Genomic DNA, 115,343 nt, shown 5'->3' with positions numbered 1-115,343 from the left:
AAAAGCAAGATCAAAAAGACAATAAGGGAGATAATCAGGATAAAAAAGACAAACAAGATAACGGTCAAGACAAAGACAAAAAAGACTCTGATAAAGGCGATCCAGAAGATAAGAAGAAAGACGGTGATGATAAAAAGGACAATCAAAATGGAGACAAAAAAGAAGATGAGAAAGGAAATCCAAAACCTTCTGGTGTAAACAAACAACAAATCGAAAATTTATTGGACGCAGTTAACAATGCAGAAAAGAAAATTCAAGATAAATTAAATGCAAAAAAAGTAAAAGCCGTTCCAGCAACAAATGAAAAAGATTGGTAAAATGAAAAGAGTTTTTATTATACTATTACTTTTTATACAAACTGCTCTTTTAGCTCAAGAAATTAAATTTGAAGCTAAAGTGAGCAAATCTACCATTGGTTTGAATGAAAGACTGCAAGTAACTTTTGCAATAAATGAAGATGGGGATAATTTTCAAGCTCCTAATTTTGAAGGATTTAGAGTAGTAGGCGGCCCTTTTCAGTCTACCAATTTTTCTTGGGTAAATGGCGTGAAATCATTTAGTAGAAGTTATGCTTATGTCTTACAGCCTACTCAAAAAGGGACCTTAACCATTAAACAAGGTATTATTGAGTTTGAAGGTCAAACCTACAAAACGTTACCTGTAAAAGTTACAGTAACAGATGCGGTGGAATTACCTAAAGATCCAAACGACCCCGATTATAAAGTTGGCGAAGGCGTTCATTTAGTAGCTGAGGTTTCAAATGGAAATCCGTATTTAAACGAACCTGTTACTGTTATCTATAAACTGTACTTTAATCCTCGATTCCAAGTTCGAAATGTGCAAGAAGTAGATAACCCTAAATACAATGGGTTTTGGAGTCAACAAATTAATATTGATAAATTAGAAGCCGTTCAAGGAAAATATGACGGTCAAGATTATGCTTTGGTAGTCTGGAGAAAAGTAATTCTTTATCCTCAAGAATCGGGAGCGAAACCACTTGAACCCTTGACCATTAATTTAGATATTGATGTGCCGACTGGTAGAAGAAATTTCTTTATGGAACCCGAATACCAATCCGTAACCAAAACGATTTCTGCAGGAGCCAAAACCATAAATGTGAAACCGCTACCGGAAGCTGGAAAACCACTTAGTTTTAGTGGAGCAGTTGGGAAATTCAGTTTTGAAGTGCAACCTTCTAAAACAGAACTTAGAGCAGGTGAATCTTTAGATTTAGAAATTAAGGTATCGGGTACGGGTAATTTAAAATTATTTACCTTGCCTAAAACAGAGTTTCCAAGTGCTTTTGAAGTTTTCGACCCAGAACATAAAGAAGAAGTAAACACGCCTTTATCTGGAATGAATGGTACTATTTCCGATACGTATACTATTATTCCACAATTTAAAGGGAAATACACCTTAAAACCGATCGAATTTTCGTATTTTGATTTGGGTTCGAAATCCTACAAAACCATTTCTTCTGAAGCAATTACTATTAATGTTTTAGATAACCCAAACTTTACCTCTTCGAAACAAGATGTAACATCGAATGATGCAAATAAGCAAAAAGTAGTTAAAAATAATACCTTTCAGTTTATTAAATTGAAATCTGACTTTGTAGTGAGAAATCAAAACACCTTTTTTGGAACACAGTTATTCTATGGTTTAGTCGTAGCACCTTTTTTATTCATTCCTTTAATTGTCTTGGGAAGAAAGAAAAAAGAAGCGATAGATGCGGATGAATTTGGGAATAAAATTAGAAGAAATAATAAACTAGCTAAAAAATACCTTTCAGAAGCTAAAAAACAATTGGGGAATAAAATTCCATTCTATATGGCAATGGAGAAAGCACTGCATAATTTCTTGAAAGCGAAATTGCATATTGAAACTTCTGAAATGAGTAAAGAAAACATTCAAGAGATATTAGAAAATAAACAAGCACAAAATGAAACGATTACGCAATTTATTCAATTAATGAATGATTGTGAATTCGCTCGCTATGCACCTTCTACCAATGTAGCAATGCAACAAGACTTTGAAAAAGCGGTAACTTTAATTTCTGAACTTGAAAAACAATTGTAATGAAAATGAAGAAAATAGTGTATTTGTTTTTATTTATAAGCCCATTCTTTTTTGGACAGAACAATGCAACGGCTCTTTTTGATGCAGCAAATGATTTATACCGAAAAGAAAAATATACAGAAGCGATTGAAAAATATGAAACCATTCTCAATCAAAATCAATTGGAATCTTCTGAATTGTATTTTAATTTAGGGAATTGTTATTATAAACTAGGTAAAGTAGCCCCTTCGATTTATAATTTTGAAAAAGCATTGCTTTTAAATCCTTCAGACGAAGCGATAAAAACGAATCTTTCCTTTGCACAAAATAGAGCCATAGATGATATTAAGGTATCGCCTAAAGTGGGTTTTTCTAACTTTTTCCTAAAAACAATAAGTGTTTTTAATGTAACCGTTTGGGCTTGGTTAGCGGTTGGTTTTTCCGTCTTTTTTTTATTGTTTTTTATTGGTTACTATTTTTCTACAAGTGCTTTAAGCAAAAGAATATTTTTTGTAGGTATGTTTTTCATTTTAGCATTTCTATTTTGCAGTGTGTTGTTTGCCTATGTATTGCAAAGGCAAGATAAAGTTATTCGACCCGCTATTGTTTTTGAGGAATTAGTTAATGTAAAAACAGAACCCAAAACCAGTTCGGAAAATGCTTTTATGTTGCATGAAGGTACCAAAGTTTTTGTTAAAGAAACTTTAGAAAACTGGAAACGTATTGAGCTTACTGACAAATCGGAAGGTTGGATTAAAAAAGAGGCCATTAGAGAATTGAAAGATTAGTTTTTTTTCTATTTTTGAGTAAATAGAAATTTATTTTTCATGAATAAAGAACTTTGGGAAACCATCGAAAAATTTGATTTTGATTTTCCTGTTTCCGAATATGGGTTTTCTACTCGTTTGGCTTATGAAAACGAATGGACCGAATATTTTACTAAAAAAGCCATTGAAGAATACAAGAAGTTTATGTATTTAGCGGCAACTTCTAATCAAATGGTTTCCCCTTCTGAAATTGTAGACATAGTTTGGCACCAACACTTAATTTTTACACAATCGTATACTGATTTTTGTGCACTTTTAGGAAAGAAAATTCAGCATATTCCTTCCACACATAACAAAGAAGAACAAGATAAATTTCTAACCGCAAAAAAACACACGACTGCGATTTATGAAAGTAATTTTGGTAAACAGCCTAAATTATTTTGGGAATACAATTCCTTTGCAGCAGCATTAGAAATTGAAAAATCAAAAATACATTTTAGATCTATTATAGCTATTGGTTTGCTAACATTGCTCATTTTAGTTGTATTGTTTCGAGTTGTTCTTTACGATGTATTTGTAACTATTGACAATCCCATATTTTTAATAATGTATGTTTCTTTAGGAATAATATTTTATCTCTTTTTGAACATTTATAATGAAATTACAATTAGAAAAAATCGAAAGCAAATTGTAAGTAATGAAATTATTAAAAACCTAACGGCAAGTGAATTAATTTATTTGAAAACGAATCAATTGAAAGTTGTTATTCACGGTTATGTGAATTACCTTTTAGTAGAAAAAAAATTAAAAATTACAGATTCTAAAGAAATAATAAAGTCAAATAGAGGTAAAAAATTAGATGGTATTTTAGAAAACTGTATTTTAGATTCTTTTGATTCAAAAAGTAGTGTAAAATATAGTCACTTATTGATGGTATTATTGAGTAAACCTATTTTTTCAAAAATTCCCAAAGCAGCAAATACAATTAAAGAAGCTGTTAATTTCTCAAAAGAAAATATAAAGTTATTCCTTTTTAACTACATGTTTATAGTGTTGTTTCTAGCAATTGGATTGACAAGATTGATAATTGGATTGGGTAGAAATAAACCCGTGATGTATTTAGTGCTCCTATTAGTGTTGGCTTTATATTTGTCCTTTCTTTTCTTAAAAAAAACATGGAATATAATGATATACAAAGGAATTCCAGATTATTTTAAAAATGAAATTATTCCAAAATCAAAGGCTGAATTTTCCGATTGGGAATGGAATTATTTTTTAAATGGAATAGCCTTACTTTCAGCCGCATTCATTCCAATAGCAAATACATATACGAGTTCCAATTATTTTTCAGGATGTGGTACAAGTTGTGGTTCAAGTTGTGGAAGTTCTTGTGGCTCTAGTTGTGGAAGTTCTTGTGGAGGCGGTTGTGGTGGATGTGGAAGTTAAAAATTATAATTATTCCTGCACTGTATCAGTTGGTTGATTATTGGCTTCTTTTTCTTCATTTTCAGTCTTTTCACTTTTCACTTTTTCCTTTTCCCTAAAATCAGTGTACCACTCTTCAATTTTAGGATATATAAAAGCAGCAATCTCTTTGGTAGGAGAATAAAATATAGATTCATCTAAAGTTTCTTGTTTAACCAATATATTGTTGCTGTTTACTTTTTCAAATAATAAAATCACAATACTTAACAATAAAATGGTTTTTAACGTACTAAAAACGGCTCCAGCTAACTTATTCATCCAGCCTAAATAAGCAAAATCAGCAATTTTAGTCAATAATTTAGCGGAAAGATGAATAACTATCACAACAAGTAAAAAAGTTAAAGCAAAAGCCGTTATTTCGATATATTTGGGTTCCCAACTCACCTTGGTTTCTAAAATGTTTTTTAAAACATAGGAAAATTTGATAGCGATAAAAATTCCAGCTACTAAAGCAATCAAGGAGGCCAATTCCACAAAAAGTCCGTTCTTAATTCCTTTATACAAAGCATAACACAACAAAACAGCAAATACAATATCGATAAAATTCATGTTAGAATAAAATAGTTCAAAGAATAAAGATACTAGAAATTATTTAAAACCAAATTTCAGCTATATCTTTGTAAAAAATTATATTAGCAGTACAGATTACTTACAATTTATAACTTGGAATCATGTCAAGAGACGAACAATTAAAAGCACGTTGGGAAAACGTGGTTAAAATAATATCAGATAAATTTGCCGATGGAGATGAACTCGATTTAGAATCTATCATCTATTTAATTGGAATTCAAGAATTAGGAAAATTCAAACAAGAATTTAAAAAAGACGAGAAGGTTAATTTGATGCATATAGCCATTTGTCGTCTCTTAGAACCTTATGGATATTACGAATTTGAATATTTTGATAATGAAGGTTGGCCACATTACAAAGTAAAAGAAGAGTTACCTTCTTTAAAAGCTGGAGAACAAACGGTGTTAATGAAAGATGCGATTGTCAATTACTTTTTAGAAAAAGAACTTATCGATTAGTCGGTTAGATTATGAAAGTAGATAAGTTTCTTTTGGCTATTTTAGGAACGGTCCTATTGGCTTATTTTTTTCCACAATTTGGATCCAAAAATAGTCCGATTCCTTTATCTTTAATAGGAAGTATTGGAGTAGCCTTGATATTCTTTTTTTACGGATTAAAATTACATCCCGATAAAATTAAAAGGGGACTTAAAAATTGGAAATTGCATCTTTTAGTGCAACTATCCACTTTTTTACTTTTCCCAATAATAGTCTTGGTCGTCAAACCTTTTTTAGTTACTGAAGAACAAGAAACACTATGGCTTGCTTTTCTTTTTTTAGCGGCCTTACCTTCAACTGTTTCTTCTTCTGTCGTAATGGTTTCTATTGCTAATGGAAATATTCCAGCAGCCATTTTTAATGCCAGTATTTCAGGTTTAATTGGTATTTTGATTACACCGCTTTGGATGGGTCTTTTTTTACAACATAATGAGGTTGCTTTCGATTTGGGAAGTATTTATATAAAATTAGGCACTGAAATCTTATTACCTGTATTCCTTGGAATCTTATTGCAACGTTTTTTAGGAAAATATGCAGCACAATACAACAAGCAATTGACCTTGTTTGATAAATCGATTATTTTACTCATCATTTATAAAAGTTTTTCAGAATCTTTTGAAGAAAAAGTTTTTACTACAGTAAGCATAATCGATTTACTATACCTCTTTATTTTAGACTTGTTGTTTTTTATTCTTATTTTTGGATGCATAGGTTTTGTTTCTAAAAAACTCCAATTTAGCAAAGAAGATCAAATTACCGCACAATTTTGTGGTACCAAAAAATCATTGGTACACGGAACTGTCTTTTCTAAAATTCTTTTTCCTTCTAATGTAGCAACGGGTATTATTTTATTACCACTCATGGTATTCCATGCGATGCAAATTTTTATAATTAGCTTTATCGCTTCTACATTAGGTAACCAAAAAGAGTCTCGTTAAAAGAGATTTTTTCCTTTCACCGATAAACTTTGGAATTACACTCGAACAAAAAAATATAATTTGTAAATTTGCGAACCATTTTAAGTTTGCAATGATAGACAAGATTAAAGGTCATATTGAAGAAGCAAAAGCTTTTCATGCTGACAACAAAGAGAAATTAGAAGAATTCCGTATTAAATACTTAGGAAATAAAGGTATATTAAAAGATTTATTTGCTGATTTTAAGAACGTTCCGAATGAAATGAAAAAAGAATTTGGACAGGTAATTAATCAGTTGAAAACTACTGCCGAAGAAAAAGTAGCGAGTATTCAAGACCTTTTAGAAAGCAAAGAAGAGATAAAAGGGATTTATGGAGATGTTACGCGTCCTGGTGAAGCAATTAACATTGGTTCTCGTCATCCCATTTCAATTGTAAAAAATCAAATTATTGATATCTTTTCTAATGTGGGTTTTAATGTTTCTGAGGGTCCAGAAATAGAAGACGATTGGCACAACTTTACCGCTTTAAACTTGCCAGAATATCATCCAGCAAGAGACATGCAGGATACCTTTTTCATTCAAACGAATCCTGATATTTTATTGCGTACACACACGTCTTCTGTGCAAGTACGTTATATGGAAAACAATCAACCGCCTATCAGAACGATTTCTCCTGGTCGCGTTTTCCGTAACGAAGATATTTCTTCTCGTTCGCACTGTATTTTCCATCAAGTAGAAGGTTTATATATCGACAAGGATGTTTCTTTTGCCGATTTAAAACAAACGTTGTTGTATTTCACTAAAGAAATGTTTGGGAAATCTAAAATTCGTTTACGTCCTTCTTATTTTCCATTTACCGAGCCAAGTGCTGAGGTAGATATTTATTGGGGATTGAATAATGAAATTGACTACCGCATCACAAAAGGTACTGGATGGTTAGAAATTATGGGTTGTGGAATGGTAGACCCAAATGTGTTGAAAAACTGTAATATCAATCCAGATGAATATACCGGTTTCGCATTCGGTATGGGAATCGAACGTATTGCCATGTTGTTGTATCAAATTGGCGATATTCGTATGTTTTATGAAAATGACGTACGTTTCTTAGAGCAATTTAAATCATCAATTTAAAATAAATAAAAAAATCGGAAAGTCTTAAAGTTGAGAGGTTTAAAACCTTTTTCTTTAAGACTTTTGACTTTCAAACTTTAAGACTTAGTAATGAAAAAAGATATAGTAATTCCAAAAGTAGAAAATGTACACATTGTTGCTATTCAAGAATGGAGCGATGATTTTCAAGAAAATTGTTGGTATGCCTATTTATTAAATGCTACTAATGAAACACTAGAAATGGCCATGATTGTTTCTCGTGCTTACGGACTTATTAATGGAGAAAACAGAAACACCATGCAATTGCGTCATGCATTTGCTAAAGTAGAGCCAAAATCGGCTGTAAAAATCGAATTTTTAGAAAACAATGTGTTGCAATTGAACAACGAATTCATGTTGTCGTATTTTATTGGCAACCAAATGTTTGATAAAAAATTCATGTTTAAAGTAAACAGTATTAATGAAAGAGCTCAAACCGATTTACCAGTAATAGGGAAACGCGGTGTAATGGGTGTTTAGATTTTATATCGGTTCCAGCGAAGTCGTGAACATAAAAAAAAGCTATTTGTATTAAGTTGTTACTAGGTTTCCTTACTTCTCAAAAAGATGAAGATTTTGAGGTTAAAGAATCCAGTTGCTTTTAAATGATTACTGTCAGTTCGAGCGGAGTTGAGAACCATTATTTAATATTCTCTTTTTATTATATTTTGCTTTGAACAGAAAGTAGATGGTGATTTCAAAATTAATCGACTTTGTCAGTTCGAGCGGAGTCGAGAACCTTATGAAAAGGAATTTGTTTATTTATAATTGACCTTAAAAATAGAGCCTAAAAACATGAAATTTTATTATGTTTATATTCTAAAATGTTCAGATGACTCTTACTATGTAGGTTTTACATCAGATCTGAATAAAAGACTTTTGGAACATAATGGAGGCTTTCATAGAGATTCATATACATTTAAGAGAAAGCCAGTTGTATTAACTTGGTATCAAGAATTTTCAGAACCTAATCAGGCAATATATTTTGAAAAGAAAATCAAAAAATGGAGTAGAGCTAAGAAAGAAGCTTTAATTAATGATAATTTTGATTTATTACCTTTATTAGCAACATGTAAAAACGAAACTCATTTCAGAAATAAGGGTCTCGACTCCGCTCGACCTGACAAAGATGTTGAGTAATTATACGTATAGAATAGAAGTTATTTTTACAAAAGACTAAATTATAAATTTAGAATTTACATATAATTATCTATTCTATAGCTTAATAGATTATCGGTTCCAGCGAAGTTGAGAACCTAAAACAAATGAATTACTCTTTTTAAAGTATTGCAATCCTCATAAAAATTCCTCAATTTTATAGTCTAATTTTAGCTTTAAAATGAGGAATTTTCTTTTATCAGTGTTTTTCTTTGTCAATCTTGTATGGTCACAAGATTATGCCAAACATGTCAATCCATTTATTGGAACGGGAGGTCACGGACATACTTTTCCCGGAGCCACAACACCTTATGGAATGGTGCAATTGTCTCCAGATACTCGAATTGATGGTAGTTGGGATGGTTGTTCAGGATATCATTATTCGGATAGTATCATTTACGGATTTTCACACACGCATTTGAACGGAACGGGTGTTTCCGATTATGGAGATATCATGCTAATGCCAACCATGGGCGAACCTTCTTTTGATAATAAGATTTATTCTTCAACTTTTTCGCATGCCAATGAAAAAGCTTCCGCAGGTTTTTACAGCGTAACATTGGACAAACACAACATTGATGTTCGATTAACCGCTTCAACACGCGTAGGTTTTCATGAATATACCTTTAATCAAGACGGTCAAGCCAATATTATTCTGGATTTGAATCATAGGGATAAGTTAATTAATGGGATAGTTAAAGTAATTGATGACAAAACCATTGAAGTTTTAAGAAGAAGTGAAGCTTGGGCAACCAATCAATATGTATATGCACGTATAGAATTTAATACACCTTTGAAAATTAATTTGCAAAAATTTAAATTCAAAGGGGTAGACGATATTACTTATAGTGGTGACGAACTCGCGTTAAGTTTCTCAAAAACAGTAAAGAAAGGAGAAAAAATATTGGTAAAAGTAGCCCTTTCAACCACGAGTTTTGATGGAGCGAAATTAAACAGTACGGAAATCAAACATTGGGATTTCGAAAAAGTGCATCAAGACGCTGTACAACTTTGGAACAAAGAATTGTCTAAAATTGAAGTCACTTCTGACGATAAAGACAAACTAGCTATTTTCTACACAGCTTTGTACCACACCATGATGCAACCGAATATTGCTCAAGATATGGATGGGAAATATCACGGGCGTGATAACCAAATCCATCAAGCGGAAGGATTTGATTATTACACGGTTTTCTCTCTTTGGGATACCTTTAGAGGCGCACATCCATTGTACACCTTAATTGATAAAAAACGTACTGCGGATTACATTAATACGTTCATCAAGCAGTATGAACAAGGTGGTAGATTACCGGTTTGGGAATTGGCGTCAAATGAAACCGATTGTATGATTGGTTATCATTCGGTTTCGGTGATTGCGGATGCTATGGTAAAAGGCATCGAAGGTTTTGATTACCAAAAAGCTTTTGAAGCAAGTAAAGCTTCTGCGATGCGTGATGTGTTAGGTTTAGAAGCCTATAAGAAAAATGGATTTATTTCGATAGATGATGATCATGAAAGTGTTTCTAAAACCGTAGAATATGCCTATGACGATTGGTGTATTGCACAAATGGCTATGCTTTTAGATAAAAAAGAAGAGTATCAGTATTTCATGAAACGCTCACAAAATTGGAAAAACTTGTTCGATTGGGAAACGGGCTTTATTAGACCGAAGAAAAATGGCGGTTGGGACAAACCTTTCGATCCGCGTGAAGTAAACAATAATTTTACCGAAGGCAATGCATGGCAATATACTTTTTTTGTGCCACAAGACATCGAAGGAATGATTCATGCCTATGGCGGACCTGAAAAATTTGAAGCCAAATTAGACAAAATGTTCAACAGCGAAAGCAAAACCACGGGTCGTGAACAAGTGGATGTTACGGGTTTAATAGGGCAATATGCGCATGGAAACGAGCCGAGTCATCATATGGCGTATTTATACAATTACATTGGAAAATCCGAAAAAACAAATGAAAAAGTAAAATACATTTTAGACAATTTTTACAAAAATGCTCCCGATGGTTTAATTGGAAATGAAGATTGTGGTCAAATGAGTGCTTGGTATGTGTTGAGTTCGATGGGTATTTATGCAGTTACTCCAGGAATTCCAAAATGGCAAACAGTAATGCCAAATTTTGATAAGATTAAAATTCATTTTGAAAACGATAAAACAATAGACATCATAAATAAGGATAATTCAAAACTAGGATTCTTTATTGAGAGACCAATTGATACATCGGATTATTATTATTCTAGAATACTATTACCAGTTCCAGTAATTCAAGCAGAAAGTAAATCTTTTAAAGACAAATTATTGATTTCAATGGATAGTAACAATTTGGATAATGGAAAATATAGAGAGTATATGATTTTCTATAAAATAGATGGGCAAAATGAGTTTTCTCTTTATAAAAAACCTTTTGAAATATCAAATTCTACTAAAATCTATGCTTTTACTAAGCAAGATTTAGAAGGAAGAAATGAAAGCGATACTATTTCAGCTCAATTTTTCAAAAAACCAAATAATTATACTATCAATATACAATCAAGATACAATCCGCAGTATCATGCAGGTGGACCAGAAGGGTTGTTAGATGGTATTTTCGGTTCCGAAAATTGGAGAAAAGGAGATTGGCAAGGGTATCAATCTCAGGATTTTGAAGCAGTTATTGATTTACAAAAGCAAACGAAAATCAAAAAAATAAGTGCCCATTTTCTACAAGACACTCGAGCATGGATTTTGATGCCAACCGAAGTGGAATTTTACACTTCAAATGATGGTAAAAATTTCACAAAAATGGCTACAATACAAAATAGTGTAGATCCAAAAGAATATGAAGTGGTTTTGAAAGAATTTACGGCTTCGGTCCAAACCAAAGCTAAGTATTTGAAAGTAGTTGCTAAAAACTTTGGAAAACTACCCGAATGGCATCAAGGACATCCTTATGATGGTGATGCTTTTATTTTTATTGATGAAATAACCGTCAATTAATTGCGTTTCAATAGTAGCAAGTAAATCCAACATTTTTTGGCACAAGAATCAAAATATACTTCTTTCAAGCTCTTGCTCAGCTATTTTTTATTGCTGGGCTTAATGGCTTTTGCCGTTTGGTATTTGTTGCATCAGCAATCACAATTAAATCAATTGTTTAAATCGGATACCAATGATGAAAGTCAATTGGTGTACACCGAATTAATTCGAGATTTATATGAAACCGACAATCGTTCCAGAATTGCGCTTCAAACCAAAAGCAAAAAGAATGTAAATGCCTTTTTAGTAAAGAACGATAAAATTATCTTGAAATTGGATAGTTTAAAAACTAAAGTCTTGACTTTGGATACCCAAACTATTGATAGTTTAAAACAGTTTTTGGTCTATAAAAGGGAAAATGTTTTAGGACTTTTAAAACTCCAAAACAAAACCAATACCGACTTACCCATTGAACAAATCGTTTCTAAAATTGAAAATATTGAAAAAATAAAAGGGAAATTAAAAATCGAACATTTATTTAAAAATGCTAAAGATTTAAGTCCGTATGAAAAAAGAGTGGCCCAAGATTACGTCGATTATTTGAATGAAAATGTTCCAAAAGACAGAAGCAATACGATTTCTATTCAAGAAGCCGATTCTATCCTTACCGCTTCCAAAATTATTTTAATTGAATCACAAAAGAAAAGCAACGCGCAAACCATGGCCATTAAGAATAAGGAGGTAGAGTTGCTTAAAAACGAATTGTTTATCGCTCAAAAATTATCGGATATTATTCTAAAATTAAGAGAAAAAATAACAGCCGAACAAGAAAAAATTAGAAAGACTAAGGTCGAAAACCAGCAAAAATCAGTACAATTATTAAGTATAGCAGCAATTGTTTGTTTGTTATTAGTAGTATTCTTTTTTGTTTTATTATCAACCGATTTTCTTAAAAATAAGAATTATAGAGAAGAATTAGAACTGCAAAAGCAAAAAACAGAAGTATTATTAGAATCGAGAGAGCAATTAATGGCTGCTGTAAGTCACGATATTAGAACGCCTTTGCAATCGGTTATTGGCTATAGTGCACAATTGTTAGAAAGAGAAAATACGATACAAAATAGAGAGAAGCTTATCAAAATTAAATCAGCCACCCATTACATCGAGCAGTTGGTTTTGGATTTATTAGATTATGTACGAATGGAAAAAGGAAAGATTAAAGTCTTTTCGCAAGAATTTGAATTGAATGAATTATTAGAAGAAACCGCTCAAAGCATTGCCGATTTACATCAAGATAAAAGAGTGGTATTGCATTATGATATTCAAGAAACCGAAGGTCTTTTGTATTATAGTGACTACAACAAAATTAGACAAATTCTATACAATTTAATTGGAAACGCTTTCAAATTTACTTCGGAAGGAAGCGTAACGATTCAAACCCAACTTCAAAATGAAATACTAACAATCGCTATAAAAGATACGGGAGCTGGCATTGCTTCGGATGCTTTTGAAAAAATATTTGAATCTTTTACCCAAGAAAATGATGCCATTGAACTCTTATATGGAGGAACGGGTTTAGGCTTGTCTATTTGCAAGCGTTTGGTACAATTATTAGACGGGAAAATCCATGTCGAAAGTCAGTTAGGTGAAGGTGCAATTTTTACAGTTACCTTACCATTTCAATCAGAGCCTCAAAAAGAACAACAAGATGGCATTGAATTAAAAAGCATTTTATTGCTAGATGATGATGCGTCTCAAATTGATTTAACTAAATCCTTATTAGAACCTTATTTTGAAGATATATATACTTTTTCTTCAGGGAAAAAAGCAATAGATTTTTGTAAAAAGCAATTACCTTCTATTGTTTTAACCGATATTCAAATGCCCGAAATGGATGGGTATACTTTTGTGTCCCAATTGAAAGAATTACCAAATACAGAAAAGCTTCCAGTCGTTTTTATTAGCGGACAAGTGCCAGATGAAAAGGAGTTTACTACAAAACTCTATCACGATTTTTTATTAAAACCCTATACTCCGAACCAACTTTTAGCCCTTCTATCTAAAATAAGTGGTAAGAAAATGAATCCAATCACCGAAGAAGAAGGATCCTATGTAAAAATTTTAGAGCGATACATTGGGAACAACCCAAAAGAAATTCAAAAATTTATAGATAAATATACAAAAGATCTCCATTTAGATATTGCTAGTTTAGAAGAGGCTTTTATCCACAAAAATTGGAATCAAGTAGCCGTTTTAAGCCATAAAATGCAAACCATGATTGGACAATTAGAAGAAAAAGAATTGTTTGCGAGCCTACAAACATTAGAAATGCAAGCGAAAGAGAATACCGTTACTCTTCCATTTGAAAAGCTACTCCAAAAACTAAATCAGTTTAAGGGGAAACTGGTTACAAGTCATATTGCGTAATCTTGTTATACATCGTTTTTCTAGAAATTCCTAAAATTTCTGCAGCCCTACTTTTATTACCATTGGTCATGGCTAACGCATCTAGAATGGCTTTTTTTTCCGCTTCATCTCGTAAGCCTAAATCAATGGAATGAGTTGTTGCACTAGTTATTTCTTCAGGTAAATCGACTATTGTTATAGTTTCGTCAATAGCTAATAAAGTAGCTCTTTTAATGTAATTTTGTAATTCTCTCAAATTACCTGGCCAACTATATTGTTGTAATGCTTGTAATGCCTCTTTTGAAATAGTAGTAACAGATTTATTCAATTGATTACTGGCTTTTTCTAAAAATAAAGTAGCAAAAGCTTCAATATCCTCTTTTCGATCCCGTAATGATGGAATCCCAATTGAAAATTCGTTGATTCTATGGTATAAATCTTCTCTAAAACTACCATTACTTACTGCTGTTTTTAAATCTTCATTAGTAGCGCATATCAATCGAATGTCTATTTCAATTTCTTTATTAGAGCCAATGGGTTTAATTTTGCGTTCTTGAATAGCGCGAAGTAATAATACCTGATTTTCATAAGTTAAATTTCCAATCTCATCCAAAAATAAGGTACCACCTGAAGCCGCTTCAAAACAGCCTATTTTATCATTTATCGCTCCAGTAAATGAACCTTTAAGGTGTCCGAAAAATTCACTACCTGCAATATCTTTAGGAATAGCACCGCAATCTACTGCTACAAATGGAGCTTTGCTTCGATTACTTCTTTCATGTATGGTTTTTGCAGCTACTTCTTTACCCGTTCCGTTTTCTCCTGTAATTAAAACAGATAGTGGAGTGGGTGCCACTAAATCAATATGTTTTTTCAATTTTATGGAAGCAATTCCTTTTCCCCAATAAAACTCGGATGGGATTGTAGTTTCCAATTCTTTTTTTTGAATTACTGGTTGCTTTTTATCAGTAGATATAATTTTCTGTAAGACCAATAATGCTTCTTCTGGAACAAAAGGTTTAGAAATATAATCTGCCGCACCTGTTTTCATTGCTTTAACTGCAGTTTTCACATCTGCATAAGCAGTCATTAATACAAAAGGAATATTTTTATTTTGTGTATTTAGAATAGAAAGCAATGCCAACCCATCTTGATCAGGTAAACGTAAATCGGAGAGGATAAGATCGAATGATTGATTTTCTAATTGTGTAAGTGCTTCTTTTACAGAAAAAGTAGGCGTTGCTTCATAATTATTTCGCTTTAAAAACTGTAAAAGCATTTGGTTAAATGTAGTGTCGTCTTCAACAATTAATATCTTTGGCATTCTTTTTTTAAATAAAAATAGCGTTTTCTAGGTACATTGTTCTTAAAAATAATATAAAAAATGCTACCTCAAAAAGAGATAGCATTTTTGTAAAAGGAAAGTGAAATTATATTACTCCTTTTTCAACCAATTTCCGTTAGCATCAGCATAAACAGTTTGTGTAGCTTGACCAACTAGTAACTCTAACTTAAATTCTTTGCTTTCATTTACAAATGCTTTTTGAATTTTAGCATCTTTAAAATCTCTTTTTACAGCTTCTTGTACTGCACTTGGTAATTCTTCAGCAGGTAATTCTTTATACTCTTCTTGAAGAATCACTTTTTGTACGGGAATAACATTTGTGTTAGTGGTTGCAAATGTTGTTAATGTTGCGAATGCGAATACGGCTGTTAAAACTACTTTTTTCATAACTTACTTTTTTAAAATTTAATTATTTATTAGTTGCTTAACTAATTGAAAAAAGTGTGCCAATGCAAAAAAGAGTTGCGATAAAAGCTTTAAGTTATTGTTTATTAGATATTTATGATTTTTACCTTTAAGGAAAAGTTGTGTAAAACCAATAAAATGTATCCGTTATCTGTGTAAAAAAGTGACGTTATCAACTAATCTTTACTAGGAAATAATAGGGACCAAAGCACTGAAATTAATAAAATACCACCTACTACACTTAAAGAAGCTAATGATGAGATGTGATAAAAGGGCGCAATAATCATTTTAACTCCAATAAAAGCTAGTATAATGGCTAATCCATAATGCAAACGACTAAACATATACATAAAATTAGCGAGTAGGAAGTACAAAGAACGCAATCCTAAAATGGCAAATATATTGGAAGTATATAATATAAAAGGATCATCTGGTGCAATGGCAAATATAGCAGGAATGCTATCTACAGCAAACAATAAATCGGTAAACTCTATGATAACAAGAACAACTAATAATGGTGTTGCCATTTTTACACCATTTTGAATCGTAAAAAATTTGTCACCATCAAAATTTGGGCTCACTTTAAAGAAACGATGTACTAATCTTGCTCCTGGGCTTTTTGAAAAATCTTGGTCACCATCATCAGAATTAGTACTAAACCAAGATTTTATTCCAGCAACTATAAGAATAATTCCAAAAAGAGTAAGTAAATAATTTATAGTAACGGTTTGACCAAATAATTCCATTTCTGGTAAATTGGTATAGTGTAAAAGCCAAACTCCTGTAAAAATAAAAATAGCTCTAAATACTAAAGCTCCAATTACACCCCAAAACAAAACCTTATGTTGTAGCTCTTTACCTACATTGAAATAGCCAAACACTAAAATGAAAACAAATAAATTATCAACTGATAAAGCCTTTTCAATCCAATAGGCTCCTTGAAACTGCGAAAATTTTTCAAAACCTAAATAATAATAAATGATTGCGCTGAAACCCATGGATAATGAAATCCATAAAATGGACCAATACGCAGCTTCTCTACTCGTTACAGCATGACTTTTTTTGTTCAACACACCTAAATCTAAAACTAACATAGCTAGAATGACTATGGTAAAAACAGCTATTATAACGGGATGTTGAATTAATGAGTCCATGTTTTTTATGTTTAGGTTTGCGAATGTAACTTCGATTTTTTACTCCAAGGCAAATTGGGGTAACTATTTGATAATCAAATTGTTGTTTGTTGAATTTTTTATAATAAAAAAACCTATATTACTGTAAATCAATTATATAGGCTTGTTTTTCTAATAATCTAATGAAAAGTTAAAATTTAATTTAATTTTTCAGTTAATTTTCTAAACTCAGATTTTGCTTCTTTTCCTTCATAAAGAACGCGATAAACAGCATCAATAATAGGAGTATCTGCTTTGTATTCTTTATTTAATAAATAGGCGCTTTTTGCTGCATAATATCCTTCTGCTACCATACTCATTTCCATTTGTGCCGATTTCACCGTGTATCCTTTGCCAATCATGTTTCCAAACATTCTATTTCTAGAGAAAACAGAATAACCAGTTACCAATAAATCTCCTAAATAAGCTGAATTATTAATGTTGCGTTTCATTCGATGTACTTTACGAATAAACTTTTTCATTTCACGAATGGCATTACTCATTAAAACGGCTTGAAAATTATCTCCATATCCTAATCCATGCGCAATTCCAGCGGCAATAGAATAAATATTTTTCAAAACAGCAGCATATTCAGTACCAATGATATCGTCTGTAGTTTTGGCTTTGATGTAATACGAACTTAAATTTTTAGCGACATATTTGGCTTTGGTACGATCATTACAAGCAATTGTTAAATAAGACAAACGCTCCATAGCAACCTCCTCCGCATGACAAGGACCTGTAATTACACCAATATTATCAAAAGGAATATCGTATTTGGTATTAAAATGTTCTCCAACAATTAAACTCGATTCAGGAACAATACCTTTAATAGCTGAAAAAATTATTTTGTCAGAAAGGGAAACGGTCAATTTTTCTAACTCAGCACTCAAAAATGCAGATGGGATGGCAAATATGATATAATCTGCAAATGCTACGGCTTCATTAATATCGTTTGTTAGAAATAATTTATTGTTGTCAAACTCTACCGAACTTAAATAGTTTGGATTGTGTTTTTGATGTTTAATACACTCTAATGCATAAGTACTTCTCATATACCATGCAATTTTTTCCTGATTTGCACATAACATCTTTGCAATAGCTGTTGCCCAACTTCCTCCTCCAATGACAGCAAATTTTGGTTTTTCCATTGATTTTTATTTTAGGAAACCCAAAGGTAAAGAATTCCTTTTAATATATAAAATCCTTACAAACTAAGAATACATAAGGGCTTTATAACTTTAACATTTTTTTAATTTTTTCCATGCAATTTAATCTCGAGTGACTACGTTTTATAGATATATTTTTAAATAATTTGGGTTAAATTATTTAGTTTTTGGTTGGTTAGTTAAAAGCGTTCAAAATACAATTTTGAACGCTTTTTTGTTTTATTTTTGTTTCATTACAAGTGTGTTATGAAAAAAAATTACATTTTATCCTTTATTTTTTTTAAAAGTGTACTTGCAATTGCTCAAGCACCCAATATTAGTTATCCTACACCCAATACTTTTTCTGTAAACGAAACAATCATACCAATTGTGCCTATTAACACGGGTGGGTCAATTCCTAATGGAAATGGAATTATAACCTACGCAGGAACTGGTTTTCAAGGAGACACTGTTGGAGATATAAGTACGGCTCAATTTAACTTTCCTACAACCGCAATTTTAGATCACAACAATGCTGTTTTAGTTGTAGATAGAGGCAATCATAAAATAAAAAAAATAGATTCCAATGGTTTGGTTTCTAATTTAGTTGGGAGTGGAGCAATAGGGGCTTTAGATGGCGCATCTGAAACAGCCACTTTTAATTTCCCCTCAAGTATAGTAGAAGATTCAAATGGGAATTTATTTATATGTGATCAAAGTAATCATAAAATTAGAAAGGTAGACACTAATGGTATAGTTTCTACCTTTGCAGGAAGTGGTGTAGGTGGTTTTCAAGATGGAGTAGGTATTGCGGCAAGATTTTATTATCCAGATGAAATTACTATTGATAATGACGATACTATTTATGTCGCAGACTATTATAATCACAAAATACGAAAAATTACTCCTACTGGAGTAGTTTCAACCTTAGCAGGAAGTGTAATTGGAGACGCAGATGGAATAGGTAACCTCGCTAAATTTAATAGTCCAACTGGAGTTTGTATAGATGCTTTGGGAAATATTATTGTAACTGATTATGGAAATCATAAGATTAAAAAAATCCTTCCTTCTGGTCAAGTCGTCACAATTGCGGGTAATGGTTCAGGTGATATAAATGGAGAGGTATCAATTGCTAAATTCAAAAACCCAACAATTTCTACGGTAGATCCATCAGGTGCCATTTTTGTTACAGATTATGGCAACAATAAAATCAAAATAATTGATACAACAGGAACTGTAAGTACTTTTTGCGGTTCGGGTGCATTAGGTGACCATGATGATGAGTTGCTTTTAGCCAAATTAAAAAACCCTTCTTGCATTTCAATTGATCAAAATGGAACGCTATATATTACTGACTATGGAAATCATAAAATAAAAAAAACCACATATTATGATTTTAATTATACCATTTCTCCCAGTTTGCCAACAGGTTTAATTTTTAATACCGAAACAGGAGCCATTTCAGGTACACCTACTACAATAAGTCCGCCCACTGATTATACTGTTACAATTTCGAATACAGAAGGCACCAATAGTTTTGTACTCAATATTGAAGTTGGAACTTTAAGTGTTGCTGAATTTCAAAAAGATGCTATTGAAGTTTATCCAAATCCAATACAAAATTTTGTGAATATTGAAGCAAAAAGTACCATAACAAAAGTTGAAATTTACACACTCTTGGGTCAACTAATCCAAAAAATGATTCCAAATCAAGAAGTATTTCAAATTAATTTCTCTGGAATAGAGAAAGGCATTTACGTTCTTAAATTGGAATCAAATTTTACAAATAGTACCTTTCGTGTAGTAAAACAAGAATGATATAATTGTTATCTTCTTAAATCTTTTTTAGCATAGGTAGACATTGGACAATTAAATTCATCTACTAAATAATCATCCATTTCATCTGCTTTTAAAGCTAATTCTTTAATCTTATCTTTTACATTATTTTGACTGGCTTCGTCTTTAAAAATATCAGAAATATGCACTCGATAAGAAATGAAAATGTTATTTTGATAAATTCCTAACTTAAAAGGACTATGATTACTTGAAATCAAATAGGTATATAAATCCAATAAGTTTTCTTTTGGTATACTATTAATAGGCGAAGTCACATACAGATAATCTCTTTTGTAAATAAAAATACGAATTTCTGAACTTCCTTGATGGTAATTCCAATATTCGTAACCGGCTCTTGTTAATATAGGATTGATACCTAATTCTGAAATAGCACGCTCAATAAAATTGCTTAATTCCCCTAATTCTTCTTCAATAAACTCGTCTTTTAGTAATTGCGAACCACAATTATTACAATAGTCTACTGGTTCATATGTTAAGGCATGACAAGAAGGACATTGCAACGAAAACTGATGGTTGGTATTCGAACTTACACTCTCAATTGCGGCAATAATTTCTTTTACCGGAATGGCAAAACCCATATTGTCTGCATTGTTGAACTTGGAAGAATTAATCCCAACTAAAAAGCCTTCTTCTGTAACCAATGGACCACCACTATTACCAGGATTAATAGCGGCATCCGTTTGTACAAAATGCTTCCCGTTCATATGCTGTTCCGGATTGGAAATAATTCCTTCAGTAATCGTAAATGGCATTCCAAATGGATATCCCAAAGCATATACTTTTTGACGTGTTGCTAAAGTTAAGGAACTGTTGATTGAAAACGAATCTTCAATAGTTAGAGGCGCTTCTGTTTTAAGAACGGCAATGTCAATGTCTGGATTTATAAGAATTACTTTTGCCAAAGTTCTATTTTGATTGGCATCTTCAATAGCTACTTTTTTATAGCCTTGTACCACATGATGATTGGTAATAATAATATCTTCGTTTTTAAAATAAAAACCACTCCCTGTTGAAGATGAAGTAAGGATTTTAAAAGTAGCGTTTTTAAGATTATCTAATGTTTGCATGATTTCTTAGTTAAATAAGTTGGAAAAAAAGCCTTTTTTCTTAGGTTGTTCCGCTTGAAAAGGCAACTCTTGTTCGTTCATAATGGCAGTCATCCCTTTAAATAAGAGGCTTGCTGCTTCTTTCCAAGGTTGATTCGCTGCTTGTTCCAAAGTAGTTTGTGTTTTTGCATATACTTCTTTAGGAACCATATTGTAATACAACATGTCGTAAAAACTTAGAAGTAAGGTAAAGGTCGCACCAATTTGATCTCCTTTATGAATTTCTTCGCTAGCTACTTTTAAAGTATGTTCTAAATTCTTCTTTAAATGCTCAATTTCACTTCTCGATTTGATAGGGATAAAAGTTTCTGCAATATAAAAATCTTCTAATAATGCTTCTTTTGAAAGGGCTTTTAAACTTTGTAAAAACTGCTTTCCTTTTTGAATTTTAATGGTAATACTGTCTTGCGAACTCAAATTAACAATTTCTCGCTCTACATCTGTTCGTAATTTGCCTTGAGGAGACATACAATAGTCTATTTTTTTTAGTGTAATATTAATTACATCCCAATTAAAATAACTCATTCGCTCTCTATCAAAATATTCAAAATACTGCTCCGCTTCTGCAATTAATCGGTTAAATGTACTCCAAATGGTTTCTAAAACTTCTGAGCTGTAAGGAGTTATTTTAGGTTCGTGTAATGAGTCTACATCAAAAGCAGCTTTAAATTCGTCATCATAATTATCTGCTTTATGACAAATCTCTTCTAAAACATAATAAATTTTGTACGGTTCACACAAATGCAAAGGCGCTTCGTAATAAAAGTCTAATTCGTCATTATGATAACGAATTTGAGCTAAATTTAAGGGGGAAAAATTGATCTCTGCAATTCTTCTAAAAACAGGTATTTTATGTGTATTCCCTACTTTTAAAAAAGGAGCTTTAATTTGTAATAGGGTGTCGGTTATTTCGATTTCAACGACAATCGATCCATGTGGAATTTTAAAAGAAGTTTCAGTGGCATTCCCATACTGCTTTCTTATATCGGTGTCGATATAATCTAAAAGTGTTAAAAATGACGCTTTGTACTGATCGGCTTTGTAAGCATCTAATGATTCTTTCCATTTTTCGACTTTTATCTTTGTCTCCAAGGAAGTCATCAAGGTTTTGTCAAAACTTAATGAATTTGTCATAATTATTTATTTGTTTGTTGTTTTTTTAAAATAACTCGCATTCAAGAGCTTAAAACAAATATAAAAAATGACAATCATTTAAAAATACTTAGAAATAAGTATTTTTATTTTTTCAGTTGATAAGATAAAAAAGCCAGATGAACGGTTTACATCTGGCTTTTTTTGTAAAGAAATGAAATTGTTTAGTAACTCATTTCTACTATTTCTCTTACTTTTTCTGGAGTAATATTCTGTTTTTCACCCATAGCTTTCCAACCTCTCTCTTCAAATCGATTCACGATAAAGTCGGCTGTGTTTTCATAATTATCGGTGTTTTCTGAAATCTTAGTTTTCATTCCCATAGTATGGAAAAAAGCTACCGTTTTTTCAATCGCTTCTTCTGCAATCGCTTCAGTAGAATCTCCTGTAAGATTCCATACACGTTTACCATATTGTGCTAATTTTTCTTTTTTGGTGTCAAACATCACACGGTATAAATTGGGACCAATAATCGCCAAAGTACGAGCATGATCAATTTCATATAACGCAGTCAATTCATGTCCAATCATGTGAGTTGCCCAGTCGGATGGCACTCCTTTTTGAATCAATCCATTCAATGCCATAGTGGCACTCCAAACAAAATTGGAGGCTAATTTATAATCGGATGGATTTTCTACTACATCTGGACCAATTTCTATTAAGGTTTGTAAAATACCTTCTGCAATTCGATCTTGAAGCATCGCATCATGAGGATAGGTTAAGTATTGTTCCATTACATGTGTAAAAGCATCAATGACTCCGTTTTGTAATTGTCTTTTTGGTAAAGAAGTAATAACGGTTGGGTCAACAATGGAAAAGATCGGGAATAAAGCACTTCCCCCCAATGTCAATTTCTCTTGTGTGGCTTCAATCGTAACCACGGCTCCTGAATTCATTTCGGAACCAGTAGCTGGTAATGTTAATACAGTTCCAAAAGGGATTACTTGTGAAACGTCTTTAAATAAAATGCGTTTTCTTAAGATATCTGCTGCATCACCTTCATAATGTACAGCTGCTGAAATAAACTTCACACCATCAATAACACTTCCACCTCCTACAGCAAGGATAAAACCAATTTCTTCTTTACGAATAAGAGCAACGGCTTTCATTAAGGTTTCGTATCTTGGATTGGGTTCAATACCTCCAAATTCTACTATATGGTTAGCTTCAAATGATTTGGATAAAGCGGCTTTTACCTGATCATAAACACCGTTTTTAAAAATACTTCCCCCTCCATAGGCGATTAATATTTTGGTGTTCTCTGGAACTAAATTTTTTAATTTTTCTATTTGGCCTTTACCAAATACATAATTTACAGGGTTATATAATTCAAAATTTTGCATTTGTAACTTAATTTAATTGATGTAATAATTTTTGAGCGACTAATTTTGATGAAGCCGGATTTTGTCCAGTAATCAATAAACCGTCTTCTACTGCATAAGGTGCCCAATTATCTCCTTTGCTATAAAGTGCGCCATCTTCTTGTAAAGCATCTTCTAAAAGGAAAGGAACTACATCGGTTAAGCCTACAGCTTCTTCTTCCGAATTGGTAAATCCAGTTACTTTTTTGCCTTTTACTAAATAATCACCATTTACTTTCACGTCTTTTAAAACGCCTGGTGCATGACAAACAAATGCAATAGGTTTGTTATTGGTATAAAATGAAGTAATCAGTTTTTGAGAAATTTCACTTGAAGCTAAGTCCCAAAGAGGACCATGTCCACCTGGATAAAAAACAGCATCATAATCAGCCTGGTTCACCTCTGTTAAGGGAAGTGTATGCGCTAATTTTTTTTGTAACGCTTCGTCTTTATCAAAACGTTTGGTGTCTTCGGTAGCATTTGAAGGATCTGAACTTCTTGGGTCAATTGGAGGTTGTCCTCCTTTTGGCGAAGCTAAAGTAATTTCCACTCCTTGATCGGCTAATTCATAATATGGTGCTACAAATTCTTCAATCCAAAATCCTGTTTTTTCTCCTGTATTACCCAAATCTTCATGACTGGTTAATACAAATAATACTTTTTTCATGGTTTCTTTTTTTGTTGTTTGTACTGTTGTTTCTTCTTGAGGTGTTGTTTCTTTTTCTTTACAACCCAAGCTTAAAATTACCAATATGGTAGCAAGTATATGTTTCATATTTTTTAAATTTTTTATCAAAATTACAACTAAAATGGTATTAGTAAAAATAATTTAAATTATTTTTGTGATAAATAATTTTATATCATGGTTAACTTAGAATGGTATCGGACTTTTAAATCGGTATATAAAAATGGTAATTTTTCGAACGCTGCCAAAGAATTGTTTATTAGTCAACCCGCAGTAAGTCAGCAAATCGCCATGTTAGAAGCACATGTTGGGTATAAACTATTCAACAGAAAATCGAAAGGAGTGGAGCCTACAGAGTATGCCAAACTACTCAATAATCTCATTATTGAAGCTTTGGATCGATTAGAAAATGTAGAAAACGGATTTCGAGAAAAAGCTTTCAACTCCAATCAATTGGTTTCTGTTGGCATCTCGAAGCATTTGTTTTTAAGCATTGGGAACCAATTATTGTCTCATTTTGAATTTATCGATTTCACATTTGCAGAAAATGACGAATTATTTCAATTAGTAGATGCAAAAAAGGTAGATTTTGCAATAGTAACCAAGAAATTTGACACCTTCGATACCATTCAAAAAGAATTGGGTACCATGAAACAAATTATTGTTGCAAGCCTTGATTTAGATATAACTCTTTGTAAAAAGGAAATAGAAGAGGAAAACTTTAGTACTGTAGAGCAATGGTTGAACCAACAAAAATGGTACAACTATGATGCACGTATTCCGCATGTGAAATTATTTTGGTTACATGTCTTTGATAAAAAACGACCCACATTAATTTCAAATTATATCATTCCTTCTGAAAATGAATTGCTTACAGCATTGTCTAGGAATACGGGTTTAGCAATCGTTTGGAATATCAATGCCAAAGCTTTTATAAACGAAGGTAATATTCAAATGCTTTGGGATAGTTCTAAAATGCCAAGTACTTCGGTATATATGCTCTCAAGAAAAAATGATGCGCTCAATTCGGTTTTGGATGAGGTCTTGAACAAGATGAAAGGATTTTTTTAGTTTTGGGATTAACCTACATTTAACAATCATAACCATTTTCTAATCTAAGTTTTATTATTAGATAACTTTTAGAAAACAAACAAAAAGAAGGATGGATTTAGTTTTGCTAGAGCTAAAAAAGCAAACTATTATGAAAAAAACTACTTTCTTATTTTTCTTCTTATTCACTTTTTCAGGATTCTCTCAAATAGTGTATCCGTATCTGCAAAATGTAACTCCAAATTCAATTTATGTGAGTTGGAAAACCAATGCCAATTCTGAAACTATTGTTGAATATGGTTTAGATACCACAAACTTAAATGTAACGTTAACGGGTAACACCAATATTTTTACCGATTCTGGTTATCCTGGAAATTACTACTATCATTCTGCTAAATTGACTAATTTAACACCTAATACAAAATATTACTATAAAATTAGAACGGGTTCTAGCGAATCGGCAGTGTATTCTTTTAAAACATTGCCAAATCCTGGTGAAGCTGCTACCGCTGATGGTCATATTCGTTTCTTAATTATGGGGGATAATCAATTAAAAAATGAACCACGTTATGATTCGTTAGTGTCAGCTGCAAAGCGAAAGATTAAAGAAAAATGGGGAGATGCACTATCTCCTGATGATAATATCGCCATGACTTTTATGGTGGGTGACCAAGTAGATGTTGGTACTTTGGATCACTACGAAAATGTACATTTTAAAAAGAATAGGGGTTTATCAGGTAATATTCCAATTCAAACTACAGTTGGTAATCACGAAACCTATGGTACTCTTGGAATGAATTCGTATTACAGTCATTTTTTTATGAGTGAACTGTCTTACCAAGGCATTTCTTCTAATACCGAAAATTATTATGCCCAACAAGCTGGGAATGTGTTGTTTATTAGTATGAGTTCAGAACATACAGGAGCCACTCAATATGCTTGGTTGCAACAAGTGCTTGCTGCAGCTGAAAATGACACAACTGTTGATTGGATTTTTTCTTTAAGCCATCGTCCCTATCAAGCAGAACAATATGTAGGAGATATATCTAATTGGGTAAGACAAACTGCTGTTCCTCTTTTAACTACTTCAGATAAATACATTATGCACATTGGAGCACACCATCATTTGTATCATAGAGGACAATTAAAAAATGCTCAAGCCTATCAAATTATCTCTGGTGGAACAGCTTGGGATCAATATTGGTCAATGTCTACGGAACAAGATTTTGAAGATGTACAAAAAACAATCAGTAATTGGATGTATCAAATTGTTGATATCGATGTAATCAATGGGAAAATGGATGTGGAAAGCTATTCCATTGGAAGTATCTTTAGATGGAAAAACAACCAGTTGATGGATACTTTTCATCGCTACAAAAATAAAAATGCTCCTGAAAAACCAAGTATAACCAATGTTTTTTCACAACCTATAGAATTGCCAATCGTACTAGACGGTAGCGACTTTGCAACTTCTGAAAACGAACTCTTAAATACATCTCAATTTCAAATTTCTAAGTTTAATGATTTCAATACGTTAGAGAAAGAATATTATCGCGATTATGAAAATCTATTCGGTAAATATGCTACACAAACCGATTCTACTGTAAATATTAATTTAGGAGTGGATATAACCAAAATTAATATTCTGTCTAATTCGTTAGATAATGGTACTCATTATGCCAGACTTCGTTATCGTGATCGAAATTTAGAATGGTCTGATTGGAGCGATGTTGTTACTTTTGAAATTATTAACAGTAATGTTGCTAACCCTGAAATTACAATCGACAGCCCAACATTCACCTATGCAAATAACCAAGCCATCGCAGTGAATTATGTAAATGTACCAGCAGCGAATGATACTTGGATTGGCATTTATAAAGACGGCCAAACACCTGGTGGACCAGCTTCTCAAATGTGGCAATATACAAATGGTACTTCAACAGGTACAGTCAACTTTACTTCTGGATTAACTCAAAGTGGTCGTTATTTTGCAGCAGTATTTGAAAATGATGGGTATACAGAAGTTGCTGATAGAGTCTATTTTTATGTCGGTGCTATTCCTGTTTTAACTTCTAATCTAGAAGAATATGCTGTAGGAGAAGAGGTTGTTATTTCGTTTATCAATGGGCCAAACCTTGCAAATGACTGGATGGGTATTTATAAAATGGGAATCGATGCAGGAGATGCACCTGCTGCTGCTTGGCAATATGTAACAACAACAAATGGTACTAAAACGTTTAGTAATTTGCCAAAGGGCTATTATTACGCCCAGTATTATATTCAAGATAGTTATAATGCTATTGGTGAAAAGGTCTTTTTTAAAGTTGGTGATTTGGTAACAGAACTATGGATTGATAGCCCTGTCTATGATTTAGGAGAACAAATAAACGCTTCTTGGACAGATGCACCAGGAATTGTAAAAGATTGGTTGGGTATTTATAACGAAGGAGATAATCCCAATAGTGATCCTTTAATAAGCTATCAGTATTTTAATGGTGTCGCTGAAGGTAGCGCAACCATAACTCCAGAAAATATGCCTTCTACAGCAGGTAATTATTATATAGTAATGTTTACTAATGATTCTTACAACGAAGTCTCTAATCGTGTTTCTTTTCAAATGATGGGGACTTTGGATAAAGAGGCCTTTGCTATCGATAAAGGTATTAGTATGTTTCCTAATCCAGCAAATAACCAAAAGAAAACTATCTTACAATGTGATTATCCAATAGATGCTATCGAATTATTTGATTTACAAGGTAAATTATTATACAAAACCCATAATATTAACAACAATAAATATTCTTTAATCACTCAAGATTTGGCTAAAGGGGTGTATATCATAAAAATCCATTCAAGAAAACTTTATACAGCTAAATTAGTTGTAGAATAATGGATTAGAATTAATTTTTAGTAAAAAAAAAGAGCCTATAATTAGGCTCTTTTTTTATGTAAAACATGTGTTTTTATAACATCATTCCACCAGAAATCTCAATGCGTTGCCCGTTAATCCAATTTGAGTCTTCCGTACACAAAAAAGCAACTACCCCTCCAATATCATCGGGTAAACCCACTCTTCCTAATGCAGTCATCGAAGATATAAACTGATTTAAATCTTTATTGTCTCTTACAACACCTCCACCAAAATCAGTCTCAATTGCCCCTGGTGCAACGGTGTTAACCCTTATTTTTCTAACTCCTAATTCTTTTGCTTGATAACGGGTTAAAACTTCAATACCGCCTTTCATTGTCGCATATGCTGCATATCCTGGTGTCGTAAATCGGGCCAATCCAGTTGATATATTTACAATACCACCACCATCTTGTAACATAGGTACTAATTTTTGGGATAGAAAATACACGCCTTTTAAATGAATATTGAAAAGTAAATCAAACTGTTCTTCTGTGGTTTCTTCAAATGACGCATGAATGCCAATTCCTGCATTATTGATTAAAAAATCAATTTTTTCAGCTTGAAAGTTTTCTTTTAAAAGTTTTTCTAAATTATCTTTAAAAGCATCTAAACTGTTTGTTTTGGAGGTGTCCAATGAAATACTGGCTGCTTTTTGACCCAATTGTTGCACTTCACTCACTACTTTTGCTGCTTCTACGGCATTGCTATGATAAGTAAATACAACATCAAATCCTTTTTTTGCTAAACTGACAACCATGTTTTTTCCTAAACCACGGCTACCACCTGTTACTAATGCAATTTTGTTTTTATTCATGATTATTTCGTATTATGATTATAAGAACAAAGGTAGGTGTTGCAAACTCCGAGAAGTTACAACGAACAAGCAATAAATTGTAAATTTCAATCAATTTGAAGCAGATCGATATTTTAAAGGGGTAAGAGCAGTTTGTTTCTTAAAAAAATTGGAAAAATGGGACAGTTCTTCAAAACCCAACCCAAAGGCTATATCTGAAATATTCCAATCTGTTTGGTGCAAAAGTATTTTAGCTTCTTTAAGAATGCGATTGTTAATAATACTAGTCGTAGTCTTACCAGTGCTTTCTTTTAATACTTTATTTAAATGATTCACATGAATAGACAATCGATCGGCATATTCTTTGGCAGTTTTTAATTCTAACCGTTGTTGTGGAGCTTCAATTGGAAATTGTCGTTCTAATAATTCAATAAATAAGGACGTAATTCTACTGGTAGCATTCACTTCGGAATACGTGGCATTCACGGGTTGTAATTTCTGACCTTGATGAATTAATTCTAACACATACATGCGCAACAAGTCGTATTTATAAGCATAATCAGAATTGATTTCCTTTTGCATTTTTTCAAAAATGTAGGAGAACTCTTTAACTTGTGCATCCGTAAGTTCAAAAATGGGATACCCATTGGGTTGAAAAATAGGTAAGGTGTTCAAAGCAAGCTGACTTTGGTTTTTCACCAAAAAATCTTCCGTAAAAACACAAAAATAGCCTTCTTGATTTTCATCTAATGGATAATAATGATACGGAATTTTAGGTGTTGCAAACAATAAAGCATTGTTTTCTATGTTAAAGGTTCTATCTGCATATTCGGCCTTGTTTTTGCCACAAATCAAACTTATCTTATAATATGACCTTCTATTGTATGGCATAACAGCCTGTTCTTTGTATTTGGTCATCACTTTGGGAATCTCAAAAACATTAAAATGACCAATGTCTTCCTTAACATCATGGGGTAAGGCAACATTAATGTCGTTATAAAATGTTTCTATCGATAGGGGTTGTTCCATGGTTTTTTTGCAAAAATCAAATATAGTGATTATATTAATTAAATTAGTTTTTTTAAGCAGTTGTAAAAAAAGGATTCCTGTTTTAAAACATAAATTCTTATATTTGATACTATAAGACCTATTGCTATGCACCAAAAAACAACTCTTTCCATAAAAACGCCTTGTAGTGAAAAGTTCGATAGCTTTTTACAAACAGAAAAAGGAGGCTTTTGTACTACTTGTCAGAAAGAAGTCATCGATTTTAGAGACTGGACTGACGAAGCCCTCGCAAACTATTTTAAAAATACGGCGCAAAAGACTTGCGGTTTGTTTGTGGAAGATCAGCTGAAAACCTATTCACACACTAATAGGCAAGAAATACAGCATAAAAAAAGTGCTTTCAAAGTGGGAATAGCTAGTTTTTCGTTATTGTCTTTATTAGCTGTAGGTACTGCAACTGCTCAAACCACAGAAAAACCAGAAATCGTACTAACACCTAACCAGCAAAAAGAAAACCCACAAACGGAAGGAATACTAGTTAAAGGAGTGGTGTCTGATGATGTTGCACCTTTGCCTGGAATAAATGTTGTTGTAAAAGGAACTAATATTGGTACAGAAACAAACTTTGATGGTGAATTTGCTTTTACAATGCCACTTAAAAAAGGAGATGTATTAATAGTTAGTTTTATTGGATATAAAACCAAAGAAGTAATAGTTTCGGGAGCTATTATTTCTGTGAAATTAAGTCCAGACGAAACGTTGTTATTGGGTGAAGTTGCTGTTGCCAAAGAATTCCATTCTAAACCATCTTTTTTTCAAAGAATGCGAAACTGGTTTAGAAATGAGTAAAAAAGGACTATTTTATATTCTTTTTTATTTACCCTGCATCTTGGTTGCGCAGTTGTCTGATTTTAAAACTATCGATTTTACAAAAGCAGATGAGATAGCAGCTCAGTATCAAGGGGCAAGTCTGGACAACTTACCGGTTTTATCTTATAATTTAACAAATAGTTTAACGACAGAAGTTGAAAAATTTAGAGCGCTGTATACTTGGGTGTGCAATAATATCGAAAACGACTATTATGCGTCAGAAAAAAATAGTAGTAAACGAAAGAAATGGTATAAAGACAGTCTACAATTAGCAAAATGGGATACATTCTTCACTATGGAAAGCTTTGAAAAATTAAAAAATGAAAAGAAAACCGTGTGTACTGGTTATGCCTATCTTATTCAAGAAATGTCCCAATTTGCAGGTTTAAAATGTGAAATTATAAACGGTTACGGAAGAACCACTACCAAAAATATTCAAAAGTTAAGTATTCCAAATCATTCTTGGAATGCAGTCTATTTAAATAATAAATGGTATTTGTGTGATGCTACATGGTCTTCAGGTTTTTTTGATTGGGAAGCCAGTCATTTTTTGGACAACTTTAATGGTACTTATTTTTTAGCAGATCCTATTCTATTTGCTAAAGATCATTACCCATTAGATACGAAATGGCTATTAACCCCTATTCCCATTACAATTGACGATTTTTTAAATGGACCAATCGTCTACAATAGTACGCATACTTATGGCGTAATTGCTATACAACCTAAAATCTTAGAAATTGAGTGTAAAAGAGGCGAAATGATGACTTTTTATTTGAAAGAGAGTAAACCCATAGAAATAAGTAATCTTTACGTTGAATTGGTCTCAGGTTCCTATAGAAAATCTAATGAAATTAAGGTAACTCGTTTAGAAAACCAACTCATAGAAATTAAAACTACATTTCAAATAAAAGGAACCTACGACCTACATTTTAAATTAAATGAAACCTATTTAATTACTTATAAGATTACCATTAAAAAAGAATAAGTGTTTTGAAATTCCCTTGATAGTAAAATGTATTAAAGTTTTATAAATACTATGAATTAAATTTTATCTATAGAAATTTAAGGCAAGGTTATAGTAACTTTATAGTAATCTTATAGCTATTTAAACTTATTCATAAATGCAATAATAGGCTTGGTAATTCAAATAGCATAGCGAAAGAGTACTATTACAATTAAAATAAGTTATATTTGCGTTGTATATACACACTTTTATGTCTGCACATCATCAAAATATTAGAATAGCGGTAGATGCTGTTGTTTTTGGTTATCAAAAATCCAAATTATATGTCTTGTTAATCCAACAAAAATTTGGTAGCCAAAATACCTATTGGGCTTTACCTGGCGGTTTGGTTCAGGAAGATGAAACGCTTATTGAAGCCGTTAAAAGAGAACTGAAGGAAGAAACAAATGTAGCGGTTAACTATTTGGAGCAATTGTACACCTTTGGAGACGATATCACTAGAGATCCAAGAAACAGGGTCGTTTCAGTAGCCTATTTTGCCTTAGTTGACTCTTCTAAACTTACCTTAATTGCAAATACAGATGCTGATCATGTGTCTTGGGTGGAAATTGATAAAATTCCCAATTTAGCATTTGATCACAATGAAATTGTTCAAATGGGACTGCAACGCTTGAAGAATAAGTTAACCTACCAACCTATAGGGTTTGACTTATTACCTCAAAAATTCCTTTTTTCACAACTGGAAAACCTTTACACTACCATCATTGGGAAACCAATAGACCGTCGCAATTTTAGAAAAAAAATGTTAAGCTTTGGTTTTATTATAGAAACCGAAGAATTTGCGAATAAAAAAACAGGACGTCCTGCTAAACTTTATACCTTCAATATAAGTGAATACAAACGTCTTGAAAAAGAAGGGATTCATTTTGAAATTAAATTAGCGTAAAAAAAACACAAAATAAAATTTTGTCAGAAAAAAATTAAACCATACATTTGTGTAAAATAAACACAAATATTATGATTCTTAATTTAGACCCTCATTTTGCACCACTTGGAATACAAAATACGATAGCTTTTCAAAGCTTTGTCTTTTCTGGGGGTGAACCACATATAAAAATTGTAGCAGATTTCGATACCACGCAGGCCGTTTTTGTGACACATAGATTGAATTCTTTTAATGACCTAGGCCTATTTTGCTTGGCAGTAGACGCTCTTCGAAGAATGGGTGTAAAAACTACGAAAGCAATAATTCCTTATTTTCCTGCGGCAAGACAAGATCGCGTCATGATACCTGGTGAACCTTTGTCTGTTAAAGTTTATGCAGATATTATCAATGCGTTACAGTTAGAGGGAATTCAAGTTTTCGATCCGCATTCAGAAGTTACTCCAGCACTTTTAAACAATTGTACAGTCATTCCAAATTATCAATTTGTTCAAGAAGTTATTCAGAAAATTGGAAACGAAGTCTTGTTGATTTCTCCTGATGGTGGCGCTTTAAAGAAAATCTATAAGGTGTCAGAATATTTAGGAGGTGTTGAGGTCGTAGAATGTAGTAAAAGCAGAGATGTAAAAACGGGGAAACTATCTGGTTTTAAAGTATATTCAGAAGACTTAGAAGGTAAAGATTGTTTAATTGTAGACGACATCTGCGATGGAGGAGGCACGTTTATTGGCCTAGCCGAAGAATTGAAAAGCAAAAATGCGGGTAACTTATACTTAGCAGTAAGTCACGGAATATTTAATAAAGGATTTGATAGTCTTCATGTTTTTGAGAAAATCTTTACAACTAATTCTTTCAAAGATATTGTAAACGATAAAGTAGAAGTGTTACCATTAGTTATAAAATGAAAACAACAAAAATACATAGTGCTTTATTTGGAGTTGCGGTAGGTGATGCTTTAGGTGTTCCAGTAGAGTTTATGTCTAGGGATTATCTCAAAAACAACCCTGTTGTTAACATGCAAGAATTTGGTACACATCATCAACTTAAAGGAACTTGGAGTGATGATAGTTCCTTAACGTTTTGTTTGGCTGAAAGTTTAAGTAATACTTATGATTTGGAAGATATAGCTTCAAAATTTGTACATTGGTATAATGCTGAAATATGGACGCCTCATGGACGTGTTTTCGATATTGGAATAGCGACTAGAGAGTCAATTTACAGAATTGCTAAAGGTCACAAACCTGAATTATGTGGAGGTTTTGATGAAGAAGACAATGGAAATGGTTCTTTAATGCGTATTTTACCTTTAGCCTTTTATCTTCAAGAGGGAAAGGATATTACGGTGATTTATCAAAAAGTAAAAGAGGTTTCTTCTATCACACATGCTCATTTTCGTTCGGTTTTTGCTTGTTTTATTTATATTGTTTACGCATTAGAAATAATAAAAGGACAGCAAAAATTTGAAGCCTACATACAAACTAAAGCAATTGTTAATGATTTTATTTCAAATAAAGATTTTAATGAAAAAGAGATTCAATTATTTGATAGGGTTTTAAAAGGGAGTATTAATGAGGTAGAAGAAAATAAAATTCATTCAAGCGGTTATGTTCTACACAGCCTCGAAGCCAGTTTATGGTGTTTGTTAAATTCCAACACCTATGAAGAAACGGTTTTAAAAGCCGTTAATCTGGGAGGTGATACCGATACTACAGCTGCTATTGTAGGTGGTTTAGCTGGACTGTTATATGGTTACGAAAGTATTCCACAAGAATGGATTAATGTATTAGCTAGAAAAGACAACATCACATCATTATGTGATAAATTAAGTAAGAAATATGAAATACACAATTGAAAATATAAATATTGAAAATAAGTTTTTATTCTTTTGGGGACATCAACCTTCAAAAGATGGAACAATTACAAAAACATGTTTCAGTCAATGGTGGAAAAGTAGTTTCATCGTGAACGAAATAGAATACAAAACTGCCGAACATTGGATGATGGTAAAGAAAGCAGAACTGTTTGGAGACAAAGAAATGGCTCAAAAGATTTTAGATAGTAAATCACCAGCAGAAGCTAAAAAGTGGGGAAGAGAAGTTCGTAACTATGATGATGTTCTTTGGTTGGCAAATAGATATCAAATTGTAAAAGAAGGAAATTTACACAAGTTCAATCAAAATAAGGAGCTAAAAGAGTTTCTATTACTAACGAAAAATAGAATATTAGTAGAAGCCAGTCCTGTCGATGCTGTTTGGGGAATTGGCTTAGCTTCAGATCATGAAAAAGCAAATCAACCTAAACTATGGAAAGGATTAAACTTATTAGGGTTTGCTTTAATGGAAGTAAGAGATGAATTAAGAATGATGCAAAATACTAATGAAAACAATCTATAAATCTCCAGAAAATATTGACAATAGAGATATGACTAAAAAATCCATTTTTCTAGCAGGTTCTATTGAAATGGATAAAGCGATACATTGGCAACATAAATGTGAACAAGTTTTGTCAGAGAAATATATTATTTTCAACCCGAGAAGAGACTCTTGGAATAGTAGTTGGGAACAATCGATAGACAATCCTCAATTTAAAGAACAAGTTGTTTGGGAATTAAATGCACTTGAGCAAGCCGATAGTATCATTATGTTTTTTGCAAAGAATACCCAATCACCCATTTCATTATTAGAATTAGGATTGTTTGCACATTCTAATAAAATGAAAGTTGTAGTAGAAGATGGTTTTTGGAGAAAAGGAAATATAGATATTGTCTGTGAAAGATATCATATGCAACAATATGATTCCCTAGACATTTTGTTAGATGAATTAATTAAAGCGTAAAATGAAAAAAATAGCCATTTTAACAGGAGCAGGAATTAGTGCGGAAAGCGGAATTCAAACCTTTAGAGATGCTAACGGGTTATGGCACAACCATAAAGTCGAAGATGTAGCTTCACCAGAAGGTTGGAGAAAAAATCGCGAATTAGTATTGGATTTTTACAATCAAAGAAGACAACAATTAAAGCAAGTAGTACCCAATCAAGCACACCATTTAGTAAAACAATTAGAAGACCACTTCGATGTGCAAATCATCACACAAAACATAGACGATTTACACGAAAGAGCAGGTTCAACCCATATTTTACATCTTCATGGAGAATTAAATAAAATGTGTTCTTCTCTCAATAGAAAAATAACCTATGATTGCTTTGAGGATATCAAAATAGGAGACAAAGCAGAAGATGGTTCCCAATTACGACCTGATATTATTTGGTTTGGTGAAGAAGTGCCTTTGTATCCTGTTGCTGTCGAATTAGTAGCACAAGCGGATATTTTTATGGTCATAGGTACCTCTTTACAAGTCTACCCTGCAGCTAATCTTTTAAACTTTATAAAAGACGATGCGCAACTAATCATTATCAACCCAGACCATGATGGAGGCAATTATGGAGGAAGAGCCATTTATATTAAAGAAAAAGCAACCACTGGAATGCAAAAAGTATTTGATGTATTAATAAAGGGAGGCGATTAAAAAAATAAACATATGAAATTTCTTGTAAGCAAAGCAGATATCACAAAAATGGAAGTTGACGTTATCGTCAATGCCGCTAATACTTCTTTATTAGGTGGTGGTGGCGTAGATGGCGCCATTCATAAAGCAGGAGGAAAAGCTATTTTAGAGGCATGTGTAGCTATAAGAAATAAACAAGGCGGTTGTAAAGTAGGAGAAGCGGTTATTACTACTGCTGGAAATTTGCCTTCAAAATATGTCATCCATACGGTTGGACCAGTTTGGAATGGCGATAAAGAGGAGAAAAGAAAACTGTTAGCCAATTGTTATGTAAACGCATTGCAGATAGCAGAAAAAAAAGGATTAAAAACAATTGCTTTTCCTAATATAAGTACGGGAATTTACCGTTTTCCAAAAGCAGAAGCGGCACAAATAGCCATAAATGCTGTTCAAAAATTTTCTGCAAATAACTTAGAAGAAATAACCTTTGTCTGTTTTGATGAAGAAAATTACCAGTGGTACAAAAAACTTTTAAAATGAAAATAAAATTAAAAAAATATACAGAACAAATTTTAAAATGGCCCAAAGACGGCCATCATATCATGGCGCAATATGACCATGAAAAAATAATCGTTTACCAATCCTATCGAAATGAAATAGGACATTTTGCAGCTGAAAATCAATTTTTTGGAGGTGCTTTTAGTTTGGATCGAATGACTTGGATTAAACCTAATTTCCTTTGGATGATGTATCGCAATGGTTGGGGAACCAAAGAAGGACAAGAAGTCGTTTTGGCTATACATTTAAAACTGGAAGCGTTTGAAAGGTATTTGAAAAACGCCGTTTATTCTTCTTTTAATCAAGTGGAAGGAATAACACAGGAAGCATGGAAAGATGCGGTTAAAAGTTCAAATGTACGCTTACAATGGGATCCCGATCATGATCCTTATGGGGATAAATTAGACAGAAGAGCCATTCAAATTGGATTGCGAAACGAATACATTCGTACTTTTTCAAAAGAAGATGTGCTTTTAATAGAAGATATATCTCAATTTGTTGCAGAACAATATGAGTTCGTAAAAAGTAAAGATTTAGATAAATTGTTAATTCCTGAAGAAAAACCATTTTATTTCTCAGATGAAGAATTGAATAGAAAATTAAAGATTTCTAAATGAAATGACTAAACATGAAGTAAAAATGAATGAAAAAGAAACTAAAAATATAAGTAAATTTCTTAGTTTAATATTAAGACATGCTCCTGAAACCATCAACTTAAAATTAGATGAGAACGGCTGGGCTTCAGTTAATGAATTGATTGAAAAATGCAACCAACATCATAAAAAATTAAACACTGAATTACTAGAATATGTAGTAATCAATAATGATAAAAAACGATTCGCTTTTAATAAAGACAAAACTAAAATAAGAGCGAGTCAAGGACATTCCATTTCAGTCGAATTAGAATTGAAAGAAATCGAACCTATTCATTTTTTATACCACGGAACAGTAGATAAATTCATGCAAGCCATTCGAAAAGAAGGCTTGCAAAAAATGAGTCGACAACATGTGCATTTGAGTCAAGATAAGGAAACAGCTATCAAAGTAGGAAGTAGAAGAGGAAAACCTGTTATTTTAAGTATCAATGCACCTAAAATGCATGCAGATGGCTATTCTTTTTATGTGTCAGAAAACGGAGTTTGGTTAACAGACCAAGTACCTGTAGAATATATAGAATTTTAGATATGGTGCAAGTTAAGTTAGTTTACAGAGAAGAAGCATTAGGCAACGCTTGGAAAGAAGATTTTAAAGATTGTCCAAATGTAGAAATCATAGGACAAGATATTTTAGAAGTTCCTTGCGATGCTATTGTTAGTCCGGCCAATTCTTTTGGTTTTATGGATGGAGGATTGGATTTACATATTTCTGAGAAATTAGGTTGGCATTTACAAGAAAATTTACAAGCTCAAATTGCCCAATTAGATGAAAAAGAATTACTAATTGGAAAATCCATTACACTTGCTACAGGAAATGATACCATTCCATATTTAATTTCTGCACCTACAATGAGAGTACCTATGAGTTTTAATATTGCAACTTCTGTAAATGCTTATTTAGCCATGAAAGCGATTCTAATAGCGTGTAAAAACAATGAAGCTATTAAGACGGTAGCTATTCCTGGTTTGTGTACAGGATGCGGAAGAATGCCATTTCACATAGCATCCAACCAAATGTTTTTAGCTTATGACGAAATCATGAATAAAAATTACAAAGACTATCAAACATTCGGAGACACGCAAAAGTTTCAATATAGATTAAATGAAAAGGGATTAATTTGGGACTATTAAAATGCAAAAAAGAACTTTAGTTTTTGGAGACATTCATGGTGGTTTAAGAGCTTTGCAACAACTATTTGAAAGAGCAGAAATTACTACATCGGATACTTTAATTTTCTTAGGAGATTATGTAGATGGTTGGAGTGAATCTGCTGCGGTAATTCAATTTTTAATTGAAACGGCTGAAAAACAAGATTGTATTTTTATCAGAGGCAATCACGACACTTGGTGTATGGATTATTTAGCAACTGATATTGCCGAAAGAAAATGGCTGTTTCATGGTGGGATTTTAACATTTGAAGCTTATCATGCTTTGGAAAAAAACAAAAAAAGCGAGCATTTGATTTTTTTTAAAAAAATGAAAGATTATCATGTTGATGCGCAAAATAGATTGTTTATTCATGCTGGTTTTTCTTCCATGCATGGACCAAGTCATGAAACCTATTCCTCTAATTATTCTTGGGATAGAACTTTGTGGGAAACAGCTGTATCAATGGATAAAAACCTTAAAAAAAATAGTGAATTATTTCCTAAAAGATTACTATTGTTTGATGAGATTTACATTGGTCATACACCTACCATAAATTACGGAATTACAATACCTATGCAAAAAGCAAATGTTTGGAACATAGATACAGGAGCAGCATTTACAGGTAAAATTTCATGCCTCGACATAGACACGAAAAGGTTTTGGCAAAGTGATGCTGTACAAACCTTATATCCCAATGAAAAAGGGAGAAATTAAAAAGGAAAATCATTATTTATAATGAAATAGTAAGACCATTATAGTTTTACTTTTGAAGTCCGAATAAGAATGAATTACAAATAAAAAAATAATAGATATGAACCCATTACTGTTAACCGACGGTTATAAAGTAGATCACCGAAGACAATATCCAAACGGAACAAGTTTAGTGTATTCTAATTGGACTCCTAGAAAATCAAGAATTGAAGGCGTAAATGAAGTCGTATTCTTTGGCTTACAATATTTTATCAAAAAATACATTTTAGAAGATTTTCAAAATCATTTTTTTGCAAAACCTAAAGAAGAAGTCGTTCAAAAATATGCACGTCGTATCAATAACTATTTGGGCGAAAATCAAGTAGGTACACAACATATCGCTGCTTTACATGATTTAGGATACATTCCAATGGTATTCAAAGCCTTACCCGAAGGTGTTAGTGTACCCATTCGTACACCCATGTTTACCATGTATAATACCCAATCGGAATTCTTTTGGTTGACCAATTATTTCGAGACCTTACTTTCAGCCGTGGTGTGGTTACCCTGTAATTCGGCTACTATTGCAAAACAATATCGTAAAATTTTAGACAAATATGCACAAGATACAGCTTCCATTGCAGAGTTTGTAGATTGGCAAGCACACGATTTCTCTATGCGTGGTATGGCTGGTATTGAAGCAGCGGTTCTTTCTGCAGCCGGACATTTATTGAGTTTTACAGGAACCGATACCATTCCAGCCATTGATTTTCTGGAAACCTATTACAATGCCAATTCCGACGCCATGTTAATTGGTGGTTCGGTTGCAGCTACAGAGCATTCAGTCATGTGTATGGGAACAACTGAAGGAGAATATGATACCTTCAAACGATTAATTTGTGAGGTGTATCCAAAAGGTATTGTGTCTATTGTTTCTGATACTTGGGATTTATGGAAAGTACTAACCGATTATTTACCACGATTGAAAGAAGAAATTATAGCGAGAGAAGGTAAAGTGGTAATTCGACCAGATAGTGGTGATCCCATTCATATTTTATGCGGAAATCCGAATGGAAAAACTGAACAAGAGAGAAAAGGGGTTGTAGAGCTACTTTGGGATACTTTTGGAGGAACCATTAATGCGAAAGGATATAAAGAATTGGTTCCTCAAATTGGAGCGATTTATGGCGATAGCATTACGATGGAAAGAGCTACAAAAATTTGTGAAGAGCTAAAGAAAAAAGGATTTGCATCTACCAATGTGGTCTTGGGAATTGGTTCGTTTACTTATCAATACAATACTAGAGATACATTTGGTTTTGCGATGAAAGCTACTTATGGTGAAGTAAACGGAGAAGGAAGAGCCATTTTTAAAGATCCTATTACAGATGATGGTACCAAAAAATCGGCTAAAGGATTAATGAAAATTGAACTTTTAAATGGAAAATATAACTTAAAAGATGAAGTTTCTTGGGAAGAAGAACAACAAGGAGAAATGCAAGAGGTATTCCGAGATGGAAAATTATTGGTGGATCATGCTTTGGAAGACATTCGTAAGCGAGTGAAAGTATAAACTATTAAACTATAAAAAAGCCTTGATTCATTAAAAACAAGGCTTTTTTATTACTTCTTATAAAACAAATTATGCTCCACATATTCCCAAACTTTACTAGGTAACATCGGGACTACATTCTTGTTGTTTTTAATGCTATTTCGAATAAAAGTCGAAGACAATTCAATAACGGGTGCACCAATTCTATGAATCTTAGAATGATTGGCAAACTGTTCGTCCATTTCACCCGCGTTTAATCTAGGATACACATAAATGTCGTGATTTTGTAGAATTACCTCATAGTTTTTCCACTTGTGTAACGAGTTTAAGTTGTCTTCACCCATGATTAAAGAAAATTCATATTTTGGATATTTTTCTAGTAAATGTGCCAAAGTATGAACTGTATAGTTAGGTTGAGGTAGTTTAAACTCAATATCGGAAGGTTGAATATTGGCATAGTCTTCTGTAGCTAAATGTACCATGTGCAAACGATGATAATCATCTAACAATGTACTTTTCTTTTTAAGAGGATTATGAGGGGTAACCACCATCCAAACTTGATCCAAATCAGAATGTTCCGCCATATGATTGGCAATGATTAAATGACCAATATGAATAGGATTAAATGTTCCAAAATACAAACCGATTTTCATGATTTTAGTGCTCAGTGGTTAGTTGTTAGTCCTTAGTTTTTAATGTTTTGTGCTAAATTACTTTTTTTAATTTTTTAGCTTTTTTGAAAAAGAATGTATCATTTTACTTTCTTCTTCAATCAAAAGCATAATTTCATTAAAAATTTTTTCATCTAAATTGAATTCTAATTCTTTTGCAAGAATAAGTTGTGTTTCTAATTCGTTTAAGGAACCTCTAGAAATATTCAAAAAATGATGGAATGATTTGTCTGTTTGACGTCCAAAACCTTCAGCAATATTAGAAGGAATAGATACACTAGCCTTTTTAATCTGACTGGTCAGAGCATAAATCTCTTCTTTAGGGAAATTCTGAGTTAGTTTATATACTAGAACAACAATTCTAATACCTTTTTGCCAAATAAGTAATTCTCTATAAGACTTAATCCCACTCATAAAATAGTTTATCTAAATACTAACTACTAGAAATTCACTTTTTACTAAGTACTGAGGACTAATCACTAAGTACTATTTTCCAATAAATTCCTTCACCAACTGATACGCCTCTTCTTTTGCAGTATCTAAATCGTAATTTTTAATAATTTTATCAAATTGTGGAGCCGTAGCTAATTCGACAGAAGCTTTGGCAACTCGCATATTAATCTTATCTTCACTTTCAGTAGAACGTAATTTTAATCTGCGTTTCAGTTCGTCTACACTTGGAGGTTTTACAAAAACGGCTAAGGTTTCTTCTGGGAATTTGTGTTTAATACGCAAACCGCCCACCACATCAATATCAAAAATAACATGTTTCCCTAAAGCCCAAATGCGTTCCACTTCTTTTTTTAATGTACCGTAAAAATTATTGGTATAGACTTCTTCCCATTCAATAAAATCTTCGTTTTTAATGTGTTGTTTGAATTCTTCCCATGAGATAAAGTAGTAATCTTTTCCATTTACTTCTTCTCCTCTAGGATCTCTCGTAGCACAAGAGATAGAAAATTCTAAATTCAAATCGGGTTGTTCTAATAAGTGTCTTACAATGGTCGTTTTTCCTGATCCAGATGGTGCTGAAAACACAAATAATTTTCCTTTTGTCATTCTTTTAAGCTTTAAGCTTTAAGCCAAAGGCACTAAGCTTGTCGTTGTGTTGTAGTTTATTTTTTTATGTTTTTTATAAAACATTCAATACTTGTTCTTTAATTTTCTCCAATTCGTCTTTCATCATTACGACTAATTTCTGCATTTCTGCATGATTTGACTTGGAACCCATTGTATTAATTTCTCTTCCCATTTCTTGAGTAATAAAACCTAATTTTCTACCATTGGCTTCTTTTCCATTCAAGGTTTGTAAGAAATAATCCAGATGATTTGTCAAACGCACTTTTTCTTCCGTAATATCTAATTTTTCAAGATAATAAATTAATTCTTGCTCAAAACGATTTTCGTCAACTGTAACTTTTAATTCTTCAATTGCGGTTTGTAAGCGTTCTTTAATATTTTTAACACGTTCTGGATCTAGCAACAAGGCTTGTTCCATATACAAACGAATATTGGCAATACGCAATTGAAATTCTTTTTCCAACGACCTCCCTTCGTCTTTTCTGAAGGTTTGAATGTTTTCTAAAGCTTCGTTTACAACCAACACAATTTCTGCCCATTCATTTTCATCAATTTCATCACGTTCTGTTTTAAGAGCATCAGGCATTCTAACGGCCATTTTCATTAACTCAGTTGCATCGGCTTCTGGTAAAATAGCTTTCATTTGATTGATGTAGGACTTTATTACAGGAGCATTCACTTTTGCAGTAGTCTCTTCTCCAGTAACTTCAATATACAACGAAAAGTCAACTTTACCACGCTCTAATTTTTGTGAAATATCATTGCGTAAACCCAACTCCATTTCTCTGTAAACAGAAGGCATACGCATATTTAAATCCAATCCTTTACTATTTAGAGATTTAATTTCAACATTAATTTTTTTATTTGGCAATTGCTTAGTGGCCTTACCAAAACCAGTCATGGATAGTATCATATCATATTTTAAAAAGAAGTCAAAGATAAGAAATAGTGAGAAGTGATACGTAAAAACTAACTAGATATTTCGAAATAAGACTATTTGGAAACTATTTTTTAGGGATTGCTTTTTTTTGGGTAACCAAATAAACACCAATAAAAATAAGCAACGCAGAAATTAATTTTACATTATTTAATTCGTCTTTTTGTAAACTTATAGCAATTATGGTGGCAAATAAAGGTTGTAAATAAATAAAAACGGAAAGGGTAGTAGGTTTCAATTCTTTCATAGCCATTAAATTGATTAAATAGGCAAAAAAAGTGGTAAATAAAACGACAAAACCTATGTTGTAATAAATGTTAATAGGAATGCTTTCCCATTGAATGGCTTTAAATTCTTCAAAAGCAAAAGGCAATGTGAATAACAAACCAAATGTATAAATCCATTTTATAAAGGTAAAAGCATGGTACTTTGAAATTAATTTTTTAACAATAATCAGATATACGGCATAAGACGAAGCATTTACAAAAACTAAAAAATTACCTAAACCTGCATTCGTACTATCACCAATGTCTTTTCCATATAAAATTAAAATGGAGGTTCCAGTTAAACCAATTAAAATGCCAAGGACTTTTTTAAGTTCTATTTTTTCGCGAAGCAAAATAGCCGATAATATTAAAACAACTATAGGTGCAGTTACCATTATAACTGAAGCACTAATGGGTGAAGTGTAACTCAGTCCTTTAAAAAATGACAATTGGTTGATGACAACACCAAATAAAGATGCAGCAATAATTCGAGGAAAGTCTTGAAGCGCAATTTTTTCCTTAGGACCAAAAAAAGTAAGCGACCAAAATAAAATAGACGCGCCGATAACCCGAATCAAAATAAAGGCATACGGTTGTACATAAGTAGGCATCACATCTTTTGCAATAGTAAAATTAGCTCCATAAATCAAAGCTACAAAAGTGGCACCTAAAAGCGCTAAAGATCGCTTACTCATTAGCTTAAAGTGTCTATGGCAGCTTGTACCGATTTGGGACTATTACCCACAAATATTTTATCCTCTACTATAATTACAGGGCGATTTAAAAAGGTATAATGCTCTAAGATGTAGCGTTTGAAATCATTTTCTTGTAAAACTTCATTTTTTAATCCCATTTCTTTATAGAGTTTTGCTCTTTTGCTGAACAAAACTTCATAGTTATTAGTCAAAGCATACATCTCTTCTAATTGTTTAGCACTAATAGGTTCTTCTTTTATATCTTGAAAAATAAAATCGTCTGTATTAGGCAATGATTTAATAATGCGTTTACAAGTATCACAAGTTTTTAGAAAGTATATTTTTCGCATAATTTTTTTTACAAAAGTACAGATTAAAGGGATATAATTAAAGTGCTATTTCTAGTTCGCCTTTTTCAATAGCTTTTTCTAAATGAGCTTCAATAGTTGGATAAACTCCAAAAAATTTACCACCATCTTCTAATTTTAGAAGCACAATCCATCCCTCTTTTTTTTCTTTTATTTTATTTACAACCACTACTTTTTTCCCCACTAATGCTTCATAATTTTCAAAACCACCTCTTTTTTTAATAAAATTTGTTTTAGGAAAATAAACATGTTGATACGCATGATTTGGAACTGGTTTGAGTACATAGACTTTTTGAGTTTCTTCCTGATGGTTTGTTTCTTGACTATAAGTATTTGCAGAGAAAAGAGCAAAAACGAGTACGATAAAATGATATAAAGCTTTCATATGTTGAATTTTTTAGGTGAATCAAATACGTTACTAAATTAGTTTGGAAAATGGCTTCATAAAAGAGGTATTCGTTAAAATATAGTTAAATTAATAAATTTCGCTTTTAATGAGGTCTATTTGTTATCGAATTCGTTTTTTGACCTTGATAAATTAAGTATATTCGTAAGAAATTTACCGATATGGATACACTTTTTCGAATAACTAAGAATATAAGAAAACAGTTTTTATACTTTATAGAGCATTATACTTTAGAGCAATTAAATACCATTCCACATGGATTTAGCAATAATATGATTTGGAACATTGGGCATTGTATTGCTACCCAACAATCTTTAATCTATAAATTGTCTGGTTTGCCTATGCATGTTTCAGATGCTTTTATTGATACCTATCGTAATGGAACTGTACCAACGGGTAAAACTACCCAAGAAGAAGTAGATTATATTAAGAGTATTTTATTTTGTACTATAGTGCAAACACAAGAAGATTTTTCAAAAAATAGTTTTGTTACTTTTCATGAGTATACAACAAAAAGCACAGGTTTTACTATGGAAAATGCGACTCAAGCGGCTGAATTTAATAATTTTCATGAAGGTATCCATTTAGGTATTATACTTCAAATTAGAAAATTCCTATAAACGTAATACCTTTGTAAAAAGAGAAGCAATGAAATTCAATACAAAAACAATACATGGCGGACAACATCATGAAAAAGTTACAGGTTCTGTCATGCCACCTGTATTTCAAACTTCTACTTATGCGCAAACGTCTCCTGGAAAACCGGTTGGTGAATATGAATATAGTAGAGCTGCAAATCCAACGAGAACAGCTCTTGAAGAAGCACTTGCTAGTATAGAAAATGGAACTAGAGGTTTGGCATTTGCTTCAGGATTAGCGGCTACAGATTCAGTAATGAAATTATTAAAGCCTAACGACGAAGTTATTGCAATGGATGATTTGTACGGAGGAACCTATAGAATGTTTGCACGTATTTATCAAGATTTTGGAATCAAATTTCATTTTGTAGACATGACAGATTTGCAAAAATTGGAAAGTTTAATGAATGAAAACACGAAGTTAGTTTGGGTAGAAACACCTACGAATCCGTTGATGAAATTAGCCGATATTGAAGCTATTGCAAAGCTTACAAAAAAGAAGAACTTGTTATTTGCAGTAGATAATACATTTGCGACTCCTTATTTACAAAAGCCTTTAGATTTAGGAGCTGATATTGTCATGCATTCTGCTACAAAATACTTAGGTGGTCATTCGGATGTTATCGCAGGGGCTTTAGTTGTAAAAGATGCCGCATTAGGAGAAAAATTACATTTTGCACAGTTTGCAACAGGAGGAACATTAGGACCTATGGATAGTTATTTAGTTCTTAGGGGAATTAAGACCTTGCACTTAAGAGTACAGAGACATTGCGAAAACGGGGCAAAAGTTGCGGATTTTTTAAGCAAACATCCAGCAATTAAAAGAGTCTATTATCCAGGTTTAGAAACTCACCAGCATCATGATATTGCAAAGAAGCAAATGATAGGAGGTTTTGGAGGAATGGTAACCTTTACTTTTAATTCTGGAAAACAGGAAGATGCTGTTCGGTTTTTAGAGAGAGTTAAAGTATTTACTTTGGCAGAGTCTTTAGGAGGAGTAGAATCTCTAGCAAATCACCCAACATCTATGACACATGCCTCTGTTCCAGCTGAGAAAAGAGCAGAAATTGGAATAACTGATGATTTAGTTCGTTTAAGTGTAGGTGTAGAAGATATTGACGATTTGTTAGCTGATTTAGAACAAGCACTTCAATAACAAAATCATAAACGTTTTATAAATAAGAAAAGCCTAGATTTTAATCTAGGCTTTTCTTATTTACTATATTTTATATTTTTAATCTAAATAATAAATGTAACCAAAATTAAACCAAAGATTCCAATCGTTAGCTTTGTTTTCTTTATATAAATCAGGATTTTTTCTTAAACCATCAACCCAGTCTGAAAAATAGTATTGCCATCTCAATTCTACAAAAAGATCCGATAATTCCGTTAACTTATATCTTGTCCCAATACTTGATACTACTGAAAAAGTGTTACCTCCTTCTGAAGAATAACCATCAGGTAAATAATCTGGAAAAGTTGTAGCTGGAGTTCCTAAAGGGCCTAGTTCAGAATAAGTATTGTTTTGAAAAAATGAAAAATGAGCTCCTAATCCTACAAAAGGTGCCCAAGCACCATTTCTAGCAGCAGTGAATTGTCTAATGCTCCAAGGATAATATTCTAATTGCATACCGATGTCAGTTACTTTTGCCTCCCCTTTCATAGCTTTTAACTGTTGACCATAAATAGTGTTTTTTTCTGCATATTCTCCAAAATGCTCTAATTTAGTGCTGTTGAAAGATAATTCAGAACGTAATTTGAAATGATCATTAAAATAGCTATCAGGACTGTAACAATTACACTCAGCGCGATAGGCAAAATTGAGGTAATGTACAATACCAACTGCAAATCCTGTATTTCCCTTGTTGGTTTCGAAATCATGTCTAACTCCAAAATCTGATTGAAAAGCAACACCACCCACAAAAACTCCTAGTTCGTGGGAAAATCCTAACTGTGAGTTTCCATGAAATGGTATAAAAACAGTTAAAAACAGCAGGTTTCTTAATATTTTAGGCATCTTAAAAATTTTTCATTTATAGACAAATATATAAAATCTAAAGACAGGTAAAAATTTTTTTCTTTTTTTTAGATAAAATTTTCTTAAAAAAGAGATTTGAAGTTGTTTTTTTTAGCAATTTAAATACGACATGATTTAATTAAATGTATATTTGCACCGCAGTTACGAAAACGTTTTCATTAAGTAAAAACGGAAACTAAATTTATTACAAATTAAACCTAAAAATCATGAAAGAAAGTGTATCATCTTTTATTGAAGCTGTAGCTAAAAGAAACCCAAACGAACCTGAATTTATGCAGGCAGTTAAGGAGGTAGCAGAAACTGTTATTCCTTTTATCGAAGATAATAAAAAATACCAAGGCAAAATGCTTTTGGAAAGAATGGTTGAACCAGAAAGAGTAGTAATGTTCCGAGTGGCTTGGATTGACGATGCTGGTAAAACACAAGTAAATAGAGGTTATAGAATACAAATGAATTCGGCTATAGGTCCTTATAAAGGGGGATTGCGCTTTCACCCTTCGGTAAACTTAAGTATTTTAAAGTTTTTAGCTTTTGAACAAGTATTTAAAAACTCATTAACTACCTTGCCAATGGGTGGTGGTAAAGGAGGCTCTGATTTTGATCCTAAAGGAAAATCTGATGTTGAAATTATGCGTTTCTGTCAAGCTTTTATGACAGAATTGTCAAGACATATTGGTGCTGATACGGATGTGCCTGCTGGAGATATTGGTGTTGGAGGTAGAGAAGTAGGTTATATGTTTGGCCAATATAAAAAATTAAGAAATGAATTCACTGGAGTTTTAACTGGTAAAGGAATTACTTTTGGTGGATCTTTAATAAGACCAGAAGCAACTGGATACGGTGATGTTTATTTCGCTCAAAGTATGTTAGCTACTAAAGGACAAAGTTTTTCTGGAAAAACAGTTGTAGTTTCTGGTTCAGGAAATGTAGCACAATATGCTATTGAAAAAGCAACTCAATTAGGTGGTAAAGTAGTTACAGCTTCTGATTCATCTGGGTATATTTATGATGAAGCAGGTATTGATGCAGATAAATTAGCATATATCATGGAAATTAAAAATGTTAATTATGGCCGTATTAGTGACTATGTTGCAAAATATCCAAATGCTAAATTTGTAGAAGGAAAACGTCCATGGGAAGTAAAATGTGATATCGCTTTACCATGTGCCACTCAAAATGAATTAAACGCTGAAGAAGCTAAAACATTAGTTAATAACGGATGTATATGTGTGGCTGAAGGTGCAAATATGCCTTCAACTCCTGAAGCAATTGAAGTATTCCAAGAAGCTAAAATTTTATTCGCTCCTGGAAAGGCTTCTAATGCGGGTGGTGTTGCTACTTCTGGTTTAGAAATGTCGCAAAACTCTTTACGTTTAAGTTGGACTAGAGAAGAAGTTGATGAAAGACTAAAAGGAATTATGGCAAATATCCATGAATCTTGTGTGAAATACGGTAAGAATGCAGATGGATATGTTGACTATGTTAAAGGTGCTAATATTGCTGGATTCGTTAAAGTAGCAGATGCTATGTTAGGTCAAGGTGTTGTATAATTTTTTATAAATAAAATAAAAAAAAGGCTTACTGAAAAGTAAGCCTTTTTTATTTCTTTACTGTATACCTAAAATTAATATTCTGCGTTTATAGTATATTTGTAAAAATTATAATCATGAGATTAACGTTTCTTATTTTCATTTTACTCATAGGTCAATGGTGTTTTCCTCAAGGGAATTTATTATGGAAAGGCTATTTCTCATATAACGAAATTATTGATGTAGAGGCATCTTCTACAGCTTTTTTTGCCGCTACTGAAAATGGTGTCTTTTATAAAAATACAACGCAGCAAGATGTTAATATACTCAACTCTGTTAATGGTTTTAAACCAAACGCCATAACAGCAATTCATTATTCTGAAAGTTTTAAAAAAACAATTGCTGGTGATCAAAATGGACTCCTATTATTAGCAAATGAAGATGGAACTATCACTACAAAAGTGGACATCATTGAAGAAATCCCAGTAGCTCCAAATAAGAAAAAAATAAATGATCTTTATGAACATGAAGGTAAATTATACATTGCCACCGATTACGGAATATCTGTTTTAAACCTAAACACTTTAGAATTTATTAGCACCTACTTTATTGGGACTTCAGGTGAAGAAGTTGAGGTATTGCAAACTACAGTTTTAAATGAAGAACTCTTTGCGGTAACCCGACAAAGTGGTATTAGAAAAGCTAGCTTAACAAATCCTTTTTTATACGATTATAATCAATGGCAAACCTTTGATAGTGGTTATTGGCTAGGAATAGTTACATTAAACAATCAAATTGTTGCTATGAATACCGATGGAAACACTTATCGATACAATGGATCTTTTCAAAACATTCTCAATCAAAGTCAGATAGGGCGAAAAATAAAAACAAATGGTAATGAATTAATTGTTACCACTCAAAATAATGTTTTTGTTTTGGATGCGCAAGGGAATCAATTGGCACATATTACTGTAATTCCTGATTTCGATGCTCAATTTACTGCAGCACATGTAGTTAACGGTCAAATTTTTATTGGTACTGAAATGAATGGGGTATTTACAACCACTTTGTCTAATCCTTCACTATTTGAAAATGTTACGCCAAATGGACCCTTTAGAAATAATGTGTTTCGGGTAAAAAAATCACCGAATCAATTATGGGCAGTTTATGGTGACTATTCTAGGGAATATAATCCATACCCTTTAGATGAGCTGCCAACTAGCAAGTATTCTCCTAATAATGGATGGATAAATAGTTCCTATGAAGATTTATTACAAGCAAAATCTATTTGTGATTTAGTGATTAATCCAAATAACTCAAATCAAGTCTATTTTACCTCTTACTTTTCAGGTATAGTAAAACTTGATGGAGCAGACATTACTTTGTTAAACAATACCAATACGGGTCCAAACGGATTAGAATCTTTGATTTTAAGCCCACCTAATCCAAATTATGTTGATATAAGAATTAATAGTCCTGCTTTTGATAAAGATAATAATTTATGGGTAACCAATGCTTTTGTAGAAAGAGCTATTAAAGTTTTAAGAAGTAACGGACAGTGGCAGTCTTATAGTGTAAACGGAATTTTGTCAAATTATGCTATTGGACGTTATGGACCGATGGCAATAGATAAAAATAATACAAAATGGATACCAGCATTTGATGAAGGTTTAGTGGCATTTAATGATCAAATGAACAACAAATTCATTGTAATTGATTTTGATAATAGTAATTTGCCAGATAAAATAGTCAATTGTGTAGCTGTAGATAACCGAAATCAAGTGTGGATTGGAACAGCAAAAGGCCTACGAATACTTTCAAGCGTGGACCAATTCTTGTCTGAAAATGAGTTGTCAACAAATCCAATTATTATACAAGAAGGAGATTTAGCTCAGGAATTATTTTATCAACAACCTATTTTGGATATCCGAGTGGACGGGGCCAATAGAAAGTGGGTGTCTATTGCGGATGCAGGTGTTTTTTTGGTTTCTTCTAATGGACAACAAATCCTTTACAGGTTTACAAAAGCAAACTCTCCATTACCAAGTGATAATGTAAATGATATAGAAATAGACGATGTTACAGGTGAAGTATTTTTTGCTACAGACAAAGGATTAGTATCTTTTCTAGGGACTTCAACAAAAGCGAGTGGTGATTTATCTAATGTTTACGTGTATCCTAATCCAGTCCGACCTGAATTTTCTGGAACAGTTAAAATAGCAGGCCTCACTGATAAAGCCAATGTTAAAATTACGGATATAGAAGGTAATTTAGTATACGAAACGACCTCTGAAGGAGGAACAATAGAATGGGACACTTCTGCTTTTGGAAATTATAATGTGGCTTCGGGAGTTTATATGATTTTTATTGCTACCCAAGATGGATTAGATTCAACTGTGAAAAAAGTAATGCTTATTAGATAATGCTTATAAAAACAAAAGCAATTGTAGTTTCTTCTGTAAAGTATAACGATAAGAGTTTGATTGTTAAGTGTTTGACAAGAGAAGAAGGAGTGCAAACCTATTTTATACACAATGCTTTTACGGGTAAAAATAATAAGCAAAAAAAGATTTTCTTCCAACCTTTAAATCAAATTGAAATTGAAGCCAATCATAACCTCAAAAAAAACTTGCACCGAATCAGAGAGGTAAAAATTTATTATCCTTATCATTCTGTTTATTTAGATATAACCAAATCTTCTATAGTCTTATTTCTCTCTGAAATATTGCATTATACTATTAAAGAACACTGGAAAGATGAACAATTATTTGATTACCTTGAAACCGCCATGCAATGGTTTGATACACATGATGAAGTGTATAATTTTCATTTGATATTATTATTGCAGTTAACCAAATTCCTTGGTTTTTATCCCCAAGATAATCATGTGAAAAACAAATTTTTTAATATAAGTGAAGGAGTTTTTTCTGAGACATCTACCTTGCATTCATTATCTGAAGATGAATCTTTGCTTCTAAAAAAACTACTTGCTTTAAATATATATACGACTGAAAAACTTTTTTCATCCCATCAAAGAAGAATTTTACTCAAGATCATCATTGATTACTATAGTTTTAATATTGAAAACAGTAAGAAAATAAAGTCTATAGACGTATTAACACAAATTTTCGAATAATTACGGCGGATGATTTTTTAAAAATTGGATTGCATAAAAATGAATTATTGTACTCTTTCAAATTTTTGTGAATAGCCTTCCAACGAAAAAAAATCTAAAATTAAATATTCATTTTCCATCTTAAAAGAAATGCTGGAAATGTTAGCACCTTCACAATTGGTGTAAATTTTTTTCTCCAATACATCATAAGAACCCGAAGTTCTAATTTCATCTGAATAAGGATTACATAATGAGGTATTAGTAGTTATAATTCCATTATTTTTAAAGGTTAAAGTTCTTGAACTCTCTACAGGAATAAAAGTTCCACTCCCATCACCAGGATCGGCTAATACTTCTATTAATTTCCAACTGCCTACAAATTCATTATCTGGACAATCGTGGTCATCGTCGTTACAAGAAAAGGAAAGAATAGCAATTATAAAAATAAAAAATGTTTTTTTCATGACGTTTTATTTGTTCGTTTTCTTTTTAGATGGAATTTTTTCTAAAAAGTTGCGTTACAATAAAAAAGAATTTTATAATCAAATGATTACGAAAGATAATTCTTTTTCCAATCGGTCAAAATTCTCTTCGTTTTTAGGGACTGCGAAAGACTTAATTTTTTCACATTCCGAAACCGATTTGAAAATCATTCGAAAAGCAATTTCCGTGTTTTTCTCATCTATTTTTTTAAAATGCACTTCCATATTAAATAAAGGTTGTGAAAGCCTTTTCCAAGCTACTAATTTTTCTGGTTGTACATCGGTAAAAACAGATTCATTTTCATAATTTCCTTTCTCAGGTCCATGCATGGTTAAAACCCATTTCCCTTCTGGTCGCAAATCAAACTCATGTATGGTGTTAGTAAAGCCTTCTGGTCCCCACCAATTTCTTAAATGTTGAGGTTGAGCAAAAGCTTGGTATACTCTTCTAACAGGTGCTTCTAGAATTCTAGAGCTATAAATTTCATTTTCTGCAATCATATTTCAAACGTTTTTTAGTCTTTCCAATTTTGAAGACGATCTAAATACAAATAACTCTCTACAAATTTGCGATGTTCTGGTGACGTCATTTTTTCTAATAACTGTAAAGCCGAAATATAACTTGCTAAATTGCCATTTGAAGAAAGAAACTTACCGTCTTCCATATAGGTTATTAAACTATCATTTTGTACTTTTAAATTAGGATAGTCTATTTGCAATTGTTTTCCTCCGCCTATCCAAGTCACAATTTTGTGTCCGTCTGCAATTCCAGAGGCTCCAATTAATTGAGCTCCACCGCAGTTACTAACGGTGTAATCGGTTTCTTTGTTTTTCTTTTTTATAAAATCAATTAGGTTTTTGTTGTGTACTTGTGCATACATGTCATAAGCACTGGGTACAAATAATGCGGTTAATTTTGGACAGTCTTCAAACGTATAATCTGGAACAAAGTGCAAACCTTCTTCAGTTGTAACAGGGTTTTTAGTTTCGGCAATTGCAATGACATTAAACAGCTGTTTACCGTCTTCCGTTGGTTTGCCAAAAACATCTGAAGTTGCTACAACTTCGCTTTGTAAAACACCATTATACATCAGCAATCCAATAGTAGGAAGTTCAGGGTTAAATGGTTTTAGGTGTTCGGTTAAGGTGTCAGTTTTACTTTCTGTTATTTCTTTTGTAGTTTCTGAGGATTCATTCGTTTTTTTATTGGAATTACAAGCGATTAAACTTATAAAAAAGAGAACTAAAATAAGTGAATATGCTTTCATTTATTGAGTAGATTTTGCGAAATATAAGAGTATCAAAGATAAGCAAGTATTTGTTAAAAAAGGAATCAAGAATATTAGATTTAAGAATATTTATTCTTTTCATTTATGTGCTTAAAAAAGCTATTAAGCCGTATTAAAGCCGTATTTAAGTGGAGTAATATAGAAGGAATGGATGCAACAACGTACTTACCCTCTTTTTTTGGTTAAAAAAACCCCACAATTATTTGAAATTTAGTATTTTCGCATCTTCAAATTAGAAAGCGATATAATGAGTACTAAATTTACTGAATATAAAGGACTTGACTTACCAACAGTTGCGTCTGAAGTATTGGATTTTTGGAAAAAAGAAAACATCTTCGATAAGAGTGTGAGCACTCGTGAAGGTAATACCCCTTATGTGTTTTTTGAAGGACCTCCTTCAGCAAATGGATTGCCTGGTATTCATCACGTAATGGCACGTGCTATTAAAGATATTTTTTGCCGTTATAAAACGCAAAAAGGATTCCAAGTGAAGCGTAAAGCAGGTTGGGATACACATGGATTGCCTGTAGAATTAGGTACTGAAAAAGAATTGGGTATTACTAAAGAAGACATTGGGACTAAAATAACAGTTGCAGAATACAACGAAGCGTGTAAACGTACAGTAATGCGCTACACGGATGTTTGGAATGATCTTACTGAAAAAATGGGATATTGGGTAGATATGGAAAACCCATATATTACTTACAAATCCAAATATATGGAAACTGTTTGGTGGTTGTTGAAGCAAATTTATGATAAAGATTTATTGTATAAAGGCTATACGATTCAACCCTATTCTCCTAAAGCAGGGACAGGTTTGTCTTCGCATGAAGTAAATCAACCAGGAAGCTATAGAGATGTTACCGATACGACTGTGGTAGCTCAATTTAAAGCCATTACAGCAACATTACCTGATTTTTTACAAGGATTAGGAGAGATTCATATTTTAGCATGGACAACTACTCCATGGACGTTACCTAGCAATACCGCTTTAACAGTGGGTCCAAAAATTGATTATGTTCTAATAGAAACTTTCAATCAATATACGTTCCGACCTGTAAAAGTTATTCTAGCGAAAAACTTAGTCGGGAAACAATTCGGAAAGACCTATTTTGAATCAACAGAAGCTAGCGATTTTGAAAACTTCAAGGAAGGAGATAAAAAAATTCCTTACCAAGTAGTAAAAGAATTCAAAGGAGCCGATTTAGTAGGTATTCGTTATGAGCAGTTAATGAAATTGGCTTTGCCAAATGACAATCCGGAAAATGCTTTTAGAGTAATTTCAGGAGATTTCGTTACTACAGAAGATGGAACAGGAATTGTCCATACTGCACCTACTTTTGGAGCAGATGATGCGAAAGTAGCTAAAGAAGCTACACCAGAAGTGCCTCCAATGTTAGTAAAAGACGCCAATGGGAATTTAATGCCTTTAGTTGATTTACAAGGAAGGTTTATTCAAGGTTTAGGTAGTTATTCTGGAAAGTATGTGAAGAATGAATATTATAATGATGGAGAAGCGCCAGAACGTTCTGTAGATGTTGAAATCGCTATTCAGTTAAAAGAAGAAAATAAAGCCTTCAAAGTTGAAAAATATGTACACAGTTACCCACATTGTTGGAGAACTGACAAACCCATTTTATACTATCCATTAGATTCTTGGTTTATTAAAGTTACTGAAGTAAAGGAACGCATGTTCGATTTAAACGAAACCATTAACTGGAAACCAAAGGCAACTGGAGAAGGACGTTTTGGAAATTGGTTGAAGAATGCAAACGACTGGAATTTATCGCGCTCTAGATATTGGGGAATACCCTTACCTATCTGGAGAAATGAAGAAGGAACAGAAGAGATTATCATTGGTTCTGTAGAAGAATTATACCATGAAATTGAAAAATCAATTGCGGCTGGTTTCCAAAAAGAAAATCCATATCAGGAATTTGTAATTGGGAATATGTCGGAAGAAAACTATGAATTGGTCGATTTACATAAAAATGTAGTTGACAATATTGTTTTAGTTTCTTCTTCAGGTAAACCAATGAGGCGCGAAACTGATTTAATTGATGTTTGGTTCGACTCTGGAGCAATGCCTTATGCACAATGGCATTACCCATTTGAAAACAAAGATAAGATTGATGCAAATAAAGATTTTCCTGCCGATTTTATTGCGGAAGGTGTCGATCAAACCCGTGGATGGTTTTATACATTACATGCGATTGGAACCTTAGTTTTTGATAAAATTGCGTATAAAAATGTAGTTTCAAACGGCTTGGTACTAGACAAAAACGGGCAAAAAATGTCGAAACGTTTAGGAAATGCAGTTGATCCTTTTACCACTTTAGCAGAATATGGACCTGATGCTACCCGTTGGTACATGATTTCAAATGCCAATCCTTGGGATAACTTAAAGTTTGATATTGAAGGTGTTGCAGAAGTAAGAAGAAAATTCTTTGGAACACTATATAATACTTATTCTTTCTTTGCGTTATATGCCAATATTGATGGATTTAAGTACAATGAAGCAGAAATTCCTTTAAACGAAAGACCAGAAATAGATCGTTGGATTTTGTCTGAATTGCATACTTTAATTAAAACAGTAGATGAAGCATATGCAGATTATGAGCCAACCAAAGCTACTCGTGCAATATCTGATTTCGTTCAAGAAAACTTAAGTAATTGGTATGTTCGTTTGTGTAGAAGAAGGTTTTGGAAAGGAGAGTATGGAACCGATAAAATTGCGGCTTATCAAACGCTTTACACTTGTTTGGTAACTGTTGCTAAATTAAGTGCTCCAGTCGCTCCATTCTTTATGGATCGTTTGTACAAAGATTTAAATACAGCTACTGGAAAAGAATCTTTTGAGAGTGTTCATCTAGCGGAATTCCCAGTAATGGTTGAAAACTTTGTTGATAAATCACTCGAAAGCAGAATGTGGAAAGCACAAACCGTTTCTTCTTTAGTATTGTCGTTGCGTAAGAAAGAGATGATTAAAGTGCGTCAACCTTTGCAAAGAGTAATGATTCCAGTACTTGACAAGGTTTTTAAGTCTGAAATTGAGGCTGTGGCAGACTTGATAATAGCAGAGGTAAATGTAAAAGAAATAGAGTTGTTAGATGATGCTTCGGGCGTATTGGTAAAGCAAATCAAACCTAATTTTAAAGCATTAGGACCACGTTTTGGTAAAGATATGGGTCTGGTTTCCAAAGAGATACAAAATATGTCGCCAGAACAAATCAATCAATTAGACAAAGACGGTGAGATAATGCTTGACATATCAGGAAAAAGTATTACTTTAACAACCGAAGATGTGGAGATTTCTTCACAAGATATTCCAGGTTGGTTAGTAGCAAATTCCAATGGAATAACAGTAGCATTAGACATTACGATAGATGATCAATTACGTAATGAAGGTGTTGCGAGAGAGTTAGTAAATAGAATTCAGAATATTAGAAAAGATTCAGGATTTGAAGTCACTGATAAAATAAAAGTTCATATTCAAAATAATGCTGTAATAGAGCAATCTGTATTAGAAAATGAAACGTATATTAAATCAGAAACACTAACCGAAGAATTAATTTTTATGCCTAAAATTGATAATGGTATAGAAATTGAGTTTGATGAAGTAAAAACAGTTGTGTTAATATCGAAATAGGGTCTAAAATTAACTCTTTTTAGATATGATTTATTAGTAATAACCTTAATACATAGAAATGATGGTTGATGAAAAATTAAGATATTCAGACGCAGATTTAGCTGAGTTTAAAGAAATTTTATTAAAAAAGATAGAGAAAGCACAAGCCGATTTGGATTTAATTAGAAGTGCTTATATGAATGATTTAAATAATGGTACTGATGATACTTCACCTACATTTAAGGCATTTGAAGAAGGAAGTGAAACCATGTCAAAAGAAGCAAACTCCCAGTTAGCTACTCGACAAGAAAAATTTATTAGAGACTTAAAGAATGCGTTATTCCGTGTTGAAAACAAAACCTATGGTGTTTGTAAGGTTACAGGGAAATTAATCAGTAAAGAGCGCCTAAAAGTGGTTCCTCATGCAACTATGAGCATCGAAGCAAAAAATTCGCAACGTTAATCTTATTATAAAATTACATTAACGCTCCTACAGGAGCGTTTTTTTTTAGTAAAATCCTTATTTTTGTTCAAATTTTAACAGAATGTCATTAAAGAAAGCTTATTTAATAGTTGTCCTTATTTTACTTGTTGATCAAATCTCTAAGGTTTATATCAAAACTCATTTTTTTATTAACGAAGAAATAAAAGTTTTTGATTTAGAGTGGTTTCGTATTCATTTTATTGAAAACGAAGGTATGGCATGGGGAGCAGTAATACCCGGAGAATATGGAAAGCTAGCGCTTACTCTTTTTCGCTTAATAGTTGTTCCTGGAATAGCTTGGTGGCTTTGGGATGCTGTTAAGAAAAAGCAATCCAAATATTTAATTGTAGCAATCTCCCTTATTTTAGCAGGAGCAATAGGTAATATTATTGATTCTGTTTTTTATGGTGTTATTTTCAATGATAGCTATCATCAAGTGGCAACAGCTTTTTCAGAAGACCCTTATGGAACTTGGTTTCATGGCGAAGTAGTTGACATGCTATATTTTCCTTTTTGGGAAGGTAATCTCCCAGAATGGTTACCTATTTGGGGTGGAAAACATTTTTCCTTTTTTAATGCTATTTTCAATATTGCAGATATGGCAATATCTACTGGAGTTGGTATTTTAATTGTATTTAATAAAAGAGCATTTGCTAATAAAAAGGAATAAGAATTTGTACTTTAACTTTTGTTTTTAATGTGTTTAATTGCATAGCATAAAAAGGTTTTAAGCAATATTTTTATGGGTGTTAATGATAGCCTTTTCGTTTTTATAGTCTATCCATGCTTGGCCTTTTTGTTTTCTCATGAAATTATCAAAATGGCGCATGATAAATACATTATATACCGCTTTGAACAGATGCTTTGGTTTTTTAGGTAAAGCTCTCAAGCTCATTGAAAAGCCTGGAGTTATGTATTTCATATAGTGCCAATATCCTTCTGGCATATATAACATTTCGCCATGATTTAAATTGCAAATAAATCCTTTGGCTTTTTTCAATGCTGGGAATTTTTCAAAATCAGGATTTTCAAAATCAATATCTTCTCTTGAAATTAAGGAATGAGGTATCTTATATAAGTAAGGTGTGGCTTCTTGCGAGAATAAAATGCATTGTTTTTTCCCATGAAAATGAAAATGTAAAATATTGGAATAGTCAATATCATAATGCATAAATACTTTTGAGTTTTCTCCTCCAAAGAACAGCATTGGAAGCTGCTTGATTAGCTTTAGTCCAATTTTAGGCCATTTAAAATCGTTTTGAAGCGCTGGAGCCTCTTTCATTAAGTTGTAGAGAAAAATGCGATAATTCGTAGGTTTAGATTGTAATAAATCAATATAATCACTCATTTTCATTTTGGCATGAGCTTCATTAAAACCATCTTTATACGAAACCGGACGATCGTCATATAAAGGTACTGTTTTGTCTCCAGCAATTGATTTAATATATTCTAAATTCCATTTGGAATACGCAGGCCAGTCTTTAGTTAATTTCTCTATAACTACTGGTTTTTGTTTTTTTACGTAATGCGTGTAAAAATCTTCTTGTGATATGGTTTCTACACGTTCTATTTCATTTAAATGTAGTGAAGACATAAAAAAATGCTCTAAGTTTTCTTAGAGCAAATTTATTTAATTGTTATCAAAATTTTAAAAAATTATGAAAACTTTATTTTCCTTTCTGTGAAGCTTCTAAATTTCTTTCAATCACATGACCTGGCCTCGTCCATTTCGGTTTTTCTCCTAAAGGCTGATATTTCGAGTTTTCAGCTTCAACAGTTTCTGGTTGCATTTTCTTGATAAAAGGTTTTTGAGGTTCTAATCCTAATAACTCAAACATTTTCATGTCTTCATTTACATCGGGATTAGGAGTGGTAAGTAATTTATCACCCGCAAAAATGGAGTTTGCACCTGCAAAGAAACACATGGCTTGTCCTTCTCTACTCATTTGAGTTCTTCCTGCAGAAAGTCTAACTTGTGTTTCTGGCATAACAATTCGTGTGGTAGCAACCATTCGAATCATATCCCAAATTTCTACTGGTTTTTCATTTTCCAATGGCGTGCCTTCAACTGCAACTAAAGCATTAATTGGAACGGATTCTGGTTGGGGATTTAATGAAGCTAAAGCAACTAACATTCCAGCTCTGTCTTCAATTTGTTCTCCCATACCAATAATTCCGCCGCTACAAACTGTTACGTTTGTTTTTCTAACATTTTCAATAGTTTCTAAACGGTCTTCATAACCTCTTGTAGAAATTACTTCTTTATAATATTCTTCTGAAGAATCTAAATTATGATTGTAGGCATATAATCCAGCTTCTGCTAAACGTTTTGCTTGATTTTCGGTAATCATTCCTAAAGTACAGCAAACTTCCATATCAAGTTTGTTAATTGTTCTTACCATTTCTAAAACTTGATCAAACTCAGGACCATCTTTTACGTTTCTCCAAGCAGCTCCCATACAAACTCTAGAGGAACCAGAAGCTTTCGCTCTAAGTGCTTGTGCTTTTACTTGGGAAACAGTCATTAAGTCGTTTCCTTCAATATTGGTATGATAACGTGCCGCTTGAGGGCAATAGCCACAGTCTTCTGGACAACCTCCAGTTTTTATTGAAAGTAGGGTAGAAACCTGTACCACATTTGGGTTGTGAAATTGCCTATGTACACTTGCTGCTTCAAATAATAAATCCATTAGAGGTTTATTATAAAGCTGAATAATTTCTTCTTTAGTCCAATTATATCTAATCGTATTCATTAAAATTCTTTTAGTTTTCAAAAGTAGCGAATTAGTTTTGAACCAAAAAAATTATTACTGCAATTAATATTTAGAATTTACAACGACATCCTTCCAATATTGCATTAATGCAAAAGAACCAATTAAACTTGAGGCAATACCTTCAAATAATAAAACGCTAACATATTTGATAATATTGGTTTTCCCAACAAAGAAAAAGGTGTCCGATAATTTACTTAAATAAGCTTCTCCACCTTTCAGATAAACGAAAATAATTAACCCTACAATTCCAAGAAATACACCAATAATTCCTGTTTTAAAACCAGAAATTAAATTCTCTAAATAATCTGATTTGCCATGATGGAAGTTGTATTGTATGGTTCTGTTTATTCCATATAATACAATTAATGCATTCAAAATTCTTAGATAATTTTTATCTGCTAAACCTACCATGTCCATAGTAAGAAAAAATAAGCCAATTCCTAAAAAAATGAGAAGGCCATTTTTAATTTCAATTGAGTTTTTCATAATATGTTGATTTTTTGTTATCTATAAAGGTACAAAAAAATCATAATCGTTTGATTATCAAATTATAAAAAATAGTTAATTGTATAGTAAAAGCCATTCGTTATGAAAGAAATAATTCCAATTGGCTTTTGCCATATCATAATGAGGATCAATTAAAAGTTTGTAGGGTTTTCTATTGATTGAATTTTCGCATCTTATGTAAATAGAAATGTCTCTCCCTTTATACTCTCGTTTTATTTTTTGACAATATTGCCAAATAAAATCGGGTTTAACAGGGAGTTGTCTGGCCTGTTTTGTACTAAGGTCTTTGGTATGATCATAGATCATCCTTTGTTTGGTAGGATTTTCAATTACTTCAAAAGAAATATGACCACTTCTTTCTCGTAACATCATTCTCCAACTCAACCGATGTCCTTCTTCTGTCCATAAAACATCTCCTTTAATAAAGTAATGTCGTAACGGTACTAATGATTGAATGATGAGATAGGGGATAAACAGGTAATACCAGTTGTATTTTTGATTATAATCGTTTGATTGTGACAAAATAGGTTCTTTTTTTCTAAAAAAAAGCTTTCTAATTGTATCGGGCTCATAGAAAAATAAAGCAAAACTTAAAGCAAAAAATGGAAAAATGCCAATTTGCAAAACTATTGCATTAAAGAGATGGAAACACAAAGAAGCTATTAAAGCTAGGGTTCTTGTTTTTTTATATAAGAGTAATGGAATAATAAATAAATCATATAAAATTCCTGCATAAGCAATAAATAAATAAAACCATTTTTTTGCAAAGATTTCTAAAAAAAAGGGTCTGCTAGTTGTACCTTGTAAAAGGTTTTTGGTAAATGTACCATCTAGCCAATCGGGATAAATTTTTGCGACTGATGCATAGAAATAAACAATTGCAATTTGAATGATGAAAATGCAATTAATCCAATAAGGAACAGCTTTTTTTTCTGAGGTAAAACCCAGTTTTATATCTAAAGAATGATACCGATTTGCGGGTAAAAAAATCATGATATAACTTATCAACATAAGCAAGTAATAATGATTATTATACGAGGACTTTTGCATCAAATAAACACCGGTCCACAAGATGGAAAAACTAAAAATTGCTATTCTATAGCGAAGGCCTAACATAATTAAAAGGCCCAAAATCCCCATGGCTATGAAGTAATAATACATTCCATTGCCTGGTAAAGGTTGTAACCATTCAAAACCAATAAAGCTGAACGTAAATTGAGGTGTAATAAGTACATTTTTTACCCAACCCGTTGCAATTGCACCAAAACTTTCACAAGCTATTAAGAATCCAAAGAAAATTCTAAAAACAACTAATGGAGCAATATCAACAGTTTTGAAAAAAGAAGCTTTCATGAATAGTTTTTTAGTCTAGACAAGCAATATCGTTTGTCTTTTTCTAGTTGGTCTTTTAAATCAGCTAAAGAATCATATTTTTTCTCTTCTCTAATGCGTTCCAAAAAGCCTACGGTAATATTCTGATGATATATAGACTCATTAAAATCAAAAAGATGCACTTCAATACTTTGTTCACTGTCCGATACCGTTGGGTTAGTACCAATATTCATCATTCCAAAAAATGGGTTACTGTTTATTTCAACAGAAACCATATAAACTCCATTTTTAGGTATTAATTTGTACTTTTCATCAACTTTTAAATTAGCGGTTGGAAAATCAATGGTTCTGCCCAGTTTTTTTCCTTCTATAACTTCTCCATGAAGGGTATAATTATATCCTAAAAAAGTATTGGCTGTTGTAATGTCTCCTTCTAATAATGCATTTCTAATTTTAGTAGAACTAATGGTAATTTCGTCAATTTCCTTAGCGGTTATTTGTTCCACTTCAAAATTATATTTAACACCAAAATTAATTAAATCTTCAATGGTTGCTGTTCTGTTTCTACCAAAACGATGATCGTATCCAATGATTATAGCGCAAATATTTAATTGATCGACCAGTACATTTTTAACAAACTCTTCAGCAGTAAGTCGAGAAAACTCTAAATCAAAAGGATGGATAATTAAGTGATCAATATCATAAGAAGCAATGTGCTTTTTCTTTTCTGCTATCGTATTGAGAAGTTGAATATCTAAATCTTGTTGTAATACCATTCTTGGGTGCGGAAAAAAAGTAAGCAAAACACTCTCAGCTTGTTTTTCAATAGCTAAATTGTGTAGCTTGTTAAGTACTTTTTTATGACCCATATGTACTCCGTCAAAAGTGCCTATGGTAACAATAGTTTTTGTAGTACTTGTAAATGAAGAAATAGAATTAAAAATGTTCAAGGCTAAATATTTCTAGCAAAAATAAGTATTTTAAGTTCAGTTTTGTTAAGAGAAAAGATAATTTTAGTATTCTTTTGTAGTAAATGATTCTTGTTTTTTATAATTCATTTTTGGTTGCATAAATTTCTTTAATTATTGGTTCGGTTAAATCAGTAGAAAAACTGAAATCAACTTTTCCGTTATTAACTTCGTAAGTTAAATGTCCGTTTTTAAGTAAATGTAAACCATTGTTATTGCCCCTACTATTCGTATACTTTCCAAAAAGCATTTTTACTTGTTCAAGAGCATTGTCTGTTAAATCACCCTTATGATTATTGTTATCTATTTCAAAAAAGTATTCTTCTCTATAACCACCATCAATAGCTATATCTTCAAGGTTTTTAGAATATTGAAAATGAATCGTAATTTTTTCCTTATTATCTATCAAAGTAAATAATAAGGTATTGTTTACCGTTTTTATTTGTAAAGATTTATCAATTAGAACTTCTAACAAACAATAACCTTCATTTGGGCAAATAAATTTTTGAGTATTTGTTTTTTTTGTGTTTTCTTCATTGAGTATTTCTTTTTTGCTAGAACAAGAAAAAAAAATAAAAAAAAATAAGAATATTCTATAAATCATGACCAATTGTTTTTTTAATATAAATTTGCTACAGAATAAAATAAAAATTACTTTTATAACCTCTATAATTAAACTCAAAAATAATGAAAAAAAAATTACTACTTGTTTTTGCTTTTTTTGTTTTTTGTAATGTAAATGCTCAAAAGAATGAGTTTTGGACATTAGAAAATGCATCAAATATTACAAGTCTTTCGAAAAATGTATCGAAATCAAGTTTTCCACAAGAATTTTCTCTGTATTCATTGAAACTAGAAAATTTAAGAGACATTCTTTTAACAGCTCCTGATAGAATGGTTGCTAAGAATTCTCAAGCTATTATTACTGTTCCAAATTCACAAGGAGGATTTGAAAAGTTTGCGATGTTTGAAGCTTCAAATTTCACAGAAGAACTTCAACTTCAATTTCCAAATATTAGGGCTTATGTGGGTATAGGATTGGATGATAAAAATTCACAAATAAGATTAAGTATTTCACCAGATGGAATACAAACGATGATTTTTAGAACAAATAAAGCAAATGAATTTATAGAATTGTACTCTGCTGATTCTCAGGTTTATGCTGTTTTTAATTCATCTAGAACTAAAGGGAATGTTCCTTTTACATGTAGTACAGAAGAGGAATTGGTAGAGACAGTTTTAAAAAGTGCATCAAATTTAGATTCAAGATCAAACAATGGGGTTTATAAAACAATGCGTTTAGCGCTGTCTTGTACGGCAGAATATGCGAATTATTTTGGTGCAACAAATTCATCTCAAGTAGGTTTGGTTTTAGCAGCTTTTAATAATACCATGACTCGTGTTAATGGTATTTTTGAGAGAGATTTGGCCTTACATTTAAATATTATCAATGCAAATAACATTATATATTATAATGCAGCAACTGATCCTTATTCAGACGCTTCTACTGGAGCAAGTGGAGATTGGAATACAGAATTACAAAATAACTTATCCGCAAGTTTAGGGGCAAGTTTAGCAGCAAGTAATGCCGCTTATGATATAGGACACTTATTTGGAGCTTCTGGTGGAGGTGGAAATGCAGGTTGTATAGGCTGTGTTTGTAGAAATGATACATCTAGTTTATTCGATAGAAATAAAGGAAGTGGTTATACCTCGCCTGCTAATGGAATTCCATCGGGAGATAGTTTTGATATCGATTATGTAGCACATGAAATGGGACATCAATTAGGTGCTAATCATACATTTTCTCATTCTTTTGAAGATAATAGTGTAAATGTTGAGCCAGGTTCAGGTTCAACTATCATGGCCTATGCTGGGATTACAGGTGCTACTGATGTTCAGTCAAATTCGGATGATTATTTCGCATATAGAAGTATTCTTCAAATCCAAAATAATTTAGCTACTAAAAGTTGTCCTGTTACTACAAGTTTAACAAATCAGACTCCAATCATAAGTGCTGGTTCAAATTATACTATTCCTAGAGGAACTCCATTTGTTTTAACAGGGACAGGTAGTGATCCAGATGGTAATACACTTTCTTACACTTGGGAGGAAAACGACGATGAAACAGGAATAGCACAACCCGCTGACCCAAATAACCCAACTGCTGCAGAAGTTTCGGCAAGACAAACTGCGTCTTTCCCTTCCCCTACAAAAACGAATGGGCCAAACTTTAGATCTTTTTCCCCTTCATCAGAACCTGTTAGGTATTTACCAGCGATGAGTAATATATTAAGTGGGCAAAGTAGTACTTGGGAAGTTCTTTCTACAGTTGCTAGAACATTAAATTTTACTTTGACAGGGAGAGATAATGTGGTTGCTGGAGGGCAAACACAAACAAGTAGTATGGTTGTTACTGTAGATGCTACAAAAGGACCTCTAACAGTTACATCACAAAATACAGATGGCTTAGTTTGGGCACCAGGAAGTACACAAACAGTTACATGGGCAGTAAATAATACAAATAGTATTTCGGGTGGAAATACAGTTGACATACTTTACACGTCTAATAATGGAGCTACATGGAATGTTATATTAGCGAATACCGCTAATGATGGTACTCAAGTGATAACTGTTCCAAATATAACGCAACCAAATTGTAGAATTATGGTAAAAGCCTCTGCTAATATCTTCTTTAATGTGAATTCTAAAAACATTGCAATAGGAGATTATACTTATCAGAACCAAACTATTTGTACAGACTACACATTTAATTTAAATCAGTCGATTACTGAAGATTCAGCAAATCTTTATACAGTAGGAGGTTTACAAATAGATGATTCTTATACTTTAACTGATGTGAATGTTAGAATTGTAGCAACTCATCCAAATGTTAGTGAAATGAGAGTCGCAATTAGAGCCCCGTGGCAAGCTTCTTTAGATACAGCATTATGGTATAATGCTCCATGTAGTGCACAAGCACCAGTTAATATGGATTTAATTTTTGATTCTCAAGGTGCAGTTGTAAATTGTGCAAATACCACAAATATGGCGCCAACAATTCCTTTTTCTGCAACTAATTTTGCTAATTATGTAGGTAATAATTCTGCTGGAGGATGGAGAATATATGTGTCAGATAATGTTCTAAATTCTAATAATGGTGCTGCAGTTTTAAATACAGTTAGTTTTAATTTATGTAGAAATGAATTGGTCCCAGTATTGTCTTCAGATACTTTTGTAACTATTGAAGACTTAGTGGTATTCCCAAATCCAAATAGTGGATCTTTTAATGTGAAATTTACTTCTAATACTGGAAGTAAGATTAATATAGGAGTATATGATATGAGGGGAAGACAAGTTTTTTCAAACGAATACAATAATTCTGGATTATTTGAGCAAGAGGTACAATTAAATAGTATTCAATCAGGAATATATATTGTAAATATTCAAGATGGTAATAGAAAAGCAGTTCAAAAAATTGTTGTAAATTAAAATAAAAAAATATTTTTATTAAAAGGAAGCTTATTAAGCTTCCTTTTTTTGTTAAATAATTGTTTTTTTATAATTATATTTGTTGCAAACAAAACAAATTTTATAAAATATTATGAAAAAATTATTACTAATGCTTTTTTGCTTCTTTTTAGCGAACTTTTCTTTTTCGCAAAAAAGTGATTATTGGTCAAAGCATAATGACCAAGACAGCAATATCATTACAGATAAAGCTGTTGCAAGACAATCATTTCCCAAAGAATTTAAGTTATTTGATTTAGAAATCTCACAACTTAGAGAAGATTTATTTTCTATAGTAGGAAAAAACGCTTCTAGAACTTCAACTATTATATCATTGCCCAATGCTGATGGTAAAATTGAGCAGTTTGAAGTATATGAAGCCTCAAATTTTGAACCAGATTTACAAGCTCAATTCCCTGAAATTAGAGCATATTCTGGAAAAGGATTAACAGATAAAAGTGCCACTTTAAAATTAAGTATTTCCCCTCAAGGAATTCAAACTATGGTTTTTAGAACAGAAACTAGAAATGAATTTATTGAAGCGTATTCTCAAGATCACAAAACGTATGCTGTTTTTAGATCAAGTAGAGATAAAGGTCGTTTAGCTTGGACATGTTCTACTGAAGAACAAAAAATGGTTGATCATGCAAAAAGAAATTATCAAGAGACGAATAGATCTAGTGCAGGACAATTAAAAGTATATCGATTAGCTCAATCGTGTAATGGAGAATATGCAAATTATTTTGGAGCAACTAATAGCACACAAGTAGGTTTGGTATTAGCTGCGTTTAACGCTACACTAACACGTTGTAATGGAATATATGAAAAAGACTTGGCAATGCATCTTAATTTAGTAGCCAGTACAACAAATATTATTTATTACGATCCGGCAACCGATCCTTATTCAGATACGTTAGGACAGTGGAATACACAATTGCAAAATGCAATTAATACTTCATTAACAGGTCCAAGCACAAGTTTAGCAGCAAATAATGCTGCATATGATATCGGACATATGTTTGGTAGAAGCGGTGGTGGTGGTAATGCAGGATGTATTGGGTGTATTTGTGTGGATGGGGTTTCTGGTGGTGCAGGAGCTACAAAAGGTAGAGGTATTACTTCACCTGCTGATGGAATTCCTCAAGGTGATAATTTCGATATTGATTATGTTGCTCATGAAGTAGGACATCAATTAGGTGGAAATCATACTTTCTCAAATTCTAATGAAGGAGCTGGAGTAAGCAAAGAAGTGGGTTCTGGAATTACAATCATGGGATATGCAGGAATTACTTCACAAGATGTGGCACCCCATTCAATTGATATTTTCCACGAAGCTACAATCGAACAAATTCAAAATAATTTAGCTACTAAATCATGCGGAACAACTACAAATATTTCTGCAAATAATGCAACGCCTGTGGTCGCTGCTTTGAATAATTACACCATTCCAATTAGTACTCCATTTGTATTAACTGGTTCCGCAACCGATGCTAATCCAAGTGATGTGTTAACTTATTGTTGGGAACAAAATGATGATGCTGGTGGTAGTACAGGTGCTGCAAGTAGTGCTAGTACAACAAAAGTAATAGGGCCTAATTTTTTAACTTTTCCTGCAACAACTTCTCCTTCAAGATATTTTCCTAGATTGACTTCTATAATAGCAAATTCTGCTACTACAGCAGCCACAGGAAACGATGCTGGAATTTTAACAGAGGCATTAAGTTCGGTTTCAAGAGTTTTAAACTTTAGATTAACAGTAAGAGATAATTCTCCATATGTATCGACTACGGGTTCACAAAAAGTAGGTCAAACTGCTTATAGAGATATGGCTGTTAACGTTGTTTCTGCTGCTGGACCATTTGTGGTTACTTCTCCAAACACCGCTGTTTCTTGGGCTTCGGGTACCAATCAAAATGTTACTTGGAATGTTGCAGGAACAACATCAAACGGTGTTAATACTCCTTTTGTAGATATGTTTTTATCTACAGATGGCGGTCTTACTTATCCAATACAATTGGCCAATAAAGTTCCAAATGATGGAAGTGAAACTATAACTATTCCTAATAATACGGGGTCAAACAATAGAATTATGGTGAAAGGTAATCAGAATATTTTCTTTGATATCTCAAATGCTAATTTTTCAGTTACCTCTCCAGCAAGTACTTTTAGTATTGCACAAAGTTCTGTACAATCTACAATAGCTTGTACTTTAACTACAACTACATATACTTTTGAATACAAAGCATTAAATGGCTTTTCAGGTACAACAACTTTTAGCGCAGCTGGATTACCAACTGGAGCAACTGCAAGTTTTACTCCATCGAGCATGACTACAGATGGTACCGTAACAATGACAGTTTCAAATTTAGCGTCTGCCCCTTCTGGTGATTATGCTATTACAGTTACTGGTACTTCAGGAGGAACTAACAAAGTAGTTCCGTTTTATTTATATTTAGGTTTAGGAAATCCAGTCTTGACTACGCCAGCTAATAATGCAAGTGGACAAAACACCTCTCTAACATTAAGCTGGGATGTTATTCCAGCAGCAACTTCATATGATGTTCAAGTTTCAACAAATAATACATTCACAGCTATTGTAAGTTCGGGAAATGTTACTACAAATTCATATAATTTATCAGGTCTTTCCCAAGGAACAGAGTATTTCTGGAGAGTGCAACCTAAAAATGCTACTTGTACTAGTTCGTTTGGTAGCCCTAATAGATTTACCACAGGAACCATTTCTTGTGCTTCAACCTCTTCTACTAATGTACCAGTAGCGATTTCTTCTTCTGGAGCACCTACTATCAATTCAACTTTAAATATACCTTCAGGCGGTAATATTAGTGATGTAAATATTACGATGAATGTTACCCATACTTATGTGAGTGATTTAACAGCAACTTTAATAAGTCCTTCAGGTACTGAAGTTGTTTTGTTTGCAAATGTATGTGGTTCTGCAGACGATATAAATGTAACTTTTGATGATTCTGGCTCAGCTTTAACTTGTGCTGGGACTACACCAACTTTAACTGGAACAAGAATACCATCTCAAACTTTATCAGGGTTTAATGGACAAAGCTCAACAGGTACTTGGACATTACGAATTGCAGATGCTTATAATCTTGATGGTGGAAGCTTAAATAGTTGGAGTTTAAATGTTTGTACCGTTCAGCCTTTAGGAACAGAAGAATTTGAATTAAAAGATTTTACTTTGTATCCAAACCCTAATAATGGTAGTTTTACCGTGAAATTTACATCTGAATCTTCTAATAATATAGATATTAATGTATATGATATTAGTGGAAGACAAGTATATGTTAAATCGTTCTCAAATACAGGAAACTTCAATCAAAATATTGAATTAAACAATGTTCAAGCTGGGGTTTACATGGTGAGTGTAACTGATGGTTCACAAAAAATTATGAAAAAAATAATCATAGAATAATAGTAAGATATTCATATTTTATTTTAAAAGGAGCATTAATTAATGCTCCTTTTTTTGTAATTATCTGACTAATAGATTAATGGAGTTGTGTTTCTTTTTAATTGTTATATTTGTATGAAACCAAATAAATTAAACAATGAAAAAAACATTATTCCATTTTTTTATGCTTCTGCTGTTTTGTAGTGGCTTTTCTCAAAAGAATATTTGGGAAAAAACAACAGAAAGCGAGTTGAGTACATTTTCGAAAGCAACTAGAAATTCAATGCCAACAGCTTTTCAATTGTATAAATTAAACCTCTCAGACTTAAAAGAAAAATTAATAGGAGCCCCAAATGATTTGTCAAGGCAAACGTCAAATATAATCCTTACGTTTCCAGTTTCAAATGGGGTATTAAACCAATTTCGCATTTATGATTCGCCAGTTATGGAAGAAGGTTTAGCAGTTAAATTCCCTGATATTAAAACCTATTTAGGAAAAGGTATTGAAGATCCTACGGCAACAATGAGATTTAGTATAACTGAATTTGGATTGCATGCCATGATTTTGTCAGGTAATTCTGGGACAACTTATATTGACACATACACTTCCGATTTAAAAAACTATATAGTTTATAATAGATCCAATTTGTTAAGAACCAATGGTTTCGAATGTAGTTTTGATGAAATGAACCATGATATTTTTAAATCTGAGATAAATGAAGACGAATTAAATAGGGCAAGTGATGGAAATTTTAGAGTGTATAGATTAGCAATGGCTTGTACAGGTGAATATGCTGCCTTTCATGGGGGTACAGTAGCAGGAGCTCAAGCGGCAATAGTGGTAACAGTGAATAGAGTTAACAGTATATATGAAAGGGATTTTGCAGCTAGGTTAACCTTGGTTGCAAATAACAATTTAATAATTTATATTGATGGTGCTACCGATCCTTACACGAATAATAATGGAGGAGCTATGTTAGGAGAGAATCAAAGTAACGTTACTAGCGTTATTGGAACAGCTAATTATGATATTGGACATGTAGTAAGTACTAACGGAGGTGGAGTAGCTGGGCTAGGAGTAGTTTGTAATAATACTCAAAAAGCAAGAGGTGTTACTGGAACCAGTTCACCTGTAGGAGATCCTTTTGATATTGATTATGTAGCTCATGAGATTGGGCATCAATTTGGTTGTAACCATACTTTTAATGGAAGTAGCGGAAGTTGTGGTGGTGGTAACAGAAATAACGCTACAGCTGTTGAACCAGGAAGTGGAACCACTATAATGGCATATGCAGGTATATGTTCTCCTCAAAATGTTCAATCAAATTCCGATGCTCATTTTAGTTTTATAAGCATAGCAGAAGCCAACACAAGAACTTTGTTAGGAACTAGTTGTGCAAATACTACCGCCAATGGTAATTTTGCACCAGTTGTAAATGCAGGACCAGATTATGTCATTCCAAGAGGAACTGCATTTATATTGAAAGGTAGTGCAACAGATGCAAATGGTGATGCATTAACCTATTGTTGGGAACAAACCAATACAGAAATATCGGTTCAGCCTCCTCAACAAACCGCTACATCTGGACCAAATTTTAGATCAAGACTGCCAGTTACTTCACCAGATAGATATATGCCAAGAATACAAGATGTAGTAAATAATAATTTAGCACCTACATGGGAAGTTGTTCCCAATGTAGCAAGGACAATGAATTTTGCGTTAACGGTTAGAGACAATAGGGCTCCTAATGGTGGTCAGACTGGAATTGATGAAATGGTTGTAACAACAGCTTCAGTGGGTCCTTTTTTAGTAAGTTCACCAAATACGGCAGTTTCTTGGACAGTAGGGACGAATCAAAATGTAACTTGGGATGTTGCTGGTACAGATGCTAACGCTATTAATGCTTCTTATGTTGACATCTTGCTTTCTACAGATGGAGGATTCACATATCCAATCCTTTTAGCTAGCAAAGTACCTAACGATGGTTCTGAAACCATAACTGTTCCAAATAATCCTGGAAGTCAAAATAGAATAATGGTTAGAGGGTATAATCATATTTTTTATGATATCTCTAATACCAATTTTACCATTACTGCAGCTCCTTCTTCTTTTTCAGTAGCTTTTTCTGGTGTAGAAGGAACACAGAATATTTATAATTGTTCTGGAGCGACTGTAAATTACAATATTAACTACGCTACATATGGTGGTTTTAATTCAAACACCACTTTTAGTGTTTCAGGTAATCCACCAGGTTCAACCGTTACATTTACTCCTAATACGATGAATGCTACCGGAGTTGTTACTCTTACGCTAGGCAATTTAGATGCAGTTGCTGGAGGTGATTATCAAATTATTGTGAGTGCTACTTCAGGTGCAATAACTAAAACAGTTCCCTTTTATTTGTCACTAGGTATCAATCCAGTTCTATTAACAAGTCCTGCTAATAATGCGAACGGTCAAAATACATCGTTAACCTTAAATTGGGATATTAATCCAAATGCAACTTCTTACGATGTTCAGGTAGCGACAGATAATACGTTCACAACTATTGTAAGTTCTGGGAATACGACTACAAACTCTTATAGTGTTAGTGGTTTATCTCAAGGCACAAGTTACTTTTGGAGAGTATTACCTAAAAACGCTACTTGTACAGGTGTTTTTGGAAATCCTTTCCGTTTTACTACAGGTACTATTTCTTGTGCTTCAACTTCTTCACCTAATGTACCGGTAGCCATTTCGTCATCAGGAACACCTACCATTACTTCTACTTTAAACATTCCGTCTGGAGGAACTATCGCAGATGTAAATATAACTATGAATGTTACGCATACTTGGATTAATGACTTAACGGCAACTTTAACAAGTCCTTCAGGAACTGTGGTTCAATTATTTTCTAGAGAATGTAATCCTAATGCAAGTATTAATAATGTAGTTGCAACCTTTGACGATTCTGGTGTTGCTATTGTTTGTGGTAATAATCCAGGAATATCTGGAACAGTAATGCCAAGACAATCTTTATCTGCTTTTAACGGTCAAAGTTCGACAGGTACTTGGACCTTGACAATTTCAGATGCTTTTAATCAAGATGGAGGTAATTTGAACAGCTGGAGCTTAAATGTATGTACCGTTCAACCTCTAGGATCAGAAAGTTTTGATTTTGATGACTTCGCTTTATATCCTAATCCTAATAATGGAAGTTTTACAGTTAAATTAATGTCTACATCATCAAATGATATAGCTGTTGATGTTTATGATATGAGTGGAAGACAAGTGTACCAAAAATCTTTTTCTAATACAGGTAATTTTAATCAAGAAATAAATCTAAATAGAGTACAATCAGGTGTTTATTTAGTTGCTATTTCTGATGGAATTGCTAGAGCAGTTAAAAGAATGATTATTGATTAAGCTTTTTATTCTTTGAATAGAAAAAGCCCTTTGCAAATACAAAGGGCTTTTTTATTAAAAAGTTACATCTATGGAACTAATTTTTTGTGTTATATTGCTAACTTCAAAATCAAATTTTAAAAGATAGCTATCTTCTTTTATACTTAAAAATAGTTTCCCTTTTTCAATGACATAGTATCCTGCCTCATCTTTACAATAACAATGTTTACCAAAAAGGATGTTTTTTCCCTTAAGCTCAGCATCTTTTAATTCTAAATTGGTTTTTGTATGTTCAAAAGGAATAATTACGTCTTCAGTATAATTATCGTCTAGAGCATCTTTATGACCTTGCTTTAGGTAGGTATATTTAAGGATAGAATTAGTTTCATTGTCTTCTAGAGTGTAATAAATGCCGTTTATTTCATCTTTTTGGATAACTATTTTTTTATTTTTAATTATCGAGATAGTACAATGTCCATCTGAGGGACAATTTTTAAAGTCTTGTTTTTCAACAATGCCGTTTTTGTTTATTTTAGAATTTGTTTCATTGTTTTTCATTGGACAACAGAACGTAAAAAAAACACATGAAATGATTCCTGTAATTACTTTCATTATTTTTTATTTATCTCATATAAAGATAATTAAAAATAAATTATTTGCCATTAAAAGTATTCATCGTATTATTTAAACCAGCTAATGCAAAGGATTTAATAATTTCTGTAGCAACTTCCAATCTTTCCTTTAATTTTTCTTTCTCTTCCTCGCTCCACTCTCCAAGTACATAATTAACTTGTTGTCCTTTTTTAAATGCATCACTTATACCAAAACGAAATCTTGGATATTCAGCTGTGTTTAAAAGCAATTGTATGTTTTTTAGCCCATTATGTCCGCCATCACTCCCTTTACTTTTAATGCGAATTGTTCCAAAGGGTAAATTTAAATCATCGGTAATTACCAAAATATTTTCTTTTGGAATGTTTTCTTTTTCCATCCAATATTTAACTGCTTTTCCACTCAAATTCATGTAGGTATTTGGTTTTAATAAAAACAATGAACGGCCTTTTATTTTTACTTCTGCGACATCACCTAATTTTACGGTTTGAAAAGCAGAACTTTCTTGGTTAGCCATATAATCTAATACTTTAAAACCAATGTTATGACGGGTGTTAACATATTCTGAACCAATGTTTCCTAAGCCTACAATTAAAAACTTTTTCATAGAATCTATATTCGTATCATTTGTTTTGAAAATTCTTTTTAGCCATTTCATGTTGTAATCTTTTATTTGAAAATGCCTTTTCTATTTTCATATAGTTAGTGCAACAAAAATAATTTCTTTTAACCAGTATACAAAGACTTGCGATTGACTTTATCATTCAAATACAGGTTTAAAATAAAAAAGCACCAGTAAAACTGATGCTTTGAAAATATAAATAATTTAAAATTATTTTTTCTTTTTGTCTCCAGCTTTTGCAGCTTTTGCAGCTTCTTGAGCAGCTTTCATAGCAGCACGAGAAATTCTCACTTGACATACAACCGTATTGTCTGGGTGCATTAATTTAAAATTATCTGTTTTGATTTTTGTAACATATAATTTATTACCCATTTCAAGTGGAGTGATGTCTGCTTCAACGAAGTCAGGTAAATTTTTTGGTAATGCCTTTACTTTTAAACGACGTTGGTTTAAGCGTAATACACCTCCTGCCATAACTCCAGGAGATTTTCCTACTACTTTCACTGGAACTTCCATAACGATTTCTTTGTCATCGTTTAATTGGAAAAAGTCAATGTGTAAAATTTTGTCAGATACAGGGTGGAATTGAATGTCTTGTAAGATAACATCCATTTTTTTACCTTCTAATTCAACTACAACAGTGTGTGCGTTTGGAGTGTATACCAATTCTTTGAATGCTCTTTCATCTGCTGTAAAATGCACTGGTTGATTTCCTCCGTAAATAACGCAAGGAACCATTCCAGCATCACGTACGGCTTTAGTTGCTTTTTTGCCTACGTTTTCTCTTTCTGATCCTTTAATCGTAATTGATTTCATTGTTAAAATATATATATAATTAATTAAAATTCTATAAATTATTATGGTAAATTACATTAAAAACTTACCACTTATTGAGTTGTTATTTTGTACCATATGCATAACTTCAGCAAATAAATTGGCACAAGAAACCACTCTTATTTTTTTTGATTCTTTCTGTAAAGGAATAGAATCGGTTACAATTAATTCTAGTAATTTAGAATTCTCTATTTTTTCATAGGCAGTGCCTGATAATATTGGATGCGTGCATATTGCTCTAACACTTAAAGCACCTCTTTCCATCATTACATCAGCGGCTTTAGCTAATGTTCCTCCAGTATCTATCATATCGTCTACGAGAATAACATTTCTACCTGTAACATCACCAATTAGTTCCATAGTGTCTATTACATTTGCTTTTTTGCGTTGTTTGTAACAAACGACTACATCCGATTCTAAAAATTTTGAGTAAGCATATGCTCTTTTAGAACCACCCATATCTGGTGAAGCTATAGTTAAGTTTTCCAAATTCAAACTTTTTACATAGGGTAAAAAGATGGTTGATGCAAACAAATGATCTACTGGTTTTTCAAAAAATCCTTGTATTTGATCAGCATGTAAATCCATAGTCATAATACGAGTAGCGCCAGCTGTTTCTAATAGTTTTGCTACCAATTTTGCTCCTATTGGAACTCTTGGCTTGTCTTTTCTATCTTGTCTTGCCCAGCCAAAATAAGGAATTACTGCTGTTATATGACGTGCAGAAGCTCTTTTTGCTGCATCAATCATCAATAACAATTCCATTAGATTGTCTGAACTTGGAAATGTAGAACAAACAAGAAAAACGCGTAGACCTCTTATTGACTCTTCAAATGAGGGTTGGAATTCTCCATCACTATATTTTGAGAACGTAACTTTACCTAGTGGAACACCATAGCTTTCCGCTATTTTTTCCGCTAAGTACACACTCTGAGAACATGCAAATATTTTTGCTTCAGGCTCGTTGTATGACATCTTAAATTGTTGTTTAGTAGTTGTTTAGTGTTGTGTTGTATTAACGAGGTGCAAATTTAGAAATAAATTTGGACTCTGAAAGTAAATTTTCAAGTATTTTAGTTTAGTTTTTTGAAAAAATAATTACATTTGCACTCTCGAAAACAAAATGAATCTAATTTTAGATTTGTTTTCCTGCCTTGGTGGCGGAATTGGTAGACGCGCACGACTCAAACTCGTGTTCTTCGGAGTGTGGGTTCGATTCCCACCCAAGGTACTAAAAGCTTCAACATTTGTTGAAGCTTTTTTATTTTAAAATTTCTTTATTTACTCTTCCTGAAGCAATCCAAGATGAAATTACACCCAAAGGAATAATAGTTCCAATGACTAATAGGATATTGGCTAATTTAAATTGAACAGGATAGGCAATACTTGAAGTAATCATTAATACCGAAAACTGTTGTTGGATTACAATAAGAAGTGTTCCTAATACTAATCCAAATAAAAGTCCAAATAAAGTAATGATAATGCCTTGTACAAAAAATACATTTCTTATCTCTTGAAAAGTTAGCCCTATATTATAAAGTGTATTGATGTTTTCTTTTTTGTCGATGATTATCATAACAATAGCACCCGCTAAGCAGAAAAGGGTTAAAATAACGATTAAGGTGCTAAATAAATAGATAAATAAATTTTCTGAATTTAGCATCTTATATAAAGAGTCATTCAATTGCGCTTTCGTTTTAATAGTTACCTTGTCTTTGAAAATTTCTTTTAATTCAGTAACAATAGTTTCTTCAGAAGTATTAGGTAGTGTTTTGAATTCAATACTGCTAATTTGATTGCTTTTGAAATCAAATAATTTTCGTGCTAATTGAATGTCACAATAAATATATTTTCCATCAATGTCTTCGTTTATATTGAACATGCCCACAGGTTGTAAGGCAATAATATTAAATGCGTTTTCACTTTTTTCAATAAGTCCTTTGCCAGGTTTTGGAGCATAGGCATCCAATGTGTTTTGATAATCAAATAATCCTAAGGAAAGTTTTCGGGCAATTTCACTTCCAATTATTGCTTGATTGGAATTGGGACTTATCCAGTTTCCTATATATACGTAATCACTAGTTTTGGTTACTTTACTAAAAATACTATCAACACCTTTAATAGTGGCTATTTGCTCTTTTTTATCATACTGAAAAAGAACTCGATCTTCTATTATTTTACTAAAAAAAGCAATGGATTTATTGTTTTTTAGTTGCGATTCTTCTTCTTGGCTTAAAATAAAGGATTTTCCAATACGTGGTTCAATTTTGAAATCAGGATCTGAAGAATTGCTGTAACTTAAGGTAAACTCTCTTAGTCCACTAAATATTGATAAGAAGACAAATAAAGACATAGCACTTGCAACAATAGCTATTGATGAGATTATTGTTATCGTATTTATTGCTGAATTTTTACTAAAACTAACAGCATATCTTTTGGCTATGTAAAACGGTAAATTCAAGATTACGACTTCTTTCTTTTATCTAAAAGATCTGGATTTAGTACAGGATTCTCTTTTCCGCTCAAAGCATTGTCAATTTTTTCAATGTAATCTAAACTATCATCTATATAAAAAATAAGATTAGGTACTTTTCTTAATTGATTTTTTACTCTTTGAGATAAATCATGCTTAATTAAAGGTGTATTGGTTTTGATTGCATTTAAGATTTCACCTGCTTTATCGGTAGGGAAAACACTCAAAAATACTTTTGCGATAGATAAATCGGAAGTAACATTGACTTTGGATACCGAAATAACTAAATTGGTAATTCCATTTTTTCGTATTTCTCCTTGCAATATATCTACCAAATCATTTTGGAGTAATGCGCCTATTTTTTTTTGTCGATTCGTTTCCATATTGCAAAAATAAACAATAAAGTAGAAACTTTACTTTATTTATTATTTTGAAGCTTATCTTTTTACAAATTTATTTTATAAATGATTAGACGACAAATGCCAAATGTTTATAGAAAGTCTTATATCTTTGTTGTTATATAAAATGGAATATTGGTAGTATGAGAAAAATTGAACATATAGGAATTGCGGTTAAAGATTTACAGGTTTCAAACAAAATTTATGAAAAATTGTTAGGGGTTGCTTCTTACAAAGAAGAAGAAGTAGTAACGGAAGGAGTGAAAACTTCTTTTTTTCAAGTGGGGCCAAACAAAATAGAGCTGCTGGAGGCTACAAATGAAACTAGTCCTATTGCAAAATTTATAGAAAAAAGAGGTGAGGGAATTCATCATATTGCTTTTGAAGTAGATGATATTTTAGAAGAAATGAAACGATTGCAGCAAGAAGGTTTTGTTTTGTTAAACGAAAAACCGAAAAAAGGAGCTGATAATAAGTGGGTCGCATTTCTACATCCTAAAGAAACTAATGGCGTTTTGATAGAGCTTTGTCAGGAGATAAAATAAAATACTGAAAAATGTTGCAACGAAAAAAAAATAGTAGTAATATTGCATCCTCAAAATAAAGTCTTGGACTTTGTTTGTTGGAACAACTTTAAAGTTGAAACAACTGGTCCTATAGCTCAGTTGGTTAGAGCACCTGACTCATAATCAGGTGGTCCCTGGTTCGAGCCCAGGTGGGACCACTAAACAAAATAGCCTTCATTGAAGGCTATTTTGTTTTTTAATAAGAAAAACATTTTTAAAAGTTTTTGTTAAAAAAAAATTGTTTAATACAGAAATATTTATATTTTCGTAAGTAATAAAATGATTGGCCTCAATTTATTCATAAAATATTAAAGAACAATTTTCTTTTAAAATAGGAAAAAGTTTTTATTTTTGTAACCTAATGGAAATTATGATGAACAAAAGACTTATTCTTTTATTAGTTTTGATGTCTTTTCAGAATGTTTTTTCTGATTCGACACCACCTCCACCACCACCAACTCCTCCGCCTGGGTTGCCTATAGACAATGGAGTTGTAGCTATGATATTTGCAGGCTTAATTTTTGGTTATTATATTATAAGGAAAGCGGATTTAAAAAAAAATTTAAATAATTTTTTACAGTCTTAAATCTTGTATTCTTTTTACATATTTTCCTATAACATCAAATTCTAGATTGACTATTGTGCCAACTTTAAATGTTTTAAAGTTAGTGTTTTCGTATGTATATGGAATAATAGCTACTGAAAATTGATTTAATTTAGAATCGACCACAGTCAAACTTGTTCCATTTACGGTTATTGAGCCTTTTTCAATTGTAATATTGCTTTGAGCTTTGTCATACTCAAAAGTAAAATACCAACTCCCATCTGCTTCTTTGATATTGATACAAGTCCCCGTTTGGTCAACATGTCCTTGAACTATATGACCGTCAAGGCGATCTCCAAGTTTCATGGCTCTTTCTAAGTTTATCTTGTCTTTTGGTTTCCAAGATGAAATAGTTGTTTTGTCGATTGTTTCTTTAATTGCGGTAACGGTATAGGTGTCATTTTCTATTGCTACTACCGTTAGACAAATGCCATTATGAGCCACGCTTTGGTCAATTTTTAATTCATTGGTTAGATTGGATTCGATTTTTAAATGTAAGTTTTCTTTCTCTTGACTTATTTCTTGTAGGGTTCCTAATGTTTCGATAATACCTGTAAACATAACTGATTTATTTTACTAAATTTGTAGCTCAAAAGTAAGCAATAAATACTAACTAGTTATGGTTAAAAAAGCAGAAAATATAATTGTAGGAATATCAATAGGAGATTTGAATGGAATTGGTCCTGAAGTAATCTTGAAAACCTTTGAAGATAATAGAATGCTTGAGCTTTGTACTCCTGTTATTTTTGCAAATGTTAAAATTGTGTCTTTTTTAAAAAAGAACCTTGCTTTAGATTCTAGTTTGCATGGAATAGATGCTTTGGAACAGATCGTTTTAGGGAAAATTAATGTTTTGAATGTATGGAAGGAAGGTGTGAATTTAGAGTTTGGAAAAAATGATGAGGTAGTTGGTAAATATGCAATAAAATCTTTTATGGCAGCAACTAAGGCACTTAAGGACAGTCAGATAGATGTATTGGTTACTGCTCCAATAAATAAGTATAACATTCAATCTGAAGATTTTAAATTTCCAGGTCACACCGATTATTTAGATAAAGAGTTGTCAGGTAGTGCTTTAATGTTAATGGTGCATGATAAATTAAGAGTAGGGCTTCTTACGGACCATATTCCTGTTAATGAAATTTCAAATTATTTGACGGAAGAATTGTTGGAGAGAAAAGTGGGGACAATTGTAAAAACCTTACAACAAGATTTTGGTATTTCTAAGCCTAAAGTCGCTATTTTGGGTTTAAACCCTCATAGTGGTGACAATGGTGTTATAGGTGATGAAGAAGAAAGAGTGATTAAACCAGCAGTAAAAAAAATGTTTGATTTAGGTCAATTGGTTTTTGGTCCTTATGCTTCCGATAGTTTTTTCGGCTCTTTACAATATGAAAAATATGATGCTATTTTAGCAATGTATCACGATCAAGGGTTAATTCCTTTTAAAACCTTATCTTTTGGTAATGGAGTGAATTATACGGCTGGGTTAAATAGAATACGTACTTCTCCAGATCATGGAACTGCTTTTGAAATTGCAGGTAAAGGAATTGCGAAAAACGATTCATTTAAAGAAGCGGTTTATTTAGCTTTGGATATTTATAAAAAGCGAAATGAATATCAAGAACTTACAAAAAAGCCCTTGAAAGCAAAACAAAATTAGTTGTAAACAAAAAAATGTTTATAACGTGTTTGAATTTATAATAATTTTATATCTTTGCAACCCCTTAAAGAAAGGTTGACTGTTGTTATGAAAAATTTAAAAGCATATTTAATTCAGTTTTCTGGATTAAAAATCGGAAAGCATCAGTTTGAATATCAGTTAGATAATTCGTTCTTTGAACACTTTAATTTTGAAGAATTTAATAGTGTAGCTATTAAAGTAGATTTAATATTAGAGAAGAAAAGTACGATGCTTGAGTTGAACTTCAAGCATAAAGGAATAGTAAATGTTCCTTGTGATTTAACTAATGAGCCTTTCGATTTACCCGTTAAAGGTAAATTGAGGTTGATTGTGAATTTTGGAGATTCATTTAATGATGAAAATGAAGAGTTGCTCATTTTGCCACACGGTGAGTTTCAGGTAGATGTGTCTCAATATATATATGAAATGGTTGTTCTTTCTGTTCCTTTTAAAAGAATTCACCCAGGTGTAAAAGACGGAACTTTAAAAACGGATGTTTTAGATAAATTAGATGCTTTATCTCCAAAAGAAGATAAAAAGGAAGAAGAGAATATAGACCCAAGGTGGGAGAATTTAAAAAAACTATTAACGGATAAATAATATAGTAAAATGGCACATCCTAAGAGAAAAACCTCGAAAACGAGAAGAGACAAGAGAAGAACGCACTATAAAGCGTCTGTTCCTCAAATTGCAACATGTCCTGTTACAGGTGAAGCACATTTATACCACAGAGCTTACTGGCATGAAGGTAAAATGTACTACAGAGGTCAAGTAGTAATTGATAAAGCTGAGGCAGTAGCTTAATTGCTTCAATGAAATAGAGAAAAACTCTCACGCAGTGAGAGTTTTTTTGTTAATATGCTTTTTGTCATATTAATAACTTTATTTTACACAGGTTTGATTTTTTTTTTGTAATTTCAAACACTTTTTTATTAAGCGATTATTAAAAAAGAAAAATTATTTTTATGAATAAAATTACAGCCGCAATAACAGCTATTGGCTCATACGTTCCTGATTATGTGTTGTCTAATCAAGTGTTGGAAAAAATGGTAGAAACCAACGATGAATGGATTACCACTAGAACGGGAATTAAAGAAAGAAGAATTTTAAAGGAAGAAGGTGAAGGAACTTCCTTTTTGGCAATAAAAGCTGCTCAAAATCTAATTGATAAAGCTAACATTGATCCAAAAGAAATTGATTTAGTAATTATGGCAACGGCAACACCAGATATGCCAGTTGCTTCTACAGGGGTTTATGTTGCTACCCAAATTGGAGCAACAAATGCTTTCGCTTTTGACTTGCAAGCTGCATGTTCCAGTTTTCTTTATGGAATGTCTACTGCTTCTGCTTACATACAATCCGGAAAATATAAAAAAGTCTTATTAATAGGTGCAGACAAAATGTCGTCTATTATTGATTACACAGATAGAGCTACTTGTATCATTTTTGGTGATGGAGGTGGAGCTGTATTGTTTGAACCTAATGAAGACGGATTAGGGTTGCAAGATGAAATCTTAAGAAGTGATGGAGTGGGTAGAGAGTTTCTAAAAATTGAGGCTGGAGGTTCTATTTTACCAGCTTCTGAAGAAACTGTAAAAAACAAACAGCATTATGTATTTCAAGATGGGAAGACTGTTTTTAAATATGCAGTGTCTGGAATGGCTGATGTGAGCGAAAAAATAATGGAAAGAAACCAACTTACACATGATGATGTAAATTGGTTGGTTGCACATCAAGCAAATAAGAGAATTATTGATGCTACCGCTAATAGAATGGGAGTTGAAGAGTCTAAGGTGTTAGTAAACATTCACCGTTATGGCAACACTACCTCTGCAACTTTACCGTTGCTATTATGTGATTTTGAGAGTCAATTAAAAAAGGGAGATAATATTATTTTTGCAGCCTTTGGAGGTGGCTTCACATGGGGAGCGATTTATCTGAAATGGGCTTATAATAAACAATAACAAACCAAACCAAATGTCAAATAGTATGGATATTAGAGAAATTCAAAACCTAATTAAATTTGTAGCTAAATCAGGAGCTACCGAAGTAAAGTTAGAAATGGATGATTTTAAAATCACCATAAAAACTACAAGTGAAGGTGCAGAAAGTACAACTACTTATGTACAACAAGTTCCCGTTTCTAATGCTTTACCACAAGCTCCAGCGAATCAACCTGTTGCTCCAACAGCTCCAGTAACTCCACAAACAACTAAAGAAGCGGATGGCAATTCAAAATATATTACTATAAAATCGCCAATAATTGGTACTTTTTATAGAAAACCAGCTCCAGACAAACCTGTTTTTGTAGAAGTAGGTAGCTCTGTTTCTAAAGGTGATGTAGTTTGTGTAATTGAAGCTATGAAATTATTTAACGAAATTGAATCAGAAATTTCTGGTAAAATTGTTAAAATATTAGTTGACGATTCTTCACCAGTAGAATTTGACCAACCTTTATTTTTAGTTGATCCATCTTAATAAAGTTAGAAATTAGTATTTAGAAGTAATTACTTCTTTTTGTCTAATTGACATATTGTCTAATTATCTAATTAAAAATATTATGTTTAAAAAAATATTAATTGCAAATAGAGGGGAAATTGCCTTACGTGTAATTAGAACTTGTAAAGAGATGGGAATTAAAACTGTTGCTGTTTATTCTACAGCTGATGCAGACAGTTTACATGTGCGTTTTGCAGATGAAGCAGTATGTATTGGACCTCCTCCAAGCAACCTTTCTTATTTAAAGATGTCTAATATTATTGCTGCTGCAGAAATTACAAATGCAGATGCAATACATCCTGGATATGGTTTTTTGTCTGAGAATGCTAAATTTTCAAAAATATGTGAAGAACATGGTATCAAATTCATTGGAGCTTCTGCTGAAATGATAGATAAAATGGGTGATAAAGCTACTGCTAAAGCTACAATGAAAGCAGCTGGTGTGCCTTGTGTTCCTGGTTCTGATGGTATTTTAGAATCTTTTGAACAAGCTCAAAAAATTGCAAAGGATATGGGTTATCCTGTGATGCTTAAAGCAACAGCTGGTGGTGGTGGAAAAGGAATGAGAGCAGTTTGGAAGCCTGAAGATTTGTTAAAAGCTTGGGAAAGCGCTCGTCAAGAAGCTGGTGCTGCTTTTGGTAATGATGGGATGTATATGGAAAAATTAATTGAAGAACCAAGACATATTGAAATTCAGGTGATTGGGGATTCTTTTGGTAAAGCATGTCACTTATCTGAAAGAGATTGTTCAGTTCAAAGAAGACATCAAAAGCTGACAGAAGAAACACCTTCTCCTTTTATGACCGATGAACTACGTAATAAAATGGGTGATGCAGCGGTTAAAGCTGCGGAATTTATTAAATATGAAGGAGCTGGAACTGTTGAATTCTTAGTAGATAAGCATAGAAATTTCTATTTTATGGAAATGAATACGCGTATTCAGGTAGAACATCCAATTACGGAACAGGTAATTGATTATGACTTGATTAGAGAGCAAATCTTAGTCGCAGCAGGTGTGCCTATTTCTGGTAAAAATTATTTTCCTCAATTGCACTCTATAGAATGTCGTATTAATGCTGAAGATCCCTATAATGATTTTCGACCTTCTCCAGGTAAAATAACAGTTTTACACTCTCCTGGAGGGCATGGTGTGCGTTTGGATACGCATGTGTATGCTGGATATACTATTCCTCCTAATTATGATTCTATGATTGCTAAATTAATTACTACTGCTCAAACAAGAGAAGAAGCAATCAATAAGATGAAAAGGGCTTTAGATGAGTTTGTTATAGAAGGAATTAAAACCACTATTCCGTTTCATAGACAACTTATGGATGAGCCAGATTATGTTGAGGGTAATTACACCACAAAATTTATGGAAACTTTCACAATGAAAGAAAAAATAGAAGAGTAAAACAATAAAAAAACTCCCGATGAAAATCGGGAGTTTTTTATTTAGTATAAGAATGCTATTATAAACTTGCTTTTAAAAATTCTCTATTCATACGAGCAATATTTTCTAATGAAATACCTTTAGGACATTCTATTTCACAAGCTCCTGTATTGGTACAGTTACCAAAGCCTTCTTCATCCATTTGTCTTACCATGTTTTGAACACGTTGTGCGGCCTCTACTTTACCTTGAGGCAATAGTGCATACTGAGATACTTTTGCGCCTACAAAAAGCATTGCAGAGCCGTTTTTACAAGTTGCCACACAAGCACCACAACCAATACAGGCTGCAGCCATAAATGCTTTGTCTGCATCGTCTTTTGGTACAGGAGTAGCATTAGCATCTATTGTATTACCTGATGTGTTAACAGAAACAAATCCTCCTGCTTGCTGAATTCTATCAAACGAACTTCTATCAACAACTAAATCTTTTACAACAGGGAAAGCTTTACTTCTAAAAGGTTCAATGTAAATAGTATCACCATCTTTGAACTTTCTCATATGAAGTTGACATGTAGTTGTTCCAGTTTCAGGTCCGTGTGCTCTACCGTTAATATATAAAGAACACATTCCGCAAATACCTTCTCTACAGTCATGATCAAAAGCAACTGGTTCTTGTTTGTTGTTAATTAATTGTTCGTTTAATTGATCTAGCATTTCTAAAAACGAACTTGCAGTAGATACATTATCTAATTTATAATCTACAATTCCTCCTTTATCATTAGCGTTTTTTTGACGCCAAATTTTAAGGTTTATATTTATGTTTTTTGCTGTACTCATAATTTCTTATTTATAGTTTCTAGCGGCAATTTTAATGAATTCATACTTCAATTCTTCTTTGTGTAATTCTGCTTTTGTTGTGTCTTGACCTTTGTATTCCCAAGCACTTACAAAAGAGAAGTTTTCATCATCACGTAAGGTTTCACCCTCAGCATCTTGATATTCTTCTCTAAAGTGTCCTCCACAAGATTCATTTCTTTGTAAGGCATCCATTGCCATTAATTGACCTAATTCCAAGAAATCAGCAACTCGAAGTGCTTTTTCTAATTCTGGATTAAGTTCATCAGCATTTCCAGGTACATATACGTCTTTGTAGAATTCGTCTCTAATTTGACCAATTTCTGCAATAGCTTCTTTCAGCCCTTGTTCGTTACGCGCCATACCCACCTTATTCCACATTACATGTCCTAACCTCTTATGGAAATAATCAACCGATTTTGTTCCATTATTGTTTAAGAACATATTAATGCTGTCTTTCACATTTTTTTCAGCTTCAGCAAATTCAGGAGCATCTGTAGAAATTTTACCTGTTCTAATTTCGTCAGCTAAATAATTGGAAACCGTATAGGGAAGTACAAAATAACCATCGGCCAAACCTTGCATTAATGCTGAGGCACCCAATCTATTTGCACCGTGGTCAGAGAAGTTGGCTTCACCAGCCACAAAACAACCTGGAATAGTTGATTGTAAGTTGTAATCTACCCAAACACCACCCATCGTATAGTGCACTGCAGGATAAATTTTCATAGGTGTTTCATATGGATTCTCATCTGTAATTTTTTCATACATTTCAAATAAGTTACCATATTTTTCTTCAATCCATTTTTTTCCTAGAGTGATAATTTCTTCTTCTGAAGGATTGTGATTTCCTTGAGCATAAGCCACTTCTTTTCCTTTATTTTTAATTTCTGAAGAGAAATCTAGATAAACTCCTTCATTGGTATCATTAGCTTCAATTCCAAAACCTTCATCACAACGCTCTTTTGCAGCACGAGAAGCAACATCACGAGGTACTAAGTTACCAAAAGCTGGATATCTTCTTTCTAAATAATAATCTCTATCTTCTTCAGCAATTTGTGTTGGTTTTAATTTACCTGCACGAATAGCTTCTGCGTCTTCTTTTTTCTTTGGTACCCATATACGACCTGAGTTACGTAATGATTCAGACATTAACGTTAACTTCGATTGATTCGTTCCATGAACAGGAATACATGTTGGGTGAATTTGTACATAACAAGGATTTGCAAACGCTGCTCCTTTTTTATGAATTTTCCAACCTGCACTTACATTACTACCCATTGCATTTGTAGATAAGAAATATACATTTCCATAACCACCTGATGCAATAACTACAGCGTGTGCAGCATGTCTTTCAATTTCACCTGTAATTAAATTACGCGCAATAATTCCACGTGCTTTACCATCAATTTTCACTAAATCTAGCATTTCGTGACGGTTGTACATTTTCACACGTCCTAAACCAATTTGTCTCGATAAAGCCGAGTAAGCACCTAATAATAATTGTTGACCTGTTTGTCCAGCAGCATAAAATGTACGTTGTACTTGTACACCACCAAACGAACGATTATCTAACATTCCTCCATAATCACGTGCAAATGGCACGCCTTGAGCGACACATTGGTCGATAATGTTTCCTGAAACTTCAGCTAAACGATGAACGTTTGCTTCACGGGCTCTATAATCACCACCTTTTATAGTGTCATAAAATAAACGGTAAATACTATCCCCGTCATTTTGATAATTTTTCGCAGCGTTAATACCTCCTTGAGCAGCAATTGAGTGCGCTCTACGAGGTGAATCTTGAAAACAAAATGCTTTTACATTATAACCCATTTCTCCAAGAGAAGCTGCTGCTGATGCACCTGCTAAACCCGTTCCTACAACTATAATGTCTAATTTTGGTCTATTATTTGGAGCAACTAATTTTAAGTGGTCTTTATAATCAGTCCATTTTTTATTTAATGGTCCTTCTGGTATTTTAGAATCTAACTTCATATTGTATCTGATGTTGATTATTTAGTAAAATGAATATATAATGGGATAATTGCAAACAATAAAGGAACAATTACAGCAAAAGCTTTCCCAATAAACTTGATTAAAGGAGTATATTTAGGACTGTTTAATCCTAAAGACTGAAAGGCGCTTTGGAAACCGTGCCATAAGTGAAAACCAAGTGCAAACATGGCTAAAACATAACCAATTGTAAAATATAAACCATATTTAGCATCTCTGAAGAAAGCTAAAGTAATTTTATATAAATCTTTATACAAGTCAGCTACTTTTACATTCGCTTGCGCATGGTACAATTCGGTTTTGTTAACCAATTTAAATTGCTTTGGCGCATGATTATGTTCGTCGGTATGTGTTCCGATTTCTACTTGTTCTACTGGATAATATTGTCCCGCTTGTGTTCCAACATAAAAATCTTGTTTCATGCCAGGCTGTCCTTCAATTGACTGCGTCATTAATGGCATGTTTTGATCAAAATGCATTTTTGCCCAAAAATTGACCATGTGTGTCACAATGAATACCAATACAATTGTTCCTAATAGCGCCATGTTTCTAGACGAAAAACTACTGTTTGCTGAAGGATTTGATTTGGCATACCCAATTGGTCTTGCTTTAGCGTTTTGATACGTCAATAAAAAACCATCAATAGCATGGAAAAGAATGGAAATGTACGTTAAATAAGAAAGAACTTTTACTGCTGGATTAGTGGTCATAAATAATGCGTATTGATTGAAATTCAACGCGTTATTTGGTACTAAAAGCTGAAGATTTCCAGCCAAGTGACCAGCTAAAAACAAGCATAAAAATAAACCTGTAAGAGCCATCCAGTATTTCTTAGCAATAGATGACTTTAAAAGTGCTGATTTTGCCATAATTTAATTTGATTGTTCTAGTTTTAAAAATCAAACAAAAATACAGCATAAAAAATTTAACTACAACCTTTTAGTGGTAATTTATAATGAATTTAAAATATGTTTAATTGGGTTTGTAAATCAAGAAGTTATCTGGTAAATATTTATTTGTAGGATGGTTCCAAACCTCTAATTCCCATATCGATTACGTTCTCACCAGCAGCTGGTTCGTATTTTCCATCCCTATTTACTTCTTCCCATTCAAAACTATTGTTTGTGGATAAAGAAAGTGTGATAATGATATCTTTGGTTTCACTTCCAGTAATGACTAAATTAGTTGGAAACTTGCCTGTAACAACACATGAACCTTGCGGAATTGCTGAAGTAGTGGCAATAGGATTAGGAACAGTAGTTGATCCTTCTGGAGCCTGACCCGAAGTAGCATACGGGTAATTATGTAGTCCTAGAGCCCAATAACCTTGAAGTCGGTTAGCGTTTACATTAAAAATATTATTCTCTATTTGATGCGTGGTAATATAAGTATTGTAGCCCACAAAACTTTCTAAAGTAGCGGTGTAATTTATGTTGTTGTTTAAAATGGAAATGTCATAATTTTGATATGATAAAGAGACTCTGACGTATTGATAGCTTCCTTGATTTACTTCTTTTAAAGGAATAGACAAGAAAGTTTCACCATTAGAAACAACAGTTGCTTGCGAAAAATCGATTGCTAAATCTCCTCCTGTAAGGGTTTCTGGAGCGTGATATAAAACGGTTCCATCTCCAAGTTGTGTATAAGCATTTGGGCTTAGTTCAAAATAATGAGCGCTTATACTATTAAAAATTGGGGATTGAGCAGCATGACCAGATGGTATAGTAGCAGGTTGTCCTAAGTTATCTAACCTTTGTTGATTTGGATTAAACTCAAATTTGATTATTAATTGAGGTTCATCGTTTACTAAATTATCATCTTTATCAGAACAGGAAAAGAAACTTATCCCTAAAGCCAAAATAAATATCGGTAAATATTTCTTCATTTCTGTTCTAATGGGTTACTAATTATTATTTTAATGGGTCAACAGCTTCTTCAAATAAAACGTGTAAATGTAGTATTTTATTATTAACAAAAAGTCTTAATTGTGTTAAAAATACTATTTGTAAATTTTGAATTTTTTTTTAAATAAAACGTTGTAGCATTGTGAATTTTATAGTTGAATAGAGCTATTTTTTTTAAATCCATAAAAATCACTAATAATTCCATTTTCTAATATTCAATAGTAGTTTTTTTTTGGTTCTTAATCGTAATTTTAACCGCTTTAAAAATGAGAGATTATGAAAGTTGGGATTGATGCTATATCTTTTGATGTAGCCAAATTGCATTTACCTATACATGATTTAGCAGAAGCAAGAGGAATTGAAGCTGCAAAATTAGAAAAAGGATTAGGATTGTTAAAAATGACTTTTCCTGATGTACACCAAGACACGGTAGTTTTTGGAGCTAATGCACTAACAACATTGATCTTAGAGCATCAAATTGACTTGCGTGATGTTTCAAGAATATATGTTGGAACCGAGAGCAGTATCGATAGTTCTAAGCCGATTGCTTCTTTTTTAGTGTCTTTAATGGAACAAAAATTTGGGCAAGGATGCCTTTCTCACTGTGATGCGGTAGATTTTACATTTGCCTGTATTGGCGGTGTAGATGCAATGCAAAACTGTATGGATTTTGTGCGATTACATCCAGAGAAAAAAGCCATTGTAGTTACTTCGGATATTGCAAAATACGATTTAAATTCAACGGGCGAATATACACAAGGTGCTGGTGCTTTAGCGATGTTGATTACTTCTAATCCTAGCATTATTGCTTTTGAAAATCATTGGGCAACCAGTACAAAAGGAGTTTTTGATTTTTTTAAACCGTATCGAAGTATTGCTAAATCATCCATTACTGGAAGTGAGAATAACGAAGATTGGTTTTCTAACTTAGAAACTGAAATTGAAATTCATAAAGACCAACCTGTTTTTGACGGACAATATTCGAATCAATGTTATATGGATAGAACCAGAGAGGCTTATTTTTTGTTTAAAAAGCTGAAAAATTCAGAAGAAACAATTTATAATTCTTGGGCTAGTATTGTGATGCACCTGCCTTATTCTTTCCAAGGTAGAAGAATGTTGACAGAAATTTATGCTTTGGATTCCAAGGAAATTGAAATGGATGTACAGTCATTGGATTACCAAAATAAATTAAAAGAAATAGGAAAATCAGAAGCGTATCAAAATTTTGTTACTGAAAAATTGCAACCTGCGGAAATAGCTTCTTCATTAATTGGTAATTTGTATACAGGATCTGTTTTTATGGGGTTATTGTCGACTTTGTCTCATTTTTATGCGAATAATACTCCGATAGAAGGAAGCGTTTTTGGTTTTTTAGCCTATGGGAGTGGTTCGAAATCAAAAGTCTTTGAAGGGGTTGTTCAAAGCAACTGGAGAGCTGCTTTAGAAAAAACACAGCTTTTTGAAACTTTAGAAAAAAGTCACAAAATAGATTTTACAACCTATGAAAAATTACATAAAAAAGAAGTAAAAAAAAGTGTTTGTTTTCCCAAAAAGGAATGGGTTCTTGATTTGATTGAAAAAGAAAACCCCAATTTAATTGGGGCGCGATATTATAAATGGATAGAGTAATTGGTTTTTTTAACTGTATTTTTCAATATATTTATTCACGATTAAATCGGTATTTTCGTTGCGTATTTTCTGTTCCAACTGAATGGGAGCAGCCGCTCTTACAGAACAATCTTTAACGGCACAAGTTTCACAAGTAACGCCTACAATTTGTTTGGTAATAGATTCATTATCAATAAATTTAAATTTTTTCTTGAGTGTAGGTGTAATGAGAATACCAACTGAAATACTTCTAATGTGGTCTTTTTTAAATGGGTCTGGAGTAGCAGAAGAAAAAACTAAATATTCATTTTTACTATTTTCATAACAAGAAATTTGAGCATCAAAAAAATGTGCTTTATTTTGTTTCAAAGACTCCACCATCGTTCGAACGGAAACCCATCTTCTGCAGTAATGTTCATTCATTTCATTGGCATGTGGTTCTTGTTGGTTCGTGATGTGTAATTCTTTTTTGATTTTATAATTGTTGCTACCAATTTTATGCGACATACGTAAAAAGAATAAGTTTTTTAACTGAAAATCTTTGGGCAATAAATTGGTTAACCTTTGGTAAAAAGATTCTGGAGAAACTTTAAAATCAATAATTAATTGAACAAATTCTTGCGGTTTTGGATCTTCTTTTGCTACAAAAACATTTAATTTTTCAATCATTTTTTTTCTAGGCAAGAGTAAAGCACCTGCAAAATAAGAGGCGTAGAAATTATTTAATACTTGATCAAAATTTTCAAACTTAATCCAACTAAAAGTGTACAATCGTTCTTCAATTTGTAAAAAATTATAGGCTATTTCCTTAGCGAAAATAAAGGCTTTTTGCGAATCGTCTACGTCTGTTGAGATTAATAAAGTTTTGCTTTTGGCTACAAAAATCGAACGTAAATCGCCCAGTTCGTTTTGTTCTTTAAAAGTTAAAACTTCGATTTTATAATTGTATTCTTCAATTAAAATAGATTGTAATTCCTGTAAAGCAATTTCTGAATCTAAATCTATATGAAACGCTTTGGCAAAATCTAGTACTTTTTGTTCTAAATCTTCAAAATAATTATTTTGTGCTTCTTGATAGGAGCGTAAGGAAGCTAAGAAAAAACTTTCTCTAGATAAATTATAATGTTGAGCAATTTCAATGATGGTACTAATAAAAGCATTTACTTTTGCAGGAGCATTTGCAATGATGTCAATTAAATCGCTTTCCTCAATTCCAAAAATGTCTAAAGGAATTTCTTTTAATATTCCTGAATTTAGAATTTCACCAATAGGAGCTAGATTATTGTCTAACTTCAAAGACACCATATTATCATAAGAAACATCTAATTTTTCAGACAACAAAATAATCTTATCTGTCTTTGGATATTTTTTTCCTTTTTCAATTTCATTTAAATACGACTTGGATAGTCCTGTTATTTTGGCTAAGCCAAATAAAGACAAGTCTTTGTTGGTTCTTGCCTGCTTTAATTTTAAGCCAAAAATCAGCTTGATATAATCTCTTTCTAAATTCATAATTTCAAAGATACGCTATTATTTAAAATCACAAAAAAATAATTTTTTTACATTTTAGCGTACGTTCGCTTGTTTTGTAAAAAACTTTTTTATAATATTGTACCAACAAAAACAATAAGTCATGGAAAATCAATTAGAAACAACAGCAAAAACATTTGAGTTAGCACCAGAAGCAATTGCTCAATTCCCTGCTATTTTAACCGAAGATGCGATTCTTTTTTTAACGGAATTACATGAAATGTTTAATAAGAAACGATTGGAATTACTTGAAAAAAGAAAAGTTCAACAACAAAAATTTGATGAAGGTGAGTTGCCTTGTTTTCCAAAAGAAACGAAAGACATTCGTGAAAAAGATTGGTTTGCAGGAACAACACCAGAAGACTTATTAGATAGAAGAGTGGAAATTACAGGCCCAGTAGATCGTAAAATGGTGATTAATGCTTTAAATTCTGGTGCCAAAACGTTTATGGCTGATTTTGAAGACAGTACTTCTCCAACTTGGGAAAATATCATGAATGGTCAACAAAATTTAAAAGATGCTGTCGCTAAAACTATTTATTTATATGATGAAAAAAAGAATAAAGAATACAAATTAAATGAAAAGACCGCGGTTTTGTTAGTAAGACCTCGCGGGATTCATTTAAATGAAAAACATATCTTAATTAATAATGAAGAAGCTTCAGGTTCTTTGGTTGATTTTGGATTGTATGTTTTTCATAATTACAAACAATTAAAAGAAAACAATACGGCTCCTTATTTCTATTTACCCAAATTGGAGCATTACTTAGAAGCAAGATGGTGGAATGCCGTTTTTGAATTTACTGAAGACTATCTAGATATTAAAAAAGGAACTTTAAAAGCTACCGTTTTAGTGGAGACAATTACTGCGAGTTTTCAATTGGATGAAATTATTTATGAATTAAGAAATCATATTGTAGGATTAAATTGTGGTCGCTGGGATTATATTTTTTCATATATCAAAAAATTTAGAAATAATGATAAATTTTTAGTACCAGATCGTGATCAAGTAACCATGACAAGCCCTTTTATGAAAGCCTATTCCGAATTGGTAATCCAAAGATGTCACAAAAGAAATATTCATGCGATTGGTGGAATGGCGGCTCAAATACCTATTAAAAATGATGAAGCAGCTAATAAAATCGCATTCGACAAAGTAAAAGCTGATAAAGAGCGTGAAGTAAAAAATGGTCATGACGGTACTTGGGTCGCACATCCTGATTTAGTTTCTGTTGCGATGAAAGTCTTCGATGAAAACATGCCTACTAAAAATCAAATTCATGTGAAACGAAATGAACTTTCGATTTCAGAAGCTGATTTGTTAGAAGTGCCTCAAGGAACGATTACCGAAGCAGGCGTTCGTAAAAATATTAATATTTCCGTTTTGTATATCGCTTCTTGGTTGAATGGTCAAGGCGCTGCTGCTTTAAATCATTTAATGGAAGATGCTGCAACTGCAGAAATATCTCGTTCACAATTATGGCAATGGCTTCGCAATGGCGTAACCTTAGATAATGGCAAAGTCTTAACTGAGAAATATTATGATAAAATTGCCATGGAAGAATATGAAAAAATTAGAAACCAAGTAGGTGATGAGAATCATGAAAAATACCATTATAAGTTGGCCGAACAACTGTTAGATATTTTGGTGGTGAATTATACATTCATCGATTTTCTAACCCTAACAGCATACAAATACATTTAACACAACCTTTTATTTATAAAAAAAATGAAAACAGTAGAAACAAGAATTCAGGAATTAGTTACAGATTGGTTAACCAACGAAAGATGGAAAGGAATTGAACGTCCTTATACCGCTGAAGAAGTAGTTAAATTACAAGGTTCTTATAAAATTGAACATAGTATCTCAAAATTAGGAGCTGAGAAACTTTGGAAAAAATTAAATGCGCAAGATTATGTAGCTGGTTTAGGTGCTTTAACTGGGAATCAAGCGATTCAAGAAGTAGAAGCAGGTTTAGAAGCGATTTATTTAAGTGGGTGGCAAGTAGCTGCTGATGCCAATATGGCTGGAGAAATGTATCCCGATCAATCTTTATACCCAGCTAACAGTGTGCCTCTTGTGGTAAAAAGAATTAACAATGCATTGTTAAGAGCAGACCAAATACAAGTAGTAAATCAAGTGCCAGAAAAAGATAGAAAAGATTATTTAGTACCAATTGTAGCTGATGCGGAAGCTGGTTTTGGTGGAAATCTAAATGCGTTTGAATTGATGAAATCCATGATTGAAGCGGGTGCTGCTGGAGTTCATTTTGAAGATCAATTGAGTTCTGCTAAAAAGTGCGGTCATTTAGGAGGAAAAGTATTGGTACCTACACAAGAAGCAATTAATAAATTAGTAGCCGCTCGTTTGGCAACAGATGTTATGGGGGTTCCTGCTTTAATCGTAGCAAGAACAGATGCAGATGCAGCTAATCTTCTAACGAGTGATATTGATCCAAGAGATGCTAAATTTATTACAGGTGAAAAAACTAGTGAAGGTTTCTTCTATGTGAATGCAGGTATTGAACAAGGTATTGATAGAGGCTTGAGTTATGCTCCTTATGCGGATTTAATTTGGATGGAAACGAGTAATCCCGATTTAAAATATGCCAAACAATTTGCGGATGCTATTCATGCTAAATATCCAGGAAAAATGTTAGCTTATAATTGTTCGCCATCCTTCAACTGGGCCGCAAAATTAACCGTTGCAGAAATGGAAACTTTTAGAGAGGATTTAGCAGCAATGGGGTATAAATTCCAATTTATCACTTTAGCAGGCTTCCACGCTTTGAATACAAGTATGTTTGAATTATCAAAAGCGTATAAAGAAAGAGGAATGGCAGGTTACTCTGAATTGCAAGAAAGAGAATTTGCTCTGCAAAAAGATGGTTTTAAAGCAGTAAAACACCAAGGATTTGTAGGTACAACCTACTTTGACGCGGTTCAAAATACCGTTACTAACAATAGATCTTCTACTACAGCAATGAAAGATTCTACTGAGGTAGCGCAATTTTAATATTTTTAGTATAATTTGGTTTGACCAAAAAGCCTTGAGAAATTTCTCAAGGCTTTTGTTTTTATTACGCTTTTTTGCTTTCTGTAACTTCTAAATGAGTAAAAACTTCTTCATTTCCTTTCTTGATATGAATACTATATTTTGAAGGAAGTACGTATTGTTTGTCATTATCTCCTTTTTCAAAGATGGCTTTTTTATCTTTTTTCTTCCATTTGTTAATTACTTCATTAGATAAGGTGTAATCGTATTCAATTAAATTTAAGCCTTTTTTAGCGGCTACTTTTTTAGAAAAAACGGTTAACCCAAATTCATTTTCAATGGTAATTTCAACTTCTTCTGATGTGTTGGAATAAAACCAAATTTCAGCTTTTGGTTCAAAAGGTTTTGACCAAGTACTCCAACTCGAACCCCAACGATCCGATTTTTTAACTGATGGCACTTCGTAAACATACAAAGATTTTGAAAGTATTTCCGATGAAAGCAATTGTATTTTATCAATATTCACCTTATATAATGAACGACCATGCGTACCTACAATTAAATCTTTGGCTTTAGGTTGGATGACCAAATCATGTACGGCTACAGGAGGCATTTGGGATGAAAAATCAATCCATGTTTTTCCTTTGTCTAAAGAAACAAATAAACCATTATCGGTACCTACAAAAAGGAGATTTTCATTTTCAGTGTCTTCTAAAATAACATTTACAGGACTTTGAGGTAAGTTGGCACTAATGTCTTGCCAATTGGCTCCATTATCTTCAGAAAAGTAAACATAAGGTTTGAAATCATCGTTTCGATAACCATTTAAAGTGGCATAAACCCGTTCTTTGTTAAATTGAGATGCTTTTACTCTAGAAACCCATAAATTTTGAGGCAATTGACTTGAAATGATATTCCATGAAATGCCGCCATCTTTGGAAAGATGAATGATTCCATCATCAGAACCTGTATACAGCAACCCAAATTGCAACGGACTTTCAGAAATGGTAGTTAGTGTACCAAATGCTACATTACCTTCAACGCTACCATGGGTAAGATCTGTTGAGATTTTTTCCCAAGTTGTACCTTGATTCATAGAACGGTGTAAAAATTGGGAACCCATATATAAAATATCTTGATTGTGAGGAGATAATAATATAGGAGTTTGCCAATTGTAACGTAAGGGTTTTTCTTTAGTATCTTTTGGTAATGTAGGAGCAATAAATTCTTGTGTGTTTTTGCTTCTATCTAATCTAAAATAATTACCAAATTGGAAGCCCGTATAAACGATGTTGGAATCTCTTTTGTCAATTTGCACTTGCATACCATCACCACCCATAATACTTTCGTAAGGGTATTTTCCTTCTTGTTCCCAAGCATCTGATTTTCTGTAATTATTATTGGCTACCCAAACCCCATTATCTTGTAAGCCACCATATACATTATACGATTCATTATGGTCAATATTTACAGCATAAAATTGGCCTAAAGCCTCATTATTACACTTTTTCCAATGTGCTCCATTATCGTAACTAATGTTTATTCCGCCATCATTACCATTGATAATGTGGTTGGGATTATTAGGATTAATCCAAGTTATATGGTGATCTGCATGAACATTTTCTGTGCTAATATTTTTCATGGTTTTTCCACCATCATTGGAAAAAAGTAAGGGCACGCCACCAAAATAAATACGGTTTTCGTCTTTTGGATCAACTGAAATGTTTCCAAAATAATACCCGTAACTATAATATAAATCGTCTATATAATTTTCGTGAGTACGCTGCCAGGTCTTTCCGCCATCTATTGATTTGTAGATTTCACAACCGATAACTTCAGTTTCAAATAAGGCTTTATTCGCATCTTGTAAAATAGTTTTGAGTTCCTTTGGTTGTATTTTTCCGTTTTTTACCCAATTTTTAAGGGTTTCTGCTCGATATTTCTCTGTTATACCGTATTTTTTTAAGTAGGTATTAATTTCTTTGTTGGACTTTTCTACAAAAATTTCACCAGGTACACTGAACATGTCCGATTGGGATATTTTTTTACTTTTAATAGTGGTTTCTTCTACAGCAGGTCTGTTATTTTGATTGTCTAAAATAGCATACAAAATATTTTGATTAAAAACCGCTAAGCCAATTCTTCCTACGCCCTCATTGTTTGGAAATCCACTGTCATCTCTAGAAATTAAATACCAAGTAGTTCCGCCGTCTTCACTTTTATAAATACCTGAGCCTTTTCCATTGCCTTTAAAATTCCATGCCTTGCGTTCCCTTTCCCATGCTGCAGCATACATAATTTGAGGGTTATCTGACGCAACAGCTATATCAATTATCCCAGTGTCTGAATTGATAAATAAAGTTTTCGACCATGTTTTGCCACCATCAATAGTTTTAAATACACCTCTTTCTTCATTTGGAGTGTACAAATGTCCTAAAGCACCAACAACAATTTCATTGTTATTCAATGGGTTTACCCAAATTCTACTAATATGATGACTGTCTTGTAAACCTATATTCTCCCAACTATTTCCTTTGTCTGTTGATTTTAAAATTCCTATCCCAGCATATGAGGAGCGAGAAGAATTTACTTCTCCTGTTCCAACCCAAATGGTCCCCGTTTTCCAATCCACTGAAACGGAGCCACAATTTAATGTAGGAGCCGTATCCATTATAGGTTCAAAAGAAGTTCCGTTGTTATTGGTATACCAAAGACCACCAGAAGCATATGCAGCATAAAATTCGGTTGGATTATTTGGATTTACAGCGATATCAACTATACGGCCACTCATTATGCTAGGGCCAATATTTCTAAGGTTTACTGCATTTAAATCCATGGTCTGACCAAATGAACTTGGTACAAATGCTAAAAAAAATACCCAATAAATTGCTTTTTTCATAAGAAAATAATTTCCTCGAAAATAACCAATTTATTGGGTATAATAAAATTTTTTGTTGAGTTACAGTCCTAAATTTTGTATTGCGGAATCGTCTAGATTGTAATTGTAACCTCTCCAAAAAGTTCGATTATCTCCAAAATACTTCCAAACGACTTCTTTATCAGGTGTTACTTCCCAATAGCCGTAATCCCCTTCAGTAATTAGTGTATTTCCGTTTTTCAGTCTTACAGCTCCTGATATTTTATCATAGAATAAATCAGGATCCGTAAAATTCCAAACCATTTGCGGTTCGTTTGATGCTGTAGTTGATAACTCAAAGTTTTGAGGCAAGGCTAATTCGTAAACTGTAGATTGATTTACATTTGATCCGTTACAGTAAATGAGCATGTTTCCTTTTCCAGGAACTTCTTTTTCAATTAAATTTGGAAAATGATTATTGAACAAAAAGCGTTCTCCAAATGGATGGTTATAGGCACTAGGATTGCCAAAGCGATACAATAAATCACCCCCTTTATTGTAATTTCCACCTGAATTAGATGCCGCTTCCATAGTAGTAGTGCTATGATCGATTACCCAAACTTCACTGTAAAAATTAACACTCATATAGATCACATCCTTTTCTTCATCATAATCTATTCCATTGGCATGCATAATATCTCCATCAGTTCTTTCATTGTAAGAAAAATTAATTCGGTTTGGATACTGATTAATTTGACCATAATTAACCAATGTATTATTGGTGTCTTGTACAATATGATTATAACTGTGCCATTCCCAAACCAATTGATTGGTTTGTGGATTAACTTCAAATAATGCTTCTGGAAAAATATCATTTGCCACTTCAACACCGTAATTTAATGCTTGAGAAGGGGTTAGTTTTTCCCAAACTAAAAATAAAACATTTCCATTTGGTAATAATTCTACATCATGATGCGCTACCTTTTCATCATCTGCACATTGATAATCCCATTTGGTGGAACCGTCAGAATTTAAGATACGAATAATTCCGCCTGCACCTCCTATAGTTATAGGTGAAACGTTTTGCTTATACATAGCAATCAATTCACCATTTGGTAAGATTTCGATATCGTTTCCAAAACGCAAGTCAAATAGCCACTCTTTAACCTTATAACCTTGTTTGTTTAATAAATAACAATTTTTTCCGCCATTTTCAATGGCAAAAACATAACTATCGTCAATTTTTTCCGCTTTGTATAACTGAACTTTTGGATCTAAGTTTACTACGGGTTCATTTTTTTCAGAATCCTCTTTAGAACAACTAAAATTTAAAGTTAAAACTAAAAGTAAGATTCCTTTGTAATACTTTTTCATGTTCAATTTTTTTTATTTGTAAATATAGCTTTTTTGTTTTAAAACCATTTTATATCCTTTTCAGTTTTCAAATAATCTCCTTATTTTTGAGGATAATTAAGTGTCTTATGGCTACTTTATCTAAAATAAACAATTTAGAAGTTTTTCTCAAGACTTTACTACCCAAGGATTTTTTGGAAAATGAAGTGCTTGAAGCATTAGCCTATTTTAAAAAAATGAAGGTAAGGAAAAATGAGTTTTTAGTAAATCAAAATGAAATTTGCTGTCATTTTTGTTTTGTGGAGAATGGTATTTTGCAACATGCTATTAATGTAGAAGGTGAGGAACGAACCACTTATTTAGCTTTAAAAAACACCGTCACCACTTCTTTAAATAGCTTTCTCCATAAAGTGTCTTCTAGAAAAAGTATAAAAGCAATTGTTGATAGTACTTTATGGGTAATAACTCTAGAGGATTTCAATTACTTATTGCACCATAATAAAGCGTTTCATCAGTTTTACTTTCATTTAATAGAAAAACAAATCTGTTTAATTGACGATTATCGCATTGACTTGTTAACGCTAACACCAGAAGAACGCTACAGAAAATTATTGGTCAATGAACCTAAATTGCTTCAAGAAGTTCCCTTGCATTATTTGGCTTCTTTTTTAGGAATTTCTACACGCCATATGAGTCGCATTCGCAAAAATATAAATTAAAGCCATTTGGCTACCTTTTTCAAAAGAATTGTCCGTAATTTTGATGTATTAAATATAAAAACAAACTATATTATGAAATACCATCAAATAGACAAAGACTTATTTATAAAGAATCGTAGAAAATTTATTTCTCAAATGAAGCCAAATAGCGTAGCTATTTTTAATTCAAACGATATTTATCCTGTATCAGCAGATTCCACCTTACCTTTTGCGCAACATCGGGATATTTTTTATCTAAGTGGTGTAGATCAAGAAGAGAGTATTCTGTTGCTTTTTCCAGACGCTCCTTATGAACATTTGAAAGAAATTTTGTTCTTAAAAGAAACGAACGAGCACATTGCTATTTGGGAAGGAGAGAAGTTAACCAAAGAGAGGGCTTTTGAAGTTTCTGGAATTAAATCCGTAATTTGGTTACAAGACTTTCATAAAACATTGAAAGAAATTATGGCTTATGCCGAAACCATGTATATCAATACTAATGAGCATTACCGTGCCGCTATTGAAACAGAAACTCGTGAGGCCCGCTTTGTAAAATGGTGGAAAGAAAATTATCCTGCGCATAAAGTTGAAAAATCAAATCCTATTTTACAGCGCATTCGATCTGTAAAAGAAAGCGAAGAATTGGATTTAATTCAAAAAGCGTGTGATATTACTGAAAAAGGGTTTCGAAGAGTTTTAAATTTTGTGAAGCCTAATGTAATGGAATACGAAATTGAAGCTGAATTTGCACATGAGTTTTTAAGAAACCGTTCCAAAGGATTTGCTTACACACCTATTATAGCTTCAGGAAACAATGCGAATGTATTGCATTATATTGAAAACAATCAGCAATGTCATGAAGGGGATTTACTATTGTTAGATGTGGGTGCTGAATATGCCAATTATTCAAGCGATATGACCCGAACCATTCCCGTTTCTGGAAGATTTTCTGAGCGTCAAAGAGCCGTTTACAACGCGGTTTTAAATGTAAAAAATGAAGCTACAAAAATGTTGATTCCGGGTACTTTATGGAAACAATATCATGTTGAGGTTGGTAAAATCATGACTTCCGAACTATTAGGTTTAGGTTTATTAGACAAAGCAGATGTTCAAAATGAAAATCCGGAATGGCCAGCCTATAAAAAATATTTTATGCATGGTACTTCACATCATATGGGATTAGACACGCATGATTATGGGCTTTTATATGAACCGATGCAAGCGAATATGGTTTTCACAGTGGAACCTGGAATTTATATTCCAAAAGAAGGTTTTGGTATTCGTTTAGAAGATGACGTGGTTATCCAAAATAGTGGTGCGCCATTCAATTTGATGCGTAATATTCCTATTGAGGCTGACGAAATTGAATCGATAATGAATTCTTAGAAAAAATAATTAGAGATTAGATTGTAAATAGCGACTCACAATTGTGGGTCGTTTTTTTATTATGAAAACACCAAAGTTAAAATTATTTCGATATTTTGATGCTCTCAAAAACCTACTGACAAACCGTTGTCATAAACCGACTTTACCTTTGTAAGGTAATCCAATAAATCATACATTATGAACACAGTATCAGTACCACAAGTAATTAGCCCGGAACATTTATTAAAACATTGGCAAGGACATCGCGCTTTAACAAGACATGTAATCGAAGCTTTTCCAGAAAAAGATTTTTTTGAATTTTCTATTGGAGGCATGCGTCCTTTTTCAAAATTAGTATCCGAACTTTTAGCCATTGGTGTTCCTGCATTAAAAGGAATTGTTAATCGAGACGAACAGCCTTATTCGGAAGCAGCTGTAGAAAATTTAGCAACAAAAGCAGCTTATTTGCAAAAATGGGACGAAGCAACGGCTGAAATTAATCAGTATTTTAAGCAAATTCCAATTGAAGATTTTGAAAAAACATTCAATCTTTTTGGGCAATATGAATTTCCAATTATTGAAAATATTTTTTATTTCATTGACAATGAAATCCATCATCGCGGACAAGGTTATGTTTATTTAAGAGCTTTAGGAATTACACCTCCTTTTTTCTGGACTAGAGCGTAATTAATACATACAGCTCCGAAAATGACTAGTTGTTTTCGGAGTTGTATTGTAATAAGTTTGTTTTATAAATTTCAAGCATTTCCAACATTCTGTCTTTTAGGTGCTGTGGTTCAATAATCGTCGCATAATCGGCAAACATTAAAACCCATCTTGGAAATCCATTTTCAATATCTCTGCTTAAAAAAGTCATTTCTAACTGTTGCCCTATTTTTCTTTGGGAGACAAAGCCATGATATTTTTTTTCAAAATCTAAATATTTACCAATTTTTTTATCTACTAATAAGACAACTTTAGTGGTAGGACATTCTTTTTCTTTATTTAAGTAAAATTCTAAAGGTTGGTGTTCCTTAGTAAATGCAATATTTTTAATTTCAATGCCTTGAATTCGGTCTGCTCTAAATTGACGGTAATCGTTTCTTAGGTGACAAAAGCCAAAAATATACCAATTGTTATTGTCGTGAAAAATGCCTACTGGTTCAATGCTTCTTTCTGAAGCTTCTTCAGCGTCAAATGCTTGGTAATTTAATTTGACTTGGTTTTTATCGGCTATACTTTTAAAAAGAATGCTCATGGCTTCTGGTACTTTTTCGTTAAACAGATTAACAGAAGGAGGTTGCATGATCACTTTAGATTCGATAGAAGTTAGCCAATCTTTGTCAGTATTTTTTAAAACCGATTTTATTTTGAACATTGCAGAAGCATAATGCTTTCCTAATTCTTTATCGATAAACGTTTCCATCAACTTTTCAGCAGCAATAAAACTACTTGCTTCTTCACGAGTGAACATTACTGGTGGTAAACGATAACCCTCTACTAAAGAATAACCTACACCAGCTTCACTATAAATAGGAACCCCAGATGCTTCTAAAGAACGAATATCTCTGTAAATGGTTCGTAAACTTACTTCAAAACGTTCCGCCAGTTCTTGAGCCTTTACAATTCGTTTGGATTGTAATTGTATTAGGATAGCGACAATTCGATCGAAGCGTTTTGGTGATTCATCTTGCATAAAGAAATCCTTTTTTCAAAAGTAAGTATTTAAAAGAAATTAGTTCTAGTATTCCTTTTGAAATTCTATTTTTGCACTTATGAAGCATCTCAATTTTAAAAATAGTACACTTGCGTATTCCGATGAAGGAGAAGGTTTAGCTGTTGTTTTGTTGCATGGGTTTTTAGAAAACAGTAAAATGTGGCATAATTTAGTTCCTGTATTGCTTCCTAAATATAGAGTGGTGTGTATTGATTTATTAGGTCATGGTGAAACGGAATGTATTGGCTATGTTCACACCATGGAAGACATGGCCGATGCAGTACACCATATTCTTCATTTTCTTCAATTGGAGAAAGTCGTTGTTATGGGGCATTCTATGGGAGGTTATGTCGCATTGGCTTTTGCCGAATTATATCCAGAAGGGATAGCAGGGCTTGTTTTAATGAATTCGACTGCCAAAGAAGATAGTGTAGAACGTAAAGCGAATAGAGATAGGGCTATCTTGGCAGTAAAGCAAAATTATAAAAACGCCATTAGTATGTCTGTTGCTAATTTATTTAGTGAAGCAAATAGAGAGAAACTTAGAAAAGAAATTGAATGGGCAAAGAAAGAAGCCTTGCAAACGCCCTTACAAGGTATCATAGCAGCTCAAGAAGGAATGAAAGTTAGAAAGGGTAGAGAATTACTGTTACATACTACTTCATATCCTAAAATGTTACTATTAGGCAAAAAAGATCCTGTTTTAAATTATGAAGAAAATAAAGTACAAGTTGCAGGTACGAATGTAGTATTCGTCACATTTAATGGCGGACATATGAGTCATTTTGAAAACGTTCAAGAACTAGAAAAGGAATTCTTATCTTTTTTGAAAAAATGCTAGATAGATTCCTTCAAAGGTTTTTGTTGATTGAGTATTTCTAAAATTAAAGAAATGATTTCAGTTTTAAATGCTTCTAACATTTCATTTGTAATCATAGTTTGAGGAATTACTCCTCTTCCTTTTCCTAAGCCAAAAGGCATGAAACCCGCTTTCATATTTTTAAATGAAATGATACCAGCTTCAATTGGGTAGGAATCATATTCAGGTTTATTTCTAAACATTAGAGCATAACAAAGTAGTTGAATTATTTTTTCATTTTTTATATCTGAAGTCAAAGCTTCAAAATCATTTATTTTCAACGCATTTCCATCAACTTTTCCTGTTTTATAATCAATAATTCGAATCACATTTCCTCTAAGTTCTATTCGATCTACATTACCAGCAATTTTAATAGGATAAGGAAGTCTTTCATCTTCAAGTAAGGTTTCAATTTTTTCTTCTAGTGCAATTATTTTAACAGCTTCTCCAGCTTCAACAGTGTTTTTTTCTACTTGTAAAAAGTTGTAGATATTTCTTTTCGCTACTTCAAAGGCTAATAAATTTTTCCCTTTTTTGATTTCTCCTTCTTTGTACACCAATTTAAATTTTTCTAAAGTAATTGCATCAATCTTTAAAAGCATTTCTTCAATATCTTTAATAGACAAGTATTTGTTTAAATAAGGATAATATAAAACTTCTAATACCTCATGAATAATAGTTCCTAAGGTGTTTACTGCTATGTTTTCTTCCACTTCATCCATCTCATTAATGCGTAATACTCTTTGAAAATAAAACTGTATAGGGTTGCGTATGTATGATGTAAGGGAAGAAGGTGAAAACCCTTTTTCAGTTGCAATTTCTTGTAACCGCTCCATGAGTAAATCCGATTTGGGAACTTGTACAGCGTTATATGCTTTTTCAGGTAAAACAGCATTGTAAATTTTGTGAGACAGGATATGTTTGGGTTGCTTTTCGATTTCTAATTGCGTTATAAATCTACTTTTTTCACCTGCATCTATGCCTTCATTGTCTGAATTATATAATAGATAAATGTTTTTAGCACGATGCAAAAGATGATAGAAATGGTAACTGTAAATTGCATCTTTTTCTTTATAAGTTGGAAGACCTAATTCTCGTTTTACATCATAAGGAATAAAAGAATTTTGAGATTTTCCAGAAGGAAATTTTCCTTCATTTACTGAGGTAATGATTATGTTTTCAAAATCCAATACTCTACTTTCAAGTACGCCCATTATTTGCAAACCGGTTAAGGGTTCTCCTTCAAAAGAAACTTCTGCTAAATCAATAATTTGTTTGTAAATATCATACAAAGTTTCAGTGTCATTGATTTTATTGGCATGTTTATCACAATAATTTATCAATTGATTGATAACTTTATAAAGTGCATAAACAAATGTTTTGCTTATTTTTTCTTCTTCATTTTCATTATTTAAAAAGGATTTAATGCTTACTAATATGTTGCTTATTCTATTCAATATACTAATTGGGTCATTTTCCCATTTTAAGAATATCAAATCAAAAAAAGTATTCTTTTGATTAGGGTATTTTTCTTCTTTGAGGCGAAACAAGGTTTCTATTGAGAAAAAAGTAAAATTATTATTGTGTATGGTTTGGATAAGTTCGTCTACTTGAAGGTAAGGTTCTACTAAGGGATGATTTAGAATTTCTAAAACTTCTTTATAATATAAGGTGTAATGTGATGCATTTCTATTAACTGCATTGGTGTGAAGTTTGAATAATTTACTGATTAATAACTGAGCGGGGTTATTTTTTCCTGAATAGCCCATGGTTATATTCAATGCGTTAACTGAATTTGGTAGCGCATATAATATAGGTATAAGTAAATTTTCATCTCCTAAAATGATTGCAGTTTTAGTGGAATTAGAATCAATTGAAATTATTTCTTCTACTATTTTTCCAGTTATTTTAGCTTGACCAATAGTTTTAGGTGTGCCAATTATTTGGATGTTTTTTTCTTGTTGAAAATCTTCAGAAATCCATTCGAAAGGTTGCGTTACATAATTTTTCCATTGATTTTTAAAACGTCTAATGAACAATCCGGCATCATGATAAGGATTGCTGATAAAATGAGCATCAATATCCCAATAGATAGAAGCTTGCTCATTAGAAATTAGATGCAAAATTATTTTTTCTTCAGCTTGGTTAAGGGCATTAAAACCGGCAAAGATTAATTTTTTATTATTTATTTTATTGGAATAATCTTTTAAAAGCGCAATAGATTCTCTATAGATTAAGCCTTGATAGCCGCATTTTTTATTTTTTAGATGGGTGTATAAAGAAGTATAGTATTCAGGAATTTTCTTCCAAAAGAGTAAATTATTATCAATTAAAGAAGTGGTGTCTTTGGGTTGTAAATCCCATCTTTTAAGCGCTTCAATATCTTTTAAGTAAGAAAAGACAAAATTTGGGTCTAATAGATAGCGATCTATTTCGTTAAAATCTTGCAACAAAGTTTTGGCCCAATTTGAAAAAGTAGTAAAAGGTTGTACTTCTTCTAAAGGAGTTATCTTAGTATATATATCATAAAACTCAAAAAGTATTTCTATTGCATCAATTGACCTGATGCCAGAAATTTCCTGAATAAGATCTTCAATGCTGATTATTTGCGGTGCAAAAATAGTTTGATTGGTGTGATTATGTAGAGCATCTAATAAAAAAACTTTAGCTCTTTTGTTAGGTAAAACGATAATAATCTCTTGCAAATGATCTTTATATTGTGCAAGAATGTGTTTTGAAAGTTTATCTAGAAAAGTATCATTCATAGTATAAAAATAAAAAAAACGCTCCGATTATTTGGAGCGTTTTAATTTTATTTTATTTGGAAATTATTTTACTAATTTCACTTCAACTCTTCTATTGTTAGCTTTACCTTTAGAAGTTTTGTTTGTATCAATTGGGAATTTCTCTCCAAATCCAGTAGCACTTAATCTAGTAGCATCAATTCCATTTTCAATTAAGTAAGCTTTAACAGCTTCCGCTCTTGAAGTAGATAATACTTGGTTTGCTTCTTCAGCACCATCAGAATCTGTATGACCTTCAATTGAGAATTTAGAATTTGGATACTCTTTTAAGATAGCAGTGATTGCTTCTAAAACTGGGTAAGTTTGTTTTTGGAAAGTAGATTTACCTGAATTAAATAAAATAGTTTTAGCATAATCATTTAATTTTTTAACAGCTTCATCAGAAACTTCAGGACAACCGTTGTTAGCTACAGTACCAGCTACTTCAGGACAAGCGTCATCTTTATCGAATACACCGTCACCATCACCATCAGGCCATGGACAACCTTTGTTAGCTCTATCTCCTTTAACAGTAGGACACTCATCATCTTTATCAGCAACACCGTCACCGTCAGCATCTGGACAACCTTTCATGATTTTTGTACCAGCTACTTCTGGACAAGCATCTTCTGGATCGATAATTCCGTCACCGTCAGTATCAGGACAACCATTGTTTTCTGGAGTACCAGCTAATTCTGGACAAGCATCATCTTTATCAGCAATACCGTCTTTATCAGTATCAGGACATCCGTTTAAAGCTTTTAAACCAGCTACTTCTGGACAAGCATCATCTTTGTCATAAACACCATCACCGTCAGTATCTTTACCTCCAAATTTGAAAGAAAGACCTGCAAAATGTTGAATATGAGTTGGTACATCAGCATCAGCTACTCTGTTTTCGTCAAATGAATGTTTGTAAACAGATTGTAATTGAAGACCAACATTTTCAGTGAACCAAAAAGTTAATCCTAAACCTCCATTAACAGTACCTGCAGATGCATCACCAAAGAAGTTATAACCACCACCTACGTTGATAGAAGGGTCTAACCAAGTAGATTTGATTAAATCTTGAAAACTATATTTAATAACAGCATCTACTGCATAATAAGATAAGTCACCAGGATTTAAAACAGCATCAGTGCTTTCAGTTCCAGGTACTCTTTCTAACCATTTGTCAATTTTATTAACAGATCCTGTTAAACCGATAGAAAATCCATCTCCTACATATCTAGATACGTTTAAATAAGATACAGATGGTAAAATGTTCCAATTGTCATCAGCGTTGATTAATTGGATGAATTGTGGGCTAGAATTACCTTCGGCACTTACCTTGGTATCAACCGCGTTTACTCCAAAGGACACAGCCCATGGATTGTCACCGTTCTGAGCTTGTGTTGATAAACCAGCAAGCAATAAACCAGCAGCAAATAATTTGTTTAGATGTTTCATACTTTATTAATTAAATTACAATGCGTTATAATTAGAACAAAAATACTATTTTTTTTTAAATACAAAAAGTTTTGTTAAAAAAAGTAAGGGGTATTTACTTTTTAACTTATTATTTTTAATGATTTACCCACTTCTATGAAAGCATTTATGGCTTTGTCTAGATGTTCTTTGGTATGAGCAGCAGAGAGTTGTACCCTGATTCGTGCTTTTTCTTTTGGAACAACTGGAAAAAAGAATCCAATAACATAAATCCCTTTTTTTAACAATTCATCAGCCATAATTTGTGATAATTTTGCATCATATAGCATTACTGGGACAATTGCAGCATCACCATCAATAATGTCAAAACCTGCTTTTTTAATTCCTTCTTTAAAATAATTGGTGTTCCATTCTAAGGTATCTCTTAAAGAAGTGTCTTTTTCTAATAATTCAAATACTTTTAAGGAAGCTCCAACGATGGAGGGTGCTAAAGAGTTTGAAAAGAGATATGGTCTAGATCTTTGACGCAGTATTTCAATGATTTCTTTTTTAGCTGTCGTATATCCACCCATAGCTCCACCTAAAGCTTTTCCTAAAGTTCCAGTAATAATATCTACACGACCCATAACCTTTTTGGCTTCTAGTGTTCCTTTTCCGGTGGCGCCTATAAAACCCGCGGCATGACATTCGTCTACCATTACTAAGGCATCATATTGATCTGCTAAATCACAAATTTTGTCCAGTGGAGCTACTAATCCATCCATCGAAAACACGCCATCGGTAACAATCAATTTGAAACGATGGCCTGCTTCTTTGGCTTTAATTAATTGTGCTTCTAAATCTGCCATGTCATTGTTCTGGTAGCGGTAACGAGCTGCTTTACACAAACGAACACCGTCAATGATGGAAGCGTGATTTAAACTGTCAGAAATAATACAATCTTCTTCTCCTAATAAAGGTTCAAAAACACCACCGTTTGCATCAAAAGCTGCCGCATACAATATGGTATCTTCTGTTCCATAAAAATGAGCTATTTTTTGCTCTAGTTCTTTGTGAATATCTTGAGTACCACAAATAAAACGTACCGATGACATTCCAAACCCATGAGAATCGAGAGCATCTTTAGCAGCTTGAACTACTTCAGGATGGGAAGAAAGACCTAAATAATTGTTAGCACAGAAATTTAAAACTGTTTCTCCAGTTGCAATTTTTATTTCTGCTCCTTGAGGTGACGTAATAATTCTTTCCTTTTTAAATAGTCCATTTTCTTGTATGGAATTTAATTCGTTTTGTAAGTGTTGTTGTATTTTGCCGTACATTTTTATAAGGTTTGTTAGATTACAAAAGTACTATTTCTATTTTTTCTCCAATGTAAACCAATACTTTTTTTACAACTTCATAATTCATTTCTTCGATAATTTGAGCATAGTCGTTAATTTGCTTTTTGTATTTATCAGTTGGATGACCCGTTTTATAGTCTAGAAGGTAGGCTTTTTTTCCTTTTACCACAATTTTATCAGGTTTTACGTTCCCATATCCTTTTTTTATAATGGTTTGTTCATTAAAAACAATTCCTTCACCATCAAAAAAGACTTTCAATTGTGGATGGTTTACAATTTGTAGAATTTGTGTTTGGATATCATTTTTTTGCGAATTCAAAATCAAGCCGTTTTCTATAGCTTTTGTTAGCGCATTAGAGATGTCTGAGTTGGTAGAAATATAAGATAAAATTTCATGAAGTAGATTCCCAAATTCTATTGCTTTTTGTTGGTCTGTATTCCACATTAAAGCTTCTCTTTGAGCAATTTTAATTTTTCTACTGTTTAATTTTTCGATAACAACTTCGATTTTTTGTTGGTTTTCAGTGAAGAAGTGTGTGGAAGAAATTCTTTTTGAGTTTCCAAAATCATAATTTAATTTACCTTCTTCAAAAAGATTTATTTGTTGAAGGAATTCAATGAAATAAGATGAAAGGTTGTTTGGTAATCCTGTTTTCGAAATGTGATGATTGGAAATGACATACAATTGTTCTTCTGCTCTTGTTAAAGCTACATACAAAACATTAATGATGTCTAAAATTTCTTCTTGTGTCTTTTCAAAATAGATATCATTTGCTTTGTCGCCATACAGTGCAACATCTTTTTTCTGATTTACCAATGCTTTAGGGAAATCAATTGCTTCTTCTTCATCAAAATCTATCCATAATTTATTTCTACTATTGGCTGAAAAATTTTCTTCTGCAAAAGGGTAAATTACAACTGGAAACTCCAATCCTTTGGATTTGTGTATGGTCATGATTCGGATTGCATTATTGCCTTCAGGGGAAGGAATGCTTTTTTTATATCCTACTTTGTCCCAATAATAGATAAAGTCGGATATACTTGATTGTGTTTTTTGGTCACGTTCCAGTACCAAATCTAAAAAATATTGTACATAAGAAGTATTCGCTTTTTCTTTAATAAATGTGGCTACAATAATTTCTACCGCTTCATAAAGGGATTTCTTTTTACAGTTTTTAAAAGAAATAGCAATATTTATTGTTTGTAAAAAAGCTTCGAGTGCGTTTTCTGATAAATCTTTTGTACTTGCAATAAAATCGTGGATGGGTAATTTATTTTGATTATAAGTTGCTATATAATAGAGCATTCTTACCTTTGCTTCTTGATCTTTATTGTTTTTTAAATACTTTAAAACATCTAAAATTAATTTTACTTCGGTTGCATTTTGAATTAATAAAGTTTCTGAAGACAATATAGGAATGCTTTTCTCAGTAAGATAATTTGCTAAATAGACACCGTCAATTTTTTTTCGGGTCAGAAGAACAATGTCTCGGTATTCAAAATTATCATGCAAGACTTGATAAATGGTTTCTAGGGTTTTTTCTAGATACAATTTTGTTTTTAATGAGTATTCTTGTTCGTCATCATTGTTGGAACTATCATCCTCTGAAACATCTATAAAAGAAAGGTTTACATAACCTCCTTTTTTAGCATTGGATTTTTGATAGCTATGCTCGGCATACAATTTTTTATAATCTTCATTTTCAAATTTTTGAGACAAAAAAGAAAAAAAATCATTATTGAATTGAATGACCTCTTCATAACTTCTATAATTGGTTTCGAGTTTGATGGTTTCTTTGTCTTTATTTGAAAAAGGGTTGTTTTGATCTTTACTAAGTTCAATAAACTGTTCTGCTTTTCCACCTCTCCATCTGTAAATAGATTGTTTAGGATCACCAACAATCATTAAACTTCCTTTGACGCCATGATCTTCACTGGATAAGGCATTGTCTATTAAAGGAATTAAATTTTGCCATTGCATTACAGAAGTGTCTTGGAATTCATCTATAAAAAAATGACGGTATTTTTCCCCTAATCTTTCATAAATAAAAGGAGCTGGTTGATTCTGAATTTCGTTGAAAATAATTTTATTAAAATCAGAAATCGATAAAATGTTTTGTTCTTCTTGTATTTTTTTAAATTCCGTATGGATGGAATTTAGTAGGGAAAGCGGATTAATATTTTGTAAAAAGGCTTCGTAAAAGGCTATTTTAGAGATGTTTTGATAGCTTTCTTCTATTATTTTTAATACATCAGAAGCGATTGCTTCAATTTGGTCTCTATCTTTAGCATTTTTATTTATAGCAATGTCATCAAAAGATTGGTATTTGTAATTGTCTTTAATGGATAAGGTGTTTTCACCAATTTTACTTAAGTGATTTGGAAAGGTTTTTCTTGAAAATGAATCTAATGAAATTTGATTGGATGCTAACATATCAAAACCGGCAGCACTCAAAATTTTATTTTGCTCTTGGTAAAACTGAATTTTATCTTTTAAAATAGTTTTAATGTATTTAAAATCGTCAAAAGTCTTTTCTTGAAATGCATCAATTTCATTAGCATTGTTCTCGTTTACTAAAAGTTTTGAGATTTCAAACAATTCGTTGGAAATATCCCAATTCTTATCTTCATCCGTTTTATCTTTTGTAAAATCGATGAGCAGGTTCGTTAATTGCTCGTCTTCTCCCACTTTTGAAATTAAAACATCAATAGCTTCCTGAAGGAGCGTATCTGTGTCTAGGCTTACTTCAAAATGAGGAGGTAAATTTAAATCTTGTGCAAAGGACCGAATAACTTTGTGTGTAAATTTATCAATGGTAGAAATTCCAAAAGCAGCATAATTATGAATAATGCTTTTGATAATGGCTTTTGATTTGTCTTTTACAGTAGCAATAGATAAACCAGTTTCTATGCTTATCGTTTTTAAAAAAGCTTCCGCTTTAACAGAAGGAATGTCTTTTGAAAATTCATGTAAACTGTCTATAATGCGCGATTTCATTTCTTCTACCGCTTTATTGGTAAAAGTAATAGCAAGAATTTTTTTATAGGCCTCATCACCTTTTGAAAGGAATACAATTTTTAAGTATTCTTTTGTTAAAGTGTAGGTTTTTCCTGATCCTGCAGATGCATCATATAAAGTAAACGCTGCTTTTTTCAAATGTTATATTTATCTTAATTATATAGGTATAGTTACTTTCTATTTTTTAATCCAAAGTTAAATTTATAACTTTGAATTCACTAATACTAATTATAAAAAAAATAATATTATGGCATTCGAATTACCGAAATTACCTTATGCATACGATGCATTAGAACCACATATTGATGCAAAAACAATGGAAATACACCACTCTAAGCATCATAATGGATACACTACAAATCTTAATAATGCAATTGAAGGAACTGATTTAGAAGGGAAAACAATTGAAAATATTTTGATTAATTTAGATATGAATAACGCTGCTGTTAGAAATAACGGTGGTGGTTTTTACAACCACAGTTTGTTTTGGACAGTTATGTCTCCTAATGGTGGAGGAAAACCAACTGGTGATTTAGCTATTGCTATCGATACTGCTTTTGGTTCATTTGACGCTTTTAAAGCAGAATTTGCAAAAGCTGCAGCGACTCGTTTTGGATCGGGTTGGGCATGGTTGTGTGTAGACAAAGATGGTAAATTAGAAGTATGTAGTTCAGCGAATCAAGATAATCCTTTAATGCCAGGAATTGGTTGTGGAGGAACTCCAATTTTAGGACTTGATGTTTGGGAACATGCTTACTATTTAAATTATCAAAACAGAAGACCTGATTATATTGAGGCATTCTTTAATGTAATTAACTGGACTGAAGTCACCAGAAGATTTGCAATGGAAAAATAAAGCTTTTTTAACAAGCAATTAAAAAGGGGGATTAAAGGTTTTAATCCCCCTTTTTAATTGAAAAAATTTGGGGCAAAAAAAA

At 32.4% G+C, this 115,343-nt stretch carries 101 protein-coding genes, 2 tRNA genes and 1 pseudogene (1 of these 104 cut by a window edge); 57 read left to right on the top strand and 47 right to left on the bottom strand.

Annotated features, from left to right (window positions below; genetic code table 11):
• The 4 genes in view from NHF47_RS02295 to NHF47_RS02280 are tightly spaced (at most 39 nt apart) and all read left to right on the top strand, a layout consistent with a single transcriptional unit that may run on beyond the window.
• A protein-coding gene (locus NHF47_RS02295) for a tetratricopeptide repeat protein (protein ID WP_252763403.1) crosses the window boundary here: on the top strand, window positions 1–317 show its end. 481 nt of this gene lie to the left of the window's left edge; 317 of the gene's 798 nt are visible here — the last part of the coding sequence; its start codon lies off the left edge, out of view; its stop codon occupies window positions 315–317.
• Between the two features lies 1 nt (window position 318).
• Complete coding sequence (locus NHF47_RS02290) at window positions 319–2,079, top strand: BatD family protein (protein WP_252763402.1); 1,761 nt, start codon at window positions 319–321, stop codon at window positions 2,077–2,079.
• Entirely contained in the window at window positions 2,079–2,846 is a 768-nt protein-coding gene (locus tag NHF47_RS02285; protein WP_252763401.1) for a tetratricopeptide repeat protein, read from the top strand. Before NHF47_RS02290 ends, NHF47_RS02285 begins: the two co-directional genes overlap by 1 nt.
• Window positions 2,847–2,885: 39 nt before the next feature.
• On the top strand, window positions 2,886–4,271 hold the full coding sequence (locus NHF47_RS02280; RefSeq protein ID WP_252763400.1) for a hypothetical protein: 1,386 nt from the start codon (window positions 2,886–2,888) through the stop codon (window positions 4,269–4,271).
• Window positions 4,272–4,280: 9 nt separating this feature from the next.
• Here the strand turns inward: NHF47_RS02280 and NHF47_RS02275 are convergent, their stop codons facing one another.
• Complete coding sequence (locus NHF47_RS02275; RefSeq protein WP_252763399.1) at window positions 4,281–4,859, bottom strand: CvpA family protein; 579 nt, start codon at window positions 4,857–4,859, stop codon at window positions 4,281–4,283.
• Between the two features lie 122 nt (window positions 4,860–4,981).
• On the opposite strand from NHF47_RS02275, the gene NHF47_RS02270 reads away from it, so the two are divergent.
• The 7 genes from NHF47_RS02270 (at window position 4,982) to NHF47_RS02240 (ending at window position 14,000) form a co-directional block, all read left to right on the top strand.
• The gene (locus tag NHF47_RS02270; RefSeq protein WP_140999431.1) at window positions 4,982–5,338 is read left to right on the top strand and encodes a hypothetical protein; all 357 of its coding nucleotides are present in this window, start codon (window positions 4,982–4,984) and stop codon (window positions 5,336–5,338) included.
• 11 nt (window positions 5,339–5,349) lie between these two features.
• Window positions 5,350–6,315 (top strand): bile acid:sodium symporter family protein, encoded by a 966-nt coding sequence (locus NHF47_RS02265; protein WP_252763398.1) that lies wholly within the window; start codon window positions 5,350–5,352, stop codon window positions 6,313–6,315.
• A gap of 91 nt (window positions 6,316–6,406) precedes the next feature.
• Window positions 6,407–7,426, top strand: coding sequence for a phenylalanine--tRNA ligase subunit alpha (gene pheS, locus NHF47_RS02260; protein WP_252763397.1), 1,020 nt, complete (start codon window positions 6,407–6,409; stop codon window positions 7,424–7,426).
• Window positions 7,427–7,516: 90 nt separating this feature from the next.
• The gene (locus NHF47_RS02255) at window positions 7,517–7,924 is read left to right on the top strand and encodes a hypothetical protein (protein ID WP_140999435.1); all 408 of its coding nucleotides are present in this window, start codon (window positions 7,517–7,519) and stop codon (window positions 7,922–7,924) included.
• A gap of 315 nt (window positions 7,925–8,239) precedes the next feature.
• Entirely contained in the window at window positions 8,240–8,584 is a 345-nt protein-coding gene (locus NHF47_RS02250; protein WP_252763396.1) for a GIY-YIG nuclease family protein, read from the top strand.
• Window positions 8,585–8,783: 199 nt separating this feature from the next.
• Window positions 8,784–11,594 carry a GH92 family glycosyl hydrolase gene (locus tag NHF47_RS02245; RefSeq protein ID WP_252763395.1) on the top strand — a complete coding sequence of 937 codons (2,811 nt, stop codon included), beginning with the start codon at window positions 8,784–8,786 and terminating at the stop codon, window positions 11,592–11,594.
• Window positions 11,595–11,630: 36 nt separating this feature from the next.
• Window positions 11,631–14,000, top strand: coding sequence for an ATP-binding protein (locus NHF47_RS02240; protein ID WP_252763394.1), 2,370 nt, complete (start codon window positions 11,631–11,633; stop codon window positions 13,998–14,000).
• Here NHF47_RS02240 and NHF47_RS02235 read toward each other — a convergent pair.
• The 4 genes from NHF47_RS02235 to NHF47_RS02220 form a co-directional block, all read right to left on the bottom strand.
• A complete protein-coding gene (locus NHF47_RS02235; protein WP_252763393.1) occupies window positions 13,981–15,303 on the bottom strand; it encodes a sigma-54 dependent transcriptional regulator in 1,323 nt (440 codons plus the stop codon). The two genes, NHF47_RS02240 and NHF47_RS02235, sit on opposite strands and share 20 nt — an antisense overlap.
• A gap of 111 nt (window positions 15,304–15,414) precedes the next feature.
• Window positions 15,415–15,711, bottom strand: a complete 297-nt coding sequence (locus tag NHF47_RS02230) for a hypothetical protein (protein ID WP_252763392.1) — start codon at window positions 15,709–15,711, stop codon at window positions 15,415–15,417.
• A gap of 194 nt (window positions 15,712–15,905) precedes the next feature.
• Complete coding sequence (locus NHF47_RS02225; RefSeq protein ID WP_252763391.1) at window positions 15,906–16,883, bottom strand: TerC family protein; 978 nt, start codon at window positions 16,881–16,883, stop codon at window positions 15,906–15,908.
• 176 nt (window positions 16,884–17,059) lie between these two features.
• Entirely contained in the window at window positions 17,060–18,052 is a 993-nt protein-coding gene (locus NHF47_RS02220; RefSeq protein WP_252763390.1) for an NAD(P)H-dependent glycerol-3-phosphate dehydrogenase, read from the bottom strand.
• Window positions 18,053–18,316: 264 nt separating this feature from the next.
• Between NHF47_RS02220 and NHF47_RS02215 the strand changes: the two genes are divergently transcribed.
• Complete coding sequence (locus NHF47_RS02215; RefSeq protein ID WP_252763389.1) at window positions 18,317–19,867, top strand: T9SS type A sorting domain-containing protein; 1,551 nt, start codon at window positions 18,317–18,319, stop codon at window positions 19,865–19,867.
• Between the two features lie 8 nt (window positions 19,868–19,875).
• Here the strand turns inward: NHF47_RS02215 and NHF47_RS02210 are convergent, their stop codons facing one another.
• The 4 genes from NHF47_RS02210 to NHF47_RS02195 form a co-directional block, all read right to left on the bottom strand.
• Window positions 19,876–20,973, bottom strand: coding sequence for a trypsin-like peptidase domain-containing protein (locus NHF47_RS02210; RefSeq protein ID WP_252763388.1), 1,098 nt, complete (start codon window positions 20,971–20,973; stop codon window positions 19,876–19,878).
• Window positions 20,974–20,979: 6 nt separating this feature from the next.
• A complete protein-coding gene (locus NHF47_RS02205; protein ID WP_252763387.1) occupies window positions 20,980–22,146 on the bottom strand; it encodes a YbjN domain-containing protein in 1,167 nt (388 codons plus the stop codon).
• 182 nt (window positions 22,147–22,328) lie between these two features.
• On the bottom strand, window positions 22,329–23,507 hold the full coding sequence (locus NHF47_RS02200) for an iron-containing alcohol dehydrogenase (protein ID WP_252763386.1): 1,179 nt from the start codon (window positions 23,505–23,507) through the stop codon (window positions 22,329–22,331).
• 7 nt (window positions 23,508–23,514) lie between these two features.
• Window positions 23,515–24,300: a type 1 glutamine amidotransferase domain-containing protein gene (locus NHF47_RS02195; RefSeq protein WP_252763385.1), complete on the bottom strand. Its 786-nt coding sequence runs from the start codon at window positions 24,298–24,300 to the stop codon at window positions 23,515–23,517.
• An 87-nt stretch (window positions 24,301–24,387) separates the two neighbouring features.
• Between NHF47_RS02195 and NHF47_RS02190 the strand changes: the two genes are divergently transcribed.
• Together NHF47_RS02190 and NHF47_RS02185 are read left to right on the top strand one after the other, a co-directional pair.
• Window positions 24,388–25,281: a LysR family transcriptional regulator gene (locus tag NHF47_RS02190; protein WP_252763384.1), complete on the top strand. Its 894-nt coding sequence runs from the start codon at window positions 24,388–24,390 to the stop codon at window positions 25,279–25,281.
• A 130-nt stretch (window positions 25,282–25,411) separates the two neighbouring features.
• The gene (locus tag NHF47_RS02185; protein ID WP_252763383.1) at window positions 25,412–28,150 is read left to right on the top strand and encodes a fibronectin type III domain-containing protein; all 2,739 of its coding nucleotides are present in this window, start codon (window positions 25,412–25,414) and stop codon (window positions 28,148–28,150) included.
• 73 nt (window positions 28,151–28,223) lie between these two features.
• On the opposite strand, the gene NHF47_RS02180 is transcribed toward NHF47_RS02185, so the two are convergent.
• Together NHF47_RS02180 and NHF47_RS02175 are read right to left on the bottom strand one after the other, a co-directional pair.
• Complete coding sequence (locus tag NHF47_RS02180) at window positions 28,224–28,985, bottom strand: SDR family NAD(P)-dependent oxidoreductase (RefSeq protein ID WP_252763382.1); 762 nt, start codon at window positions 28,983–28,985, stop codon at window positions 28,224–28,226.
• A gap of 90 nt (window positions 28,986–29,075) precedes the next feature.
• Window positions 29,076–29,993 carry an AraC family transcriptional regulator gene (locus NHF47_RS02175; RefSeq protein ID WP_252763381.1) on the bottom strand — a complete coding sequence of 306 codons (918 nt, stop codon included), beginning with the start codon at window positions 29,991–29,993 and terminating at the stop codon, window positions 29,076–29,078.
• A 126-nt stretch (window positions 29,994–30,119) separates the two neighbouring features.
• On the opposite strand from NHF47_RS02175, the gene NHF47_RS02170 reads away from it, so the two are divergent.
• The 14 genes from NHF47_RS02170 to NHF47_RS02105 all read left to right on the top strand — a co-directional run bounded on the left by NHF47_RS02170 (window position 30,120) and on the right by NHF47_RS02105 (window position 40,884).
• On the top strand, window positions 30,120–30,821 hold the full coding sequence (locus tag NHF47_RS02170) for a carboxypeptidase-like regulatory domain-containing protein (protein WP_252763380.1): 702 nt from the start codon (window positions 30,120–30,122) through the stop codon (window positions 30,819–30,821).
• Window positions 30,814–31,830, top strand: coding sequence for a transglutaminase domain-containing protein (locus NHF47_RS02165; protein ID WP_252763379.1), 1,017 nt, complete (start codon window positions 30,814–30,816; stop codon window positions 31,828–31,830). The genes NHF47_RS02170 and NHF47_RS02165 overlap by 8 nt, the downstream gene beginning before the upstream one ends.
• A 229-nt stretch (window positions 31,831–32,059) precedes the next feature.
• Window positions 32,060–32,755: an NUDIX domain-containing protein gene (locus NHF47_RS02160; RefSeq protein ID WP_252763378.1), complete on the top strand. Its 696-nt coding sequence runs from the start codon at window positions 32,060–32,062 to the stop codon at window positions 32,753–32,755.
• Window positions 32,756–32,826: 71 nt separating this feature from the next.
• Entirely contained in the window at window positions 32,827–33,657 is an 831-nt protein-coding gene (prs, locus tag NHF47_RS02155) for a ribose-phosphate diphosphokinase (RefSeq protein ID WP_252763377.1), read from the top strand.
• Entirely contained in the window at window positions 33,654–34,604 is a 951-nt protein-coding gene (locus tag NHF47_RS02150; RefSeq protein ID WP_252763376.1) for an ADP-ribosylglycohydrolase family protein, read from the top strand. The genes prs and NHF47_RS02150 overlap by 4 nt, the downstream gene beginning before the upstream one ends.
• Window positions 34,588–35,145, top strand: a complete 558-nt coding sequence (locus NHF47_RS02145; RefSeq protein ID WP_252763375.1) for an NADAR family protein — start codon at window positions 34,588–34,590, stop codon at window positions 35,143–35,145. Before NHF47_RS02150 ends, NHF47_RS02145 begins: the two co-directional genes overlap by 17 nt.
• A complete protein-coding gene (locus NHF47_RS02140; RefSeq protein ID WP_252763374.1) occupies window positions 35,129–35,587 on the top strand; it encodes a nucleoside 2-deoxyribosyltransferase domain-containing protein in 459 nt (152 codons plus the stop codon). The genes NHF47_RS02145 and NHF47_RS02140 overlap by 17 nt, the downstream gene beginning before the upstream one ends.
• 1 nt (window position 35,588) lies before the next feature.
• On the top strand, window positions 35,589–36,278 hold the full coding sequence (locus tag NHF47_RS02135; protein WP_252763373.1) for a Sir2 family NAD-dependent protein deacetylase: 690 nt from the start codon (window positions 35,589–35,591) through the stop codon (window positions 36,276–36,278).
• 12 nt (window positions 36,279–36,290) lie between these two features.
• Window positions 36,291–36,797, top strand: a complete 507-nt coding sequence (locus NHF47_RS02130; protein ID WP_252763372.1) for an O-acetyl-ADP-ribose deacetylase — start codon at window positions 36,291–36,293, stop codon at window positions 36,795–36,797.
• On the top strand, window positions 36,794–37,432 hold the full coding sequence (locus NHF47_RS02125; RefSeq protein WP_252763371.1) for a DUF4291 domain-containing protein: 639 nt from the start codon (window positions 36,794–36,796) through the stop codon (window positions 37,430–37,432). Before NHF47_RS02130 ends, NHF47_RS02125 begins: the two co-directional genes overlap by 4 nt.
• 22 nt (window positions 37,433–37,454) lie before the next feature.
• Window positions 37,455–37,997, top strand: coding sequence for an RNA 2'-phosphotransferase (locus NHF47_RS02120; protein WP_252763370.1), 543 nt, complete (start codon window positions 37,455–37,457; stop codon window positions 37,995–37,997).
• Between the two features lie 2 nt (window positions 37,998–37,999).
• The gene (locus tag NHF47_RS02115; protein ID WP_252763369.1) at window positions 38,000–38,602 is read left to right on the top strand and encodes a macro domain-containing protein; all 603 of its coding nucleotides are present in this window, start codon (window positions 38,000–38,002) and stop codon (window positions 38,600–38,602) included.
• 1 nt (window position 38,603) lies between these two features.
• Window positions 38,604–39,335, top strand: coding sequence for a metallophosphoesterase (locus NHF47_RS02110; protein ID WP_252763368.1), 732 nt, complete (start codon window positions 38,604–38,606; stop codon window positions 39,333–39,335).
• A gap of 97 nt (window positions 39,336–39,432) precedes the next feature.
• A complete protein-coding gene (locus tag NHF47_RS02105) occupies window positions 39,433–40,884 on the top strand; it encodes a nicotinate phosphoribosyltransferase (RefSeq protein ID WP_252763367.1) in 1,452 nt (483 codons plus the stop codon).
• 50 nt (window positions 40,885–40,934) lie between these two features.
• Here NHF47_RS02105 and nadD read toward each other — a convergent pair whose 3' ends face one another.
• The 7 genes from nadD to NHF47_RS02070 form a co-directional block, all read right to left on the bottom strand.
• Complete coding sequence (nadD, locus tag NHF47_RS02100) at window positions 40,935–41,516, bottom strand: nicotinate (nicotinamide) nucleotide adenylyltransferase (protein WP_252763366.1); 582 nt, start codon at window positions 41,514–41,516, stop codon at window positions 40,935–40,937.
• Between the two features lie 66 nt (window positions 41,517–41,582).
• Entirely contained in the window at window positions 41,583–41,948 is a 366-nt protein-coding gene (locus tag NHF47_RS02095) for a four helix bundle protein (RefSeq protein WP_252763365.1), read from the bottom strand.
• Window positions 41,949–42,020: 72 nt separating this feature from the next.
• On the bottom strand, window positions 42,021–42,593 hold the full coding sequence (gene gmk / locus NHF47_RS02090; protein ID WP_252763364.1) for a guanylate kinase: 573 nt from the start codon (window positions 42,591–42,593) through the stop codon (window positions 42,021–42,023).
• A 73-nt stretch (window positions 42,594–42,666) separates the two neighbouring features.
• Window positions 42,667–43,527 (bottom strand): YicC/YloC family endoribonuclease, encoded by an 861-nt coding sequence (locus tag NHF47_RS02085; RefSeq protein WP_252763363.1) that lies wholly within the window; start codon window positions 43,525–43,527, stop codon window positions 42,667–42,669.
• Between the two features lie 91 nt (window positions 43,528–43,618).
• Window positions 43,619–44,512: a DMT family transporter gene (locus NHF47_RS02080; RefSeq protein WP_252763362.1), complete on the bottom strand. Its 894-nt coding sequence runs from the start codon at window positions 44,510–44,512 to the stop codon at window positions 43,619–43,621.
• Complete coding sequence (locus tag NHF47_RS02075; protein WP_252763361.1) at window positions 44,512–44,862, bottom strand: arsenate reductase family protein; 351 nt, start codon at window positions 44,860–44,862, stop codon at window positions 44,512–44,514. Before NHF47_RS02075 ends, NHF47_RS02080 begins: the two co-directional genes overlap by 1 nt.
• Before the next feature lie 37 nt (window positions 44,863–44,899).
• Entirely contained in the window at window positions 44,900–45,265 is a 366-nt protein-coding gene (locus NHF47_RS02070) for a hypothetical protein (protein WP_252763360.1), read from the bottom strand.
• 182 nt (window positions 45,266–45,447) lie between these two features.
• On the opposite strand from NHF47_RS02070, the gene NHF47_RS02065 reads away from it, so the two are divergent.
• Window positions 45,448–45,906: a DinB family protein gene (locus NHF47_RS02065; protein WP_252763359.1), complete on the top strand. Its 459-nt coding sequence runs from the start codon at window positions 45,448–45,450 to the stop codon at window positions 45,904–45,906.
• Window positions 45,907–45,931: 25 nt separating this feature from the next.
• Window positions 45,932–47,080 (top strand): annotated as a pseudogene (locus tag NHF47_RS02060) (cystathionine gamma-synthase); the annotation flags it as partial.
• Window positions 47,081–47,158: 78 nt separating this feature from the next.
• Here NHF47_RS02060 and NHF47_RS02055 read toward each other — a convergent pair.
• On the bottom strand, window positions 47,159–47,941 hold the full coding sequence (locus NHF47_RS02055; RefSeq protein ID WP_252763357.1) for a glutamate dehydrogenase: 783 nt from the start codon (window positions 47,939–47,941) through the stop codon (window positions 47,159–47,161).
• 227 nt (window positions 47,942–48,168) lie between these two features.
• Here NHF47_RS02055 and gdhA point away from each other — a divergent pair, with 227 nt between their 5' ends.
• From gdhA to NHF47_RS02040, 3 genes are all read left to right on the top strand, one after another.
• Window positions 48,169–49,512 (top strand): NADP-specific glutamate dehydrogenase, encoded by a 1,344-nt coding sequence (gene gdhA / locus NHF47_RS02050; RefSeq protein WP_252763356.1) that lies wholly within the window; start codon window positions 48,169–48,171, stop codon window positions 49,510–49,512.
• Between the two features lie 116 nt (window positions 49,513–49,628).
• Window positions 49,629–51,914: a two-component regulator propeller domain-containing protein gene (locus tag NHF47_RS02045; protein WP_252763355.1), complete on the top strand. Its 2,286-nt coding sequence runs from the start codon at window positions 49,629–49,631 to the stop codon at window positions 51,912–51,914.
• The gene (locus NHF47_RS02040) at window positions 51,914–52,627 is read left to right on the top strand and encodes a DNA repair protein RecO (protein WP_252763354.1); all 714 of its coding nucleotides are present in this window, start codon (window positions 51,914–51,916) and stop codon (window positions 52,625–52,627) included. Before NHF47_RS02045 ends, NHF47_RS02040 begins: the two co-directional genes overlap by 1 nt.
• Window positions 52,628–52,671: 44 nt before the next feature.
• On the opposite strand, the gene NHF47_RS02035 is transcribed toward NHF47_RS02040, so the two are convergent.
• The 3 genes from NHF47_RS02035 to NHF47_RS02025 all read right to left on the bottom strand — a co-directional run bounded on the left by NHF47_RS02035 (window position 52,672) and on the right by NHF47_RS02025 (window position 54,356).
• On the bottom strand, window positions 52,672–53,070 hold the full coding sequence (locus NHF47_RS02035; RefSeq protein WP_252763353.1) for a lipocalin family protein: 399 nt from the start codon (window positions 53,068–53,070) through the stop codon (window positions 52,672–52,674).
• Window positions 53,071–53,148: 78 nt separating this feature from the next.
• Window positions 53,149–53,589 (bottom strand): SRPBCC family protein, encoded by a 441-nt coding sequence (locus tag NHF47_RS02030; protein ID WP_252763352.1) that lies wholly within the window; start codon window positions 53,587–53,589, stop codon window positions 53,149–53,151.
• 14 nt (window positions 53,590–53,603) lie between these two features.
• A complete protein-coding gene (locus NHF47_RS02025) occupies window positions 53,604–54,356 on the bottom strand; it encodes a DJ-1/PfpI family protein (protein ID WP_252763351.1) in 753 nt (250 codons plus the stop codon).
• A gap of 268 nt (window positions 54,357–54,624) precedes the next feature.
• Here NHF47_RS02025 and ileS point away from each other — a divergent pair, with 268 nt between their 5' ends.
• The 3 genes from ileS to NHF47_RS02010 all read left to right on the top strand — a co-directional run bounded on the left by ileS (window position 54,625) and on the right by NHF47_RS02010 (window position 59,159).
• Entirely contained in the window at window positions 54,625–58,026 is a 3,402-nt protein-coding gene (gene ileS, locus NHF47_RS02020; protein WP_252763350.1) for an isoleucine--tRNA ligase, read from the top strand.
• 61 nt (window positions 58,027–58,087) lie between these two features.
• Window positions 58,088–58,468, top strand: coding sequence for a TraR/DksA C4-type zinc finger protein (locus NHF47_RS02015; RefSeq protein WP_130736387.1), 381 nt, complete (start codon window positions 58,088–58,090; stop codon window positions 58,466–58,468).
• An 82-nt stretch (window positions 58,469–58,550) separates the two neighbouring features.
• Window positions 58,551–59,159 carry a lipoprotein signal peptidase gene (locus NHF47_RS02010; protein ID WP_252763349.1) on the top strand — a complete coding sequence of 203 codons (609 nt, stop codon included), beginning with the start codon at window positions 58,551–58,553 and terminating at the stop codon, window positions 59,157–59,159.
• 57 nt (window positions 59,160–59,216) lie between these two features.
• On the opposite strand, the gene NHF47_RS02005 is transcribed toward NHF47_RS02010, so the two are convergent.
• The 6 genes from NHF47_RS02005 to NHF47_RS01980 all read right to left on the bottom strand — a co-directional run bounded on the left by NHF47_RS02005 (window position 59,217) and on the right by NHF47_RS01980 (window position 64,674).
• Window positions 59,217–60,083, bottom strand: a complete 867-nt coding sequence (locus tag NHF47_RS02005; RefSeq protein WP_252763348.1) for a cupin-like domain-containing protein — start codon at window positions 60,081–60,083, stop codon at window positions 59,217–59,219.
• 73 nt (window positions 60,084–60,156) lie between these two features.
• On the bottom strand, window positions 60,157–61,242 hold the full coding sequence (gene bioB / locus NHF47_RS02000; RefSeq protein ID WP_252763347.1) for a biotin synthase BioB: 1,086 nt from the start codon (window positions 61,240–61,242) through the stop codon (window positions 60,157–60,159).
• A 63-nt stretch (window positions 61,243–61,305) separates the two neighbouring features.
• Window positions 61,306–61,749 (bottom strand): hypothetical protein, encoded by a 444-nt coding sequence (locus NHF47_RS01995; RefSeq protein ID WP_252763346.1) that lies wholly within the window; start codon window positions 61,747–61,749, stop codon window positions 61,306–61,308.
• Between the two features lie 75 nt (window positions 61,750–61,824).
• A complete protein-coding gene (locus NHF47_RS01990; RefSeq protein WP_252763345.1) occupies window positions 61,825–63,123 on the bottom strand; it encodes an HTTM domain-containing protein in 1,299 nt (432 codons plus the stop codon).
• Window positions 63,120–64,052 carry a bifunctional riboflavin kinase/FAD synthetase gene (locus NHF47_RS01985; protein WP_252763344.1) on the bottom strand — a complete coding sequence of 311 codons (933 nt, stop codon included), beginning with the start codon at window positions 64,050–64,052 and terminating at the stop codon, window positions 63,120–63,122. Before NHF47_RS01985 ends, NHF47_RS01990 begins: the two co-directional genes overlap by 4 nt.
• 97 nt (window positions 64,053–64,149) lie before the next feature.
• Window positions 64,150–64,674: a hypothetical protein gene (locus tag NHF47_RS01980; RefSeq protein ID WP_252763343.1), complete on the bottom strand. Its 525-nt coding sequence runs from the start codon at window positions 64,672–64,674 to the stop codon at window positions 64,150–64,152.
• A gap of 83 nt (window positions 64,675–64,757) precedes the next feature.
• On the opposite strand from NHF47_RS01980, the gene NHF47_RS01975 reads away from it, so the two are divergent.
• The 3 genes from NHF47_RS01975 (at window position 64,758) to NHF47_RS01965 (ending at window position 74,410) form a co-directional block, all read left to right on the top strand.
• Window positions 64,758–67,562, top strand: a complete 2,805-nt coding sequence (locus NHF47_RS01975; protein ID WP_252763342.1) for a reprolysin-like metallopeptidase — start codon at window positions 64,758–64,760, stop codon at window positions 67,560–67,562.
• A 112-nt stretch (window positions 67,563–67,674) separates the two neighbouring features.
• Window positions 67,675–71,025, top strand: coding sequence for a reprolysin-like metallopeptidase (locus tag NHF47_RS01970; RefSeq protein WP_252763341.1), 3,351 nt, complete (start codon window positions 67,675–67,677; stop codon window positions 71,023–71,025).
• A gap of 136 nt (window positions 71,026–71,161) precedes the next feature.
• Complete coding sequence (locus NHF47_RS01965; RefSeq protein WP_252763340.1) at window positions 71,162–74,410, top strand: reprolysin-like metallopeptidase; 3,249 nt, start codon at window positions 71,162–71,164, stop codon at window positions 74,408–74,410.
• Window positions 74,411–74,464: 54 nt separating this feature from the next.
• Here NHF47_RS01965 and NHF47_RS01960 read toward each other — a convergent pair whose 3' ends face one another.
• From NHF47_RS01960 to NHF47_RS01945, 4 genes are all read right to left on the bottom strand, one after another.
• Complete coding sequence (locus NHF47_RS01960) at window positions 74,465–75,001, bottom strand: hypothetical protein (RefSeq protein ID WP_252763339.1); 537 nt, start codon at window positions 74,999–75,001, stop codon at window positions 74,465–74,467.
• 40 nt (window positions 75,002–75,041) lie between these two features.
• On the bottom strand, window positions 75,042–75,659 hold the full coding sequence (gene pth, locus NHF47_RS01955) for an aminoacyl-tRNA hydrolase (protein ID WP_252763338.1): 618 nt from the start codon (window positions 75,657–75,659) through the stop codon (window positions 75,042–75,044).
• 174 nt (window positions 75,660–75,833) lie between these two features.
• Window positions 75,834–76,439 (bottom strand): 50S ribosomal protein L25/general stress protein Ctc, encoded by a 606-nt coding sequence (locus NHF47_RS01950; RefSeq protein ID WP_140998108.1) that lies wholly within the window; start codon window positions 76,437–76,439, stop codon window positions 75,834–75,836.
• 51 nt (window positions 76,440–76,490) lie between these two features.
• The gene (locus tag NHF47_RS01945) at window positions 76,491–77,432 is read right to left on the bottom strand and encodes a ribose-phosphate pyrophosphokinase (protein WP_252763337.1); all 942 of its coding nucleotides are present in this window, start codon (window positions 77,430–77,432) and stop codon (window positions 76,491–76,493) included.
• Between the two features lie 176 nt (window positions 77,433–77,608).
• Here NHF47_RS01945 and NHF47_RS01940 point away from each other — a divergent pair.
• Window positions 77,609–77,688 (top strand) — tRNA-Leu (locus tag NHF47_RS01940).
• A gap of 30 nt (window positions 77,689–77,718) precedes the next feature.
• Here the strand turns inward: NHF47_RS01940 and NHF47_RS01935 are convergent.
• Both NHF47_RS01935 and rbfA read right to left on the bottom strand, forming a co-directional pair.
• The gene (locus NHF47_RS01935; RefSeq protein WP_252763336.1) at window positions 77,719–78,918 is read right to left on the bottom strand and encodes an ABC transporter permease; all 1,200 of its coding nucleotides are present in this window, start codon (window positions 78,916–78,918) and stop codon (window positions 77,719–77,721) included.
• Window positions 78,919–78,920: 2 nt separating this feature from the next.
• Window positions 78,921–79,313, bottom strand: a complete 393-nt coding sequence (rbfA, locus tag NHF47_RS01930; protein WP_140998111.1) for a 30S ribosome-binding factor RbfA — start codon at window positions 79,311–79,313, stop codon at window positions 78,921–78,923.
• Window positions 79,314–79,471: 158 nt separating this feature from the next.
• Here rbfA and mce point away from each other — a divergent pair, with 158 nt between their 5' ends.
• From mce to NHF47_RS01915, 3 genes are all read left to right on the top strand, one after another.
• A complete protein-coding gene (gene mce / locus NHF47_RS01925; protein ID WP_252763335.1) occupies window positions 79,472–79,873 on the top strand; it encodes a methylmalonyl-CoA epimerase in 402 nt (133 codons plus the stop codon).
• Window positions 79,874–79,978: 105 nt separating this feature from the next.
• A tRNA-Ile gene (locus NHF47_RS01920) sits at window positions 79,979–80,052 on the top strand.
• 212 nt (window positions 80,053–80,264) lie between these two features.
• Complete coding sequence (locus tag NHF47_RS01915; RefSeq protein WP_252763334.1) at window positions 80,265–80,480, top strand: hypothetical protein; 216 nt, start codon at window positions 80,265–80,267, stop codon at window positions 80,478–80,480.
• Here the strand turns inward: NHF47_RS01915 and NHF47_RS01910 are convergent.
• Window positions 80,469–81,059: a riboflavin synthase gene (locus tag NHF47_RS01910; RefSeq protein WP_252763333.1), complete on the bottom strand. Its 591-nt coding sequence runs from the start codon at window positions 81,057–81,059 to the stop codon at window positions 80,469–80,471. The two genes, NHF47_RS01915 and NHF47_RS01910, sit on opposite strands and share 12 nt — an antisense overlap.
• A 58-nt stretch (window positions 81,060–81,117) precedes the next feature.
• On the opposite strand from NHF47_RS01910, the gene pdxA reads away from it, so the two are divergent.
• The 6 genes from pdxA to accC all read left to right on the top strand — a co-directional run bounded on the left by pdxA (window position 81,118) and on the right by accC (window position 86,095).
• Window positions 81,118–82,161, top strand: coding sequence for a 4-hydroxythreonine-4-phosphate dehydrogenase PdxA (pdxA, locus tag NHF47_RS01905; RefSeq protein ID WP_252763332.1), 1,044 nt, complete (start codon window positions 81,118–81,120; stop codon window positions 82,159–82,161).
• An 87-nt stretch (window positions 82,162–82,248) separates the two neighbouring features.
• Window positions 82,249–82,782 (top strand): DUF177 domain-containing protein, encoded by a 534-nt coding sequence (locus tag NHF47_RS01900; protein ID WP_252763331.1) that lies wholly within the window; start codon window positions 82,249–82,251, stop codon window positions 82,780–82,782.
• 9 nt (window positions 82,783–82,791) lie between these two features.
• Window positions 82,792–82,986, top strand: a complete 195-nt coding sequence (gene rpmF, locus NHF47_RS01895) for a 50S ribosomal protein L32 (RefSeq protein ID WP_026993360.1) — start codon at window positions 82,792–82,794, stop codon at window positions 82,984–82,986.
• Window positions 82,987–83,147: 161 nt separating this feature from the next.
• Window positions 83,148–84,146, top strand: coding sequence for a beta-ketoacyl-ACP synthase III (locus NHF47_RS01890; protein ID WP_252763330.1), 999 nt, complete (start codon window positions 83,148–83,150; stop codon window positions 84,144–84,146).
• 25 nt (window positions 84,147–84,171) lie between these two features.
• Window positions 84,172–84,660: an acetyl-CoA carboxylase biotin carboxyl carrier protein gene (gene accB / locus NHF47_RS01885; protein WP_252766051.1), complete on the top strand. Its 489-nt coding sequence runs from the start codon at window positions 84,172–84,174 to the stop codon at window positions 84,658–84,660.
• Window positions 84,661–84,742: 82 nt separating this feature from the next.
• On the top strand, window positions 84,743–86,095 hold the full coding sequence (gene accC / locus NHF47_RS01880) for an acetyl-CoA carboxylase biotin carboxylase subunit (protein ID WP_252763329.1): 1,353 nt from the start codon (window positions 84,743–84,745) through the stop codon (window positions 86,093–86,095).
• Between the two features lie 58 nt (window positions 86,096–86,153).
• Here accC and NHF47_RS01875 read toward each other — a convergent pair whose 3' ends face one another.
• From NHF47_RS01875 to NHF47_RS01860, 4 genes are all read right to left on the bottom strand, one after another.
• The gene (locus NHF47_RS01875; protein ID WP_140998169.1) at window positions 86,154–86,912 is read right to left on the bottom strand and encodes a succinate dehydrogenase/fumarate reductase iron-sulfur subunit; all 759 of its coding nucleotides are present in this window, start codon (window positions 86,910–86,912) and stop codon (window positions 86,154–86,156) included.
• A 6-nt stretch (window positions 86,913–86,918) separates the two neighbouring features.
• The gene (locus tag NHF47_RS01870) at window positions 86,919–88,928 is read right to left on the bottom strand and encodes a fumarate reductase/succinate dehydrogenase flavoprotein subunit (protein ID WP_252763328.1); all 2,010 of its coding nucleotides are present in this window, start codon (window positions 88,926–88,928) and stop codon (window positions 86,919–86,921) included.
• 17 nt (window positions 88,929–88,945) lie between these two features.
• Window positions 88,946–89,815, bottom strand: a complete 870-nt coding sequence (locus tag NHF47_RS01865) for a succinate dehydrogenase cytochrome b subunit (RefSeq protein ID WP_252763327.1) — start codon at window positions 89,813–89,815, stop codon at window positions 88,946–88,948.
• Window positions 89,816–89,958: 143 nt separating this feature from the next.
• Window positions 89,959–90,831, bottom strand: a complete 873-nt coding sequence (locus NHF47_RS01860; protein WP_252763326.1) for a hypothetical protein — start codon at window positions 90,829–90,831, stop codon at window positions 89,959–89,961.
• Window positions 90,832–91,126: 295 nt separating this feature from the next.
• Between NHF47_RS01860 and NHF47_RS01855 the strand changes: the two genes are divergently transcribed.
• Complete coding sequence (locus NHF47_RS01855) at window positions 91,127–92,482, top strand: hydroxymethylglutaryl-CoA synthase family protein (protein WP_252763325.1); 1,356 nt, start codon at window positions 91,127–91,129, stop codon at window positions 92,480–92,482.
• A gap of 9 nt (window positions 92,483–92,491) precedes the next feature.
• On the opposite strand, the gene NHF47_RS01850 is transcribed toward NHF47_RS01855, so the two are convergent.
• Window positions 92,492–93,973 (bottom strand): helix-turn-helix domain-containing protein, encoded by a 1,482-nt coding sequence (locus NHF47_RS01850; protein ID WP_252763324.1) that lies wholly within the window; start codon window positions 93,971–93,973, stop codon window positions 92,492–92,494.
• 121 nt (window positions 93,974–94,094) lie between these two features.
• On the opposite strand from NHF47_RS01850, the gene aceB reads away from it, so the two are divergent.
• Both aceB and aceA read left to right on the top strand, forming a co-directional pair.
• Complete coding sequence (aceB, locus tag NHF47_RS01845) at window positions 94,095–95,696, top strand: malate synthase A (protein WP_252763323.1); 1,602 nt, start codon at window positions 94,095–94,097, stop codon at window positions 95,694–95,696.
• Between the two features lie 24 nt (window positions 95,697–95,720).
• Entirely contained in the window at window positions 95,721–97,007 is a 1,287-nt protein-coding gene (gene aceA, locus NHF47_RS01840) for an isocitrate lyase (protein ID WP_252763322.1), read from the top strand.
• A gap of 64 nt (window positions 97,008–97,071) precedes the next feature.
• On the opposite strand, the gene NHF47_RS01835 is transcribed toward aceA, so the two are convergent.
• Both NHF47_RS01835 and NHF47_RS01830 read right to left on the bottom strand, forming a co-directional pair.
• Window positions 97,072–99,885 (bottom strand): sialidase family protein, encoded by a 2,814-nt coding sequence (locus NHF47_RS01835; protein ID WP_252763321.1) that lies wholly within the window; start codon window positions 99,883–99,885, stop codon window positions 97,072–97,074.
• 60 nt (window positions 99,886–99,945) lie between these two features.
• On the bottom strand, window positions 99,946–101,217 hold the full coding sequence (locus NHF47_RS01830; protein WP_252763320.1) for an aryl-sulfate sulfotransferase: 1,272 nt from the start codon (window positions 101,215–101,217) through the stop codon (window positions 99,946–99,948).
• Between the two features lie 107 nt (window positions 101,218–101,324).
• Here NHF47_RS01830 and NHF47_RS01825 point away from each other — a divergent pair, with 107 nt between their 5' ends.
• The 3 genes from NHF47_RS01825 (at window position 101,325) to NHF47_RS01815 (ending at window position 103,946) form a co-directional block, all read left to right on the top strand.
• Window positions 101,325–101,915: a Crp/Fnr family transcriptional regulator gene (locus NHF47_RS01825; protein ID WP_252763319.1), complete on the top strand. Its 591-nt coding sequence runs from the start codon at window positions 101,325–101,327 to the stop codon at window positions 101,913–101,915.
• A gap of 72 nt (window positions 101,916–101,987) precedes the next feature.
• Complete coding sequence (locus NHF47_RS01820; RefSeq protein ID WP_252763318.1) at window positions 101,988–103,280, top strand: aminopeptidase P family protein; 1,293 nt, start codon at window positions 101,988–101,990, stop codon at window positions 103,278–103,280.
• A gap of 177 nt (window positions 103,281–103,457) precedes the next feature.
• Window positions 103,458–103,946: a DinB family protein gene (locus tag NHF47_RS01815; RefSeq protein WP_252763317.1), complete on the top strand. Its 489-nt coding sequence runs from the start codon at window positions 103,458–103,460 to the stop codon at window positions 103,944–103,946.
• A gap of 25 nt (window positions 103,947–103,971) precedes the next feature.
• On the opposite strand, the gene NHF47_RS01810 is transcribed toward NHF47_RS01815, so the two are convergent.
• Window positions 103,972–104,955 carry a YafY family protein gene (locus NHF47_RS01810; RefSeq protein WP_252763316.1) on the bottom strand — a complete coding sequence of 328 codons (984 nt, stop codon included), beginning with the start codon at window positions 104,953–104,955 and terminating at the stop codon, window positions 103,972–103,974.
• A gap of 79 nt (window positions 104,956–105,034) precedes the next feature.
• Here NHF47_RS01810 and NHF47_RS01805 point away from each other — a divergent pair, with 79 nt between their 5' ends.
• On the top strand, window positions 105,035–105,817 hold the full coding sequence (locus NHF47_RS01805) for an alpha/beta fold hydrolase (RefSeq protein ID WP_252763315.1): 783 nt from the start codon (window positions 105,035–105,037) through the stop codon (window positions 105,815–105,817).
• On the opposite strand, the gene NHF47_RS01800 is transcribed toward NHF47_RS01805, so the two are convergent.
• The 4 genes from NHF47_RS01800 to NHF47_RS01785 form a co-directional block, all read right to left on the bottom strand.
• Complete coding sequence (locus tag NHF47_RS01800; RefSeq protein WP_252763314.1) at window positions 105,814–108,600, bottom strand: PD-(D/E)XK nuclease family protein; 2,787 nt, start codon at window positions 108,598–108,600, stop codon at window positions 105,814–105,816. The genes NHF47_RS01805 and NHF47_RS01800 overlap by 4 nt on opposite strands.
• 63 nt (window positions 108,601–108,663) lie before the next feature.
• Window positions 108,664–110,067, bottom strand: coding sequence for an OmpA family protein (locus tag NHF47_RS01795; RefSeq protein WP_252763313.1), 1,404 nt, complete (start codon window positions 110,065–110,067; stop codon window positions 108,664–108,666).
• Between the two features lie 101 nt (window positions 110,068–110,168).
• Window positions 110,169–111,365 carry a glycine C-acetyltransferase gene (gene kbl, locus NHF47_RS01790; RefSeq protein WP_252763312.1) on the bottom strand — a complete coding sequence of 399 codons (1,197 nt, stop codon included), beginning with the start codon at window positions 111,363–111,365 and terminating at the stop codon, window positions 110,169–110,171.
• A gap of 19 nt (window positions 111,366–111,384) precedes the next feature.
• A complete protein-coding gene (locus NHF47_RS01785; RefSeq protein WP_252763311.1) occupies window positions 111,385–114,543 on the bottom strand; it encodes an exodeoxyribonuclease V subunit beta in 3,159 nt (1,052 codons plus the stop codon).
• A 109-nt stretch (window positions 114,544–114,652) separates the two neighbouring features.
• Between NHF47_RS01785 and NHF47_RS01780 the strand changes: the two genes are divergently transcribed.
• Complete coding sequence (locus NHF47_RS01780; RefSeq protein ID WP_252763310.1) at window positions 114,653–115,261, top strand: superoxide dismutase; 609 nt, start codon at window positions 114,653–114,655, stop codon at window positions 115,259–115,261.
• Window positions 115,262–115,343 lie beyond the last annotated feature (82 nt).

It is taken from the genome of Flavobacterium sp. NRK F7, assembly GCF_024054195.1.
Taxonomy (GTDB): Bacteria; Bacteroidota; Bacteroidia; order Flavobacteriales; family Flavobacteriaceae; genus Flavobacterium.
Note: the sequence above shows the minus strand (reverse complement) of the source record. Positions and strands in the feature narration are given on the sequence as shown.

Coding starts and splice junctions, on each gene's coding strand:
- NHF47_RS02290 (WP_252763402.1), top strand. CDS start 319: ATGAAAAGAGTTTTTATTATACTATTACTTTTTATACAAACTGCTCTT.
- NHF47_RS02285 (WP_252763401.1), top strand. CDS start 2,079: ATGAAAATGAAGAAAATAGTGTATTTGTTTTTATTTATAAGCCCATTC.
- NHF47_RS02280 (WP_252763400.1), top strand. CDS start 2,886: ATGAATAAAGAACTTTGGGAAACCATCGAAAAATTTGATTTTGATTTT.
- NHF47_RS02275 (WP_252763399.1), bottom strand. CDS start 4,859: ATGAATTTTATCGATATTGTATTTGCTGTTTTGTTGTGTTATGCTTTG.
- NHF47_RS02270 (WP_140999431.1), top strand. CDS start 4,982: ATGTCAAGAGACGAACAATTAAAAGCACGTTGGGAAAACGTGGTTAAA.
- NHF47_RS02265 (WP_252763398.1), top strand. CDS start 5,350: ATGAAAGTAGATAAGTTTCTTTTGGCTATTTTAGGAACGGTCCTATTG.
- pheS (WP_252763397.1), top strand. CDS start 6,407: ATGATAGACAAGATTAAAGGTCATATTGAAGAAGCAAAAGCTTTTCAT.
- NHF47_RS02255 (WP_140999435.1), top strand. CDS start 7,517: ATGAAAAAAGATATAGTAATTCCAAAAGTAGAAAATGTACACATTGTT.
- NHF47_RS02250 (WP_252763396.1), top strand. CDS start 8,240: ATGAAATTTTATTATGTTTATATTCTAAAATGTTCAGATGACTCTTAC.
- NHF47_RS02245 (WP_252763395.1), top strand. CDS start 8,784: ATGAGGAATTTTCTTTTATCAGTGTTTTTCTTTGTCAATCTTGTATGG.
- NHF47_RS02235 (WP_252763393.1), bottom strand. CDS start 15,303: ATGCCAAAGATATTAATTGTTGAAGACGACACTACATTTAACCAAATG.
- NHF47_RS02230 (WP_252763392.1), bottom strand. CDS start 15,711: ATGAAAAAAGTAGTTTTAACAGCCGTATTCGCATTCGCAACATTAACA.
- NHF47_RS02225 (WP_252763391.1), bottom strand. CDS start 16,883: ATGGACTCATTAATTCAACATCCCGTTATAATAGCTGTTTTTACCATA.
- NHF47_RS02220 (WP_252763390.1), bottom strand. CDS start 18,052: ATGGAAAAACCAAAATTTGCTGTCATTGGAGGAGGAAGTTGGGCAACA.
- NHF47_RS02215 (WP_252763389.1), top strand. CDS start 18,317: ATGAAAAAAAATTACATTTTATCCTTTATTTTTTTTAAAAGTGTACTT.
- NHF47_RS02210 (WP_252763388.1), bottom strand. CDS start 20,973: ATGCAAACATTAGATAATCTTAAAAACGCTACTTTTAAAATCCTTACT.
- NHF47_RS02205 (WP_252763387.1), bottom strand. CDS start 22,146: ATGACAAATTCATTAAGTTTTGACAAAACCTTGATGACTTCCTTGGAG.
- NHF47_RS02200 (WP_252763386.1), bottom strand. CDS start 23,507: ATGCAAAATTTTGAATTATATAACCCTGTAAATTATGTATTTGGTAAA.
- NHF47_RS02195 (WP_252763385.1), bottom strand. CDS start 24,300: ATGAAACATATACTTGCTACCATATTGGTAATTTTAAGCTTGGGTTGT.
- NHF47_RS02190 (WP_252763384.1), top strand. CDS start 24,388: ATGGTTAACTTAGAATGGTATCGGACTTTTAAATCGGTATATAAAAAT.
- NHF47_RS02185 (WP_252763383.1), top strand. CDS start 25,412: ATGAAAAAAACTACTTTCTTATTTTTCTTCTTATTCACTTTTTCAGGA.
- NHF47_RS02180 (WP_252763382.1), bottom strand. CDS start 28,985: ATGAATAAAAACAAAATTGCATTAGTAACAGGTGGTAGCCGTGGTTTA.
- NHF47_RS02175 (WP_252763381.1), bottom strand. CDS start 29,993: ATGGAACAACCCCTATCGATAGAAACATTTTATAACGACATTAATGTT.
- NHF47_RS02170 (WP_252763380.1), top strand. CDS start 30,120: ATGCACCAAAAAACAACTCTTTCCATAAAAACGCCTTGTAGTGAAAAG.
- NHF47_RS02165 (WP_252763379.1), top strand. CDS start 30,814: ATGAGTAAAAAAGGACTATTTTATATTCTTTTTTATTTACCCTGCATC.
- NHF47_RS02160 (WP_252763378.1), top strand. CDS start 32,060: ATGTCTGCACATCATCAAAATATTAGAATAGCGGTAGATGCTGTTGTT.
- prs (WP_252763377.1), top strand. CDS start 32,827: ATGATTCTTAATTTAGACCCTCATTTTGCACCACTTGGAATACAAAAT.
- NHF47_RS02150 (WP_252763376.1), top strand. CDS start 33,654: ATGAAAACAACAAAAATACATAGTGCTTTATTTGGAGTTGCGGTAGGT.
- NHF47_RS02145 (WP_252763375.1), top strand. CDS start 34,588: ATGAAATACACAATTGAAAATATAAATATTGAAAATAAGTTTTTATTC.
- NHF47_RS02140 (WP_252763374.1), top strand. CDS start 35,129: ATGAAAACAATCTATAAATCTCCAGAAAATATTGACAATAGAGATATG.
- NHF47_RS02135 (WP_252763373.1), top strand. CDS start 35,589: ATGAAAAAAATAGCCATTTTAACAGGAGCAGGAATTAGTGCGGAAAGC.
- NHF47_RS02130 (WP_252763372.1), top strand. CDS start 36,291: ATGAAATTTCTTGTAAGCAAAGCAGATATCACAAAAATGGAAGTTGAC.
- NHF47_RS02125 (WP_252763371.1), top strand. CDS start 36,794: ATGAAAATAAAATTAAAAAAATATACAGAACAAATTTTAAAATGGCCC.
- NHF47_RS02120 (WP_252763370.1), top strand. CDS start 37,455: ATGAATGAAAAAGAAACTAAAAATATAAGTAAATTTCTTAGTTTAATA.
- NHF47_RS02115 (WP_252763369.1), top strand. CDS start 38,000: ATGGTGCAAGTTAAGTTAGTTTACAGAGAAGAAGCATTAGGCAACGCT.
- NHF47_RS02110 (WP_252763368.1), top strand. CDS start 38,604: ATGCAAAAAAGAACTTTAGTTTTTGGAGACATTCATGGTGGTTTAAGA.
- NHF47_RS02105 (WP_252763367.1), top strand. CDS start 39,433: ATGAACCCATTACTGTTAACCGACGGTTATAAAGTAGATCACCGAAGA.
- nadD (WP_252763366.1), bottom strand. CDS start 41,516: ATGAAAATCGGTTTGTATTTTGGAACATTTAATCCTATTCATATTGGT.
- NHF47_RS02095 (WP_252763365.1), bottom strand. CDS start 41,948: ATGAGTGGGATTAAGTCTTATAGAGAATTACTTATTTGGCAAAAAGGT.
- gmk (WP_252763364.1), bottom strand. CDS start 42,593: ATGACAAAAGGAAAATTATTTGTGTTTTCAGCACCATCTGGATCAGGA.
- NHF47_RS02085 (WP_252763363.1), bottom strand. CDS start 43,527: ATGATACTATCCATGACTGGTTTTGGTAAGGCCACTAAGCAATTGCCA.
- NHF47_RS02080 (WP_252763362.1), bottom strand. CDS start 44,512: ATGAGTAAGCGATCTTTAGCGCTTTTAGGTGCCACTTTTGTAGCTTTG.
- NHF47_RS02075 (WP_252763361.1), bottom strand. CDS start 44,862: ATGCGAAAAATATACTTTCTAAAAACTTGTGATACTTGTAAACGCATT.
- NHF47_RS02070 (WP_252763360.1), bottom strand. CDS start 45,265: ATGAAAGCTTTATATCATTTTATCGTACTCGTTTTTGCTCTTTTCTCT.
- NHF47_RS02065 (WP_252763359.1), top strand. CDS start 45,448: ATGGATACACTTTTTCGAATAACTAAGAATATAAGAAAACAGTTTTTA.
- NHF47_RS02055 (WP_252763357.1), bottom strand. CDS start 47,941: ATGCCTAAAATATTAAGAAACCTGCTGTTTTTAACTGTTTTTATACCA.
- gdhA (WP_252763356.1), top strand. CDS start 48,169: ATGAAAGAAAGTGTATCATCTTTTATTGAAGCTGTAGCTAAAAGAAAC.
- NHF47_RS02045 (WP_252763355.1), top strand. CDS start 49,629: ATGAGATTAACGTTTCTTATTTTCATTTTACTCATAGGTCAATGGTGT.
- NHF47_RS02040 (WP_252763354.1), top strand. CDS start 51,914: ATGCTTATAAAAACAAAAGCAATTGTAGTTTCTTCTGTAAAGTATAAC.
- NHF47_RS02035 (WP_252763353.1), bottom strand. CDS start 53,070: ATGAAAAAAACATTTTTTATTTTTATAATTGCTATTCTTTCCTTTTCT.
- NHF47_RS02030 (WP_252763352.1), bottom strand. CDS start 53,589: ATGATTGCAGAAAATGAAATTTATAGCTCTAGAATTCTAGAAGCACCT.
- NHF47_RS02025 (WP_252763351.1), bottom strand. CDS start 54,356: ATGAAAGCATATTCACTTATTTTAGTTCTCTTTTTTATAAGTTTAATC.
- ileS (WP_252763350.1), top strand. CDS start 54,625: ATGAGTACTAAATTTACTGAATATAAAGGACTTGACTTACCAACAGTT.
- NHF47_RS02015 (WP_130736387.1), top strand. CDS start 58,088: ATGGTTGATGAAAAATTAAGATATTCAGACGCAGATTTAGCTGAGTTT.
- NHF47_RS02010 (WP_252763349.1), top strand. CDS start 58,551: ATGTCATTAAAGAAAGCTTATTTAATAGTTGTCCTTATTTTACTTGTT.
- NHF47_RS02005 (WP_252763348.1), bottom strand. CDS start 60,083: ATGTCTTCACTACATTTAAATGAAATAGAACGTGTAGAAACCATATCA.
- bioB (WP_252763347.1), bottom strand. CDS start 61,242: ATGAATACGATTAGATATAATTGGACTAAAGAAGAAATTATTCAGCTT.
- NHF47_RS01995 (WP_252763346.1), bottom strand. CDS start 61,749: ATGAAAAACTCAATTGAAATTAAAAATGGCCTTCTCATTTTTTTAGGA.
- NHF47_RS01990 (WP_252763345.1), bottom strand. CDS start 63,123: ATGAAAGCTTCTTTTTTCAAAACTGTTGATATTGCTCCATTAGTTGTT.
- NHF47_RS01980 (WP_252763343.1), bottom strand. CDS start 64,674: ATGATTTATAGAATATTCTTATTTTTTTTTATTTTTTTTTCTTGTTCT.
- NHF47_RS01975 (WP_252763342.1), top strand. CDS start 64,758: ATGAAAAAAAAATTACTACTTGTTTTTGCTTTTTTTGTTTTTTGTAAT.
- NHF47_RS01970 (WP_252763341.1), top strand. CDS start 67,675: ATGAAAAAATTATTACTAATGCTTTTTTGCTTCTTTTTAGCGAACTTT.
- NHF47_RS01965 (WP_252763340.1), top strand. CDS start 71,162: ATGAAAAAAACATTATTCCATTTTTTTATGCTTCTGCTGTTTTGTAGT.
- NHF47_RS01960 (WP_252763339.1), bottom strand. CDS start 75,001: ATGAAAGTAATTACAGGAATCATTTCATGTGTTTTTTTTACGTTCTGT.
- pth (WP_252763338.1), bottom strand. CDS start 75,659: ATGAAATGGCTAAAAAGAATTTTCAAAACAAATGATACGAATATAGAT.
- NHF47_RS01950 (WP_140998108.1), bottom strand. CDS start 76,439: ATGAAATCAATTACGATTAAAGGATCAGAAAGAGAAAACGTAGGCAAA.
- NHF47_RS01945 (WP_252763337.1), bottom strand. CDS start 77,432: ATGTCATACAACGAGCCTGAAGCAAAAATATTTGCATGTTCTCAGAGT.
- rbfA (WP_140998111.1), bottom strand. CDS start 79,313: ATGGAAACGAATCGACAAAAAAAAATAGGCGCATTACTCCAAAATGAT.
- mce (WP_252763335.1), top strand. CDS start 79,472: ATGAGAAAAATTGAACATATAGGAATTGCGGTTAAAGATTTACAGGTT.
- NHF47_RS01915 (WP_252763334.1), top strand. CDS start 80,265: ATGATGAACAAAAGACTTATTCTTTTATTAGTTTTGATGTCTTTTCAG.
- NHF47_RS01910 (WP_252763333.1), bottom strand. CDS start 81,059: ATGTTTACAGGTATTATCGAAACATTAGGAACCCTACAAGAAATAAGT.
- pdxA (WP_252763332.1), top strand. CDS start 81,118: ATGGTTAAAAAAGCAGAAAATATAATTGTAGGAATATCAATAGGAGAT.
- NHF47_RS01900 (WP_252763331.1), top strand. CDS start 82,249: ATGAAAAATTTAAAAGCATATTTAATTCAGTTTTCTGGATTAAAAATC.
- rpmF (WP_026993360.1), top strand. CDS start 82,792: ATGGCACATCCTAAGAGAAAAACCTCGAAAACGAGAAGAGACAAGAGA.
- NHF47_RS01890 (WP_252763330.1), top strand. CDS start 83,148: ATGAATAAAATTACAGCCGCAATAACAGCTATTGGCTCATACGTTCCT.
- accB (WP_252766051.1), top strand. CDS start 84,172: ATGGATATTAGAGAAATTCAAAACCTAATTAAATTTGTAGCTAAATCA.
- accC (WP_252763329.1), top strand. CDS start 84,743: ATGTTTAAAAAAATATTAATTGCAAATAGAGGGGAAATTGCCTTACGT.
- NHF47_RS01875 (WP_140998169.1), bottom strand. CDS start 86,912: ATGAGTACAGCAAAAAACATAAATATAAACCTTAAAATTTGGCGTCAA.
- NHF47_RS01870 (WP_252763328.1), bottom strand. CDS start 88,928: ATGAAGTTAGATTCTAAAATACCAGAAGGACCATTAAATAAAAAATGG.
- NHF47_RS01865 (WP_252763327.1), bottom strand. CDS start 89,815: ATGGCAAAATCAGCACTTTTAAAGTCATCTATTGCTAAGAAATACTGG.
- NHF47_RS01860 (WP_252763326.1), bottom strand. CDS start 90,831: ATGAAGAAATATTTACCGATATTTATTTTGGCTTTAGGGATAAGTTTC.
- NHF47_RS01855 (WP_252763325.1), top strand. CDS start 91,127: ATGAAAGTTGGGATTGATGCTATATCTTTTGATGTAGCCAAATTGCAT.
- NHF47_RS01850 (WP_252763324.1), bottom strand. CDS start 93,973: ATGAATTTAGAAAGAGATTATATCAAGCTGATTTTTGGCTTAAAATTA.
- aceB (WP_252763323.1), top strand. CDS start 94,095: ATGGAAAATCAATTAGAAACAACAGCAAAAACATTTGAGTTAGCACCA.
- aceA (WP_252763322.1), top strand. CDS start 95,721: ATGAAAACAGTAGAAACAAGAATTCAGGAATTAGTTACAGATTGGTTA.
- NHF47_RS01835 (WP_252763321.1), bottom strand. CDS start 99,885: ATGAAAAAAGCAATTTATTGGGTATTTTTTTTAGCATTTGTACCAAGT.
- NHF47_RS01830 (WP_252763320.1), bottom strand. CDS start 101,217: ATGAAAAAGTATTACAAAGGAATCTTACTTTTAGTTTTAACTTTAAAT.
- NHF47_RS01825 (WP_252763319.1), top strand. CDS start 101,325: ATGGCTACTTTATCTAAAATAAACAATTTAGAAGTTTTTCTCAAGACT.
- NHF47_RS01820 (WP_252763318.1), top strand. CDS start 101,988: ATGAAATACCATCAAATAGACAAAGACTTATTTATAAAGAATCGTAGA.
- NHF47_RS01815 (WP_252763317.1), top strand. CDS start 103,458: ATGAACACAGTATCAGTACCACAAGTAATTAGCCCGGAACATTTATTA.
- NHF47_RS01810 (WP_252763316.1), bottom strand. CDS start 104,955: ATGCAAGATGAATCACCAAAACGCTTCGATCGAATTGTCGCTATCCTA.
- NHF47_RS01805 (WP_252763315.1), top strand. CDS start 105,035: ATGAAGCATCTCAATTTTAAAAATAGTACACTTGCGTATTCCGATGAA.
- NHF47_RS01800 (WP_252763314.1), bottom strand. CDS start 108,600: ATGAATGATACTTTTCTAGATAAACTTTCAAAACACATTCTTGCACAA.
- NHF47_RS01795 (WP_252763313.1), bottom strand. CDS start 110,067: ATGAAACATCTAAACAAATTATTTGCTGCTGGTTTATTGCTTGCTGGT.
- kbl (WP_252763312.1), bottom strand. CDS start 111,365: ATGTACGGCAAAATACAACAACACTTACAAAACGAATTAAATTCCATA.
- NHF47_RS01780 (WP_252763310.1), top strand. CDS start 114,653: ATGGCATTCGAATTACCGAAATTACCTTATGCATACGATGCATTAGAA.